115 protein-coding genes and 2 tRNA genes (1 of these 117 cut by a window edge) are annotated in these 110497 nt (G+C 63.5%); 81 read left to right on the top strand and 36 right to left on the bottom strand.

The annotated features are described in order from the left end of the window. From uppS to AWB76_RS12800, 12 genes are all read left to right on the top strand, one after another. A protein-coding gene (gene uppS / locus AWB76_RS12855; RefSeq protein WP_061160504.1) for a polyprenyl diphosphate synthase crosses the window boundary here: on the top strand, positions 1-290 show its 3' end. The gene continues 493 nt to the left of window position 1, outside the view; 290 of the gene's 783 nt are visible here — the last part of the coding sequence; its start codon lies off the left edge, out of view; the stop codon is at positions 288-290. Beyond that, on the top strand, positions 284-1096 hold the full coding sequence (locus tag AWB76_RS12850; RefSeq protein ID WP_061160503.1) for a phosphatidate cytidylyltransferase: 813 nt from the start codon (positions 284-286) through the stop codon (positions 1094-1096). The genes uppS and AWB76_RS12850 overlap by 7 nt, the downstream gene beginning before the upstream one ends. Positions 1097-1114: 18 nt before the next feature. Continuing rightward, positions 1115-2332 carry a 1-deoxy-D-xylulose-5-phosphate reductoisomerase gene (locus tag AWB76_RS12845; RefSeq protein WP_061160502.1) on the top strand — a complete coding sequence of 406 codons (1218 nt, stop codon included), beginning with the start codon at positions 1115-1117 and terminating at the stop codon, positions 2330-2332. A gap of 7 nt (positions 2333-2339) precedes the next feature. Then, positions 2340-3722, top strand: coding sequence for an RIP metalloprotease RseP (gene rseP / locus AWB76_RS12840; protein WP_061160501.1), 1383 nt, complete (start codon positions 2340-2342; stop codon positions 3720-3722). Positions 3723-3799: 77 nt separating this feature from the next. Beyond that, positions 3800-6112 (top strand): outer membrane protein assembly factor BamA, encoded by a 2313-nt coding sequence (bamA, locus tag AWB76_RS12835; protein ID WP_061160500.1) that lies wholly within the window; start codon positions 3800-3802, stop codon positions 6110-6112. A gap of 80 nt (positions 6113-6192) precedes the next feature. Beyond that, complete coding sequence (locus AWB76_RS12830; protein WP_061160499.1) at positions 6193-6723, top strand: OmpH/Skp family outer membrane protein; 531 nt, start codon at positions 6193-6195, stop codon at positions 6721-6723. Positions 6724-6753: 30 nt separating this feature from the next. After that, complete coding sequence (gene lpxD / locus AWB76_RS12825; protein WP_061160498.1) at positions 6754-7845, top strand: UDP-3-O-(3-hydroxymyristoyl)glucosamine N-acyltransferase; 1092 nt, start codon at positions 6754-6756, stop codon at positions 7843-7845. A gap of 144 nt (positions 7846-7989) precedes the next feature. Next, on the top strand, positions 7990-8448 hold the full coding sequence (fabZ, locus tag AWB76_RS12820; protein ID WP_061160497.1) for a 3-hydroxyacyl-ACP dehydratase FabZ: 459 nt from the start codon (positions 7990-7992) through the stop codon (positions 8446-8448). 64 nt (positions 8449-8512) lie between these two features. Continuing rightward, a complete protein-coding gene (gene lpxA / locus AWB76_RS12815; protein ID WP_061160496.1) occupies positions 8513-9301 on the top strand; it encodes an acyl-ACP--UDP-N-acetylglucosamine O-acyltransferase in 789 nt (262 codons plus the stop codon). A 12-nt stretch (positions 9302-9313) separates the two neighbouring features. Next, the gene (lpxB, locus tag AWB76_RS12810) at positions 9314-10480 is read left to right on the top strand and encodes a lipid-A-disaccharide synthase (protein WP_061160495.1); all 1167 of its coding nucleotides are present in this window, start codon (positions 9314-9316) and stop codon (positions 10478-10480) included. After that, entirely contained in the window at positions 10480-11181 is a 702-nt protein-coding gene (gene rnhB, locus AWB76_RS12805) for a ribonuclease HII (protein WP_061160494.1), read from the top strand. Before lpxB ends, rnhB begins: the two co-directional genes overlap by 1 nt. 17 nt (positions 11182-11198) lie before the next feature. Beyond that, the gene (locus AWB76_RS12800; RefSeq protein ID WP_061160493.1) at positions 11199-11975 is read left to right on the top strand and encodes a TrmH family RNA methyltransferase; all 777 of its coding nucleotides are present in this window, start codon (positions 11199-11201) and stop codon (positions 11973-11975) included. A 6-nt stretch (positions 11976-11981) separates the two neighbouring features. Here the strand turns inward: AWB76_RS12800 and ppsR are convergent, their stop codons facing one another. Next, a complete protein-coding gene (gene ppsR / locus AWB76_RS12795; protein ID WP_061160492.1) occupies positions 11982-12800 on the bottom strand; it encodes a posphoenolpyruvate synthetase regulatory kinase/phosphorylase PpsR in 819 nt (272 codons plus the stop codon). Between the two features lie 520 nt (positions 12801-13320). Here ppsR and ppsA point away from each other — a divergent pair. The 3 genes from ppsA (at position 13321) to AWB76_RS12780 (ending at position 17219) form a co-directional block, all read left to right on the top strand. After that, positions 13321-15738, top strand: coding sequence for a phosphoenolpyruvate synthase (ppsA, locus tag AWB76_RS12790; RefSeq protein ID WP_061160491.1), 2418 nt, complete (start codon positions 13321-13323; stop codon positions 15736-15738). A gap of 97 nt (positions 15739-15835) precedes the next feature. Further along, positions 15836-16267: an NfeD family protein gene (locus AWB76_RS12785; RefSeq protein WP_061160490.1), complete on the top strand. Its 432-nt coding sequence runs from the start codon at positions 15836-15838 to the stop codon at positions 16265-16267. 25 nt (positions 16268-16292) lie between these two features. After that, the gene (locus AWB76_RS12780) at positions 16293-17219 is read left to right on the top strand and encodes an SPFH domain-containing protein (RefSeq protein ID WP_074171340.1); all 927 of its coding nucleotides are present in this window, start codon (positions 16293-16295) and stop codon (positions 17217-17219) included. Between the two features lie 57 nt (positions 17220-17276). Here AWB76_RS12780 and smpB read toward each other — a convergent pair whose 3' ends face one another. Next, the gene (gene smpB, locus AWB76_RS12775) at positions 17277-17726 is read right to left on the bottom strand and encodes an SsrA-binding protein SmpB (protein WP_061160488.1); all 450 of its coding nucleotides are present in this window, start codon (positions 17724-17726) and stop codon (positions 17277-17279) included. A 119-nt stretch (positions 17727-17845) separates the two neighbouring features. Between smpB and AWB76_RS12770 the strand changes: the two genes are divergently transcribed. Together AWB76_RS12770 and AWB76_RS12765 are read left to right on the top strand one after the other, a co-directional pair. Beyond that, a complete protein-coding gene (locus tag AWB76_RS12770) occupies positions 17846-18283 on the top strand; it encodes a type II toxin-antitoxin system RatA family toxin (RefSeq protein WP_061160487.1) in 438 nt (145 codons plus the stop codon). Next, entirely contained in the window at positions 18280-18603 is a 324-nt protein-coding gene (locus AWB76_RS12765; protein WP_061160486.1) for an RnfH family protein, read from the top strand. The genes AWB76_RS12770 and AWB76_RS12765 overlap by 4 nt, the downstream gene beginning before the upstream one ends. A gap of 7 nt (positions 18604-18610) precedes the next feature. Here AWB76_RS12765 and AWB76_RS12760 read toward each other — a convergent pair whose 3' ends face one another. After that, positions 18611-19588, bottom strand: a complete 978-nt coding sequence (locus AWB76_RS12760) for a DMT family transporter (protein ID WP_061160485.1) — start codon at positions 19586-19588, stop codon at positions 18611-18613. Between the two features lie 212 nt (positions 19589-19800). Between AWB76_RS12760 and guaB the strand changes: the two genes are divergently transcribed. From guaB to ltaE, 21 genes are all read left to right on the top strand, one after another. Then, complete coding sequence (gene guaB, locus AWB76_RS12755; protein ID WP_061160484.1) at positions 19801-21261, top strand: IMP dehydrogenase; 1461 nt, start codon at positions 19801-19803, stop codon at positions 21259-21261. Positions 21262-21276: 15 nt separating this feature from the next. Then, positions 21277-22101, top strand: coding sequence for a hypothetical protein (locus AWB76_RS12750; protein ID WP_061160483.1), 825 nt, complete (start codon positions 21277-21279; stop codon positions 22099-22101). A gap of 166 nt (positions 22102-22267) precedes the next feature. Then, positions 22268-23851, top strand: a complete 1584-nt coding sequence (guaA, locus tag AWB76_RS12745) for a glutamine-hydrolyzing GMP synthase (RefSeq protein ID WP_061160482.1) — start codon at positions 22268-22270, stop codon at positions 23849-23851. A 35-nt stretch (positions 23852-23886) separates the two neighbouring features. Next, entirely contained in the window at positions 23887-24462 is a 576-nt protein-coding gene (gene thpR, locus AWB76_RS12740; RefSeq protein WP_061160481.1) for an RNA 2',3'-cyclic phosphodiesterase, read from the top strand. A gap of 91 nt (positions 24463-24553) precedes the next feature. Then, positions 24554-25117, top strand: coding sequence for a D-alanyl-D-alanine dipeptidase (gene ddpX, locus AWB76_RS12735; protein ID WP_061160480.1), 564 nt, complete (start codon positions 24554-24556; stop codon positions 25115-25117). Between the two features lie 50 nt (positions 25118-25167). Further along, the gene (locus tag AWB76_RS12730; protein WP_244173343.1) at positions 25168-26736 is read left to right on the top strand and encodes an ABC transporter substrate-binding protein; all 1569 of its coding nucleotides are present in this window, start codon (positions 25168-25170) and stop codon (positions 26734-26736) included. Next, positions 26733-27782 (top strand): ABC transporter permease, encoded by a 1050-nt coding sequence (locus AWB76_RS12725; RefSeq protein ID WP_061160478.1) that lies wholly within the window; start codon positions 26733-26735, stop codon positions 27780-27782. The genes AWB76_RS12730 and AWB76_RS12725 overlap by 4 nt, the downstream gene beginning before the upstream one ends. Positions 27783-27801: 19 nt before the next feature. Continuing rightward, positions 27802-28713 carry a nickel transporter permease gene (gene nikC, locus AWB76_RS12720; RefSeq protein WP_061160654.1) on the top strand — a complete coding sequence of 304 codons (912 nt, stop codon included), beginning with the start codon at positions 27802-27804 and terminating at the stop codon, positions 28711-28713. A 1-nt stretch (position 28714) separates the two neighbouring features. Beyond that, positions 28715-29575 (top strand): ABC transporter ATP-binding protein, encoded by an 861-nt coding sequence (locus AWB76_RS12715; protein ID WP_096031293.1) that lies wholly within the window; start codon positions 28715-28717, stop codon positions 29573-29575. Beyond that, on the top strand, positions 29572-30339 hold the full coding sequence (locus AWB76_RS12710; protein ID WP_061160476.1) for an ABC transporter ATP-binding protein: 768 nt from the start codon (positions 29572-29574) through the stop codon (positions 30337-30339). The genes AWB76_RS12715 and AWB76_RS12710 overlap by 4 nt, the downstream gene beginning before the upstream one ends. Before the next feature lie 276 nt (positions 30340-30615). Then, entirely contained in the window at positions 30616-31008 is a 393-nt protein-coding gene (locus AWB76_RS12705) for a DnaJ family domain-containing protein (RefSeq protein WP_061160475.1), read from the top strand. Continuing rightward, on the top strand, positions 31005-31604 hold the full coding sequence (gene tadA / locus AWB76_RS12700) for a tRNA adenosine(34) deaminase TadA (protein ID WP_061160474.1): 600 nt from the start codon (positions 31005-31007) through the stop codon (positions 31602-31604). Before AWB76_RS12705 ends, tadA begins: the two co-directional genes overlap by 4 nt. After that, positions 31598-32521 carry a muramoyltetrapeptide carboxypeptidase gene (ldcA, locus tag AWB76_RS12695; RefSeq protein WP_208606566.1) on the top strand — a complete coding sequence of 308 codons (924 nt, stop codon included), beginning with the start codon at positions 31598-31600 and terminating at the stop codon, positions 32519-32521. The genes tadA and ldcA overlap by 7 nt, the downstream gene beginning before the upstream one ends. Positions 32522-32819: 298 nt before the next feature. Continuing rightward, positions 32820-33566, top strand: coding sequence for a GntR family transcriptional regulator (locus AWB76_RS12690; RefSeq protein WP_061160472.1), 747 nt, complete (start codon positions 32820-32822; stop codon positions 33564-33566). Positions 33567-33935: 369 nt separating this feature from the next. After that, positions 33936-35429 (top strand): NCS1 family nucleobase:cation symporter-1, encoded by a 1494-nt coding sequence (locus tag AWB76_RS12685; protein ID WP_061160471.1) that lies wholly within the window; start codon positions 33936-33938, stop codon positions 35427-35429. A gap of 51 nt (positions 35430-35480) precedes the next feature. Beyond that, positions 35481-36215 carry an aspartate/glutamate racemase family protein gene (locus AWB76_RS12680; protein WP_061160470.1) on the top strand — a complete coding sequence of 245 codons (735 nt, stop codon included), beginning with the start codon at positions 35481-35483 and terminating at the stop codon, positions 36213-36215. 133 nt (positions 36216-36348) lie between these two features. After that, positions 36349-37299 carry an allantoinase PuuE gene (gene puuE / locus AWB76_RS12675; RefSeq protein WP_061160469.1) on the top strand — a complete coding sequence of 317 codons (951 nt, stop codon included), beginning with the start codon at positions 36349-36351 and terminating at the stop codon, positions 37297-37299. Then, the gene (uraD, locus tag AWB76_RS12670; RefSeq protein ID WP_061160468.1) at positions 37296-37817 is read left to right on the top strand and encodes a 2-oxo-4-hydroxy-4-carboxy-5-ureidoimidazoline decarboxylase; all 522 of its coding nucleotides are present in this window, start codon (positions 37296-37298) and stop codon (positions 37815-37817) included. The genes puuE and uraD overlap by 4 nt, the downstream gene beginning before the upstream one ends. 32 nt (positions 37818-37849) lie before the next feature. Next, positions 37850-38860, top strand: coding sequence for an allantoicase (alc, locus tag AWB76_RS12665; protein ID WP_061160467.1), 1011 nt, complete (start codon positions 37850-37852; stop codon positions 38858-38860). Next, positions 38860-39363 (top strand): ureidoglycolate lyase, encoded by a 504-nt coding sequence (locus AWB76_RS12660; protein ID WP_061160466.1) that lies wholly within the window; start codon positions 38860-38862, stop codon positions 39361-39363. Before alc ends, AWB76_RS12660 begins: the two co-directional genes overlap by 1 nt. Before the next feature lie 118 nt (positions 39364-39481). Next, entirely contained in the window at positions 39482-40486 is a 1005-nt protein-coding gene (gene ltaE, locus AWB76_RS12655) for a low-specificity L-threonine aldolase (protein ID WP_061160465.1), read from the top strand. 70 nt (positions 40487-40556) lie between these two features. On the opposite strand, the gene AWB76_RS12650 is transcribed toward ltaE, so the two are convergent. Together AWB76_RS12650 and uraH are read right to left on the bottom strand one after the other, a co-directional pair. Then, on the bottom strand, positions 40557-41750 hold the full coding sequence (locus AWB76_RS12650; RefSeq protein WP_061160464.1) for a urate hydroxylase PuuD: 1194 nt from the start codon (positions 41748-41750) through the stop codon (positions 40557-40559). A gap of 62 nt (positions 41751-41812) precedes the next feature. Further along, entirely contained in the window at positions 41813-42166 is a 354-nt protein-coding gene (gene uraH, locus AWB76_RS12645) for a hydroxyisourate hydrolase (protein WP_061160463.1), read from the bottom strand. A 474-nt stretch (positions 42167-42640) separates the two neighbouring features. Here uraH and AWB76_RS12640 point away from each other — a divergent pair, with 474 nt between their 5' ends. Further along, complete coding sequence (locus AWB76_RS12640) at positions 42641-44008, top strand: 8-oxoguanine deaminase (RefSeq protein WP_208606563.1); 1368 nt, start codon at positions 42641-42643, stop codon at positions 44006-44008. Between the two features lie 716 nt (positions 44009-44724). On the opposite strand, the gene AWB76_RS12635 is transcribed toward AWB76_RS12640, so the two are convergent. Next, the gene (locus AWB76_RS12635; protein ID WP_008349998.1) at positions 44725-45657 is read right to left on the bottom strand and encodes a LysR substrate-binding domain-containing protein; all 933 of its coding nucleotides are present in this window, start codon (positions 45655-45657) and stop codon (positions 44725-44727) included. Positions 45658-45928: 271 nt separating this feature from the next. Here AWB76_RS12635 and AWB76_RS12630 point away from each other — a divergent pair, with 271 nt between their 5' ends. The 4 genes from AWB76_RS12630 (at position 45929) to AWB76_RS12615 (ending at position 50772) form a co-directional block, all read left to right on the top strand. After that, the gene (locus AWB76_RS12630) at positions 45929-47503 is read left to right on the top strand and encodes an ABC transporter ATP-binding protein (protein ID WP_061160461.1); all 1575 of its coding nucleotides are present in this window, start codon (positions 45929-45931) and stop codon (positions 47501-47503) included. A 7-nt stretch (positions 47504-47510) separates the two neighbouring features. Further along, positions 47511-48617, top strand: coding sequence for an ABC transporter permease (locus AWB76_RS12625; protein WP_061160460.1), 1107 nt, complete (start codon positions 47511-47513; stop codon positions 48615-48617). A gap of 24 nt (positions 48618-48641) precedes the next feature. Continuing rightward, complete coding sequence (locus AWB76_RS12620; protein WP_061160459.1) at positions 48642-49571, top strand: ABC transporter permease; 930 nt, start codon at positions 48642-48644, stop codon at positions 49569-49571. 115 nt (positions 49572-49686) lie between these two features. Then, positions 49687-50772, top strand: a complete 1086-nt coding sequence (locus tag AWB76_RS12615; protein ID WP_061160458.1) for a BMP family ABC transporter substrate-binding protein — start codon at positions 49687-49689, stop codon at positions 50770-50772. Positions 50773-50857: 85 nt separating this feature from the next. On the opposite strand, the gene AWB76_RS12610 is transcribed toward AWB76_RS12615, so the two are convergent. The 4 genes from AWB76_RS12610 to AWB76_RS12595 form a co-directional block, all read right to left on the bottom strand. Beyond that, positions 50858-51064 (bottom strand): dodecin, encoded by a 207-nt coding sequence (locus AWB76_RS12610; protein WP_061160457.1) that lies wholly within the window; start codon positions 51062-51064, stop codon positions 50858-50860. A gap of 229 nt (positions 51065-51293) precedes the next feature. Then, a complete protein-coding gene (locus AWB76_RS12605) occupies positions 51294-51785 on the bottom strand; it encodes a hypothetical protein (RefSeq protein WP_061149898.1) in 492 nt (163 codons plus the stop codon). Positions 51786-52106: 321 nt separating this feature from the next. After that, on the bottom strand, positions 52107-52550 hold the full coding sequence (gene mscL / locus AWB76_RS12600; protein ID WP_061160456.1) for a large conductance mechanosensitive channel protein MscL: 444 nt from the start codon (positions 52548-52550) through the stop codon (positions 52107-52109). Positions 52551-52713: 163 nt separating this feature from the next. Continuing rightward, positions 52714-54099 carry a DUF2252 domain-containing protein gene (locus AWB76_RS12595; RefSeq protein ID WP_061160653.1) on the bottom strand — a complete coding sequence of 462 codons (1386 nt, stop codon included), beginning with the start codon at positions 54097-54099 and terminating at the stop codon, positions 52714-52716. A gap of 254 nt (positions 54100-54353) precedes the next feature. On the opposite strand from AWB76_RS12595, the gene glgX reads away from it, so the two are divergent. Then, positions 54354-56564, top strand: coding sequence for a glycogen debranching protein GlgX (gene glgX, locus AWB76_RS12590; protein ID WP_061160455.1), 2211 nt, complete (start codon positions 54354-54356; stop codon positions 56562-56564). A 347-nt stretch (positions 56565-56911) separates the two neighbouring features. Here the strand turns inward: glgX and AWB76_RS12585 are convergent, their stop codons facing one another. From AWB76_RS12585 to AWB76_RS12575, 3 genes are all read right to left on the bottom strand, one after another. Next, positions 56912-58117: a tetratricopeptide repeat protein gene (locus AWB76_RS12585; RefSeq protein ID WP_061160454.1), complete on the bottom strand. Its 1206-nt coding sequence runs from the start codon at positions 58115-58117 to the stop codon at positions 56912-56914. A 137-nt stretch (positions 58118-58254) separates the two neighbouring features. Next, complete coding sequence (locus AWB76_RS12580; RefSeq protein WP_061134541.1) at positions 58255-58935, bottom strand: PspA/IM30 family protein; 681 nt, start codon at positions 58933-58935, stop codon at positions 58255-58257. 220 nt (positions 58936-59155) lie between these two features. Further along, positions 59156-59563 (bottom strand): plasmid mobilization protein, encoded by a 408-nt coding sequence (locus AWB76_RS12575; RefSeq protein ID WP_061160453.1) that lies wholly within the window; start codon positions 59561-59563, stop codon positions 59156-59158. Positions 59564-60046: 483 nt separating this feature from the next. Between AWB76_RS12575 and AWB76_RS12570 the strand changes: the two genes are divergently transcribed. Beyond that, positions 60047-62605 carry a penicillin-binding protein 1A gene (locus tag AWB76_RS12570; RefSeq protein ID WP_061160452.1) on the top strand — a complete coding sequence of 853 codons (2559 nt, stop codon included), beginning with the start codon at positions 60047-60049 and terminating at the stop codon, positions 62603-62605. A gap of 99 nt (positions 62606-62704) precedes the next feature. Here the strand turns inward: AWB76_RS12570 and AWB76_RS12565 are convergent, their stop codons facing one another. The 3 genes from AWB76_RS12565 to AWB76_RS12555 all read right to left on the bottom strand — a co-directional run bounded on the left by AWB76_RS12565 (position 62705) and on the right by AWB76_RS12555 (position 63974). Continuing rightward, a complete protein-coding gene (locus AWB76_RS12565; protein WP_061160451.1) occupies positions 62705-63136 on the bottom strand; it encodes a copper chaperone PCu(A)C in 432 nt (143 codons plus the stop codon). Positions 63137-63143: 7 nt separating this feature from the next. After that, positions 63144-63506 (bottom strand): copper resistance protein CopC, encoded by a 363-nt coding sequence (locus AWB76_RS12560; protein WP_061160652.1) that lies wholly within the window; start codon positions 63504-63506, stop codon positions 63144-63146. A gap of 87 nt (positions 63507-63593) precedes the next feature. Next, positions 63594-63974, bottom strand: a complete 381-nt coding sequence (locus AWB76_RS12555) for a DUF2946 domain-containing protein (protein WP_061160450.1) — start codon at positions 63972-63974, stop codon at positions 63594-63596. A gap of 168 nt (positions 63975-64142) precedes the next feature. Here AWB76_RS12555 and AWB76_RS12550 point away from each other — a divergent pair. The 3 genes from AWB76_RS12550 to AWB76_RS12540 all read left to right on the top strand — a co-directional run bounded on the left by AWB76_RS12550 (position 64143) and on the right by AWB76_RS12540 (position 65300). Further along, positions 64143-64219, top strand: a tRNA-Met gene (locus tag AWB76_RS12550). A 225-nt stretch (positions 64220-64444) separates the two neighbouring features. After that, on the top strand, positions 64445-64942 hold the full coding sequence (locus AWB76_RS12545; protein ID WP_061160449.1) for a heme-degrading domain-containing protein: 498 nt from the start codon (positions 64445-64447) through the stop codon (positions 64940-64942). Positions 64943-64961: 19 nt separating this feature from the next. Further along, entirely contained in the window at positions 64962-65300 is a 339-nt protein-coding gene (locus AWB76_RS12540) for a DMT family transporter (protein ID WP_061160448.1), read from the top strand. A gap of 7 nt (positions 65301-65307) precedes the next feature. Here AWB76_RS12540 and AWB76_RS12535 read toward each other — a convergent pair whose 3' ends face one another. After that, a complete protein-coding gene (locus AWB76_RS12535) occupies positions 65308-65691 on the bottom strand; it encodes a hypothetical protein (protein ID WP_061160447.1) in 384 nt (127 codons plus the stop codon). A gap of 307 nt (positions 65692-65998) precedes the next feature. Between AWB76_RS12535 and AWB76_RS12530 the strand changes: the two genes are divergently transcribed. The 6 genes from AWB76_RS12530 (at position 65999) to AWB76_RS12505 (ending at position 69309) form a co-directional block, all read left to right on the top strand. Then, complete coding sequence (locus AWB76_RS12530; protein ID WP_061160446.1) at positions 65999-66265, top strand: hypothetical protein; 267 nt, start codon at positions 65999-66001, stop codon at positions 66263-66265. 26 nt (positions 66266-66291) lie between these two features. Continuing rightward, the gene (locus AWB76_RS12525; protein ID WP_244173337.1) at positions 66292-66618 is read left to right on the top strand and encodes a hypothetical protein; all 327 of its coding nucleotides are present in this window, start codon (positions 66292-66294) and stop codon (positions 66616-66618) included. A 160-nt stretch (positions 66619-66778) separates the two neighbouring features. After that, the gene (locus tag AWB76_RS12520; RefSeq protein ID WP_061160651.1) at positions 66779-67063 is read left to right on the top strand and encodes a DUF1488 family protein; all 285 of its coding nucleotides are present in this window, start codon (positions 66779-66781) and stop codon (positions 67061-67063) included. A 212-nt stretch (positions 67064-67275) separates the two neighbouring features. Next, the gene (locus tag AWB76_RS12515; RefSeq protein WP_061160444.1) at positions 67276-67458 is read left to right on the top strand and encodes a hypothetical protein; all 183 of its coding nucleotides are present in this window, start codon (positions 67276-67278) and stop codon (positions 67456-67458) included. Positions 67459-67507: 49 nt separating this feature from the next. Beyond that, the gene (locus AWB76_RS12510) at positions 67508-68203 is read left to right on the top strand and encodes a TetR/AcrR family transcriptional regulator (protein WP_244173336.1); all 696 of its coding nucleotides are present in this window, start codon (positions 67508-67510) and stop codon (positions 68201-68203) included. Further along, a complete protein-coding gene (locus AWB76_RS12505) occupies positions 68200-69309 on the top strand; it encodes an enoyl-CoA hydratase/isomerase family protein (RefSeq protein ID WP_061160443.1) in 1110 nt (369 codons plus the stop codon). Before AWB76_RS12510 ends, AWB76_RS12505 begins: the two co-directional genes overlap by 4 nt. A gap of 48 nt (positions 69310-69357) precedes the next feature. Here AWB76_RS12505 and AWB76_RS12500 read toward each other — a convergent pair whose 3' ends face one another. Further along, positions 69358-69783, bottom strand: coding sequence for a hypothetical protein (locus tag AWB76_RS12500; protein WP_061160442.1), 426 nt, complete (start codon positions 69781-69783; stop codon positions 69358-69360). A 92-nt stretch (positions 69784-69875) separates the two neighbouring features. Further along, positions 69876-70121 carry a hypothetical protein gene (locus AWB76_RS12495; protein ID WP_061160441.1) on the bottom strand — a complete coding sequence of 82 codons (246 nt, stop codon included), beginning with the start codon at positions 70119-70121 and terminating at the stop codon, positions 69876-69878. A gap of 177 nt (positions 70122-70298) precedes the next feature. On the opposite strand from AWB76_RS12495, the gene dusA reads away from it, so the two are divergent. From dusA to AWB76_RS12455, 6 genes are all read left to right on the top strand, one after another. Continuing rightward, on the top strand, positions 70299-71327 hold the full coding sequence (dusA, locus tag AWB76_RS12490; RefSeq protein WP_341845294.1) for a tRNA dihydrouridine(20/20a) synthase DusA: 1029 nt from the start codon (positions 70299-70301) through the stop codon (positions 71325-71327). Positions 71328-71445: 118 nt separating this feature from the next. Continuing rightward, a tRNA-His gene (locus tag AWB76_RS12485) sits at positions 71446-71521 on the top strand. 168 nt (positions 71522-71689) lie between these two features. After that, positions 71690-72757, top strand: coding sequence for a DUF3427 domain-containing protein (locus AWB76_RS40135; RefSeq protein ID WP_082864429.1), 1068 nt, complete (start codon positions 71690-71692; stop codon positions 72755-72757). Positions 72758-72869: 112 nt separating this feature from the next. Continuing rightward, entirely contained in the window at positions 72870-73172 is a 303-nt protein-coding gene (locus tag AWB76_RS12465) for a hypothetical protein (protein WP_061160437.1), read from the top strand. Positions 73173-73206: 34 nt separating this feature from the next. Next, a complete protein-coding gene (locus tag AWB76_RS12460; protein ID WP_061160436.1) occupies positions 73207-73602 on the top strand; it encodes a DUF5594 family protein in 396 nt (131 codons plus the stop codon). A 114-nt stretch (positions 73603-73716) separates the two neighbouring features. Continuing rightward, positions 73717-73920, top strand: a complete 204-nt coding sequence (locus AWB76_RS12455; RefSeq protein WP_061160648.1) for a hypothetical protein — start codon at positions 73717-73719, stop codon at positions 73918-73920. A gap of 25 nt (positions 73921-73945) precedes the next feature. Here AWB76_RS12455 and AWB76_RS12450 read toward each other — a convergent pair whose 3' ends face one another. Continuing rightward, positions 73946-74977, bottom strand: coding sequence for a methyltransferase (locus tag AWB76_RS12450; RefSeq protein ID WP_061160435.1), 1032 nt, complete (start codon positions 74975-74977; stop codon positions 73946-73948). Positions 74978-75199: 222 nt separating this feature from the next. On the opposite strand from AWB76_RS12450, the gene AWB76_RS12445 reads away from it, so the two are divergent. Then, on the top strand, positions 75200-75937 hold the full coding sequence (locus tag AWB76_RS12445; protein WP_061160647.1) for an SDR family oxidoreductase: 738 nt from the start codon (positions 75200-75202) through the stop codon (positions 75935-75937). Positions 75938-75959: 22 nt separating this feature from the next. On the opposite strand, the gene AWB76_RS12440 is transcribed toward AWB76_RS12445, so the two are convergent. The 4 genes from AWB76_RS12440 to AWB76_RS12425 all read right to left on the bottom strand — a co-directional run bounded on the left by AWB76_RS12440 (position 75960) and on the right by AWB76_RS12425 (position 79041). Next, a complete protein-coding gene (locus tag AWB76_RS12440; protein WP_061160434.1) occupies positions 75960-76421 on the bottom strand; it encodes a lytic transglycosylase domain-containing protein in 462 nt (153 codons plus the stop codon). A 17-nt stretch (positions 76422-76438) separates the two neighbouring features. Next, positions 76439-76780, bottom strand: coding sequence for a hypothetical protein (locus AWB76_RS12435; RefSeq protein ID WP_061160433.1), 342 nt, complete (start codon positions 76778-76780; stop codon positions 76439-76441). Between the two features lie 4 nt (positions 76781-76784). After that, positions 76785-77174, bottom strand: coding sequence for a hypothetical protein (locus tag AWB76_RS12430; protein WP_061160432.1), 390 nt, complete (start codon positions 77172-77174; stop codon positions 76785-76787). Between the two features lie 442 nt (positions 77175-77616). Further along, positions 77617-79041, bottom strand: a complete 1425-nt coding sequence (locus AWB76_RS12425) for an MFS transporter (RefSeq protein WP_061160431.1) — start codon at positions 79039-79041, stop codon at positions 77617-77619. A 172-nt stretch (positions 79042-79213) separates the two neighbouring features. On the opposite strand from AWB76_RS12425, the gene AWB76_RS12420 reads away from it, so the two are divergent. The 3 genes from AWB76_RS12420 (at position 79214) to gnd (ending at position 83638) form a co-directional block, all read left to right on the top strand. Then, positions 79214-80266, top strand: a complete 1053-nt coding sequence (locus tag AWB76_RS12420) for an NADP(H)-dependent aldo-keto reductase (RefSeq protein WP_061160430.1) — start codon at positions 79214-79216, stop codon at positions 80264-80266. A gap of 292 nt (positions 80267-80558) precedes the next feature. Next, positions 80559-82652: a transketolase gene (tkt, locus tag AWB76_RS12415; RefSeq protein WP_061160646.1), complete on the top strand. Its 2094-nt coding sequence runs from the start codon at positions 80559-80561 to the stop codon at positions 82650-82652. Between the two features lie 5 nt (positions 82653-82657). Then, positions 82658-83638, top strand: coding sequence for a phosphogluconate dehydrogenase (NAD(+)-dependent, decarboxylating) (gnd, locus tag AWB76_RS12410; protein ID WP_061160645.1), 981 nt, complete (start codon positions 82658-82660; stop codon positions 83636-83638). Between the two features lie 40 nt (positions 83639-83678). On the opposite strand, the gene nodJ is transcribed toward gnd, so the two are convergent. Together nodJ and nodI are read right to left on the bottom strand one after the other, a co-directional pair. After that, positions 83679-84524, bottom strand: coding sequence for a nodulation factor ABC transporter permease subunit NodJ (gene nodJ / locus AWB76_RS12405; protein ID WP_208606562.1), 846 nt, complete (start codon positions 84522-84524; stop codon positions 83679-83681). A gap of 4 nt (positions 84525-84528) precedes the next feature. Further along, positions 84529-85491 (bottom strand): nodulation factor ABC transporter ATP-binding protein NodI, encoded by a 963-nt coding sequence (gene nodI / locus AWB76_RS12400; protein WP_061160429.1) that lies wholly within the window; start codon positions 85489-85491, stop codon positions 84529-84531. Positions 85492-85805: 314 nt separating this feature from the next. On the opposite strand from nodI, the gene AWB76_RS12395 reads away from it, so the two are divergent. Beyond that, positions 85806-86315: a universal stress protein gene (locus tag AWB76_RS12395; RefSeq protein ID WP_041731023.1), complete on the top strand. Its 510-nt coding sequence runs from the start codon at positions 85806-85808 to the stop codon at positions 86313-86315. Positions 86316-86333: 18 nt separating this feature from the next. Here AWB76_RS12395 and AWB76_RS12390 read toward each other — a convergent pair whose 3' ends face one another. The 3 genes from AWB76_RS12390 to lexA form a co-directional block, all read right to left on the bottom strand. Beyond that, complete coding sequence (locus tag AWB76_RS12390; protein WP_061160428.1) at positions 86334-86933, bottom strand: DUF2939 domain-containing protein; 600 nt, start codon at positions 86931-86933, stop codon at positions 86334-86336. Between the two features lie 100 nt (positions 86934-87033). After that, positions 87034-87360, bottom strand: coding sequence for a hypothetical protein (locus AWB76_RS12385; protein ID WP_061160427.1), 327 nt, complete (start codon positions 87358-87360; stop codon positions 87034-87036). A gap of 207 nt (positions 87361-87567) precedes the next feature. Then, positions 87568-88245, bottom strand: a complete 678-nt coding sequence (gene lexA, locus AWB76_RS12380) for a transcriptional repressor LexA (protein ID WP_061160426.1) — start codon at positions 88243-88245, stop codon at positions 87568-87570. A gap of 258 nt (positions 88246-88503) precedes the next feature. On the opposite strand from lexA, the gene AWB76_RS12375 reads away from it, so the two are divergent. The 6 genes from AWB76_RS12375 (at position 88504) to AWB76_RS12350 (ending at position 94460) form a co-directional block, all read left to right on the top strand. Further along, entirely contained in the window at positions 88504-89538 is a 1035-nt protein-coding gene (locus tag AWB76_RS12375; protein ID WP_061160425.1) for a sulfate ABC transporter substrate-binding protein, read from the top strand. An 88-nt stretch (positions 89539-89626) separates the two neighbouring features. Continuing rightward, complete coding sequence (gene cysT, locus AWB76_RS12370; RefSeq protein WP_061160424.1) at positions 89627-90511, top strand: sulfate ABC transporter permease subunit CysT; 885 nt, start codon at positions 89627-89629, stop codon at positions 90509-90511. After that, on the top strand, positions 90508-91404 hold the full coding sequence (cysW, locus tag AWB76_RS12365; RefSeq protein WP_061160423.1) for a sulfate ABC transporter permease subunit CysW: 897 nt from the start codon (positions 90508-90510) through the stop codon (positions 91402-91404). The genes cysT and cysW overlap by 4 nt, the downstream gene beginning before the upstream one ends. 15 nt (positions 91405-91419) lie before the next feature. After that, positions 91420-92478: a sulfate/molybdate ABC transporter ATP-binding protein gene (locus tag AWB76_RS12360; protein WP_061160422.1), complete on the top strand. Its 1059-nt coding sequence runs from the start codon at positions 91420-91422 to the stop codon at positions 92476-92478. A gap of 25 nt (positions 92479-92503) precedes the next feature. After that, on the top strand, positions 92504-93430 hold the full coding sequence (locus AWB76_RS12355; RefSeq protein WP_061160421.1) for a CysB family HTH-type transcriptional regulator: 927 nt from the start codon (positions 92504-92506) through the stop codon (positions 93428-93430). 31 nt (positions 93431-93461) lie between these two features. Further along, complete coding sequence (locus AWB76_RS12350; protein WP_074171338.1) at positions 93462-94460, top strand: asparaginase; 999 nt, start codon at positions 93462-93464, stop codon at positions 94458-94460. Positions 94461-94561: 101 nt separating this feature from the next. Here the strand turns inward: AWB76_RS12350 and AWB76_RS12345 are convergent, their stop codons facing one another. The 3 genes from AWB76_RS12345 to AWB76_RS12335 form a co-directional block, all read right to left on the bottom strand. Next, positions 94562-95803, bottom strand: a complete 1242-nt coding sequence (locus AWB76_RS12345; RefSeq protein WP_061160419.1) for an MFS transporter — start codon at positions 95801-95803, stop codon at positions 94562-94564. Positions 95804-95834: 31 nt separating this feature from the next. Continuing rightward, complete coding sequence (locus AWB76_RS12340; RefSeq protein ID WP_061160418.1) at positions 95835-97025, bottom strand: hypothetical protein; 1191 nt, start codon at positions 97023-97025, stop codon at positions 95835-95837. 152 nt (positions 97026-97177) lie between these two features. Beyond that, positions 97178-97717, bottom strand: a complete 540-nt coding sequence (locus tag AWB76_RS12335) for an ankyrin repeat domain-containing protein (protein ID WP_061160417.1) — start codon at positions 97715-97717, stop codon at positions 97178-97180. 394 nt (positions 97718-98111) lie between these two features. On the opposite strand from AWB76_RS12335, the gene AWB76_RS12330 reads away from it, so the two are divergent. After that, the gene (locus tag AWB76_RS12330) at positions 98112-98735 is read left to right on the top strand and encodes a DUF938 domain-containing protein (RefSeq protein ID WP_061160643.1); all 624 of its coding nucleotides are present in this window, start codon (positions 98112-98114) and stop codon (positions 98733-98735) included. A 12-nt stretch (positions 98736-98747) separates the two neighbouring features. Here AWB76_RS12330 and AWB76_RS12325 read toward each other — a convergent pair whose 3' ends face one another. Continuing rightward, positions 98748-99677, bottom strand: coding sequence for a DMT family transporter (locus AWB76_RS12325; protein ID WP_061160416.1), 930 nt, complete (start codon positions 99675-99677; stop codon positions 98748-98750). A gap of 98 nt (positions 99678-99775) precedes the next feature. Here AWB76_RS12325 and AWB76_RS12320 point away from each other — a divergent pair, with 98 nt between their 5' ends. The 5 genes from AWB76_RS12320 to AWB76_RS12305 all read left to right on the top strand — a co-directional run bounded on the left by AWB76_RS12320 (position 99776) and on the right by AWB76_RS12305 (position 104104). After that, on the top strand, positions 99776-100696 hold the full coding sequence (locus AWB76_RS12320) for a LysR family transcriptional regulator (RefSeq protein ID WP_061160415.1): 921 nt from the start codon (positions 99776-99778) through the stop codon (positions 100694-100696). 126 nt (positions 100697-100822) lie between these two features. Continuing rightward, entirely contained in the window at positions 100823-101980 is a 1158-nt protein-coding gene (locus AWB76_RS12315) for a Rieske 2Fe-2S domain-containing protein (RefSeq protein WP_061160414.1), read from the top strand. 77 nt (positions 101981-102057) lie between these two features. Next, positions 102058-102330 (top strand): hypothetical protein, encoded by a 273-nt coding sequence (locus AWB76_RS12310; protein ID WP_061160413.1) that lies wholly within the window; start codon positions 102058-102060, stop codon positions 102328-102330. 117 nt (positions 102331-102447) lie between these two features. Continuing rightward, a complete protein-coding gene (locus tag AWB76_RS41590; RefSeq protein WP_167357750.1) occupies positions 102448-102684 on the top strand; it encodes a hypothetical protein in 237 nt (78 codons plus the stop codon). Positions 102685-102856: 172 nt separating this feature from the next. Next, positions 102857-104104 (top strand): porin, encoded by a 1248-nt coding sequence (locus AWB76_RS12305; RefSeq protein WP_061160412.1) that lies wholly within the window; start codon positions 102857-102859, stop codon positions 104102-104104. Between the two features lie 105 nt (positions 104105-104209). Here AWB76_RS12305 and AWB76_RS12300 read toward each other — a convergent pair whose 3' ends face one another. Further along, a complete protein-coding gene (locus AWB76_RS12300; RefSeq protein ID WP_061160411.1) occupies positions 104210-104968 on the bottom strand; it encodes an SDR family NAD(P)-dependent oxidoreductase in 759 nt (252 codons plus the stop codon). A 161-nt stretch (positions 104969-105129) separates the two neighbouring features. Between AWB76_RS12300 and AWB76_RS12295 the strand changes: the two genes are divergently transcribed. Then, the gene (locus AWB76_RS12295; protein ID WP_061160410.1) at positions 105130-105510 is read left to right on the top strand and encodes a hypothetical protein; all 381 of its coding nucleotides are present in this window, start codon (positions 105130-105132) and stop codon (positions 105508-105510) included. A 3-nt stretch (positions 105511-105513) separates the two neighbouring features. Here AWB76_RS12295 and AWB76_RS12290 read toward each other — a convergent pair whose 3' ends face one another. Then, complete coding sequence (locus AWB76_RS12290) at positions 105514-107097, bottom strand: hypothetical protein (RefSeq protein ID WP_244173335.1); 1584 nt, start codon at positions 107095-107097, stop codon at positions 105514-105516. Between the two features lie 323 nt (positions 107098-107420). Here AWB76_RS12290 and AWB76_RS12285 point away from each other — a divergent pair, with 323 nt between their 5' ends. Together AWB76_RS12285 and AWB76_RS12280 are read left to right on the top strand one after the other, a co-directional pair. Continuing rightward, entirely contained in the window at positions 107421-107630 is a 210-nt protein-coding gene (locus tag AWB76_RS12285; protein WP_061160408.1) for a hypothetical protein, read from the top strand. Between the two features lie 172 nt (positions 107631-107802). Further along, positions 107803-108918: a hypothetical protein gene (locus AWB76_RS12280; RefSeq protein ID WP_061160407.1), complete on the top strand. Its 1116-nt coding sequence runs from the start codon at positions 107803-107805 to the stop codon at positions 108916-108918. Positions 108919-109081: 163 nt separating this feature from the next. On the opposite strand, the gene AWB76_RS12275 is transcribed toward AWB76_RS12280, so the two are convergent. Continuing rightward, positions 109082-109408 carry a DUF4148 domain-containing protein gene (locus AWB76_RS12275; RefSeq protein WP_061160406.1) on the bottom strand — a complete coding sequence of 109 codons (327 nt, stop codon included), beginning with the start codon at positions 109406-109408 and terminating at the stop codon, positions 109082-109084. A gap of 391 nt (positions 109409-109799) precedes the next feature. Here AWB76_RS12275 and AWB76_RS12270 point away from each other — a divergent pair, with 391 nt between their 5' ends. Next, the gene (locus AWB76_RS12270; protein WP_061160405.1) at positions 109800-110108 is read left to right on the top strand and encodes a DUF4148 domain-containing protein; all 309 of its coding nucleotides are present in this window, start codon (positions 109800-109802) and stop codon (positions 110106-110108) included. The last annotated feature ends 389 nt before the right edge of the window (positions 110109-110497 follow it).

Genomic DNA, 110497 nt, shown 5'->3' with positions numbered 1-110497 from the left:
GCGCGCCCGCGCGCGTGGACGACGAATCGTTCGCCGAGCATCTCGCGATGGCCTACGCGCCGGAGCCCGATCTCTTCATTCGCACGGGCGGCGAGCAGCGCATCAGCAACTTCCTGCTGTGGCAGCTCGCTTACACCGAGTTCTATTTCACCGACATCTATTGGCCCGACTTCGACGCCGCCGCCCTGGATCGCGCGATCGCGTCCTACGGCGACCGCGAACGGCGCTTCGGGCGCACGAGCGCGCAACTCGCTTCCCAATCGCAGAAGGCCGACACCCTTTCATGCTAAGAACCCGTGTCATCACGGCAATCGTCCTGCTCGCCGTACTCGTACCGGTCACGCTGTTTGCGCCGATCGGCGCGTTCGGGGCGCTCATCGGATTCGTCGTCGTGTGCGCGGCCTGGGAATGGGGGCGGCTCCTCAAGTTGAACGGGGCGGGGCCGGTCGCTTACGCGCTTGTTGCGGGGCTCGCGCTGGTTTTCAGCACGTTTCTCGGCATCAAATCGACGCCGCTCTATCAGATGGCCGGGATTTTCTGGGTGCTGGCGGGCCCTTACGCGTTGTTGCGCAAGCCGGCGCTGGCCGCCCACGCGTGGCGCGCGTTCCTGCTTTTCGCCGGCATCGTCGTGTTTCTGGCCTGCTGGCACGCCGTCGTCGACGCGCGCACGCGAGGCGTGGCGTTCGTGCTATCGCTTCTGCTAGTAGTCTGGCTGGCTGATATAGGCGCATACTTCGCCGGCAAAGCGCTCGGCCGCCACAAACTCGCCCCGTCGATCAGCCCGGGTAAGACCTGGGAGGGCGCCGTCGGCGGGTGGCTCGCCGTCATCGTCATCGGCGCACTCGCTGCCGCCACCGGCTTTTATGCGCCCACCGTATTCACGGCTTTCGTCGGGCATCTCGGCTGGGATCGCTCGTTCGTCGCGCTTTCCGTGCTGGTCGCGTTCAGCGTCGTCGGCGACCTGTTCGAGTCGCTGCTCAAACGCCAGGCGGGCGTCAAGGACTCGAGCGGGCTCCTGCCGGGCCACGGCGGCGTCCTCGACCGCATCGACGCATTGTTGCCTGTATTGCCGATCGCATTGCTTATGCTTGGCTAATCGGCTAGAGAAGAATTTATGCAAAAACGTCTCACATTGCTCGGCTCCACGGGCTCGATCGGCGACAGCACGCTCGACGTCGTGGCGCGGCATCCGGACCGTTTCTCGGTCTACGCGCTCACCGCTCATCGCAACGGCGACAAGCTCGTCGCCCAGTGTCTGAAATTCCAGCCCGAAGTGGCGGTCGTCGGCGACGCCGAAACGGCCGCGCGCGTCGCGGCTGCGTTGCGCACGCAAGGTTGCAAGACCGAAGTGACGCACGGCCCCGAAGCGCTCGTCGACGTCGCTCGGGCGGCACAGTGCGACACGGTGGTCGCGGCCATCGTCGGCGCGGCGGGCCTGGCGCCCACGCTCGCGGCCGCGCGCGCCGGCAAGCGCATCCTGCTCGCGAACAAAGAAGCGCTCGTGATGTCGGGCCAGATTTTCATGGACGCGGTGCGCGACAACGGCGCAATCCTGCTGCCGGTCGACAGCGAGCACAACGCCGTGTTCCAGTGCCTGCCGCCCTGCGCGGACAAGGAAGCGAAACTGCACGGCGGCGTCTCGAAGATCATCCTGACGGCCTCCGGCGGCCCGTTCCGCACCCGCGAACCCGCAACGCTCGTGAACGTCACGCCCGAAGAGGCCGTGAAGCATCCGAACTGGGCGATGGGCCGGAAGATTTCCGTCGATTCCGCGACGATGATGAACAAGGGCCTCGAAGTCATCGAGGCGCACTGGCTGTTCGATCTGCCCGGTTCGCGCATCGAGGTGCTGATTCATCCTCAGAGCGTGATCCATTCGATGGTCTCCTACGCCGACGGCTCGGTGCTCGCGCAGCTCGGCAATCCCGATATGCGCACGCCGATCGCGCACGCACTGGCGTATCCTGATCGTGTCGATTCGGGCGTCGCGCCGCTGGATCTGGCGCAGATCGCGTCGCTTTCGTTCGAAAAGCCCGACTTTGCGCGCTTCCCGTGCCTTGCGCTGGCCATCGCCGCGCTGGAAGCGGGCGGCAACGCGAGCGCGGCGCTGAACGCGGCGAACGAAATCGCCGTGGAAGCGTTCCTCGAGCGGCGCATCGGCTTCATGGCGATCGGCGGTGTGGTCGACCGCGTGCTCAACACGCTGCCGAACACGAGCGCGTCGACCCTGGACCATGTCCTCGCCGCGGATGCCGACGCGCGTCGTCTCGCCTCCCGTTTCGTCGCAGAGCTCACCGCGAGCGCGCCAGGCGCCGAACCCATCGCCCATTGAGGCCGTCATGAACTTTTTGACCGAAATCGTCGCCTTCGTCGTCGCGATAGGCGTACTCGTCGTCGTCCACGAATTCGGTCACTACAGCGTCGCGCGGCTGTGCGGCGTGAAAGTGCTGCGCTTCTCGGTCGGCTTCGGCAAGCCGCTCGTGCAGTGGGTCAACAAGAAGACGGGCGTCGAGTGGACGATCGCCGCGCTGCCGCTCGGCGGCTACGTGAAGATGCTCGATGAGCGCGAGATCGATCCCGAGAGCGGCGCCAGAATTCCCGCCGAAGATCTGCCGCGCGCGTTCAATCGCCAGAACGTGGGCAAGCGCATCGCGATCGTCGCGGCGGGGCCGATTGCGAATTTCCTGCTCGCGATCGTGCTGTTTTCCGCGGTGTTCGCGGCCGGCGTCACCGAGCCCGCCGCGATCGTCTCGCAACCCGCGCCCGATACGGCAGCGGCACGCGCGGGCTTCGAAGGCGGCGAGACGATTCTCTCGATGCGCGACGCGCAAGGCGGCGAAACGCATTCGATCCGCTCCTGGTCCGATCTGCGCTGGAAACTGCTCGACGCCTCGTTCGATCATCGCCGCGTCGTGCTGACGGCGAAAACCCACGAAGGCACCTTCGACTTTCCGGTGACGGTCGCGGGCATCACCGACGAGCAGGCCGATCAGGACTTCATGGACAAGCTCGGCTTCGCGCCGGGCGGCGGCACGTTGACGGTCGCGGGTGTCGAGGCGGGCAGCGCGGCGCAGAAGAGCGGGCTGAAGGCGGGCGACATGCTGCGTGCGATCGATGGCCGCAGCGTCGACAACGCGACGAGTTTCATCGACTACGTGAAGGCGCACGCCGGCAAGCCGGTGACACTCGTGGTCGAGCGCAACGGCAAACGGGATTCGGTGCAGATCGTGCCGGACCTGAAGCGCGATGCATCGACGGGCAAGGATATCGGCCGAATCGGCGCGGCGCTCGCGAATCAGCTGCCGACGGTCGACGTGCGTTACGGCCCGCTCGAAAGCCTGCGCCTCGGCGTGAATCGCACGTGGGACATCAGCATGTACTCGCTGCGCATGTTCGGGCGCATGATCACGGGCGAGGCTTCGCTCAAGAATCTCTCGGGGCCGGTCACGATTGCCGACTACGCCGGCAAGAGCGCGAGACTCGGCGCGACGGCGTTTATTTCGTTTCTCGCGCTGGTCAGCATCAGCCTCGGAGTGTTGAACTTGTTACCGATTCCGGTATTGGACGGTGGGCATCTGTTATATTATTTGGTTGAGGCTGTTACCGGCAAGGCAGTATCCGATCGCTGGCAGCTGGTTCTGCAAAGGGCGGGCCTGGTCTGCATCGTCGCGCTGTCGATGATCGCACTGTTCAATGACCTCGCTCGTCTGATTCGTTTTTGATCCACTTTGACAATTTCTGGCGGCGTCTTTCGAGCGACCGCCGGAACGAATGCAGCTTTAAATACTGGGGAAGCACGTTGTTCAAACCTCATCGCTTTGTTCCTAAGACGGCTGTGGCCGCGGCGCTCGCCGCAACGGGTATGGCGGCGCACGCCACCACGCCGTTCGTCGTGCAGGATATTCGGATCGACGGTCTCCAACGCATCGAGCCGGGCTCCGTGTTCGCTTATCTGCCGATCAAGCAAGGCGACACCTTCACCGACGACAAGGCCTCCGAAGCGATTCGCGCGCTCTACGCGACGGGCTTCTTCAACGACGTTCAGATCGCCACGGAAGGCAACGTGGTGATCGTTCAGGTGCAGGAGCGCCCGGCCATCTCGGCCATCGACTTTGCAGGCCTGCACGAGTTCGACAAGGACAACCTGACGAAGGCGCTGCGCTCGGTCGGTCTGTCGCAAGGCCGCTCGTACGACAAGTCGCTCGTCGACAAGGCGGAGCAGGAGCTCAAGCGCCAGTACCTGACGCGCGGTTACTACGCGGCGGAAGTCACGACCACGGTGACGCCGGTCGACCGCAATCGCGTGCAGATTCTGTTCTCGGTCGCGGAAGGTCCGAGCGCGAAGATCCGCCAGATCAACTTCGTTGGCAACAAGGCGTTCAGCTCGGGCACGCTGCTCGGCGAAATGCAGCTCTCCACGCCGAACTGGTTCTCGTGGTACACGAAGAGCGATCTCTACGCGAAGGAAAAGCTCACGGGCGATCTCGAGAACGTGCGCTCGTACTACCTGAACCGCGGTTACCTCGAGTTCGCGATCGACTCCACGCAGGTGTCGATCTCGCCGGACAAGAAGGACATGTATCTGACGATCGCCGTGCATGAAGGCGAGCCGTACAAGATCAGCAGCATCACGCTCTCGGGCAATCTGCTCGACCGTCAGGCCGAGCTCAACAAGCTCATCAAGATCAAACCGGGCGAGCGTTTCTCGGCCGAAAAACTGCAATCCACGACCAAGGCGATCGTCGACAAGCTCGGCGAATACGGTTACGCGTTCGCGCAGGTCAATGCGCAGCCGCAGATCGATCAGGCGAACCACACCGTGGCGCTCACGCTGCAGGTCGATCCGAGCCGCCGCGTGTATGTGCGGCGCGTGAACATCGTTGGCAATACGCGCACGCGCGACGAAGTGGTGCGCCGCGAAATGCGCCAGCTCGAGAGCTCGTGGTTCGATTCGAGCCGCCTCGCGCTGTCGAAGGACCGTATCAACCGTCTCGGCTACTTCACCGATGTGGACGTCACGACCACGCCCGTGGAAGGCACGAACGACCAGGTCGACGTCGACGTGAAGGTCGCGGAAAAGCCGACCGGCGCGATCACGCTGGGCGCGGGCTTCTCCTCGACGGACAAGGTGGTGCTCTCGGCAGGCGTCTCGCAGGACAACGTGTTCGGTTCCGGCACGAGTCTCGCGGTCAACGTGAACACCGCAAAGACCTACCGCACGCTGACCGTGACGCAGGTCGATCCGTACTTCACGATCGACGGCATCAAGCGCATCACGGACGCTTACTACCGCACGTACGAGCCGCTGTATTACTCGACGGATTCGAGCTTCAAGATCGTGACGATGGGTGCGGACACCAAGTTCGGCATTCCGTTCTCCGAGCAGGACACGGTGTTCTTCGGCGTCGGCGCCGAACAGAACACGATGGACGTGGACAGCAACACGCCGGCTTCGTACCAGAAGTACGTTCAGGACTTCGGCCGCGTCGTGAACAACTACCCGCTGACGGCAGGCTGGTCGCGCGACAATCGCGACAGCGCGCTGGTGCCGAGCCGCGGCTATTACATCCAGTCGAACGCGGAATACGGCACGCCGCTCGGCAACACGACGTACGCCAAGTTCGACGCGCAGTTCCAGTACTACTACTCGTTCGCGCGCGGCTTCGTGCTCGGCTTCAACCTGCAGGGCGGCTACGGCAAGGGTCTGCAAGGGCAGACGTACCCGATCTTCAAGAACTACTACGCGGGTGGTATCGGTTCGGTGCGCGGTTACTCGCCGAGCTCGCTGGGTCCGCGCGATTCGAAGACCAACGACCCAATCGGCGGCTCGCGCATGGCCGTGGGTAACATCGAACTGACGTTCCCGCTGCCGGGTACGGGTTACGACCGCACGCTGCGCGTCTTCACCTTCCTCGATGCCGGTAACGTCTGGGGCGATCCGAACCAGGGCGGCACGAGCAGCGGTGCGAACGGTCTGCGCTACGGCTACGGTGTGGGTCTCGCGTGGATCTCGCCGATCGGCCCGCTCAAGCTGAGCCTCGGTTTCCCGCTGCAGAAGCATGAAGGCGACCAGTATCAGAAGTTCCAGTTCCAGATCGGTACGGCCTTCTAATGGCATGCCGGCAGGCGCGGACTTCATTTTTTCGACGTAACGTGAGGAACACTTTGGGAACCGGTAAGCATTCGAAACATATGGCGCTGGCGCTTGCGTTGTCGATGGTTCTCGGCCTGGGCACGGCAATGTCCGCCAGTGCTCAGGAAGCGCGCATCGCGGCCGTCAATTCGGACCGCATCCTGCGCGAATCGGCGGCGGCGAAAGCCGCTCAGTCGAAGCTCGAGCAGGAATTCTCCAAGCGTGACAAGGCGCTGCAGGACATGGCGCAGCGCCTGAAGGCGATGTCGGACAACATCGACAAGAACGGTGCGTCGATGTCGCCGGCCGACCGCGCGGCCCGTCAGCGCGATCTCTCGCAGCTCGACGCGGATTTCCAGCGCAAGCAGCGCGAATTCCGCGAGGATCTGAACCAGCGCCGTAACGAGGAACTCGCGGCCGTGCTGGACCGTGCGAACAAGGTGATCAAGCAGATCGCCGAGCAGCAGCACTATGACCTGATCGTGCAGGAAGCGGTGTACGTAAGTCCGCGCATCGACATCACGGACCAGGTGCTGAAGGCGCTGGCGGCGGGTGCAACGGGCACGGGTTCGCTGACGAACCCGAACTGACGAGAGGACTGAGACGAGATGGCATCAGGCATGGCGATCACCCTCGGCGATCTGGTGAAACGCTTCGGCGGCGAGGTGGTCGGCGACGGCGCGCACGCGGTCGGAAGTCTCGCGCCGCTCGACAAGGCGGGCCCCGCGCAACTCGCGTTTCTCGCGAATCAGAAGTATCTGCCGCAGGTCGAGACGACGCGCGCCGGCGCGGTGCTGATTTCACCGGCCGACCTGGAGAAGGTGGCCAACCGCGCGGGCAGTAACTTCATCGTCACGCCGAATCCCTACGCTTATTTCGCACGCGTGGCCCAGGCGTTCATCGACCTGGCGACGCCTAAAGCGAAGCCCGGCGTGCATCCGAGCGCTTATGTCGATCCCGATGCGAAGGTTGCGGCCAGCGCCGTGATCGGACCGCACGTGACCGTGGAAGCGGGCGCGGTCGTCGGCGAACGCGTGAAGCTGGATGCGGGCGTGGTCGTCGGCCGGGGCGTGATGCTCAGCGACGACGTGCATCTGTATCCCAACGTCACCGTCTATCATGGCTGCAAGCTCGGCGCGCGCGTGATCGTGCACGCGGGCGCGGTCATCGGCGCGGACGGTTTCGGCTTTGCGCCGGATTTCGCCGGCGAAGGCGACGCACGCACCGGAAGCTGGGTGAAGATTCCGCAGGTCGGCGCGGTGGATATCGCCGACGACGTGGAAATCGGCGCGAACACGACGATCGATCGCGGCGCGATGGCGGATACCGTCATCGAGGAATGCGTGAAGATCGACAACCTCGTGCAGATCGGCCACAACTGCCGCATCGGCGCGTACACGGTGATTGCCGGCTGTGCGGGCATCGCGGGCAGCACGAACATTGGCAAGCATTGCATGATCGGCGGCGCGGTGGGCATCGCGGGCCACGTGACGCTGGCGGATTATGTGATCGTCACGGCGCAATCGGGCGTGTCGAAGTCGCTTCTGAAGCCCGGCATGTATACGAGCGCGTTTCCGGCCGTGCCGCATGCGGACTGGAACAAGAGCGCGGCGATCATGCGCAATCTGGACAAGATGCGCGAGCGCATCAAGGCGCTGGAAACCGCGCTCGTTGATGCAGGCAAGCGCGACGAGACGAGCGGCGGCGCATAAGCCGGGCTCGTTCGAGCGAAGAACGAACCACGAGCAAGAGCGGGCCTGTACGAGCCGCCGAAGCGAGAACGCAATCCCGGGCGGGCGTCCGATACGGCCCGCCATCCCATTTCCGCGCCCGACGCGCGCGTGAGCAGAACGACCATGAGCACAGAAAAAATCAATCTCGACATCCACAAGATCCTCACGCTGCTGCCGCATCGCTATCCGATCCTGCTCGTGGACCGGGTGCTCGAACTCGAGCCGCACAAGAGCATCAAAGCGTTGAAGAACGTGACGATCAACGAGCCGTACTTCCAGGGTCACTTCCCGACGCGTCCGGTCATGCCGGGCGTGCTGATCCTCGAAGCGCTGGCGCAGACGGCCGCGCTCCTGACCTTCGCGGAAGAGCCGCACGATCCGACCAACACGCTCTACTACTTCGTCGGCATCGACGGGGCGCGCTTCAAGCGCGTGGTGGAGCCGGGCGATCAGCTGATTCTGAACGTCACGTTCGAGCGGTACATGCGGGGCATCTGGAAATTCAAGGCGCGTGCCGAAGTGGACGGCGCGATCGCCGCCGAAGCCGAGCTCATGTGTACCGTCAAGAGCACCGACGCCTGAGCGCGTTGGCGTTCAACCCGCGTTCAACGTAACGAGCAGCACGAACAGCATAGGCGAAAAGCGCATGAGCAAGATTCACCCAACCGCGATCATCGAGCCGGGCGCCCAGCTCGACGAGTCCGTCGAAATCGGGCCGTATGCGATCGTCGGTTCGCACGTCGTGATCGGCGCGGGCACGACCGTCGGCTCGCACAGCGTGATCGAAGGCCACACGACGATCGGCCGCGACAATCGCATCGGCCATTACGCGTCGATCGGCGGCCGTCCGCAGGACATGAAGTACCAAGGCGAGCCGACGCGTCTCGAGATCGGCGACCGCAACACCATCCGCGAATTCACGACCTTGCACACGGGTACCGTGCAGGATCAGGGCCTGACGTCCATCGGCAGCGACTGCTGGATCATGGCGTACGTGCACGTCGGCCACGATTGCCGGCTGGGCGACAACGTCATCATGTCGAGCAATGCGCAACTGGCCGGACACGTGATCGTCGGCGACCATGCGATCGTCGGCGGCATGTCGGGCGTGCATCAGTTCGTGCGCATCGGCGCGCATTCCATGCTGGGCGGCGCATCGGCGCTCGTGCAGGACGTGCCGCCCTTCGTGATCGCGGCGGGCAACAAGGCCGAGCCGCACGGCATCAATGTCGAAGGGCTGCGCCGCCGCGGTTTCACGCCCGACGCCATTTCGGCGTTGCGTTCGGCGTATCGCATCGTCTACAAGAGCGGTCTGTCGCTCGAAGAGGCGAAGCTGCAGCTGAAGGAACTGAGCACGGCAGGCGGCGAGGGCGATGCGCCCGTCAAGGCATTCTCCGATTTCATCGCGGCGTCGCAGCGCGGCATCATCCGCTAGACCCGCTGTCCGATGACCCTGATCACCAATCCGCCACGCCTCGCGATGGTCGCGGGCGAGCCGTCTGGCGACCTGCTCGCGGCATCGCTGCTCAAGGGCCTCAGGCAGACCCTTCCCGAAGGCACGCGTTATAGCGGCATCGGCGGTCCGCGCATGACGGCCGAGGGCTTCGAAGCGCACTGGCCGATGGACAAGCTGACCGTGCGCGGCTACGTCGAAGCGCTGAAGCATATTCCCGAGATTCTCGGCATCCGCAACGAGATCAAGCGTCAGTTGCTGGCCGAGCCGCCCTCGGTGTTCATCGGCGTGGACGCGCCCGATTTCAACTTCGGTCTCGAACAGCCCCTGCGCGAAGCGGGCATTCCGACCGTGCATTTCGTCTGCCCGTCGATCTGGGCGTGGCGCGGCGGCCGCATCAAGAAGATCGTGAAAGCGGTCGATCACATGCTGTGCGTGTTTCCGTTCGAAACGGCGCTGCTGGCGAAGTCGGGCGTGGCGGCGAGCTACGTCGGCCATCCGCTCGCCGACGACATTCCGCTCGAACCGGACGTGATGGGCGCGCGGCGCGAACTCGGCATCGCGGAAGGCGGGCCGGTGATCGCCGTGCTGCCGGGCAGCCGCCGCTCGGAAATTTCGCTGATCGGTCCGACCTTTTTCGACGCGATGGAACTGATGCAGCTTCGCGAGCCCAGCGTGCGCTTTCTCGTGCCCGCGGCGAACCCGGCGTTGCGCGAGTTGCTGCAGCCGCTCGTCGACGCGCATCCGAATCTGTCGCTGACGATCACCGATGGCCGCGCGCAAACCGCGATGACCGCCGCCGACGCGATCCTCGTAAAAAGCGGCACGGTGACGCTCGAAGCAGCATTGCTCAAGAAGCCGATGGTCATCTCGTACAAGGTGCCCTGGCTGACGGGGCAGATCATGAAGCGGCAGGGTTATCTGCCGTATGTCGGTTTGCCGAACATTCTGGCGGGGCGTTTTGTCGTGCCGGAAATCCTCCAGCATTTCGCGACGCCCGAAGCGCTCGCCGACGCGACGCTGAAACAGTTGAACGACGACGCCAACCGCCGTACCCTGACGGAAATCTTCACCGACATGCACATCGCGCTGCGCCAGAATACGGCGCAAAAGGCCGCCGAGGCCGTGGCGCGGGTGCTTGACACGCGGAGGCCGCGGTAATGGCCGCTAGACCATCGGCTCAGGCAGGACTCGACTTCAGCTCGCCGTTCGACATCATCTGTGGCGTCGACGAGGCGGGGCGCGGTCCGCTGGCCGGTCCGGTCGTGGCGGCGGCTGTGATCTTCGATCCCGCGAAGCCGCGCATCAACGGTCTCGACGATTCGAAGGCGCTGACCGCGAAAAGGCGCGAGGAGTTGTACGAGAAGATCGTCGATCGTGCGCTCGCGTTTTGCATCGCGTCGGCGAGCGTCGAGGAAATCGACACCATCAATATCCTGCACGCGAGCATGCTGGCGATGAAACGCGCGGTGGAAGGCCTGTCGGTCGCGCCGACGCTCGTGAAAGTCGATGGCAACCGCTGCCCGGTGCTCTCCATCCGCAGCGAAGCCGTGATCGGCGGCGACGCGCTCATCAAGCAGATTTCGGCGGCGTCGATTCTCGCGAAGGTCACGCGCGATCGCATGCTGGTCGATCTGCATGAACTCTTCCCGATGTACGGCTTCGCCACGCATTCCGGTTACGGCACGCCTCAGCATCTGAAGGCGCTGCGCGAACATGGACCGTGTGAGCATCATCGGCGTTCGTTCGCGCCGGTGCGCGAGGCGCATGTCCTGTTCGGCTCGGTGTTGCCCGAAGTCGCGCCGGAAGTGCTTCAGGTTGCCGCGACGCTCGAAGACGATCCCGGCGCGCTCGCGTTCTGAGCAGCATCCAATTCAACGTGAAATCCATCACTTCGCGGGACAACCCGCTCTACAAGCGCATCAAGGCGCTCGCCGGTTCGACCGCGCAGCAGCGCAGAAGCGGCCACGCGCTGCTCGAAGGGCTGCATCTGGCGTCGGCGTATCTCGATGCAGCGGGGCAGCCGGAAACCTGTGTCGTCACCGAAGGCGCGCTCACGCATGAAGAAGCGCGCGAAATCGTCGCGCGCATCGAGGAAAAGCGGGTCGTCGTATTGCCGGACGCGCTGTTCGGGCAGCTTTCTAGCGTCGTGCATGGCGTGGGCATGCTTTTGCTCGTCGAGAAGATCGACGCCGAACTGCCCGCGCGCGTCGCCGAAACCTGCGTGATTCTCGACGGCGTCCAGGATGCCGGCAATGTCGGCTCGATCCTGCGCAGCGCGGCGGCCGCGGGCATCGCGCGTGTTTTCTGCGCGCCGGGGACGGCGTACGCGTGGTCGTCGAAAGTGCTGCGCTCGGGTATGGGCGCGCATTTTCTGCTGGACATTTTCGAAGACGTCGAGCCGACGAATCTGATCGCGCGGCTCGATGCGCCTGTGACCATCACGGATTCGCACGGCGCGGTCGCGCTCTACGACTGCGATCTGTCGGGTGCGCTGGCCTGGGTGTTTGGGAACGAAGGGGCGGGCGTGTCGCAAATCTGGCGCGACGCGGTGACGCATCGCGTGACAATTCCGCAGCCGGGCGGCATGGAATCGCTGAACGTGGCGGCCGCGGCGGCAATCTGTCTTTTCGAGCAGTGCCGCCAGCAGCGCTGAGCGCCGTCAATAGTAGGAAGGCCGCTCCGGCTTGACTTCCTGCAGGATCGTCGTCGCGATTTCCTCGATCGACTTGTGCGTCGACGAAAGCCACTTGATGCCTTCGCGCTTCATCATCATTTCCGCTTCGTTGATCTCGTAGCGGCAGTTTTCGAGCGCCGCGTACTTGCTGCCCGGCCGGCGCTCGTTGCGGATTTCGGCGAGCCGCTGCGGATCGATCGACAAACCGAACATCTTCGTCCGATGCTCGAGCAGCGGCGTGGGCAGCTTGCCGCGCTCGAAGTCCTCGGGAATCAGCGGATAGTTCGCCGCCTTCACGCCGTATTGCATCGCGAGATAAAGACTCGTCGGCGTTTTGCCGCTGCGCGATACGCCGACGAGAATGACATCGGCGTCGGCGAGATTGCGGTTGGACTGGCCGTCGTCGTGCGCGAGCGAGAAGTTGATCGCCTCGATGCGGTTCTTGTATTCCTCGGTATCGGCGTTCTGGTGCACGCGGCCCATTGCGTGCGTCGACTTCAGTTCCAGTTCGTGTTCGAGCGGCTCGATGAAGGTCTGGAACATGTCGAGCACGAGCGCGTTGCAGCCTTTGACGACTTCATTCGACGCGCTGTCGACGAGCGTCGTGAACACGATCGGCCGGCGGCCATCGAGCTCCACGACCTCGTTGATCTTTTCGACGGTCGCGTAGGCCTTGTCGATCGAATCGACGAACGGCACGCGCACGAGCCGGAATTTTTGGTCGAACTGGGCGAGGATCGAATGCGCGAAGGTTTCGGCAGTGATCCCGGTCCCGTCGGAAACGATGAATACGGAAGGCGGCATCGGCGAAAAGAGGGAACGAGTTGTAGCGAAGGTGCTCGAACGCTGACAGCCGCAGCGCGAAAGCACGGACGCCGGAAAAACCTGTGTTAAGGTAGCTGACCGCTGGCGGGCAGCAGTCGACCCGAAGTGGACCGAGCCTGAATGCCTGGGTGTGGGTAGGCCCACGATCAGGCGCGAAAGACCTCGGTTTTGCCGTAGAACGACTGCCCCGCCGAAAACAATTTTGAAATGCGGCAAGGTAGAATAGCGGCAACCTGTTCGATAAGCAATTGCGGAGAAATTGAATCGGATTTTCGTCAAATCGCGGTCGTTTCGTGGCTTTTCGTTACATAGATCCACGTTTTCGAGCAGATTTCAGACGTGTCCCGCTTCTTTTTTGACGTGCCCCGGTTCTCGCGGGCGCGGCTTCCCCGATGATTTATCAAACAGGTTGTACGAGATGCGCCGGCGCTTCCAATGAGCGCCCGCGCATGTGAGCCCACTCGTGCGATCGTGAATTCCATCCACCTTAGGGGCTTGTATGACTAACGCAGTCAATGTTGCGAAAGATGTCGCAAAGGATCAGGCGTATGTAGTTCCATTCGAGCAGTTGCGAATGACCGACGTGGAAATCGTCGGTGGCAAGAATGCGTCGCTCGGCGAAATGATCAGCCAGCTTTCCGAAGCCGGCGTTCGTGTGCCGACGGGCTTTGCCACGACCGCGCTCGCATTCCGCGACTTCCTCCAGCACAACGATCTCACGGATCGCATCGCCAAGCGTCTCGAGACGCTCGACGTCGACGACGTGAAGGCGCTGGCCGAGTGCGGCAAGGAAATCCGCCAGTGGATCGTCGACGCGCCGATGCAACCGCGTCTCGAAGACGAAATCCGCCGCGGTTTCGAGGTGCTCCAGAGCAGCTCGCCCGAAGAGCTTTCGTTCGCCGTGCGCTCGTCCGCGACCGCCGAGGACTTGCCCGACGCATCGTTCGCGGGCCAGCAGGAGAGCTATCTGAACGTGGTCGGCATCGAGGACGTCCTCGATCGCATGAAGCACGTGTTCGCGTCGCTCTATAACGACCGCGCCATTTCCTATCGCGTCCACAAGGGCTTCACGCATGCTGAAGTCGCGTTGTCGGCGGGTGTGCAGCGCATGGTCCGCTCGGACGTCGGCGCGGCGGGCGTGATGTTCACCATCGACACGGAATCGGGCTTCAAGGAAACCGTGTTCATTACGTCGAGCTACGGTCTCGGTGAAACCGTCGTGCAGGGCGCGGTGAATCCGGACGAGTTCCACGTCTTCAAGACCACGCTCGAACAGGGCAAGTATCCGATCATCCGCCGCTCCATCGGCTCCAAGCTCATCAAGATGGAATTCACGAAGCCGGGCGAGCCGGGCCGCGTGAAGACCGTCGACGTGCCGCACGAGCAGCGCAACCGTTTCTCGATCACCGACGAAGACGTGATCGAGCTGGCGAAGTACGCGGTGATCATCGAGAAGCACTATCAGCGTCCGATGGACATCGAGTGGGGCAAGGACGGCCGCGACGGCAAGCTGTTCATTCTCCAGGCGCGTCCGGAGACCGTGAAGAGCCAGGCGTCCGGCAAGGCCGAGATGCGCTTCAAGCTGAAGGGCCAGTCGAACGTGCTGGCGACCGGCCGCGCGATCGGCCAGAAGATCGGCGCGGGTCCGGTGCGCGTGATCCACGATCCGTCGGAAATGGAACGCGTGCAGCCGGGCGACGTGCTCGTCGCCGACATGACCGATCCGAACTGGGAACCGGTGATGAAGCGCGCATCGGCGATCGTGACGAATCGCGGAGGCCGTACCTGCCACGCGGCGATCATCGCGCGTGAGCTGGGTGTGCCGGCGGTCGTCGGCTGCGGCGACGCTACGGACATCCTGAAGGACGGCGCGCTGGTCACGGTTTCTTGCGCGGAAGGCGACGAAGGCAAGATCTACGACGGCCTGCTCGAAACCGAAGTGACCGAAGTGCAGCGTGGCGAACTGCCGAAGATTCCGGTCAAGATCATGATGAACGTCGGCAATCCGCAACTCGCGTTCGACTTCGCGCAGTTGCCGAACGCGGGCGTCGGTCTGGCGCGACTGGAATTCATCATCAACAACAACATCGGCGTGCATCCGAAGGCGATTCTGGAGTACCCGAACGTCGACGCCGATCTGAAGAAAGCGGTCGAGAGCGTCGCGCGCGGTCACGCGTCGCCGCGCGCGTTCTACGTCGACAAGCTGACGGAAGGCATCGCCACGATTGCGGCGGCGTTCTATCCGAAGCCCGTCATCGTGCGTCTGTCGGACTTCAAGTCGAACGAGTACAAGAAGCTGATCGGCGGTTCGCGCTACGAGCCGGACGAAGAAAATCCGATGCTCGGTTTCCGTGGCGCGTCGCGCTACATCGCGGAAGACTTCGCCGAGGCGTTCCACATGGAATGCATCGCGCTGAAGAAGGTGCGCGAGGAAATGGGTCTGGACAACGTGCAGATCATGGTGCCGTTCGTGCGTACGCTGAAGCAGGCGGATCGCGTGGTCGAACTGCTGAAGAAGTTCGGCCTCGAGCGCGGCAAGAACGACCTCAAGCTCGTGATGATGTGCGAGGTGCCGTCCAATGCGATTCTCGCCGAGCAGTTCCTGGAGCGCTTCGACGGCTTCTCGATCGGCTCGAACGACCTGACGCAACTGACGCTCGGCCTGGACCGCGATTCCGGCATGGAGCTGCTCGCAGCGGACTTCGACGAGCGCGACGAGGCGGTGCAATTCATGTTGAAGCGCGCCATCGAGACGTGTCTGAGGCTGAACAAGTACGTCGGCATTTGCGGTCAGGGTCCGTCGGACCATCCGGACCTTGCCGAGTGGCTCGCGAAGCAGGGCATCGAGTCGATGTCGCTCAATCCGGACACGATCATCGCCACGTGGCAGCAACTCGCTAAGACATTGTCAAAATGAGTTGATGACGCACCTTTCCACTTGCTTTCGGATTGGTGCAGCGTGATATAAAAAACACCCCGGACCTCTCCGGGGTGTTTTCGTTTGGAGACCGATGATGGAAACGGGCGGGCTGATCTGGTGGGTCGCGGCGGGCGCGCTGATCGTCGCGGAGTTGTTTACCGGCACGTTCTATCTGCTCATGATCGCGATCGGCATGATCGCGGGTGGCGTCGCCTTCGTGCTCGGCGCGATGCCGCATGTCCAGATGGGCGCGGCTGCGGTTATCGCGCTGATTGCGGTGGCGGTGCTGCGGCGTTCGCGCTTCGGCAACTGGAAGCGGCGCAATGATGCATCACACGATACCGCCGTGAATCTCGACATCGGCGCGACGCTGGAAGTCGATCAATGGCGCGACGGTCACGCGCGCGCCATGTATCGCGGCGCGCAGTGGGATGTGGAACTTGCGCCCGGCGAAAGCGAAGGCGCACGGCTCTATCGCATCACGGCGCTCGACGGCAATCGGCTGATCGTCGCGGCTAAACGCTAGTCTTATAAGGAGAAAAATAATGTCTATGTACTTTGCCCTTATCGTGCTCGTCATCGCGATCGTGATCGTGACGAAAACGGTCAAGATCGTTCCGCAGCAGCACGCCTGGGTGCTGGAGCGGCTCGGCCGCTATCACGCGACGCTCACGCCGGGGCTGAATATCGTGCTGCCGTTCATCGACCGGATCGCCTACAAGCATGTGCTCAAGGAGATTCCGCTCGAAGTGCCGAGCCAGGTCTGTATCACGCGCGACAACACGCAGCTTCAGGTCGACGGCGTGCTGTACTTCCAGGTCACCGACGCGATGAAAGCCTCGTACGGATCGAGCAATTTCGTGTTCGCGATCACGCAGTTGTCGCAGACTACGCTGCGTTCGGTCATCGGCAAGCTGGAGCTGGACAAAACGTTCGAGGAGCGCGACTTCATCAACCAGAGCATCGTCAATGCGCTCGACGAAGCCGCGTCGAACTGGGGCGTGAAGGTGCTGCGCTACGAGATCAAGGATCTCACGCCGCCGAAGGAAATCCTCCACGCGATGCAGGCGCAGATCACCGCCGAGCGGGAGAAGCGCGCGTTGATCGCCGCGTCGGAAGGACGCAGGCAGGAGCAGATCAATCTGGCGTCGGGCGCGCGCGAGGCGGCGATCCAGAAGTCGGAAGGCGAACGGCAGGCGGCGATCAATCAGGCGCAGGGCGCAGCCGCCGCGATTCTCGCGGTGGCGGAAGCGAACGCGCAGGCCATCGAGAAAATCGGCGCCGCGATCCAGACGACGGGCGGCATGGAAGCCGTGAATCTGAAGGTCGCGGAGCAGTATGTCGGCGCGTTCGGCAATCTTGCGAAGCAGGGCAACACGCTGATCGTGCCGGGCAACATGTCCGACATGAGCACGATGATCGCGTCGGCGCTCGCGATCGTGAAGGGCGAGGGCGGCGGCCTCATCAAGAAGAGCTGAAGCAAAACGGGGCGCTAAAGAGCGCCCCGTTTCGATTGACGGCTCTCCGCGCACGGCTCAGTGCGAAGCCGAGCGCATCAGCCGCGCGCGCTCGCGTTCCCAGTCGCGCTTCTTTTCGGTCTCGCGCTTGTCGTGCAGCTTCTTGCCCTTCGCAAGGCCGATTTCGCATTTCACGCGGCCGTCCTTGTAATGGAAGTTGAGCGGCACGAGCGTATGCCCGCGCTGCTCGACCTTGCCGATGAGCTTGTCGATCTGGTCGCGATGCAGCAGCAGCTTGCGCGTGCGCACCGGATCCAGATTGGCGAATTTCGATGCTTCGGGCAGCGGGCTGATGTGCGTGCCGATCAGAAACAGTTCGCCGTTCTTGATCACGACGTAGCCTTCCTTGATCTGCCCGCGGCCTGCACGCAGCGCCTTGACTTCCCAGCCCTCGAGCACGAGACCCGCTTCGTAGCGCTCTTCGACGAAGTAATCGAAGAAGGCTTTTCTGTTGTCGATGATGCTCATGAATGGAAAGTGCCCAACTCGTTTAAAATCCTGATTTTAGCAGCGCGCCGGCTTACGTTCGAACCGATGCCTCGTTCTCTTGCGCGTTGCCGCCCAATTCAGCCACCGCTGCGCCCTATATGGCAGACGTCCAGAAAACCGTATTGATCCGCCATTCAGCGGAAGAAATGTTCGACCTCGTCACCGATGTCGCCGACTACCCCAATTTCCTGCCCTGGTGCGGCGGCGTCGAAATCGGCCGCCAGGACGAAAACGGCATGGAAGCCAAGATCGACATCAGCTTCAAGGGTATCAAGCAGCATTTCGCGACGCGCAACGTGCAAAAGCGTCCGACCAATATCGATATGGAGTTCCTGAGCGGCCCTTTCAAGAAGTTCACCGGTTATTGGCGCTTCACGCCGCTGCGCGCGGATGCCTGCAAGATCGAATTCGCGCTGCACTACGAATTCTCGAACGTGATTCTCGAGAAGCTCATCGGGCCGGTGTTCAGCCATATCGCCAATACCTTCGTCGATTCCTTCGTGAAGCGCGCGGACCAGCGCTACGGCAAGCCATGATGCATATCGACGTGTGCTACGGCCTGCCCGATGGCGCGTTCCTGAAGCGCGTCGATCTGCGCGAGGGCGCGACGGTGCGTGATGCGATCGAAGCGAGCGGCGTGCTGCTCGCGCATCGGGACATCGATCTGACGACGCAGAAGGTCGGCGTGTTCGGCAAGCCGAGGCCGCTCGACGCGGTGCTCGCCGACTTCGACCGCGTGGAGATTTACCGGCCGCTGAAGGTGGATCCGAAGGCCGCGCGCCAGCGGCGCGTCGACAAGGCGCGCAAGGCGGGTTCCATCGAAGGGCGCAAGTGGCAGTCGAAGGATTCGCGCTGAAGCGCGTTCAGTGCGCGGGCGCTTCCTTCGCCGCGGCGGGCGCCGGCTCCAGCGTATGCTGCCTGACCGACCAGATCACGCCGACGAGCAGCAGCACGATGGCGAGCACTTCGGGCGTGCGCGGCCAGCGGTCGTCGTAGACGAAGGCGTAGAGCAGGGCGAAGAGCGTCTCGAACACGATCATCTGGCCGGACAGCGTGAGCGGCAGGCGCTTGGCCGCCGCATTCCACAGCATGTTGCCGAGCCACGAGCCGCCCGTCGCGAGCGCAAAACACACGATCCAGAATAAGTGCCAGCGCGACGCCGGCAGGCTCGCCTGCACAGTGCCCGCGGGCAGCATCCAGACGATCGCGCCGAGCGCGACACCGAGCAGGCCCGTCACGATGCCCCACAGCACGGACCACTCGTTGCCGTCGAAGTGACGATTCGATTGCAGATAGCGCGCGTTGACGACCGCGTACCACGTCCACGACGCGAGCGCACCCAGCGCGCAACCTAGACCGGCGAGGCGCGTGAGCACGCTCGTCGCGTGTTCGCCGCCGCCGGGCGAGAGCACGTCGCTGAACACGTCGAGATTGATGCAGGCGATGCCCGCCAGCACGAGGGACAGCGGCCCGATGAGCCGCCTGAGGTCGACCGCGCCGTGATCGCGCCGGCCGGCGAGCGTGACGGTGACGGGCAAAATCCCGACGATCAGCGACGAAGGCGCGACGCCCACGAGCTGCACCGCGCTCGCGAGGAGCATGTAGTAGAGCAGGTTGCCGACCAGGGCGAGCTTCACGAGCGCGATGAAATCGGCGCGCGTGAGCTTCGCCGCGAGCCGCCGCGCGAACGGAAGCGCAACCGCGAGCGACACGGCGCCGTACATCAGATAGCGTCCGACGGAGAGCGTCAGCGGCGAAAAATCCGGCAAAAGCCGTGGCGCGAGAAAGATGAAGCCCCAGATCGCTCCCGCCGCCATTCCGTACATCACACCGCGCTGCATTGCCCGTCTCCTGCTGTAATTTCAACTGACGGCGCGAAGCGTAGCATGCGGCCCCGGGCGCCCGTCTTGTCGAAAACTGCAACCGGCGGCACGCCCGGCAGGCGGGCGCGAGCGGTCCGGAATTTGCGGCCGAATGGCCTAAGCTGCTGTTCGGGCAGTGAAAATGCAGGGAACTATCGGTATAATCTGCTTTTGCGCCCATAGGATTTGCCATGCGTCTGATCCAGAAAGCACTCACGTTCGATGACGTGCTCCTCGTGCCCGCCTTCTCCAGCGTTCTCCCGCGCGACACCAGTCTGAAATCCCAGCTGACTCGCAATATTTCCCTGAACATGCCTCTCGTGTCCGCCGCCATGGACACGGTCACCGAAGGCCGGCTCGCCATCGCGATGGCGCAGATGGGCGGCATCGGTATCGTCCACAAGAATCTCACCGCCAAGGAACAGGCCCGCGAAGTCGCGAAAGTGAAGCGCTTCGAGTCGGGCGTCGTGCGCGATCCGATCACGGTTCCGCCGCAAATGCGCGTGCGCGACGTGATCGCGCTCACGCAGCAGCACGGCATTTCGGGCTTCCCGGTGGTCGAGGGCGCGCAACTGATCGGCATCGTCACCAATCGCGACCTGCGCTTCGAAGAGCGGCTGGACGAGCCGGTGCGCAACATCATGACGCCGCGCGAACGCCTCGTGACGGTCAAGGAAGGCACGTCGCTCGCCGAGGCGAAGGCGCTGATGCACGGCCATCGTCTGGAACGCGTGCTCGTCGTGAACGACGCATTCGAGCTGCGCGGCCTGATGACGGTGAAGGACATCACCAAGCAGACCGAAAATCCCGATGCCTGCAAGGACGAAGACGGCAAGCTGCGTGTGGGCGCGGCGGTGGGCGTCGGTCCGGACAATGAAGAGCGCGTCGAACTGCTCGCGCAGGCGGGCGTCGACGTGATCGTCGTCGACACGGCGCACGGCCACAGCCAGGGCGTGCTCGAACGCGTGCGCTGGGTCAAGCAGAACTACCCGCACGTGCAGGTTATCGGCGGCAATATCGCGACGGCGGCAGCGGCCAAGTCGCTCGTCGAGTACGGGGCGGACGCGGTCAAGGTCGGCATCGGCCCGGGTTCGATCTGCACGACGCGGATCGTCGCGGGCGTGGGCGTGCCGCAGATCACGGCGATCGCCAACGTCTCGGAAGCGTTGCGCGGCACGGGCGTGCCGGTGATCGCGGACGGCGGCGTGCGCTTCTCGGGCGATGTCTCGAAGGCCCTCGCGGCGGGCGCCAATGTCGTCATGATGGGCAGCATGCTCGCGGGCACCGAAGAATCGCCGGGCGACGTCTTCCTGTACCAGGGCCGTCAGTACAAGTCGTACCGCGGCATGGGCTCGGTCGGCGCGATGAAGGACGGCGCGGCGGACCGCTACTTCCAGGACAACTCGGCGAACATCGACAAGCTCGTGCCGGAAGGCATCGAAGGCCGCGTGGCCTACAAGGGCTCGGTCAACGCCATCCTGTTCCAGATCGTCGGCGGCGTGCGCGCGAGCATGGGTTACTGCGGCTGCCGCACCATCGCGGAGATGCACGAGAAGGCGGAATTCGTCCAGATCACGGCGGCCGGCATGCGCGAATCGCACGTGCACGACGTGCAGATCACGAAGGAAGCGCCCAACTATCACGTCGACTAATCGAGCGGACTGATCATGAAACCGTTGCTGCGGGTCGTGCTCGTCATCAATGCCCTGATTTTTCTGGCGTTCGGTCTGCTGTTTCTGCTGACGCCGTGGGCGGGCTTGTACGGCGCGCTGCAACTGGATTCGATCCGCGTGCAGCCGGTGTTCGCCGGGCAGTTGCTCGGCATCGCGCTCATGGGACTTTCGTGGCTTGCGTTTCACGCGGCTGTGGATGGCGCGTTGACGGCTCGCGCTGCGCGCGTCTCGGGCCATGTTCAGTGGCTGTCCGGCGTCGTGGTGCTGGTCTGGCTGCTCGGGCTGCACACGCCTCAGATCGACGGCTTTGGGCAGATCAGCGCGGCCGTGGTCGGCGCTGTGCTGCTCGTGCTCGGTCTCGGCAGCGTGCGGCTGTCGTCGGCGGTGCGGCGGCGCGAGCGCGCGGCGCTGGCCGGCGCGGCATCGGCGCAGCGGGCGGAGAAGAAAGCGGCGCAAACGCGCGACGAAAATCGCGTGAACGCCACGGCATCTTCCGCACGCGCCGAACCAATCGATACCGCCGTGCGTCCAGCGGCGCGCGCGCCGCAAGCCACGGCCATCGATCCCATTTCGGGCCGCACGATCGATTCAGCGGGACGTCCGCTCGATCCCGCGTCGCCGATCGCATCGGCCGCCGTGCGCGCGCATCCGGACGGCGCGGTCGATCCCGTCACGGGCGGCACGCTCGATCCGTTGACGGGACGCGCGATCGATCCGGTCACCGGCAAGCGCATCGAGCCTGTCATCAGCGGCGAGATCGATCCGTCGACGGGGCGGAGAGTCGATCCGCTCGCGCCCGGCGCGGGCGCGCCTCATTGAAGGCGTGAAGCGCATGCCGCGAGTCACGCGAAGCGCAGCACGGCAAACACGCAGGACAAGCACGGTCGGCCGGAGCGCCGGCCGTCGATTTATTGGCAGCACGGGGCGCAACAGCGCGTTCCGGCCGCACCGACATCATTCGTTCACTTAGCCTTTGGCCGCAGCCATGCACGACAAAATCCTGATTCTCGATTTCGGCTCCCAAGTCACACAACTGATCGCCCGGCGCATCCGCGAATCGCACGTCTACTCGGAGATCCATCCGTACGACGTCGACGAGACGTTCATCCGCGAATTCGCGCCGAAGGGCATCATTCTGTCGGGCGGCCCCAACTCGGTCACCGAGGCAAAATCGCCGCGCGCCCCGCAGATCGTCTTCGATCTCGGCGTGCCGGTGCTCGGCATCTGCTACGGCATGCAGACGATGGCCGACCAGCTCGGCGGCAAGGTCGAACTCGGCAACGTGCGCGAATTCGGCTATGCGGAAGTGCAGGCGCTGAATCACACGGGCTTTCTGGAAGGCATCCAGGACTTCGCCAGCGAGAAGGGCGAGTCGATGCTCAAGGTGTGGATGAGCCACGGCGACAAGGTTGTCGACCTGCCCGCGGGTTTCAAGCTGATGGCCTCGACGCCGTCGTGCCCGATCGCCGCAATGGCCGACGACGACCGCCGCTTCTACGGCCTGCAATGGCACCCGGAAGTCACGCACACGGTGCAGGGCCGCGCGATGCTCGAGCGCTTCGTGCTGGAGCTGTGCGGCGCGAAGGCGGACTGGGAGATGGGCCATTACATCGACGAAGCCGTGGAGAAGATCCGCGCGCAGGTCGGCAACGAGCACGTCATTCTCGGCTTGTCGGGCGGCGTGGATTCGTCGGTGGCGGCGGCGCTCTTGCATCGCGCGATCGGCGATCAGCTGACGTGCGTATTCGTCGATCATGGCTTGCTGCGTCAGAACGAGGCGGAGCAGGTGATGTCGACGTTCGCGGATCATCTGGGCGTGAAGGTGATTCACGTCGATGCAAGCGAAGAATTCCTGCATAAGCTCGCCGGCGTGACCGATCCGGAGGCGAAGCGCAAGATCATCGGCGCGGAGTTCGTCGAAGTGTTCCACAAGGAATCGGACAAGCTCACCGACGCGAAATGGCTCGCGCAGGGCACGATCTATCCGGACGTGATCGAATCGGCGGGCAAGGGCAAGAAGGGCGCCCACACGATCAAGAGCCATCACAACGTCGGCGGGTTGCCGGAGACGCTGAATCTCAAGCTGCTCGAGCCGCTGCGCGAGTTGTTCAAGGACGAAGTGCGCGAACTCGGCGTGAAGCTCGGTTTGCCGCCCGCGATGGTGTATCGCCATCCGTTTCCCGGTCCGGGTCTCGGCGTGCGGATTCTCGGCGAAGTGAAGCGCGAATTCGCGGATCTGCTGCGTCGCGCCGATGCGATTTTCATCGAGACGCTGCGCAACACCATCGACAAGGAAACGGGCAAGTCGTGGTACGACCTGACTAGCCAGGCGTTCGCGGTGTTTTTGCCGGTGAAGAGCGTCGGCGTGATGGGCGATGGGCGTACCTATGAATACGTCGTCGCACTGCGCGCCGTGCAGACGCTCGACTTCATGACCGCGCACTGGGCGCATCTGCCGCATGATCTGCTCGGGCATGTGAGCAATCGCATCATCAACGAGGTGCGCGGCATCAATCGGGTGGTGTATGACATCTCGGGCAAGCCGCCTGCGACGATCGAGTGGGAGTGAGAAGCGTCGCTTCACGTTGAACGCGAGCCGGGCGCATGAGTGATGCCGCGCCCGATCGCGAACGAAGCGCGCGTGTCACCGACTCGCTTTTCTTCGCGTTGTATCCCGACGCAGCCGCCGCGGCGCGCATCGCTGATCTGGCGGCGCGGCTGCGCATCGAGCACAAGTTGAAGGCGCGGGCGAGTCCCGCCGATCGCCTTCACGTCACCCTGCATTATCTCGGCGCCTTCGCAGGCGTTCCCGCCGATATCGCCGCTCAAGCATGCGCCGCGGCGTCCCGGATCGCCTTGCCGCCCGTCGAAGTGACGCTCGACCGTATCGAAAGCTTTTCGGGCCGTCGGGCGAAACATCCGCTGGTACTTTTGGGCGACGTCACCGGACCGCTCGACGCGCTCGAACACGCGCTCGGCGCCGCGCTCGAATCCGCCAGCATCCCGCTCAAACGCCATCCCCATTTCATCCCGCACGTGACCTTGCTCTACGACGAGCATCGCGTCCCGCGTCAGCAAGTCGAACCCATCGCCTGGACCGCGCGCGAGTTCGCGCTCGTGCGCAGCTTGCTCGGCCAATCGCGATACGAAGTGCTCGCGCGCTGGCCGCTCGTGCCGTGAATCGCAAGAACCACCCGAAATAAAGGGTTTCGCGGATTTTTCTAACGCGTTAAGGTGCGTGTATCGGAAAGAATCGAGACGAAGCGCTTACATGACCCGATCCCGCCTGCTGCACATCACGCCTGAAACCCATCACGTCCAGATCGATCTCGTCTACGCGACCGATCGCAATTTCACCGGCAAACCCATCTACAAGGCTCAGCACTGCCTGCTGCTGGAGCCTGCCGAAGCCGCGCTGCGCAAAGCCGTCGATATCGCGCGCAGCATCGGCATGACGCTCAGGATTTTCGACGCCTATCGCCCGCCGCAAGCGCAAAAAGTGCTGTGGGACTTTCTGCCCGATCCGACTTTCATCGCCGAACTCGGGCGCGGCTCGAACCACAGCCGCGGCACGGCGGTGGACCTGACACTCGTCGATCGCGACGGCAACGAGCTCGACATGGGCACCGGTTTCGATGCGATGGTCGTCGAATCCGAGCACTTTCACTTCCGCTTGCCGGAGCACGTGCAACGCAACCGGACGCTCCTGCTCGGCGTGATGCAGGGCGCGGGCTTCACGCACATAAAAAGCGAGTGGTGGCATTACGAATTGCCAGGTTCGCGCGAACTTGCTCTGATCGACAACGAAGAAAGCGGCCCGCTGCGGCTGATGTAATCGCGACATCCAAAGGACGGCAACACATGAAAAAAGCATTGGCAGCGGTCATGCTCGCAGCGGCGTTGACGGCATTTACAGGCGTGCAGAACGCGCAGGCCGCTACGCCGAAAGACATGTTCGTCATGGCCACATTGCTCGATGAATTCACCTCGCTCGATCCCGGCGAAATCTACGAGCTGGTGCCGGAGGAATACGTCGCGAACACATACGACCGTCTGGTGCGCGTCGATCTGAAAGACCCGTCGAAATTCAATGGCGATGTCGCCGAGTCGTGGACCGTGAGTCAGGATGGCCTCACGTTCACCTTCAAGATTCGCCCGGGACTCAAGTTCCACTCGGGCAACGCACTCAGCGCCGATGACGTCGCCTGGTCGATCCAGCGCACCGCGCTGCTCGATAAAGGCGCGGCGGCGGTGCTCGCGGGCATCGGGCTGACGAAGGCGAACGCGTTGCAGAACGTCAAGAAAATCGATGACACGACCGTCTCCGTCACGACCGACCAGCGTTACGCACCGACTTTCGTGCTCAACGTGCTCGGTTCGTGGCCGGCGTCGGTGGTGGATCGCAAGCTCGTCGAGTCGCACGCGAAGGGCAACGATCACGGCAACGAGTGGCTCAAGACCAACGAAGCCGGTTCGGGCGCGTACAAGCTCGTGAAGTGGACCGCCAACGACAGCATCGTGTTGCAGCGTTTCGAAGGCTATCGCATTCCGCTCGCGATGAAGCGCATCGTGCTGCGCCATGTGACCGAAGCGGCGAGCCAGCGTCTGATGATCCAGAACGGCGACATCGACGTCGCGCGCGATCTCTCGCCCGACGACCTCGATACGCTCTCGAAATCCGGCGTCATCAAGGCGACGGCCGTGCCGCAGGCGACGCTCATGTATCTCGGCCTCAACAACAAGAATCCGAATCTCGCGAAGCCGGAAGTCTGGGAAGCGATGAAGTGGCTCATCGACTATCAGGGCATTCAGAAGAACGTGATCCGCACGACCTACAAGGTCCACGAAACGTTCCTGCCCGAAGGCTTTCTCGGCGCGCTGAACGACAATCCGTATCACCAGGATGTCGCGAAGGCGAAGGCACTGCTCGCTAAAGCGGGACTCGCGAACGGCTTCACGGTGAAGATGGACGTGCGCAACGACTATCCGTATAGCGAGATCGCGCAGGCCGTGCAGGCGAATCTCGCGCTCGCGAACATCAAGGTGCAACTCGTGCCGAGCGACAACAAGCAGACGCTCGGGCGATATCGCGCGCGGGCGCACGACATTTATATCGGCGAGTGGTCGGCGGATTACATCGATCCGCACAGCAACGCGCAGGGCTTCGTGTGGAATCCGGACAACTCGGATGCGTCGAGCTACAAGATGCTCGCGTGGCGCAACGCGTGGGACATTCCGCAACTGACCAAGGAAACGAACGCCGCGCTCGCCGAAAGCGACACGAAGAAACGCGCGCAGATGTACGAAAAGATGCAGCGTGAAGTGCTCGCGAAGTCGCCGTTCGTGATCATGTTCCAGAAGGTGTCGCAGGTGGCGGCGCGGCCCGGCGTGACCGGTCTCGAAGTCGGGCCGATCAACGATCTCGTGTCGTATCGGAACATCAAGAAGCAGTGAGCACGGTCACGCTCATCGATTCGCGGCGCGGCGGCGTACGCATCGCGCTGGCGCTCGCGCGCTGGATCGCGATGCTCGTCATCACGTTCACGGGCCTGCTCGCGATCACGTTTTTCATCGGCCGCAAGATTCCGATCGACCCGGTGCTCGCGATTCTCGGCGACCGCGCGTCCGCCGCTGCCTATGCGGCCGCGCGCCTGCAACTCGGGCTGGACAAGCCGCTCATCGAGCAATTTTTGATCTATGCGCGCGACGTGCTGCACGGCCATCTCGGCGTGTCGCTTTTGACCGCGAATCCGGTCATCGACGACATCAAACGCGTCTTTCCCGCGACGCTCGAACTCGCGACGCTCTCGACGTTCATCGGCATTGCGATTGGCGTGCCGCTCGGCGTCGCGGCGGCGGTGAAGCACAACCGCATCGTCGATCATGTCGCGCGCGTGATCGGGCTCGCAGGCAGTTCGGTGCCGGTGTTCTGGCTCGCGCTGATGGGCCTGCTGCTCTTCTATGCGCGGCTGCATTGGGTGTCGGGGCCGGGGCGCATCGATCCGGTCTACGACGGCATGGTCGATACACGCACCGGAAGCCTGCTGATCGATTCGCTCATCGCCGGCGAATGGGATGTCTTCAAAAACGCGTTCTCGCATATCGCGCTGCCGGCGGCCGTGCTCGCGTTCTATTCGATTGCGTATCTGTCGCGCATGACGCGTTCGTTCATGCTCGAGCAACTGAGCCAGGAATACGTGACGACCGCGCGCGCCAAAGGCCTGCCCGAGCGGCGCGTGATCTGGCGGCATGCGTTTGGCAATATCGCGGTGCCGCTGCTGACCGTGATCGCACTCGCGTACAGCTATCTGCTCGAAGGCTCGGTGCTGACGGAGATCGTGTTCGCGTGGCCGGGCATCGGCTCGTATCTGACGGGCGCGCTGCTCAACGCCGACATGAACGCCGTGCTCGGCAGCACGCTCGTGATCGGCGCGACGTTTATCGCGCTCAATCTCTTGACCGATGCGCTGTATCGCGTGTTCGATCCACGCGCGCGCTGACATGGAGGACTCTGCGTACATGAAACCGGCGCGAACGGGCCCGCGCGCGTGGCTGCTAACCGATACGCCGGCGTCGCCGCGCCAGGCCGCGCTCGGACGCGCGTATCGGCGCTGGCGGCAATTCTCGTCGAATCCGTTGAGCATGCTCGGGCTCGCGATTCTGCTGCTGCTGATCGTCGTCGCCGCGATCGGGCCGATGCTCGTCACGCAGGATCCGTTGCAGCAAGTGCTCGCGGAACGCCTCACGCCGCCGGGCGCGGCGCACTGGTTCGGCACCGATCAGCTCGGCCGCGACATCCTCTCGCGGCTCGTGCACGGCTCGCGTCTCACGCTGGCGATCGCGATGCTCGTCGTCGTGCTCGTCGTGCCGGCCGGACTGCTGATCGGCACGGTGGCGGGGTATTGCGGCGGTATCGTCGATACGGTGTTGATGCGCGTCACCGATGTCGCGCTCGCGTTTCCCAAGATCGTGCTCGCGCTCGCGTTCGCCGCGGCGCTCGGGCCGGGCGTGCTCAACGCGGTGATTGCGCTGTCCATCACCGCGTGGCCGCCGTATGCGCGGCTCGCGCGCGCGGAGTCGCTGCGGCTCGCGCAGGCGGACTACATCCACGCGGCGCGTCTGCAAGGCGCATCGCATCTGCGCATTCTGCTGCGCTATATTGTGCCGCTGTGCTCGTCGTCGGTGATCGTGCGCGCGACGCTCGACATGGCGGGCATCATTCTCGCCGTCGCGGGTCTCGGTTTTCTCGGACTGGGCGCGCAGCCGCCGAGCCCGGAATGGGGCTACATGGTCGCGGCGGGCCGCAACGTGCTGCTCGACGCCTGGTGGGTCGCGACGATTCCCGGCCTCGCAATCCTCGCGGTGAGCCTCGCCTTCAACCTGCTCGGCGACGGTCTGCGCGACGTCTTCGATCCGCGTCATGGAGGCTGACATGTCCGACGCATTAGCGGAAATCGACGGCCTCGAAGTGGCGTTCGCCGGCCACGACGGCGCGCTCATGCCCGCCGTGCGCGGCGTATCGCTGACGGTACGGCGTGGCGAGCGGCTCGGCATTGTCGGTGAATCGGGATCGGGCAAGTCGCTGACGGGGCGCGCGCTGCTCGGACTCCTGCCGCCCGAGGCGAAATGGTCCGCGAAGTCGCTGCGCTTCGAAGGACAGGACTTGCTCGCGATGCGTCCGAAAGAGCGCCGCCGCCTGTGCGGCACGCGCATGAGCATGATCCTGCAAGACCCGAAATACTCGCTCAATCCGGTGATGACCGTCGCGCAGCAGATGCGCGAAACCTTCGTGCGGCAGGGCGTGAAAGAGAGCCGGCGCGTGCTGCGCGAGCGCATTGTCGCGGCGCTGGAAGCCGTGCATATCCGCGATCCGCAGCGCGTCGCCGATGCATATCCGCACGAATTGTCCGGCGGCATGGGCCAGCGCGTGATGATCGCGATGATGGTATCGGCCGGTCCGCGTCTTCTGATCGCCGACGAACCCACGAGCGCGCTCGACGTTCTCGTGTCGATGCAGGTGCTTGCCGTGCTCGACGAGATGATCGAGCGCCACGACACCGGGCTCGTGTTCATCAGCCACGATCTGCCGCTTGTGATGTCGTTCTGCGACCGCGTGGCGGTGATGTACGGCGGGCGCGTCATCGAGACGTGCGCGGCGCGCGATCTCGCCCACGCGACGCATCCGTACACGCGCGGGCTGCTCGAAGCGAATCCGCCGCTCGACAATCCGCCCGATGAATTGCCCACACTGCGCCGCGATCCGTCGTGGCTCGATGAAAGGATCGCGCGATGATCGAGATCGAGCGCGCGCTCATACGCTTCAAGACGAAGACCGGCCACGTCGACGCCGTGCGCGATGTTTCCCTGCGCGTGGAAGAGGGCGAAGTGTTCGGGCTCGTCGGCGAATCGGGCAGCGGCAAATCCACGCTGTTGCGCGCGCTCGCCGGGCTGACGCCGCTCGCGGGCGGCAGTCTGCGCATCGCCGCGCGGCCCGATCGGCCCGAGCGGCGCGACGTGCAGATGGTGTTTCAGGACCCGTACGGCGCGCTTCATCCGCGCTTCACCGTCGACAAGACCTTGCGCGAGCCGCTCGCGATCAGCGGCATCGGCGACGAAGACGCGCGCATTCTCGATGCGCTCGCCGAAGTCGGCCTCGGCCCGGCGTTCCGCTTTCGCTATCCGCATCAGTTGTCGGGCGGACAGCGCCAGCGCGTATCGATCGCGCGGGCGCTGATCGTCGGGCCGCGCGTGCTGCTGCTCGACGAGCCGACGTCCGCGCTCGACGTTTCCGTGCAGGCCGAGATTCTGAACCTGCTGCGCCGGCTGCATCGCGAACGCAAGCTGACGATGATCCTCGTGAGCCACAATCTTGCGGTCATCGGCTTTCTGTGCCAGCGCGTCGCGGTGATGCGCAATGGCGAGATCGTCGAGCAACTCGGCGTCGATGCGGTGCGTTCGCACGACGTCGCGCACGAGTACACGCGGCGCCTTCTGCTCGCGACGCAAGGCTACACGCGCGAGAACGGGACGCGTGTCGCGCCGGAGCAGGGTGCGTAGTCATCGCACAAGCACGATTGTTGCGGCCAGTCAACGAATGTTGCGCAAACGACGCATAAGGACGGTGATAAGCCCGGTATACGGCGATGCACCGCAAACCGATCTGTCTTCGACGAAACCGGCGCGGCCGCCACTGATAGAATGTGCATTGGATTGTCGAGACGTGCCGAACAACGCGCGAGCGTGGTTTTCCGGCTGCTTTCCGACTTCGAGCTAACCAACGGAAATCGTGACAGACCGCGCCCGTTCGCGGGTGTAAATCGGTCGTAATCCCCGATGAAATTGCTAGATGCTTTGGTCGAACAGCGGATCAACGAAGCCGCTGCGCGTGGCGAGTTCAATGACCTGCCGGGCGCGGGCGCACCGCTCCACTTCGACGACGACGTCCTCGTACCCGAGGAAGTGCGCGTCGCCAATCGAATCCTCAAGAACGCGGGCTTCGTTCCGCCTGCCGTCGAACAGCTTCGCGCACTGCGCGGGCTGCAGGAAGAGTTCGACAAGGTGACGGACCCGGCGGCCCGTTGCCGCCTGCAAGCCAGGATGCTCGCGCTCGACATGGCGCTGGAATCGCTGCGCGGTGGCGGCTGCGTGCCGCACGAATATCGTCGCCGCATTGCGGAGCGGCTGTCCGAGCGCGCGCAGTCGCGCGTGGCGGTGGAAGCGAAGTGACCGGCTTGTCGGACGCAGCGGACCCCGCGCCCGGCGCTCCTTTCGCCGATTCCTCCAGCGAACGCGATCGCCGCTTCATGGCGCTCGCGCAACAAGCTGCCGAGCAGGCCCGTGCGGCGGGTGAAGTACCCGTCGGCGCGGTGGTCGTGCTCGGCGACGAGGTCATTGCCACCGGCTTCAATCATCCGATTCGCGGGCACGATCCGTCCGCGCATGCCGAAATGGCCGCGTTGCGCGCCGCCGCTCAGACACTTCAGAATTACCGGCTGCCGGGCTGCGAGTTGTATGTGACGCTCGAACCTTGCCTGATGTGCGCTGGCGCGATCATGCATTCGCGGATTTCGCGCGTCGTGTATGGCGCCACGGACCCGAAAACGGGCGCGTGCGGCAGTGTCGTCGACATGTTCGCGAATGTGCAGCTCAATCATCACACGACCGTGACGGGCGGCGTGCTTGCCGACGAATGCGGACACGCGCTCAAGAATTTCTTCGCCGAGCGGCGCCGCCTCGCGCGCGAAGAACGCGATGCGCGCCGCGCGCGGGAAGCCGGGCAGGCCGCCGCCGTCTCAATAACGAATCCAACGACAACATCGTGAAATCACGCACTATCGACCTCGTCGCGCCGTCTGGCTATCCGCACGATCCGGCGGCCGTCGAGCGCGGCATCGGGCGATTGCGCAGGGAAGGGCATCGCCTGGAAAACGTCGACGCGACGCGACGCCGCTTTCAGCGTTTCGGCGGCACCGACGCCGAGCGCGCAGCCGACCTCAACCGTCTCGCGGACGCATCGCGGCGGTTGCCTGACATCGTACTTGCCGTGCGCGGCGGATACGGCGCGTCGCGCATCCTGCATGGACTCGACTATCTCGGCTTGCGCCGGCTCGCGGATCAGCCGGTCGCGATCGTCGGCCATAGCGACTTCACCGCGATCCAGTGCGCGCTCTTCGCACACGCGGGCGTGAAAAGCTTCGGCGGACCGATGTTCGCCGGCGATTTTGGCGCGGAAGAGTTGAGTTCGTTCACGATGCAGCACTTCTGGAAGGCGATCTCCCACTCGAGCTTCACCGTGACGAGCCACACGCCGCAGCAACAGACCGTCGATGTCACCGGCATGCTGTGGGGCGGCAATCTCGCGATTCTGGCGTCGCTCGTTGGCACGCCGTATTTGCCGCCGGTCGAGGGCGGGATTCTGTACATCGAGGATGTGAACGAGCATCCGTTTCGCATCGAACGGATGATTTATCAGTTGTATCAGGCGGGCGTGCTCGGCCGTCAGCAGGCAATCGTGATGGGCGAATTTTCCGGCGGCCGGCTTTCCGACTACGACAACGGCTATTCTCTCGACGCGATGATCGAGCAGGTGCGGTCGGTGACCGGTATTCCGGTCGTGACGGGATTGCAGTTCGGACACATCGAGAATTTGCTGACGCTGCCTTTCGGTGCAACCGCGCACCTCATTGCGACGGAGCGGGGATTCACGTTGAAACTTTCCGACTACCCGCATCTGGCTTGACCAAGGCGCGATAAGGCGTTCAGATGAGCGCCTTATTTTAAGTCCATTTTTGCAACTAACGGTCTTAATATGCACCATCCACGAATTGCCTACGCACCAAGTGCGCCGCATGAATTGTCAACAAAAAAGTGCTGGCAATGCTGACAAAAACTTGCGAAATCCGCACGAAGCCTTGTTGGCATTGGAGTTGAGGGAAATCTGCGATCCAAAATTCCGCCCCGAAGAGTCAAATTCTCAAATGAATTGTTGACAATCTTTATGTCGATTCTAAGATGCTTAACATGCAAGCGAGCACATCATGTCCGACACCAAGCGTAGTGTTGCATCGAATGCTTCAGATTCCGCTCCGAACGGGGCGAATGCCGAGTCGATCGCCGAAAACATCCGCGCCGCGATCCTCGAGCATCGGCTGGCGCCGGGCGCGAAGCTGACCGAAGCGCAGTTGTGCGAGGTGTTCGCCGTGAAGCGCGGTACGGTCCGCCAGGCGCTTGCGCAACTGTCGAACGAAAGGCTCGTCGATCTGGAGCCGAATCGCGGCGCTTTCGTGGCAAGCCCGTCGCTGCAGGAAGTGCATGAAGTGTTCGAGATGCGCCGCATCATCGAACTGGCGGTGGTGGATCGAATCGCGCAAGGGCACGGGGTGCGCCGGTTGAAGTCGATCAGCGCGACGATCGGAAAAGAACGCCGCGCCTTCGAAAGCCACGATTTTTCTTCGTGGATCAGACTCTCTGGCGAATTCCACACCGAACTCGCCGCGCTGACCGGCAACACGGTGTTGTGCGAATGTCTGTCGGGACTCGTGGCACGGTCGACGCTGATCTCGGCGCTGTATGAATCGCTCGGCAAGAGTTCGTGTTCGTTCGAGGACCACGAAGAGATTCTCGCCGCGCTCGATGCCGGCGACGCAGCCAAAGCCGGCGTGCTGATGGCGCAACATCTGCGCGACGTCGAGTTGAAGATGCTGGAGCGGCCGGCTCGCGGCGCGGTCGATCTGAAGGAAGTATTCACCCGGCCCGCCGAACGCGAAAAGGCGCTCGATAGTTAAGGCAGTGAGACGGCAGACCGGAGCGTCTGCCATCGGCTGAATCAAGCAGGACTAAATAATGGGAGACCGTGCCCCGCGCGACGCGCCGGGCGCGTGGAGAGTTGCACGCGCAAAAACTCGCAGCGTGCGCTGCATCGAACAGGACGCTCATCAGAGCGTGAAATGAAAGTCGCCGCAGGGCGGGCGTGCCGGGCAAAGGCCCCGCGCTCTTGGCCTCATGCCCCAAGGCGAAAACGCAAATCCGAAGAATGCCGCGCTGATTCGAAACGTTCGAAACGTTCGATACGTCAGCGAAGGCATCCGATCGAAGCTTGAACCCCGAGCATTTGCAGTTTTTTCATCACGCAAGCAGCCAATGAAGGAGACGTCATGGCCCAGTTCAGTGCATCCGGCAGCTCAGCCCTGCCTCAATACGAAGAGCAGACATCGGGACACGACCCGGATCTGCCCGCCGGTTACAGCGACCGTCTGTATAACGAGGACCTCGCCCCGCTCAAGAATCAGACCTGGGGTGCGTACAACATCTTCGCGTTCTGGATGTCGGACGTGCATAGCGTCGGCGGATACGTGTTCGCGGGCAGTCTCTTCGCGCTCGGCCTGACGAGCTGGCAAGTGCTGGTGTCGCTTCTGATCGGCATCGGGCTCGTGAATGCGCTGTGCAACATGATCGCAAAGCCGAGCCAGGTGGCGGGCGTGCCTTATCCGGTCGCGTGCCGCGCCACGTTCGGCGTGCTCGGGGCGAATATTCCCGCCGTGATTCGCGGGCTCATCGCGGTGGCGTGGTACGGCATCCAGACGTATCTGGCGTCGAGCGCGCTCGTCATCGTCGTGCTGAAGTTCGTGCCGTCGCTGATGCCTTACGCCGACGTGCACAAGTACGGCTTCGTCGGACTCTCGGCGCTCGGCTGGGCGGGCTTCATGCTGCTCTGGGTGCTGCAGGCCGTCGTGTTCTGGCGCGGCATGGAGATGATCAAGAAGTTCATCGACTTCGCCGGTCCCGCCGTCTATGTCGTGATGTTCATTCTCGCCGGCTACATGGTGTGGCGCGCGGGCATCAGGAACATCGGTCTGAATCTCGGCGGCGTGAAGTATCACGGCATGGAAGTGATTCCCGTGATGATTACCGCGATCTCGCTCGTCGTGTCCTACTTCTCCGGTCCGATGCTCAACTTCGGCGACTTCTCGCGCTACGGCAAGAGCTTTCGCAGCGTGAAGCGCGGCAACTTCTGGGGTCTGCCGGTCAACTTCCTGGCGTTCTCGCTCGTGACCGTCATCACGACTGCTGCGACCTTGCCGGTGTTCGGCCAGCTGATCACCGATCCGGTGGAAACCGTCGGCCGCATCGATCATCCGTCCGCTGTGATTCTGGGCGCGCTGACCTTCACGATCGCGACCATCGGCATCAACATCGTCGCTAACTTCGTGTCGCCGGCCTTCGACTTCTCGAACGTCGCGCCGAAGCTCATCAGCTGGCGCATGGGCGGCATGATGGCGGCGGTCGCGTCGATCTTCATCACGCCGTGGAACCTGTTCAACAACCCGGCCGTGATTCACTACACGCTGGATATTCTCGGCAGCTTCATCGGACCGTTGTATGGCGTGCTGATCCTCGACTTCTACCTCGTGAAGCGCGGCAAGCTCGTCGTCGACGATCTCTACACGGTGTCCGAAGAAGGCAAGTACTGGTACACGAAGGGCGTGAACCGCCGCGCCGTGATGGCGCTCCTGCCGGCCGCCGTGATCGCGATTCTCTGCGTGATGCTGCCGTCGCTCGAAGGTGCTGCGAACTTCTCGTGGTTCATCGGTGCGGGCCTGGGCGCGGTGTTCTATTACTTCCTCGCCGACCGCAAGCGCCCGGTTTAAAAAAAGATAGAACCTGAGAGAACCTTTCGAAGCAGTACGTGGAGAACAGCAATGCGCATCAAACTGATCAACCCGAACACGACGCAGCGCATGACCGACTCGATGGGCCGCTGCGCCCGCGAGGTCGCCGCGCCCGGCACGGAGATCGTCGCCGTCAGCCCGACGATGGGCCCGCCGTCCATCGAAGGCTATTACGACGAGGCGATCGCGTCGCTCGGTCTGCTCGCGGAAGTCGAAGCGGGCGAGAAGCAGGGCTTCGACGGCTACGTGATCGCCTGCTTCGGCGATCCGGCCCTTTACGCCGCACGCGAGCTGGCGCGCGGCCCGGTGATCGGCATCGCGGAGGCGGCGATGCACGCGGCAAGCGTCATCGCACCGGGATTTTCTGTCGTCACGACCTTGCAGCGCACGGTGGGCATGGCGTGGCATCTCGCGGAGCGTTACGGAATGTCGCGCTTCTGCAAGAACGTCCGCGCGACCGACGTGCCCGTGCTAGAGCTGGACGTGCCGGGGTCGCCCGCGCGTCAGACGATCATCGACGAATGCCGGCGCGCGCTCGACGAGGACGGCTCGGACGCCATCGTCCTCGGCTGCGCGGGCATGGCGGAGTTCTGCCGCGAAGTGGAGGAGGCGATCGGCGCGCCGGTGGTGGAGGGCGTGACGGCCGCGGTGAAGTGGGCGGAGGCGCTGATCGCGCTGAGATTGCACACGGCGAAACGCGGCGACTTCGCGCGGCCGCTGGCGAAACGGTACGACGGCGTGCTGTCGGATTTCAGCCCGCGCTGATGGCCTTCCCGCCGGACACATACCGATGACGTGACCCGGATTATGCGCCCTGATGTATGGGCGCGTCCGGGTCTTTTAGCTACACTGAATCGTCGACAATCCCGTTTCCCAACGCTTGAGCAGAACGCCAGCCATGTCACTCGATCCGAACTACCCACGCGACCTGATCGGCTACGGCCGCCACCCGGTGCAGGCGAACTGGCCGGGACGCGCGCGCGTCGCCGTGCAATTCGTGCTCAATTACGAAGAAGGCGGCGAGAACTGCGTGCTGCACGGCGATCCGGGCTCGGAGCAGTTCCTGTCGGAGATCGTGGGCGCGGCGGCGTATCCCTCGCGTCACATGAGCATGGAGTCGATCTACGAATACGGCTCGCGCGCGGGCGTGTGGCGCATTCTGCGCGAATTCGAGAAGCGCGGCATGCCGCTGACCATTTTCGGCGTCGGCATGGCGATCGAGCGGCATCCGGAACTGGCGAGGGCGTTCGTCGAGCTGGGGCATGAGATCGCGTGCCACGGATATCGCTGGATTCACTATCAGGACATGTCGCCGGAGCGCGAAGCCGAACACATGCGCCTCGGCATGGAAGCCATCGAGCGCGTGACGGGCGTGCGTCCGCTCGGCTGGTACACCGGGCGCGACAGTCCCAATACGCATCGGCTGGTCGCGGAATACGGCGGTTTCCTGTACGACTCGGACAATTACGGCGACGACCTGCCGTTCTGGACCGAAGTGGAAGTGACGGGCGGCGAGAAGAAGCCGCATCTGATCGTGCCGTACACGCTCGACACCAATGACATGCGCTTCGCGACGCCGCAGGGTTTCAATACGGGCGATCACTTCTTCACGTATCTGAAAGACGCATTCGACGTGCTCTACGAAGAAGGCGACGAAGCGCCGAAGATGCTGTCCATCGGCATGCACTGCCGCTTGCTGGGCCGCCCGGGACGCTTCCGCGGCCTGCAGAAATTCCTCGATCACATCGAGAAGCACGATCGCGTGTGGGTCACGCGGCGTGCCGACATCGCGCGTCACTGGCGCGAACAACATCCTTTCGAAAAATCCAACAACGGGACGGCGGCATGAAGGCGATGCAATACACACTCGACCAATTGAACACCATGCCCGCCGACACGTTCGTGACGGTGCTCGCGGGCATTTTCGAGCACTCGCCGTGGGTGCCGGAAGCCGCCGCGCAACAGCGGCCCTTCAAGGACATCGACACGCTGCACGCGGCGATGTCGCGCATCGTCGAAACGGCCGGCGACGAAAAGCAGCTCGCGCTCATCAACGCGCACCCGGAACTCGCGGGCAAGGCAGCGGTGCGCGGCGAACTGACCGCCGAATCGACGCGCGAGCAGAGCGGCGCGGGCCTGAATCTCTGCACGCAGGAAGAGTTCGACAGGTTGCAGGCGCTCAACACGCAGTATCGCGAGAAGTTCGGCTTTCCGTTCATTCTCGCGGTGCGCGGGTATGACCGTCACGGGATCATCGCGAACTTCGAGGAGCGCGTGAATCACGACCGCGCCGAAGAACTGCGCACGAGCCTCGACCAGATTTACCGGATCGCCGGTTTCAGGTTGAACGACCTGATTCAGGCTTGATCCGCATTCACTGTCACGATAAGGACGCAACAATGGCAATTCCGACACTCGATCCCAACGCGCCCGAATTCACGCGCCGCTATGTGAATCTTGCGGACCCGCGTCTGGGCGCGCAGGCACTCGAGGCGAGCGACGATTTCTTCGCGCCGAAGGATCGCATGCTCAATCCCGAGCCGGCGGTGTTCATTCCCGGCAAGTACGACGATCACGGCAAGTGGATGGACGGCTGGGAAACGCGCCGCAAGCGCACGACGGGCTATGACTGGTGCATCGTCAAGCTCGCGCGTCCGGGCGTGATCAAGGGCATCGATGTCGACACGAGCCACTTCACCGGCAATTTCCCGCCGGCGGCGTCGATCGAAGGCGCGCATGTCATCGACGGCGCGCCGAACCAGTCGACGCAATGGACGGAGATCGTCCCGTCGACGACGCTCCAGGGCAACAGCCACCACTATCTCGAAGTTGCGGACGCCAAGCCGTTCACGCATCTGCGCGTGAATATCTATCCGGATGGCGGCATCGCGCGTCTGCGTGTCTACGGTCAGCCGCAGCTCGACTGGAGCAACGCGGACCGCAACCAGCTCGTCGATCTCGGCGCGATGGAAAACGGCGCGTACATGGTCGGCACGAACAACCAGCACTTCGGTCTCGCATCCACGTTGCTGATGCCGGGCCGCGGCGTCAACATGGGCGACGGCTGGGAAACGCGTCGCCGTCGCGAGCCGGGCAACGACTGGTGTATCGTCGCGCTCGCGCAGCCGGGCATCATCAAGAAGGTCGAAGTGGATACCGCGCACTTCAAGGGCAACTTCCCGGATCGCTGCTCGTTGCAGGCGGCGTACGTGAAGGGCGGCACGGACAGCTCGCTCGTCACGCAGGCCATGTTCTGGCCGGTGCTGCTCGGCGAACAGAAGCTGCAGATGGACAAGCAGCATTTCTTCGAGCCGGAGCTGGCCGCGCTCGGCCCGGTGACGCACGTGCGCTTCAACATTTATCCTGACGGCGGCGTGTCGCGTCTTCGTCTACTCGGAACCCTCGCATAATGAAAAAGCTGGCTATCGAACCGTTGACGCGCGCTGCGTTCAAGCCCTTTGGCGATGTCATCGAACTCGATGGCGCGAAGCAGATCCCGATCAACCTCGGCACCACGATCCGCTTTCACGATCTGTGCAACGTCGACGTGACGGATCAGGGCGGCCACGCGATCGTCAATCTGTTTCGTGGCCAGCCGCGCACGCTGCCGTTCGAATGCAAGATGATGGAGCGTCATCCGCTCGGCAGCCAGGCGTTCATTCCGCTCGATGACCGGCCGTATCTCGTCGTCGTGGCGCCCGCGGGCGATCTCGACGAGTCGAAGATTCGCGCGTTCGTCACGAGCGGCTGGCAGGGCGTCAATTATGCGAAAGGCGTGTGGCATCATCCGCTGCTCGCGCTGGGCAAGGTGAGCGATTACATCGTCGTCGATCGCGGCGGCGGCGAAGGTCATAACCTCAACGAGCAGGATCTGAAGGAATCGTTGTGGCTGACGGAAGAGGCGATGCGGTAAGGCCGCCGCCTCTTCGGGCTCGGGAAGAACCGGCGCGGTGTGGCCGGTCTTTTTGCTTTTGTGGCGTTAAGATAGTCGGCTCATTTCCGACGACTCTTTCCAACGCCCCGAACTCACGATGATCGATCTCCGCAGCGATACCGTCACCCGTCCCAGCAAGTCCATGCTCGCCGCCATGACCGCCGCCGAAGTCGGCGACGACGTCTGGGGCGACGATCCCACCGTCATCGAGTTGCAGGCCACGCTCGCCGCGCGCACCGGCAAGGAAGCGGGCCTCTTTTTCCCGAGCGGCACGCAAAGCAATCTCGCCGCGCTGATGGCGCATTGCGCGCGCGGCGACGAGTACATCGTCGGACAGCACGCACACACGTACAAATACGAAGGGGGCGGCGCGGCGGTGCTCGGCAGCATCCAGCCGCAGCCGATCGAAAACGCCCCCGATGGCTCCCTGCCGCTCGACAAGATCGCGGCGGCGATCAAGCCCATCGACAATCACTTCGCGCGCACGCGCTTGCTGGCGCTGGAGAACACCATCGGCGGGAAGGTGCTGCCGGCTTCTTATGTCGACGCAGCGACGCAGCTCGCGCGCGATCGCGGTCTCGCGACGCATCTCGACGGCGCGCGCGTCTTCAACGCGGCGGTGGCATCGGACAAGCCGGTGAGTGCGTTGTGCGCGCCGTTCGACTCGGTGTCCATCTGTTTTTCGAAAGGGCTGGGCGCGCCGGTGGGATCGGTGCTGGTCGGATCGAAGGCATTGATCGATGTCGCGAGCCGTTGGCGCAAGGTGCTCGGCGGCGGCATGCGCCAGTCGGGCGTGCTTGCTGCAGCGTGCCTGTACGCGCTGGATCATCACGTCGATGGCCTCGCACAGGACCACGACAACGCCGCGCATCTCGCCGCCGGCCTCGCGCAGATCGACGCGGTCAAGGTGCATTCGCACGCGACCAACATGGTTTTCGCGCAGATTCCCGAGGCGCATTGCGCGCCGCTCGAAGCCTTCCTGAAAGAGCGCGGCATTCTCATGCAGATGCTCTACGCGTCGCGCTTCGTCACGCATCGCGATGTCTCGCGCGCGGATATCGACACCGTCATTCGCGCGGTGAAGGACTACTTCGCGCGCTGAATGAACGTTGAATGAAAAATGCCCCGCTTCGAACGAAGCGGGGCATTCGGCACAACAGAAGCGGTAAAGCTTATTCGACAGCGCCGCCTGCGAACCACGCGGCTACTTTCTGGCGCTCCGCATCGGTCATCTGCGTGACATTGCCGAGCGGCATCGCCTTCAGCGTCACAGCCTGCTGATGCACGCGCTGCGCGTTCTGCTTGATCTCGGCGGGCGTATCGAGCAAGACGCCGGCGGGCGCGCTGCCCATCATCGTCGGATGCGCGGAGTGACACGTCGCGCAGCGTTGCTGGATGATCGGCTGAATGTCGGACACCTTGATCGTCGGCGCGCCGGCAGCTTGTGCGACGGGCACGGTCGGCGCGGGCATCGTCCACACAAATGCGCCAAGCACCAGCACGAGACCTGCGACCGGCATATACCACAGCACCTGGCCGCGATGGCGCATCACGAAGAACTGGCGAATGAGGGCGCCCGCCAGCATGATGAGCACGAGAATCAGCCAGTTGAACTTGTGCGTGTAGGTCATCGCGTAGTGGTTCGACAGCATCGCGAACACCACGGGCAGCGTGAAGTACGTGTTGTGCACGGAGCGCTGCTTGCCGCGCTTGCCGTAGATCGCGTTCGGCGTTTCGCCCTTGAGCATTGCCGCGACCATCTTGCGCTGGCCCGGAATGATGACGAAGAACACGTTCGCCGACATGATCGTCGCGATCATCGCGCCGGTGATCAGATACGCCGCGCGGCCCGCGAACACATGACACGCGATGAACGCCGCGATCAGCACGTAGATGCCCACGCAGATGCCGAGCAGCTTGTCGTTGGTGCCGAGCACGCGGCACAGCGTGTCGTACACGATCCAGCCGGCCATCAGGAAGCCGAGCGCCGCCGATACGGCCACCACCGGGCCCATGTCGAGCACGCTCTTGTCGATGAGATACGTGCTCGGCGACAGCAGATACAGCACGAAGAAGAGGCCGAAACCCGACATCCACGTGGTGTACGACGGCCAGAACGACCAGTGCAGGTTCTCCGGCATGTCCTGCGGCGCGACGGAATACTTCTGCATGTGATAGAAGCCGCCGCCGTGGACGTGCCAGAAGTCGCCGAACACGCCGCGACGGCGCGCGTTCGGGTCCGTGGGCGGTTTCAAACTGTTGTCGAGCGCGACGAAGTAGAACGATTCGCCGATCCATGCGATCGCGACGATGACGTGCAGACAGCGCAATACGAGATTGAGCCAGTCGGTGACAAAGCCTTCCATGTACTCCTCCACTACCGATTCGTTATGTGCTTGTGGGGTTCAAGCTGTGTTTTAGCTTCCGCTCAACTTCCGCGATACGTGCTGTACGCCCACGGCGACACGAGCAGGGGCACGTGATAGTGCGAGGCGGAATCCGCGATGCCGAAACGCAGCACGACGCGATCGACGAAGCGCGGCTCGGGCACGGTCACGCCGAGCGTGGCGAAGTAGTCGCCCGCGTGGAAGACGAGCTCGTATTCGCCGGTTTCGAAGTCGGCGCCTTCGAGCAGCGGCGCATCGGCGCGGCCGTCGTCGTTCGTATGGATGGTCTTGATCGCGCGGCGGGTGTCGCCGTTGAGCGCGAACAGCTCGACTTTGAGGTTGGCGCCCGGGCGGCCGTGCGCGGTGTCGAGGACGTGGGTGGTGAGCTTGCCCATTCGCAGTTTCCTTGAGTTGTGCGAGATCCGGCTTTGCGCATCGATCCGAAATTCCGCACCTGGATACTTCAGTGCGTCTGCGGCGGATCGAGGCTCCACGTCAGTGGCTACATACCCGTCGGCGTTTCAGATGCGCGCCGTGTACAGCATTGTAGGAATTTGAGACGCGCTGTGCGCCCGCGATAGGAAAGATAATGCCTGACGCATGACAGCGGCGCGTAAGCCTTGCCGGGCGGCCTCGAACCGCGTTGCGGACCCCGTTTCCGGCGATGCTACGCGCGCCAAAATTCGGGAATATATTGCCGCTGTGAAGACGACTATGACGGCGGCTTGATTGCGTCCGAATTTTTGGACGTGGACAGTGACGGTGCGCGCGAATATCGCTGAATACTTGCCGCGTCCCGAAGACGGCGTCAGACGCTGGGTAACCGGGGCTTTTCACTGGTTTCCCAACGCTCTATGGAGATAAAACTGATGCCACGCAGTCTTTTGGTCAAGAACGCCCAGATGCTCGTCACGATGGACGAGAAGCGCCGCGAAATTGCCCATGGCGGTTTGTATATCGAGGACAACCGCATCGTGCAGGTCGGGCGGACGAGTGAGTTACCGCAATCCGCCGACGACGTGCTCGACATGCGCGGCCATCTCGTGATTCCTGGCCTCGTCAACACGCACCATCACATGTATCAGAGCCTCACGCGCGCGATTCCCGCCGCGCAGAACGCCGAACTGTTCGGCTGGCTCACGAATCTCTACAAGATCTGGGCGCATCTGACGCCCGAGATGATCAGCGTCTCGACCCAGACGGCGATGGCGGAACTGCTGCTTTCCGGCTGCACGACGTCGAGCGATCACCTTTATATCTACCCGAACGGCAGCCGGCTCGACGACAGCATCGCGGCGGCGCGCGAGATCGGCATGCGGTTTCACGCGGCGCGGGGCAGCATGAGCGTCGGGCAGAAGGACGGCGGTTTGCCGCCGGATTCGGTCGTCGAAAAGGAAGACGCGATTCTGAAGGACTCGCAGCGGCTGATCGAGACATATCACGACGAAGGCCGTTACGCGATGCTGCGCGTGGTCGTGGCGCCGTGCTCGCCGTTTTCGGTGAGCCGCGAACTGATGCGCGATGCGGCGTTGCTCGCGCGCGAATACGGCGTGTCGCTGCACACGCATCTGGCCGAAAACGTGAACGATGTCGCGTACAGCCGCGAGAAATTCGGCATGACGCCGGCGGAATATGCCGAGGATCTCGGCTGGGTCGGCCATGACGTGTGGCATGCGCACTGCGTGCAACTGGACAAGGCGGGCATCGATCTGTTTGCGCGCACGGGGACGGGCGTCGCGCATTGCCCGTGCTCGAATATGCGGCTCGCGTCGGGCATTGCGCCGATTCGTGCGATGCGCGATGCGGGTGTGCCGGTGGGTATCGGCGTGGATGGATCGGCGTCGAACGATGGAGCGCAGATGGTTGCCGAGGTGCGGCAGGCGTTGTTGTTGCAGCGCGTCGGGTTCGGTCCGGATGCTATGACTGCGCGGGAAGCGCTGGAAATCGCGACGCTTGGTGGCGCGAAGGTGCTCAATCGCGATGATATCGGTGCGCTCGCGCCGGGCATGGCGGCGGATTTCGTGTCGTTCGATCTTTCGCAGACGGCGTTTGCAGGGGCTTTGCATGATCCCGTTGCTGCGCTGGTGTTTTGCGCCCCGGCGCAGGTGTCGACGAGCGTTGTCGATGGGAAGGTCGTCGTGAAGGATGGGCGGTTGACGACGCTGGATCTTGGCACGGTTTTGGAGCGCCACAATCGTCTGGCGCGGGACTTGGTTTTGGCTTCTTCTGGGTCTTGAGGTTTTTTGCGTGTGGGTTGCGTTGGGTTCGTTCGGGGAACTTGCTTTCTTGTCGGTCTATTGGCGCTGCCCCTGTGCGGGGCGGCAGTCACTTTCTTTGCTGCTGCAAAGAAAGTAACCAAAGAAAGCAGCTCGTTCAGGCCCGCGGTCACACGCAGTTTGGGTAGTTCTCTCGTCCTTGGTGGCACTCGCCTAAAGAGTGCCCTCGTAGGCCCAATCGGGCTTGGATCGCGCGCGGTCTGACGAGCTAGACGGTATAGGGCGCTGGTTCAGCACCAAAGCGTTCCGGCACAGCGCTACGCGCTGCCGCCGGGTAGGGATGGGAAACCAACGTGTGGCGATTGCAGTGCGATGGAAATGTTAGGAGAGGAGCGCTGACCGCCCCGATGGACCGGTCGGTCGCGAAGCGGGCCGGAGCTATTTGGTGCTGAACCAGCGAGCGAAGCTATGCGATGTGTCAGACCGTGCGCGAGCCAAGCCGGTGGGGTGTTTGGGGGCACTCTTTAGGCGAGTGCCGCCGTGGAGGAGAAAAGTGGCCAACGTGCGTGTGACCGCGGGCGTTTCGAGCTGCTTTCTTTGCCTACTTTCTTTGCAGCAGCAAAGAAAGTAGGTGCCGCCCCGCACAGGGGCAGAGCTAATAGACCGACACGAAAGCAGGTTTCACGCACAAACGAGCAAACGAATAAAGCGAGCAAACGAATAAAGCAAAAACAACATCAAGGCTGATCGATCAATGAACGCGTCGCTTCGGCGACAAGCCCCCGCAACCAGCGGACTTCATCGGAATAATGACACCGCTCATGCCACAACTGGTAATACTGCATCGGCGGGAAATCGAGCGGCGCGGGCACGACCGCGAGCGGCAAAAACCGCGCGTAATGATCGGCAAAAAGCCGCGTCGTCGTGAACACGAGATCCGACTTGATCAGCACGTAAGGCGCGAGATTGAAGTACGGCAACGTGACGACGACATGACGCTTCAGCCGCTCGCGCGCGAGATGCACATCGATCGCGCCACGCTGGCCGACGGAATACGGCGTCGGCGCAAGGTGCGGCGCGTTGAGGTACTGGTCGAGCGTGAGCCCGCCGCGCTTGGCGAACGGATGCGTGTTGCTGACAAGACACACGATCTTGTCGACGAACAGATTCGACAGATGCAGTTGTTCCGGCGGTTCCGGCCAGTTGCCGACGACGATATCGAGCTTGCCGTCCTCCAGCGCAAGCTCGTAGTCGAACGCGGGGCCGAGCGAATGAAACTCGAGCGTCGCGTTCGGCGCGGCCTGCCGGAATCGTTCGACGACCGTCGGCACGAACAGCACGTTCAGATAGTCAGGGCAGCCGATGCGATAGCACCGCACCGACGTGGAAGGATCGAAGTTGTGTTGCTGGACCTTGATGCGCTCGATTTCGCGCAGCGCGTTCTGCGTCGGCTCGAGCAGCCGCAGGCCGTATTCGGTCGGCACCATGCCCGACTTGCCGCGCACGAGGAGCGGGTCGCCGGTGATGTCGCGCAGACGCCGCAGCGCGGCACTGATGGCGGGTTGTGACTGATTGAGCTTGACGGCTGCACGCGTCACGCTGCGTTCCATCAGGAGGGTGTGCAAGACGCGCAATAGATACGTATCGATCGCCTCGCGTTGCTGACTCATGTTATCTCCACTATATGTTCTGGCTGATCGACGCGGGGGTGCGACATATTGTTTTTAATATGTCGTGAAAAATTCGTCAAGGTGTGGGCTACCCGCAAACGCTGGGTTTGCGGGGCGCAACACATAATTTTGAGTTATCGACTTAACGTTCCGAATTCTGTAAATTCTGCCCGCGATATGAGTTTGTGCGACATGACCGTGCCGCACGCTCTTGAGCGGTAACTTTTTCCAGCCTGGCCTGCTCGGTGGCCAGGCGCATTTCTGGACCTCAATGGGCGACGCCATCTCCACATCGACAACGCCACCGCGCCTGGCTTTGTCGGGTATCAGCAAGCAGTATCCGTCCGTCAAGGCGAACGACGGCGTGAATCTCGTCGTCATGCCGGGCGAAATCCACGCCGTGCTCGGCGAGAACGGCGCAGGCAAGTCCACGCTGATGAAGATCATCTACGGCGCGGTGCGCCCGGATGAAGGCGAAATCCGCTGGCAGGGCGAGGCGGTCGAGATCGGCAGCCCGGCGGCCGCGCGCAAGCTCGGCATCGGCATGGTGTTTCAGCACTTCTCGCTGTTCGAGACGCTGACCGTCGCCGAAAACATCGCGCTCGCGCTCGACGAAAAGTTCGACATGAAAGCGCTCGGCAAACGCATCCGCGAAGTGTCGAAGGACTACGGTCTCGATGTCGATCCGCAACGCCACGTCCACAGTCTGACGGTCGGCGAACGCCAGCGCGTCGAAATCGTGCGATGCCTGCTGCAAAATCCGCGACTGCTCATCATGGACGAGCCGACTTCGGTGCTGACGCCGCAAGCCGTCCAGAAGCTTTTCAAGGTGCTGCGCCGCCTCGCGTCCGAGGGTTGCAGCATTCTCTACATCAGCCACAAGCTCGACGAAATCCAGTCGCTCTGCGAGAACGCCACCGTGATGCGCGGCGGACGCGTGACCGGCAACGTCGATCCGCGCAAGGAAACGCACGCGTCGCTCGCGCAGTTGATGGTCGGCCATTCGCTGCCCGACTACACGCGCCGCGAACACAATCCCGGCGACGTGCGGCTCGCGGTAAAGAACCTGTCCGTTGCGAGCCCTGACCCGTTCGGCACTTCGCTCGACAATGTGTCGTTCTCCGTGCACGCGGGCGAGATTTTCGGCATCGCGGGCGTGTCGGGGAACGGGCAGGCGGAGTTGCTCGCGGCGCTGTCGGGCGAAATCCGCGACAAGCACGTCGCCGCCGACGCCGTGTCGATCTGCGGCAAACCCGCCGCGCGTCTGACAGCGGGCGGGCGCCGGCGTCAGGGCTTCGCGTTCGTGCCGGAAGAGCGGCTCGGACGCGGCGCGGTCCCGGCGATGTCGCTCGCCGACAACGGCCTGCTCACCGCGCATCGCGAAAACATGGTGCGCGGCGGCTGGATCAAGGCGGCCACGGTGAAAGCGTTCGCGGAGCGCTGCATCAAGTCGTTCGACGTGCGCTGCGGCGGCAGCGATGCGCTCGCGCAAAGCCTTTCGGGCGGCAATCTGCAGAAATTCATCGTCGGGCGCGAGATTCTTCAGGAGCCGAAGGTGCTCGTGGTCGCTCAGCCGACCTGGGGCGTCGATGTCGGCGCGGCCGGCTTCATTCGCCAGCAACTGCTCGATCTGTCGGCGCGCGGCGTCGCGATTCTCGTGATTTCGGAAGAACTGGAAGAACTCTTCGACATCTGCGACCGGCTCGCCGTGATCGCGCGCGGCAAGCTCTCGCCGGTGCGCAAGACGAGCGAGACCAACGCGGAAGAAATCGGCCTCTTCATGGCCGGTCTTTTCGAAGGCAAGCCCGCGGCGGCCGCCGAACCCGACTCTCTTCTGAAGCATTAAAAGAACGATGATCTTCCCCTATCGACTCGAAGCGCGCCCCACGCCCTCGCGCCTCATGCAGCTCGCCGTGCCCGTGGTCGCCGCGGTCGCGACGCTCGTCATCGGCTTTCTGATCTTCAGTCTCGTCGGCCAGGACCCGCTGCGCGCGATGCATGCGTTCTTCATCGAACCGCTGTCGAGCGTCAACGGCTGGTCCGAACTCGTGCTGAAGGCATCGCCGCTGTGCCTGATCGGGCTCGGGCTCGCGGTCGGCTATCGCGCGAACGTGTGGAACATCGGCGCGGAAGGGCAGATGCTGCTCGGCGGCATCGTCGCGGGCGGCATCGCGATTCATGCCGGCGACGCGTCCGGCTGGTGGACGCTGCCCGCGATGATGATCGGCGGCATCGTCGGCGGCATGGTCTGGGCGGCGATTCCCGCGCTGCTCAAGAGCCGCTTCAACACGAACGAAATCCTGACGAGCCTGATGCTCACCTACGTCGCGACGCAGTTGCTCATCTATCTCGTGAGCGGCCCGTGGCGCGATCCGGAAGGCATGAACTTCCCGATTTCGGCGATGTTCGGCGACGACGCGCTGTTCCCGCGCCTCTATGGCGACTGGCACTGGACGTGGCTCAAGGGCACGCGCATCAACGCGTCGGTGTTTCTAACGGCGATCGCGATTCCCTGCGTGTGGCTCTTCATGCGCAAGAGCTTCGCGGGCTTCCGGATGAACGTCGGCGGTCTCGCGCCGCTCGCCGCGCGCTACGCCGGTTTCTCCGACAAGAAAACGATCTGGACCTCGCTCCTGCTCTCCGGCGGCCTCGCTGGTCTCGCGGGCATGGGCGAAGTGGCCGGGCCGATCGGCCAGCTTCAGGCGGGCTGGTCGCCGGGCTACGGCTTCACGGCGATCATCGTCGTGTTCGTCGGGCGGCTGCATCCGGTGGGCATCGTGCTCGCCAGTTTGCTGATGGCGCTGCTCTACCTCGGCGGCGAAGCGGTGCAGACGTCGCTGCAACTGCCGCAAGCGCTCGCGGGCGTGTTCCAGGGCTTGCTGCTGTTCTGTCTGCTCGGCTGCGATCTCTTCGTGAATTTCCGCATCAAGCGCAGGACGCCTGCGCATCACGCCGCTTAATGAAGTGACGAGGCTCAGAACAACATGGACATCAATCAAGCCAGCAATCTCGCCTCGAGCGCCGTGATCGCCGCCATTCCGCTGATGTACGCGGGCGCGGGCGAACTCGTCGCGGAAAAATCGGGCGTGCTGAATCTCGGCGTCGAAGGGATGATGCTGATGGGCGCCGTCGCCGGCTACGCCGTCACCGCGATCACAGGCAGCCCGTGGCTCGGCATCGTCGCGTCGGTGTTCGCCGGACTCGCGATGGCGCTGCTCTTCGGCTTTCTCACCATCACGATGCTCGCCAATCAGGTCGCCACGGGCCTGTCGCTGACGATCTTCGGCATCGGCTTCTCGGCCTATGTCGGCAAGCCGTATACGTCGGCGGCGGTGCGCGCGACCATCGACGTGATGCCGATTCCGGGCCTCTCCGGCATTCCCGTGCTCGGGCCGGCGATCTTCTCGCTCACGCCGCTCGGCTATCTCGCGTTCATCATGTTCGGGGTGATCGGCTGGTTCCTCTACAAGACGCGCGCGGGGCTCGTGCTGCGCTCGGTCGGCGAATCGCCGGCGGTCGCGCATTCGGTGGGCTTTCCGGTCGTTGGCGTGCGCTATGGCGCGACGCTCTTCGGCGGTGCGATGGCCGGCATCGCGGGCGGCTACTACTCGATCGTCTATCTGCACGTATGGCAGGAGCAATTGACGTCGGGCCGCGGCTGGATCGCGCTCGCGCTCGTCGTGTTCGCGACGTGGCGGCCGGGGCGGCTGCTCATCGGCGCGCTGCTGTTCGGCGCGGTGATGGCGCTACAGTTCTACGCGCAGGCGATCGGCGTGCCGGTCCCGACGCAATTCCTCGCGATGCTGCCGTATATCGCGACGATCGTCGTGCTCGTGCTCATCTCGCGCAATCCGAACACGATCAAGCTCAACGCGCCGGCATCGCTCGGCAAGCCGTTTTTCGCGGCGAGCTGATGCTGTTGTTCGCGCGCAGCATCGCGATTCCGTTCTCATTTTTGACCGACCACACTGATGCGGGCCTTGGGTCTGGCAATTCGTTTGACAAACAACATCGACCAGGAGAATCACAATGAATAAAACATGGCTGAAGGCGATCACCGCGACGGTCGCACTGTCCGCCACCGTCGCGGCGTTGAGCGCGCGGGCGGCGGATGCGCCGGGCGTCGCGTTCGTCTACCTCGGCAATCCGGGCGATGCAGGCTGGACCTTCGCGCACGATGCGGGCAGCAAGGAGGCCGAAGCGAAATACGGCAGCAAGATCAAGATCACGCGCGTCGAGAACGTGCCGGAATCCGCGGACTCCGAGCGCGTGTTCCGCGATCTCGCGAACAAGGGCAACAAGATCATCTTCGCCACGAGCTTCGGCTATCAGGATTTCGCGCTGAAGGTCGCGAAGGATTTCCCGGACACTGTCTTCCTGACGGCCACCGGTTTCAAGAAGGCGAAGAACTTCGGCACGTACGACGTGCGCATGTATCAGGGCGCGTATCTGGCGGGCGTCGCCGCGGGCTATGTGACGAAGACCAACACGCTCGGCTTCGTCGCGTCGGTGCCGATTCCGGAAGTGGTGCGCAACATCAACGCCTACACGATGGGCGCGCGCTCCGTGAACCCGAAGGTCCACACGAAGGTCATCTGGATCAACAGCTGGTTCGATCCGGGCAAGGAGAAGCAGGCGGCTGAAACGCTGATCGGCCAGGGCGCCGACGTGTTGCTGCAGAACACCGATTCCAACGCGACGCTCAACACGGCCGCCGAGAAGAAGGTTTTCGCGTTCGGCTGGGATTCGAACATGAAGAAGTTCGGCCCGGGCGCGCACCTGGGCTCGGTGGTCGCGCACTGGGGCGTGTACTACAACGCGGTGATCCAGCAAGTGCTCGACGGCAAGTGGAAGAACGATCCGGTGTGGCTCGGCATTCCCCAGAAGGCTGTCGATCTCGAAGACCTGAACACCGGCGTGATTCCCGCGAAGGCAGTGCAGGCGGTCGCGGCGAAGCGTGACGAACTGCACGCGGGCAAGTGGGATGTATTCAGCGGCCCGATCAAGGATCAGTCGGGCGCGGAGAAGGTGCCGGCCGGCAAGACGCTGTCCGATCCGGAACTGCAGCGCATCAACTGGTACGTCGAGGGCGTCGACGGCTCGCTGCCGAAGTAAGCGCGCGCCTTTCACCCGCGCAAGGGAAAACCGCGCTTCGTTGCGAAACGAAGCGCGGTTTTTTCATGGCGATGCAGACAGCGCATCAATCGATACGCAGTCCCACCTTGATCGTCACCTGCCAGTGCAGGATCTTGCCGTCCTCGAGGTGCCCGCGTGTTTCCACCACTTCGAACCAGTGCATGTTGCGCAGCGTTTTCGACGCCTTCTCCAGCGCGACGCGCACGGCGTCGTCGCTCGATTGCGGCGACGAGCCGGTCAGTTCGATCTGCTTGTAGACGTGTTCCGACATAGTGTTCTCCTTGTAGTGTGATGGATCGGCTCGCGCGACCCGTCGAGTCGCAGGAAGCTTGCAATTCCGATTCAGCAAGGCACGCGCCATCACGCTCATCGCGCGTGGCTTCCATTAAAGGACACGAACGCGTGCGGGAATAGTCGGGGTTTGCGCGAACGACGACACGCTGGCCTCGTCGACGAGGCCAGCGTGCATCGGAAAGAAAACGGGGAAGGTCAGTCAGGGATCAGCGCAGCGGTCGCGACGCGGCGTCGCCCGCATCCTGGCGACGCGTGCCGCGACGCCTGCGTGCCGAGACCGTCGCGCCGAATTCGCTCAGAATCTGCGCGCGGGCGCGGCTCGCGAATACGAGGAAACCGAAACCGTTCGCCTCGTACCAGTAACCGCCGTTCTCGAGTCCGTCGAGCGGCTGTTCGAGCGCATTAGTGATCGACTCGACACAGCGCCTGTGCAGTTCGTCGATGGCCGGATAGGGCGGCTGGGCGCCCCGCACGCTGCACAGGAGGACATCGAGTCCCGGCAGGACATGGGCGTAGAGCACCGGTTCATCCTGGGCGCGCGCCCGGGCGATCTTCGTGTCTAGCTGACCAAATGGCTTGAAATGCCGAAGCACGGCGAGAAAAGACTCGTCGCCATCGGCCTTCACGCGCTTACGCTTTTTCGGGAAGGACATAAAAACTCGCCTGAAAAAGAATTGCAAGAAACGCAGCGTCCTCATGCGGCCACTCCCGTCTTGCGCGCCGCACGTCGATCTTTTATAGCGCATCGATGTGATTAGGTCACGGTGAATCGGGCCATTCATCTTTGGCACCGGCAGGCTGCCGGTGCCCGTTCCTGGCGCACGATTCGTGCCGATGACCATTTGGCGGCCCGCTTGGCACATCCATCAGAGCATCTATCTCAATAATAGTCCTGCTCACACCCGCGCGAATAGCTTTCGTAAAGAAAAAAGCGGGTGGGCGCACCAAGCAAACGGGGGGCCATCAGGCAGACCCGCGCGGACCACGCGGGTTCCATCTATTTCGAGCGGGTTTGCCGCCTAGACGCGCGGCGCGTTCTTGAGTTCGTCGCGAATCTCGCGCAGCAGCAGCACGTCCTCGGGTGTGGCGGGCGGCGGTGCGGCTTCGGCCGGCTTGCGCAGATTGTTGATGAACTTGACCATCAGAAAGATGATGAACGCGAGGATGATGAAGTTGATAAGCGTGGTGATGAACGAGCCGTAGCCGAACACGGCGACGCCCGCGGTCTGCAGGTCCTTGTACGAATCGGGATTGCCTTTGAACGTCGGTGGTATCGGCCCGAGTTTGACGAACAGGTTCGAGAAGTCCAGTCCGCCGGTGGCGAGACCGACCACGGGCATGATCAGATCCTTCACGACGGAGTTCACGATCGTCGAGAATGCGCCGCCGATGATGACGCCGACCGCGAGGTCCATGACGTTGCCCTTCAGGGCGAAGTTCTTGAATTCTTCAATCATGCTCATGCGCGGCTTCCTCCAGTTTGAGTCAGACGGTTGTGCGGGTCAAAGCGGCAGCAAGGGCTATGCCATTGTGACGCCCGCGAAACGCGGAGCGAGCCGTGTTTCATTGCGGGCACCGTCAATGATAGTCAATTCGATTGCGGACCGCCGCGCGGACGAAAATCGTTCACGCCGACGGCACGCGTCCCACGCTGATCGCCGCGCAGAAAGCCGCGTGATCGGCAACCGTCTGCGCGCCGTAACGTTCGGCCCACATCGCGTAGGCCGCGTCGAGCCGGTCCGAGTTGCCGCAGTAGCCCGCGATGAGCGCGGCGTCGCCAGTGCGCGCATGGGCGCGGGCGAGCAGCAGGCCGAGACACCACGCGTAAAAATCGAAGGTCGCGCCGTGCAGCCAGTCGACGGGAATCGAGCCGCGAATCTGCTTCATCTGCCGTACGTAGAAATCGCGCCCGGAAATGGTGGTCCAGCCGAGCAGCGCGTCCGATGAACTCTGCATGAGCCGCTGGCCGTGCACGACGCGCCGTCCCTGATGCCGGTACGGTTCTTCGAGCGGCGGCACGAAGGGCGCGGCGGCGGGCACGATGCCTTCTTTCACCTGAATGAACAGCGGGTCGCCGAGCGCGCGGCCGAGCATCAGCACGAGATACGCGCGCGTGCCGACGCTGCCCACGCCGACGACACGATGCGCCACATCCACGACGTCGTAGCGCTCGAGCATCATGCGCCATTCGCCCGCGAGCGTCTGCAGATAGGCCTTCAGCCCATCGATCACATGATTCTTTTCGGCGGCGTCGAGCGCGGTCAGGATCGGCGGATCGACCTTGAAGCGATAGCTCTTCCCGGCGGGTTCCGCGACTTTCGCGAGCATCGTCGCGTGGGAGCGTTTCATCGCGCGTTCGACCGTTTTCTCGATGGTCGCTTTTTCGCCGGCGTCGAGTTTTGTCGGCGCGTCCATGTGCAGCGCGCTCGCGTAGGAGCGCATCTGCCAGAGATCGTAGGGGCTCACTTGCCAGAGCCCGGCCATTGTCGTGCGATACGCCGCGCACGACGAACGCACCGCGCGCTCGCGCCCGGCCGCATCGACGCCGTTTTCGCGCGCCGCGACATTGATGCTCGCCGTCAGCCGTTTGAGATCCCACTCCCACGGACCGACGAGCGTTTCGTCGAAATCGTTCAGATCGAACACGACGTCCTGGCGCGGCGTGCGAAAGAGGCCGAAGTTGTTGATGTGCGCATCGCCGTCGATGATCACGTTGTGCCCGATCGACGGTGACTTCGCCAGATCCCACGCCATGACGGTCGCGGAGCCGCGCAGGAACGCAAACGGCGACTCGGCCATGCGCAGCATGCGCAGCGGAATGAGGCGCTCCTGCCGGCCGGCGTTGCCTGCGAGCACGCGTTCGACCGGATCGGGCCGATCGGGCTCGGGCGACCAGGCGCCGTGCGCGTCGAACGGAACGGCGTCGCGCAGCGAGCGGCCGTGAGCGCGGCTTTGTTCGGCCGCGCCGTTGATCTGGCCATTCGCCGAGGCGGAATCACGGTGTGTAGACAAGACGTGCTCTCCTTCGCCGATGGGCGGCGTGTCCAGTGTTCGTCGAACGCGGAGCATTTGCCGCTCCCGGGTGGAACGTTTTACACGCACGAGAGAGAGGCTCACGCGCCGCATCTGTCCGAGCCACGCGACGCAAGCCGCGCGCCGCGACATCATATGGGCACGCTAAATGCTCCTTACGATCCGCTTGAAGCCCCGCAATGCCAACCCGATTCCCGACGCACCTCGCGTCAATCTTTCGAACACATCATCTCATGCCGAACGAACTCCGCATTGCCGAAGGCTCCCCGTTTCCGCTCGGCGCGACCTGGGACGGAAAGGGCGTCAATTTCGCCCTCTTTTCCGCGAACGCGACCAAGGTCGAACTGTGTCTTTTCGACGAGAAGGGCGAAAAGGAAACTCAGCGCATCGAGCTGCCCGAATACACCGATGAAGTCTGGCACGTCTACGTGCACGGGCTCGAACCCGGCGCGGTCTATGGCTATCGCGTGCACGGTCCGTACGAGCCGGAAAACGGGCATCGCTTCAATCCGAACAAGCTGTTGCTCGATCCGTATGCGAAGGCGCACGTCGGCACGCTGAACTGGGACCCGGCCGTGTTCGGCTACACGCTCAACGCCGAAGGCGACGACCTCACGTTCGACGAACGCGACAGCGCGCCTTTCATGCAGAAGTGCCAGGTCGTCGACCAGACTTTTTCCTGGACACACGCCACGCGCGTGCGCGTGCCGTGGGAACACACGATCTTCTACGAGACGCACGTGCGCGGCTACACGAAGCTGCATCCGGCGATTCCGGAGCACATGCGCGGCACCTTCGAGGGACTCGGCCAGAAGGAAGTGGTCGAGTACATCAAGAGTCTGGGCGTGACGTCAGTGGAGCTTCTGCCGATCCACGCGTTCGTCAACGACAGCTATCTGCTCGACAAGGGCCTCACGAACTACTGGGGCTACAACACGATCGGCTTCTTCGCCGCCGATCCGCGCTATTTTTCGCGCGGGCCGGGTGTCGTCGCCGAATTCAAGGAGATGGTCGACCGGCTGCACGAAGCCGGCCTCGAAGTGATTCTCGACGTCGTGTACAACCACACCGCCGAAGGCAACGAGCGCGGGCCGACGCTGTCGTTTCGCGGCATCGACAATGCGTCGTACTACCGGCTGATGCCGGAAGAGGCGCGCTACTACATCAACGATACCGGCACCGGCAATACGCTCAATCTGTCGCATCCGCGCGTGCTGCAGATGGTCACCGACAGCCTGCGCTACTGGGTGACGGAGATGAACGTCGACGGCTTCCGTTTCGATCTCGCGACGATTCTCGGCCGCGAGCCGTACGGCTTCGACGAAGGCGGCGGCTTTCTCGACAGTTGCCGTCAGGACCCGATCTTGTCGAGCGTGAAGCTCATCGCCGAGCCGTGGGATTGCGGTCCGGGCGGCTATCAGGTCGGCGGCTTTCCGCCGGGCTGGGCGGAATGGAACGACCGCTATCGGGACACCGTGCGTGAGTTCTGGAAGGGCGACGAGGGCGTGTCGCCGGAGCTCGGCAAACGCATCACGGCATCGGGCGACAAATTCAACAAGCGCGGGCGCCGTCCTTGGGCGAGCGTGAACTTCATCACCGCGCATGACGGCTTCACGCTGAACGATCTCGTCTCGTACAACGAGAAGCACAACGAGGCGAACGGCGAAGACAACAAGGACGGCCATTCGGACAACAAATCGTGGAACTGCGGCGTCGAAGGCCCGACCGACGACCCCGAGATCCGCGCGCTGCGCGAGCGCCAGAAGCGCAACATGCTCGCGACGCTGCTCTTTTCGCAAGGCACGCCGATGCTGCTCGCGGGCGACGAATTCGGACGCACGCAGAAGGGCAACAACAACGCGTATTGCCAGGACAACGACATCAGCTGGGTGAACTGGGACATCGACGAGGACGGACAAGCACTCACCGAGTTCGTGCGCAAGCTGACGACGCTGCGTCACACGCTGCCGGTGCTGCGGCGTCAGCGATTCCTCACGGGCGAGTACAACGACGACTTGCAGGTCGCCGACGTCAGATGGCTCGGCACGACCGGCGACGAACTCACGCAGGAGCAATGGGACGATCCGAACATGCACTGCTTCGGCGTCTTGATGGACGGCCGCGCGCAGGCGACGGGCATCCGCAAGCCGGCATCGGATGCGACGTTGCTGCTTATCGTGAACGCGTATCACGATGTCGTCGACTTCACGCTGCCCGATATTCCCGGCCCCGACGAATGGATCTGCCTCATCGACACGAATGCGCCGATCCGCGAGGAGTTGCCGGAGTTCGGCGCGGACGACGTGTATCAGGTGACGGGCCGCTCGCTGCTCCTGTTCGCGCTGCAGCCGCGCGGCGCGACGAAGCGCATTTTCAAACGGCTGGAAGAAGCGCTGACGGACGAAGTGCCGCCGGAAAGCGAGGACAAGAAAGCGGAGGGCTAAAGCGCGCAATCCCGGGACGCGGCGCGCGACCGGGTATCATGCGATTTTTGCGATAGCGACAGGAGGCGGCGAAAGCCGCCTTCTTTTTTACCGATGGCCGTTTCAATCACGCATCACCGCGCGCCCGCCGAAGGCCGCATGGCGCCGATGGCATGATCCTGCATGCCATCCTGCACGTCGCGAGCTGGGATCAGCTCGAACGCATCTGGGAATTCATCGTCGGCTTCTTCAAGTTTCTGTGGGGGCTGTTGCGTTTTCTCGGCGGCGGATGAATCCGCTGATTTTCCGCGCCGAAACGAAAAGGGCCCCGCCTGAGCGGAGCCCTTGAAACTGCGTGCGCGGGCGGATCAGGAGTCGCGCCAGTTGTCGTCGTTGCTGCCGAGGTCGAGGCCTGCGCCGCCGCTGCCGTCGTTCCAGTCGTTCGAGCCGTTGCCTAAATCGAGGCCGCCGCCATTGTTGTTGCCGAAGTCGAGACCGCCGTTGTCGTTCTGCGGCGGACGATCCACCGGCACTTCGCGCTCGATCACGCGATCGCGCCCATGCGACATTGCTTCGCCGAGCAGCACGCCGGTGAGAAGCCCCCCCATGCCGCCGCCGAACCCGCCGCCGCCTTGCTGGATGATGACGGGCGGCTGTTGCCCTTGTTGCGGCGGATACGGCCCTTGCTGCGGATATTGCGGCTGGCCGCGACCGAAGCGCTCGGCTTCCTGCGCATACGGCGACGTATTCGGCGCGCCCGCCTGCGGGTTGTTCGCCGCGTTCGGATCGGGCCGGCCTTCGGCGCGCGCCTTCAGGCTCGCGACCTGATTTTCCAGATCCTCGATCGCATACGGCGGCACGGGATTCTTCGAGTTCGACAGCGACTCGACCATCTCGCGCAACTGCGTCTCCGCGCCTTCGACGTCTCTCAGCAATGCCTCGTGACCCGGCGCCGTGGAGAGCCGCACGTCGAGCTTGAGCGTGCGCACTTCGTTGAGCAGTTCGGTCGCGCGCTTGATCTGCGCACGGCGATTGTCTTCGGCCTGACCGTCGTCGCGCGTGCGTGCGCGGCGCAAACCCCAGCGCAGCACGAGTCCGATCGCCGCGATCAGCAACGCGAACCCGATCCACGCGCCCATGCCGATGCCGTGCTTTTGCGGTGCGGGCGCGGCGGCCTGATTCTGATTGAACGGGTTCTGCGCGGTCGACGTAGCCGTGCCGTTGTCCGATCGCGGCGAGATGCTGGCGCGCGTCGCATCGGCCTGAATGCGGGCTTGCGTGGCCGCGAAGCGCGACGGATCGGTGAAACTCAACGATGGATCGATGGATTTCGCCTGCTGCAGATGCGAAAGGGCGTCGCTATAGCGGCCCTCACGGTCGAGCACCTGCGCGTAGAGATAGTGCGCGTGCGCGTTCTTCGGATGCGCGTCGAGCACTTCGCTCAACTGGGAGTCGGCCTTTTGCCAGTTGCCCTGCGTCATCGACTGCTCGACCTGCTGCGCGGTCGGCAACGCGAACGCGAGCGGGGAAGCGAGCGACAGCGACAACGCCAGAGCCGTCAAAGTCTTTTTCATGATGCGGGCCGGACGCGATGAACGTCCGTCTCCTGTCGGTGCTGCAAAGGGGTGAAGCAAATCGTGTTGCTCAAGGTAACGCATATTCGTGCGACGCGTGGCTCGCCCGGGAGTTCACCACGCGTCTCGATCAGCACTTACTGGGCCGGCGTGTTCAACTGCTTCTTCAGCGCTTCCAGACGATCTTCGACGGACGGCCCGCGATTGAGCGCGGCGAGCTTGTCGTCGAGCGCCTTGCCGGACTTCTGATCCGCCGAATTCAGGCGCGCATCCGAGCGCGCGTTGGCGAGCTGAACCTTGTCTTCGAGCTTCTGAAAGTCCTCCGAAAGATTCTTCCCGCCGATGCCGCCCAATGCCGTCGCCGCGGTGTCCTTCGCCTGCGCGATCTGCTGCTTCGCCTGAAGAATGTTCGAGCGCGCGTTGAGATCGTTGCGGCGCTGACGCATGTCGGTGATCTGCTGCTTCAGATGGTCGACGGACGGCACGAGCGTCTGCAGTTCCGCCGCGAGCGCGTCGCGTTCGGTTTCGGCGTTGGCCTGCGCGGCGAGTGCTTCGCGCGCGAGGCCTTCATCGCCGGATTGCAGCGCGCGCTTGGCGCCGTCTTCGTACTTCTTCGCCTTGTCGGCGGCGGCGTCGCGCTTGCTTTGCTGCGTGGCGACCTGCGCTTCGATCTCGATGAGCGAGTTTTCCGCCTTCGCGATGCTGTCGTCGAGCTCGCGCACGATCTGGCGTGCGTCGCGCGAAGGGTCCTGCATGGTGTCGGCGGCGTCGTTCAAGAGGCCTTTGACCGTGCGCGTGATGGAATCGAAAAGCGACATGTATTTCTCCTGGATGAAGACGGCGGCGTGCATATGCCTGCGTCGGCACGCGGCTCGAATGTGAGGCGCAATGCGCGGGATTGCAAGCGCACGAGACCCTTACGTGCACGCCGGGTTTACCCGCTCATTAGATCATGCCGTGGCTTAATCGGGACTTAACGGAAGGTTAAGGAGTGTAACGGCGCGCCTTGCCGGAAAAGGGCGCGCGGCGTCCGGGCGGTCAGCGCTCCGAATGCGTGTCGTCGGTGAGCGATGCGTCGTCGCCCTGATCCGTGCCGTGCTCGATCTCGTCGTCCGATTCAGCGGGACCGGGATGCGCCTGCGGGAGCGCGCGCGCCTGCGCGGCGCGCTTGGTCGCGCTCGCGGCGGCGTCGCGGGCTTCGCGCGCGGCTGCCTTGGCGGCGACGCTCTTGAGCGCGGCGTTGAGCGCATCGGGCGCCTTGGGCGCACGCAGACGATCGACGATGCCCGCGACCTTGATCTGCTCGCTTGTCGCATTGAAGTTCAGCACCGCGCGGCGCATGAGCTCGCTCACGCTGATGCCGAGAGAGTCCGCCGTTTTGCTGATGGCCAGCTTCTGCGCGGGAGTCACGAAAACAACGATGCGTTCGCTGGGTTTGGTCGTCATGAGCGGCTCGCAAACAGTAAGGCGATCGTAACGGGACAATCGCGACTTCGGCTTAACAAACGGCACGGCATCTTGACAGCAGGCTCGCGAGGTGTTTCGGGAACCCGCGATCCGTTCAGCCATCATATCGGTTTGCGCGCCGCCGTGCGTGTGAACCACCTCGCATCACACGCGATGAGCGTTACGCAAAAAAGGCACGCGATCAAAGACTTGGCTATTTTCTCATACGGTTGTCCACAAGGCTCTCAACACTTTCTGTGGGTAACCCGGCATTCGCGCGCATTCGGCGGCCCTCACGGCATTTACTTACAAAAAAATCCAGCGGGTTTTGTAGGCGCGCGCGCGAATTCTTTAAAATGCACTGTTACCCTCGGTCGAAGCCGGCCCGCAATTCGCTCGTCCCCGTCTTTGCAGTAGCGCCGTCACCGGCGCTTCGCGGCGCGGCAGCGCGCGCGCTTCACAGCGCGCCGAACGAACCCAGTCATGCCTATCATCAAACGACCCGACTCATCGAAATCCTCGCGTTACGATCGCGAACCCCGCTGGAACGACTCTCGCAACGACTCACGCAATGACTCGGGCGGCCGCGACGGAGGCGGACGCAACGGCGGTGGCGGCCGCGACGGACGCAATGGCCGGAACGATCGCAACGACCGCGGCGGGCGAGGCCGTTCTCCGCTCGCGCGCATCGCGCTGTGGTTCGCGGGCCTCGCGGCCATCGGCGCTGTGGTCGGCGCGCTGATCGTCGGCTATGCGCTCGTCGTCATGGAGCCGAATCTGCCGTCGCTGAATGCGCTCATCGACTATCGGCCGAAGGTGCCGCTGCGCGTCTACACGGCGGATCACGTGCTGATCGGCGAATTCGGCGAAGAGCGCCGCAGCCTCGTGCGCTTTCAGGACATTCCCGACCAGATGAAGAAGGCGGTGCTCGCGATCGAGGATTACCGCTTCTACGATCACGGCGGGGTCGACTTCATCGGCATCCTGCGCGCGGGCGTGAGCGATCTGATGCACGGCGGCGCATCGCAGGGCGCGAGCACGATCACGATGCAGGTCGCGCGCAACTTCTTTCTCTCGAGCGAGAAGACCTACACGCGCAAGATCTACGAGATGCTGCTCGCGTACAAGATCGAGAGCGCGCTCACGAAGGATCAGATTCTCGAGCTGTACATGAACCAGATCTATCTGGGCGAGCGTGCGTACGGTTTTTCGGCTGCGGCGCGCGTGTACTTCGGCAAGGATCTGAAGGACATTTCGCTCGCCGAAGCGGCGATGCTCGCGGGGCTGCCGAAAGCGCCGTCGGCGTATAACCCGGTCGTCAATCCGAAGCGCGCGAAAGTGCGTCAGCAGTACATCCTGAAGCGCATGCTGGATCTGAACTTCATCACGCGCGAGCAGTTCGCTCAGGCGAGCGCCGAGGAAATCCACACGAAGTCCTCGGGCACCGAATACGGCGTGCATGCGGAATACGTCGCGGAAATGGTGCGGCAGATGATGTACGCGCAATACAAGGAAGAGACCTATACGCGCGGCCTCACGGTCACGACGACCATCGATTCCGCCGATCAGGACGCCGCGTACAAGGCCGTGCGCAAGGGCGTGATGGACTATGAGCGCCGGCATGGGTATCGCGGGCCGGAGGGCAACGTCAATCTGCCGGGCAACGCGGATGACCGCGCCGAGGCGATCGACGACGCGCTCGTCGATCATCCGGACAACGGCGAGCTCGTCGCGGCAGTCGTGACGGCCGCGAGCCCGAAGCAGGTGAGCGCGCAGTTCGTCGGCGGCGACACGGCGACCGTCGCGGGCGAAGGTCTGCGCTTCGTGGCGGCGGCGCTGCGCAACAATGCGTCGAAGGCGCTCGCGATCAAGCCGGGTTCCATCGTGCGTCTCACGAAGGACGACAAGGGCAACTGGCAGATCACGCAGTTGCCGCAAGTGGAAGGCGCACTCGTTTCGATGACGCCGCAGGACGGCGCGATCCGCGCACTCGTCGGCGGCTTCGACTTCAACAAGAACAAGTTCAATCACGTGACGCAGGCCTGGCGTCAGCCGGGTTCGAGCTTCAAGCCGTTCATCTATTCGGCGGCGCTCGACAAGGGTCTCGGACCGGCGACGATCATCAACGACGCGCCGCTGTCCTTCCCGGCGGCGGGCGGCGGCGACGCGTGGGAGCCGAAGGACGACGACCAGCCCGACGGCCCGATGTCCATGCGCACCGGCTTGCAGAAGTCGAAGAACCTCGTGTCGATCCGCATCCTGTCGTATATCGGCACGGGCTACGCGCAGGACTTCGTCACGCAGAAGTTCGGCTTCGACAAGGACAAGACGCCGCCGTATCTGCCGCTCGCGCTCGGGGCCGGCCTTGTCACGCCGCTGCAGTTGAGCGGCGCGTATTCGGTGTTCGCGAACGGCGGCTATCGCATCAATCCGTATCTGATCGCCGATGTCGCCGATGCGCGCGGCACCGTGATTTCGCGCGCCAATCCGCTGATCGCGGGCAGCAACGCGCCGCAAACGCTCGAGCCGCGCAACGCGTACATCATGAACAGCCTGCTGCATACAGTCGCGACGCAGGGCACGGGTTCAGGTACCAACGTGCTGAAGCGCAACGACCTGCAAGGCAAGACCGGCACGACCAACGACGCGAAGGACGGCTGGTTCGCGGGCTATCAGAAGAAGCTCGTCGCGGTTGCGTGGATGGGCTACGACCAGCCGAAGACACTCGGCAGCCGCGAGTTCGGCGCGCAGCTCGCGTTGCCGATCTGGGTCGAGTACATGGGACGCGCGCTGCGCGGCATTCCGCAGGAGCAGATGGAGCGGCCGGACGGCATCACGACCGTCGACGGCGAACTGTTCTACGCGGACCGCACGCCGGGTGCGGGCTTTGTCGCGAGCATCGGGCTGGATAACGCCAATCCGATGGCAGGCGATGCCACCACGATGGGCGGCGTCGGGCCGGCGGGCATGCAGGCGCCGCCCGCGCCGCAAGTCACGACCGACGAGCGCAAGCAGATCATGGATCTGTTCAGCAAGCACTGACGCGGCTGTGTTCGCCGATCGTCTTTAAATCGATTAGCCGATAAAAAAGCGCGCCGGATTTCGCACTCCGGCGCGCTTTTCTTTTGAGGCTGGCGAGGCTTAGTGACCGACCGTCGCCGCCGACTTCACTTCGCAGGTCACGTTCAACGTGGACTTGTCCGCGAACGAAAGCGTGAGGGGAATCGTCGAGCCGACCTTGAGCGGCTTGGACGGATCTTCGAGCATCAGGTGATAGCCCTTCGGCGCGAAGCTCAACGTGCCGTGCGCGGGAACGTCGACGGTATCGACGGGCGACATCGTCGCCGTGCCGTTCTTGCTTTCCGACTTGTGCATCATCGTCATGCCGAAGGCCGGCGTCTGTGCGGCCGTGAGTGTCGCGGGTTTGTCGCCGTTGTTCGCGACGGTGAAATAGCCCGATGACGGCAGGTTCGGCGGCATCGCGCGCACCCAGCAATCGCGCGCTTCGAGCGACGCGGCCTGAGCGAACGATGCGCAGGCGAGCGCGCCCACGAGTACAGCGATTTTTTTCATGGTGTCCTCACTTGACGGTGAAGGTGTAGTGACCTTGCGTGCGATGCCCGTCGGCCGCGACCGCGCTCCATTGCACCTTGTAGACGCCCGGCGCGAGATCGGGAAGCGCGACGCTCATATGCTTCTTGTCGCTGGCACCGACGGTGGATTTGGCGGTGTTGACCTGCGTGCCCTGAGCATTGGTGACGATGAGTGTGCTGAAGGTCGGCTCGAGCGCTTCGCCGAAGTCGATGGCCACTTCGTGCGGCGCGCTGACGGTCGCGCCGGGTCCGGGTTGTTGCAGCTTCGGCAATGCGTGTGCGAGCGCGAGTTGCGCGGAGCCGGCGAGCGCCAGCGCGAGCGCGCCGCGCAGCAACGATGATGAAAACATGATATGTCCTTGCGTGCTCGGTTCGAGCGATGTGGAAGGCTTCATCCCGCACGAAGCGATGAACGAAGTCTCTATATACGATGCGAATCAGGCGAAGGCGGGCGGGGCGCGAGGTTGCGCGATGTCGCGTAATTCGCGGCGCGGTGTGTCGGTGGGAGCGTTCGCGACGAAGACTTCGCGTGGAGCACGCGCCGAGAACGCGCGATGTGGCGATGCCGGCGGCGTGGGCGCATGCGCGATGAAGTCGCAATAGGCGCAGGTCTGCAGATGAGCGACGGCGTCGTGCTTCGGTGCAGGCGCGTTGTGCGATGGCTGCGCATCGGTTGCGCAGACGGAAGCGAGCAGCGATTCGATGCGCGCATGATCGAGCGTCTGCGAAGCGACGGGCGCGAGCGAGAGCAGCAGGATCGCGCATATCGCAGCGAACCCGCCGATCTTCCCGATGATGCCCCGACGCAAGTGATGCATGCCGATACATGGACGATGATGAACGGACGATTATGCCACGCGCGTCCGCGTGCTCTGCGCGAAGGGACGAGACGCATCGACGCGGCGTCGCTTCTTCTTTTATTCAACTGGGGCGAATAAGCTATTGCGGCACAGTAAGCGATGACTTATAATCTTTTCTTCGACGGACGCGGGGTGGAGCAGTCTGGCAGCTCGTCGGGCTCATAACCCGAAGGTCGTAGGTTCAAATCCTACCCCCGCAACCAATACAGTTTCAGCGCCGTCCAGCATCACTCAGGATTCACGCACAAAAGCCCGGTCAAGCCGGGCTTTTTGCTTTTCAGCGCGCGCATCGTCGATATGCAAAAACGTGAAGTCGCAATTACGCGGCTTCATGACCAACGCGCACATCGCGGCTTCTCATGCGCATGTCAAAATCCCATTCGCACATACCATCCTCATTCCACGCACGCACAAGGAGTCGCTCGCTCATGGACATTCCACACGTTCTGCAGGCCATCGCGCATCAGGAACACACGCTCGTGTTCCCGCAGTTTCACGCCGATCACGCGTGGCAGATCGGCTCGCAATTGCGCGAGATGGCGCTCGCACGCGACGCGGCCATCGTCATCGATGTCCGCACGTTCGGGCGCACGCTCTTCTATGCCGCGCTCGACAACACGACGCCCGATAACGCGCGCTGGGTCGAGCGCAAGTCGCGCACCGTCGAGCACTTTCGCCGCAGTTCATATGCGATCGGCCTCTCGCTGCAACAGGCCGGCACGACGCTCGCCGACAAGTACGGCCTCGATCTGAAGGATTTCGCGACCCATGGCGGCGCGTTTCCGCTGCGCGTGCAGGGCGCGGGCGTGATCGGCTCGGTCGCGGTGTCGGGCCTGCCGCAGCGCGACGATCATCAACTGGTGGTCGAAGCGCTATGCGCCGTGCTCGGCGCGAACTTCGGCGATCTGTCTCTCGGCCGCGACTGACGGAGAGACCCTGACGCCGATGCGCTCAACTGCCTATGTGCTTCTCGCCATTGCGATCGTCGCCGAAGTCGTCGCGACGTCCGCACTGCGCGCCTCCGATGGCTTCACGCGCGCGCTGCCCGCGGCCATTGTCGTGGTCGGATATGGGGTGTCGTTCTATCTTTTGTCGCTGACGCTGCGCGCGCTGCCTGTCGGCGTCGTGTATGCGGTGTGGTCGGGCGCGGGCATCGTGCTCATCACGCTCGTCGCGGCACTGCTCTTCAAGCAGACGCCCGATCTGCCCGCGATGCTCGGCATGGGGCTCATCGTCGCGGGCGTGGTCGTGCTCAACGCGTTCTCGAAGATGAGCGCCCACTGACGCGCGACTACTTGCAGCGCACGATCATCGAACGGTTCTTGACGTTCGCGGAGACGACGTTGCTGATGCCGCCGCCGGTCGGGCCGCCTTCCTCGTTGTCTTTCGACACGATGTCGTAACCGGTCGCGCCGCATTTCTTGCCGGCGAGCACATAGCAGCTCGCCCAGCTCGATCCGGCGTCCGCGCCGCTGCAGTTGACGGCGTAACCGGTCTGTCCATCAGGAAGATTGATGAGCGATGCCTCGTTCGACGACGCACACGCGCCAAGGCTCGCGATCGCGACGACCGCCGCGCCGAGCGTCGCTGCGCGCAGCCACGAGAAACGCGAGAGGGCGCCGCCATGCGCGACGCGTGCTGAGAGACGGCGCAAGCGCCGGCCGGATTCCTTCATCTTTACCTCGTGAGAGCGAATGGCGATCAGCACCGCAGGCCGCGGCTTCGCGGCGAGGGCGCTTTTTTGAGATGTGCATTGTCCCATACGCGCCTTACGCGACACGTAAGCGGTTGTTAGCAACCCATGCGCGGGCGCGATGTTTGCGAACGAAAACACACGAGATCGCTCGCACGCGCTGAACCACATCGATGAACTATTTTCCGGATCGCGCGCCTTATTAATCTGATTTGATCGGTTGAAATTGCTCGACGGGTATCGACGCAAACCGGCACACGCGGCACTTCAAAAAGGGAGGCAGAAAGCCATGGCGGAACGAGTCACGGGGCCATATCGAGGGTATTACATCAGCGCGTCGGCGCGGCTCGTGCAGACGCCCGGCGATAACCACAGCGACGCGCCCATCTACGTCGGCTCGGTGAGCCTCGCGCGCGGCGGGCCCGACGATGTCCATCGTTTCGAGGCGCTCGTCGATCTCGGACCGGAACGGCGCTTTGCGACCGAAGACGAGGCGCTCGAACATGTGGAACTGGCGGCGCGCGACTACATCGACCGCTTGCTGCAATCGACGTAATGCGCCCCGTTCATCTTCGACACAGCGTGCTGTACGACGTCGCGAATTGCTTGATCGACCTGTTTCCGAGCGAGGCGGACGTCGCGGAAATCGGCGCGGAGGCGACGCCCGCGCTTTTCGTGAGCTGGCGCACGGGCGGCGTGGCGAATCATCCGGGCAATATCGCGTGGGGCGTGCACTATCGCTTCGACGCGCAAGTGCTGCGCGACTATCCGCATCTGTCGCCGGACGCGCGTCAACGCGTGTGCGACCGCGTGCGCGAAATGAGCCGGCTGCTCGACTTCAACTATGCCGATCCGCTCGCGAGCTCGCTCCTCGTCGTGGATGTCGACGAAACCGTGCTCGCCGCCTGAGTGCGCAGACGAGCCGTGCCGCTCTGGACCGCGCGACGCGAGCGCGAGTACCATAGTCGCCGAATCGGATTCGTGCGATCGTTTGCGGCGCTGCAAACAGGTTCGCATCGAACGCCGCAATGGAGCGCCTGAACGTCTGAATGTCAGCAACGAGCTAATCATGAATATTCGATTCCTCCCGGACGCGCCCGATTACCGCGATTCCAATCTGACCGTCGAGTTCGCCGCGATCGTCGATGGCCGGCGCGTGCCGTGCGCCATTTCGGTCGAAGCGCTGGAAGATCATTTCGGCGCGCAGACTTACGACAGCGCCGGCTGGATCGATGCCTTCGATGCGGGCCGCACGCATATCGAAGCCGTCGCGCGGGAGCATCTGCGCGTGACCAACGGCATGCCCGTGCTCCTGAAAAGCGGACACTTTCCGCCAGGACCGGTAACGGTCTGATCCACTGCGCTTCCTTCCGTTACACGGCGCGATGTAGAAGCTCCACTGCGCCATCTTTATATCGACGCCGGAAACGCTGCGCCTCCTTTCGCGTGATCGCGCAACGGAGTACCATCCTGCTATTCGCCGCACGCGATGCGATTCGCTCGGCACATTACTTGCTCAACGCCATACGCTTGAGCAATCAAATATAAAAATCGCGCGGGGTCGTCATGCTTCAATCCTTTCTTCACTCACTTGTCGAGTCCAATGCGCTATGGCTCATCTGGGCAGCCGTTGGTGTGCTGATTCTTGCGCTGTGCATCGTGTTCGCATCGGTCGTGCTGCGCGACTCGGACGAGCCGCTTTATCGCGCGGCTTCGCGACGAGACGACGACGGCAAGATGACCATCTGAGCGCGCGCGTGCGCGCCGCGATTTGACTTCGAAAGAGGCGGTGCCGACAATGCCTCGCATAGGTCCGCAAGAGCGCCGCACCGAGCAAAGACGCGAGCAGCGTCAGGCGCTGCGTGAGCGCATACTCGAGGTCTCGCGCGAGATCGTGAGGCGCGAAGGATTCGCGTCGCTGTCGATGAGAAAGCTGGCTGAAGCGATCGACTATTCGCCCGCTGCGCTCTATCTTCATTTCAAGAGCCGTGGTGATATCGCGCGGGCGCTCTGCGTGGAAGGGCACGCGAGTCTGCGCGATGCGTTTCTTGCTCACACGTCCATTGCGGATCCGGCGGCGCGCCTGAACGCAATGGGGCGCGCGTATGTCGAATTCGGGCTGGCCGAGCCCGAGACGTATCGGCTGATGTTCATGGAGCCCGCAGAGTCCGCGCAGCCTGCCGCCGAGGTTCACGACAACGGCAAGGCGCAGGCAGCGGAACCCGGTGCGGCGACGCTTTCGCTGATCGCGGACGCGTTCGTCGAGTTGCGCGCGGCCGACCGGCTGCCGGCGCACGCCGGCCCGCTGGCGTGTGCGGAAGGGCTGTGGGCGAATCTACATGGGATCGTCGCGCTGAAGCTGAATCGCGCGGCGCTGCCCGAGACGCCGGCTGCGACGCTCGTCGAGTTGTCGCTCGATGCGTGGTTCGCGCCGGCCAACCGAACCGAACCTCGATTCAACGCATCGAATCGACCCGACACCTCAACACGATGACCACCGAAGACATCCGTATCGACACCGCCAACGGCATCGGCTTCATTGCACTCGATCGTCCGAAGGCACTCAACGCGTTGACCCCGCCGATGCTGCGCGCGATCAGCGAGGCTTTGCGTGCGTGGCGCCACGATCAGGCGATCCGCGCCGTCATCGTCTATAGCCCGCACGTGCGCGCGTTTTGCGCGGGCGGCGACATCCGTTTCCTCTACGAGTCCGCGCAGGCGGGCGACCGGGCGGCGATCGACGCGTTCTTCACCGACGAATACAAGCTCAATCACGCGATCTTCACGTTTCCGAAACCGTATGTCGCGGTCGTGAACGGCGTCGTGATGGGCGGCGGCATGGGTATTTCGCAGGGCGCGCATCATACGGGCGGCCTGCGCATCGTCACGCAGTCCACCCGGATGGCGATGCCCGAGACGCGCATCGGGCTCTTTCCCGATGTCGGCGTGAGCTGGTTCCTCGCGCGCGCGCCCGGTGCGATCGGCCGCTATCTCGCGGCGACGGGCGCGAGCCTTTCCGCCGCCGACGCGCTCTACGCCCGCATGGCCGACGCCTATCTCGACGATGGCGCGCTGCCGGGGCTCATCGAATCGCTGAGGCACCAGCGCTTTCTCGATGGCGTGGAGATCGTGCGCTTCGTGCAGAACGAGACGACGAAGTACAAGGTCGCGCCGATTCCCGAGAAGGGCGAACTCGCCGCGGCGCGCACGATGATCGACAAGCACTTCGCGGCGGGCAACGGGGCGTCGATTCTGGCGTCGCTCGAGCGCGAGGCGGACATCGGCAACGACTGGGCGAAACACACGGCCGCCGAGTTGCGCGAGCGCTCGCCGCTTTCCGTCGACGTAGCGCTGCAGCAGGTCGATCGCGCGAAATTCTCGACGATGGCCGAGACGCTGCGCCGCGATCTCGATCTCACGCGCACGATGTTCGAGCGTGGCGACGTGCTGGAAGGCATTCGCGCACGCATTGTCGACAAGGACAACGAGCCGCGCTGGAAGATCGCGCGCGCCGAGGACGTGAATGCCGCGGATGTGGATCGTATGTTCGAGAGCGCGTGGACGCCCGCAGCGCATCCGCTGCGGCTTTTGAAGGACTGAAGCTCGAAGACGAGCGGCCCTCGCGGGCCGCTTTTTTTTTGCGCGAGCTTAGTGCGATTCGCTGCCCGCCATGAAGGCGCGCATGAAGACGAGTGCGCCCCATCCCCAGATCGCATTAGCGATGAAATTCGGCGCGAGGCGCGGCAGCATGTTGCCGCTCGGCCAGATACCGCGAGCCGGATCGATGACGAACACGCCCACGGCCGTCAGCACGATGCCGCCGAACACGAGTGCGCCGATCCACGGCGCGCTGCGATCGGGCGCGACGCGCAGCAGCCACGCCATCAGCACGCCGAAGATCGAGCTCCAGAGCGCATTGGCGATGAATTCGGGGATGCCAAGCGGAAGAAACGGTGCGATGGAAAAGCCGGCCGGATCAACGAGACCCGCCGCATGCAGCAGCGCCAGGGTCGATTCGCGAAAGAAGAGCGCGGCGAGAAAACCGGAAACGAACGGCAGAATGACTTTTTGCATTGGCTAGACCGCTTGGAGCCCGAAGGCGCGGTTCTCTCCGATTATCGGGACGAGCGCCATTATAGTGGCGTCGCGCGCGCTTTCAGGCCCGGTTATTTCGCGATCGCGTCGCTCGCCGGGCTGTGATGCAGCATGCGATCGCTGTTCTGCGGCGGATTCGGGCGTTTCACCGGCATGTTGTCGGGATTGTCGGGGCGCGTGGCGCTCGAAGACGGCGCGCCGGGCGCGCCCGGTGGCTTGACCATCGACGCGTTGTCGTCGGGGCGGGTGGTCTGGGCTTGTGCCGCGAATGTCGTGGCGAGAAGCAGGGCGGCTATCGCGAGGTGAGGGCGGGTCATGATTGGTCTCTACGATTGAGGCGCGACTGAACAATTCAGAAACGCGCACTTCCTCAAAGGTTGACAGGCGTAACGGCGAGAAATTCGTGTGAGTTGCAAAGACCCTGCTGACGTCGAGGACCAACTTGTCTCGCTGCGGTAAAATATCCGATTCCCCTTGAAACTCAAGCGGTTCGCATGAAGGTGCGGCCGCCGTCGCCCATGTCAGCCGTATCGAAGATCAGTCCCCGCCGCGTGTCCGTCGCTCCGATGATGGATTGGACCGACCGCCATTGCCGGTCCCTGCACCGGCTCGTGTCGCGTCATACGTGGCTCTACACGGAAATGGTGACGACGGGCGCGCTGCTTTACGGCGATGTCGCGCGGCATCTCGCGTTCACGCCCGCCGAGGCGCCCGTCGCGCTGCAGCTCGGCGGCAGCGAGCCGGCCGATCTCGCGAAAAGCGCGAAACTCGGCGAGCAATGGGGCTACGACGAAATCAATCTGAATTGCGGCTGCCCTTCCGAGCGCGTGCAGCGCGGCGCGTTCGGCGCGTGCCTGATGAAGGAACCGCAACTCGTCGCGGATTGCGTGAAGGCGATGCGCGACGCAGTGTCGATTCCGGTGACGGTCAAGCATCGCATGGGCGTGGATACGGTCGAGGAGTACGAGTTCGTGCGCGATTTCGTCGGCACGATCGCGGATGCGGGCTGCGAGGTGTTCATCGTGCACGCACGCAATGCGATCCTCAAAGGCTTGAGCCCGAAGGAGAATCGGGAGATTCCACCGCTCAAGTACGAGTACGCGTACCGGCTGAAACGCGACTTTCCGCATCTGGAGATCTCGATCAACGGCGGCATCAAGACGCTCGACGAAGTCGAAGAGCATCTCAAGCATGTCGACGGCGTGATGCTTGGGCGTGAGGCTTATCACAATCCTTATGTGCTCGCGGAAGTCGACACGCGTTTCTATGGCGCGGCGACGCAGGTTCTTTCGCGCGAGGACATCGAGGCGGGGCTCATCGACTATGCGCGCAATGAGCTTTCGCGCGGCACGTATCTCGGGGCGGTGACGCGGCACGCGCTCGGTCTGTATCGCGGCGTCGCGGGTGCGCGCGGTTGGCGTCGCGTGCTGTCCGACAACCGCCGTCTCGCAAAGGGCGATCTGACGATTTTCGATGAAGCGCGCGCGCATCTTCGCGAGGCTGTGGAAGCGATCGAGTCCTGATGCGCATTTTCCGGAAAAAGATGCTCAAAGGGACTAGGCAAGCGCAATCATTGTTCGTATAATCTCGCTTCTTGATTGCTGCAGCGGTTCTGAAGCAGTCGGGATCGCGGTAACAGTGGTGGCTGTAGCTCAGTTGGTAGAGTCCAGGATTGTGATTCCTGTCGTCGTGGGTTCGAGTCCCATCAGCCACCCCACCGAGAATTCATGCAAAAAGCCCAGTCGAATGACTGGGCTTTTTGCTTTGATTTGTTCATTTCATTTGCCTTAAACTCCCGTGCGTACCGCTGTCTTTGACCTTTCGACGAGACGAAGGCGGGAGCATAGGCTCATAAAAACTTCCGCAACCCGAGCTGGAAAAACGATTGAAATTCGAACCGAAACGCTCGATTGAGCTTCATCGTCCGGTCGTGAAGCGCTTCGAGAGATACGATAGGCGCGAAATTTCGCAACTTTTTGAGCCGGGCGTTGCGTTCACTCGTGGCGCTGGTCGATGGGGCATTCCAGGAATCGTTGAAACGCCGAAAGAAAGCGGCAGCTTCGTGTTGATGGTTACGCTTGGCAAACCCTTCGAGGGCAATCCTTATCAGGACGTGCTGACGGCTGACGGACACCTTCTCTGGGAATCACAGACACAGCATGGTTTTGGATCGCGGCCGATCCAAAAGCTTCTGGCTCATGATCCGCAAGAGAGAAATATTCATTTATTTGTCCGTTCGGGCAGAGACTCCAAGTACGTATATCTCGGTCTTCTTGAATATTTTTCGCACAATGCGATTAGAGAGAACCCAGTACATTTCGTTTGGCGAATTCGGTATTGGGATCTGAGCCCCGATCGGTTGCTTGGGTTGGGCCTTGAAGTGGGCCCACCGCATGATCCTGCCTATGTGCCATTGCAAAAAGCTGCTTCGGCCCAACGACTTGTGAAAGGGTCCGCGCCCAACACACTGAATAAATCCAATGTGGACCGCAAGAATACGGCACACGCAAGAAAAGTCGCAAATGTAGATTGGGTGGAGCGGGATATCCGGAATCGACATCTTGGCTTACAAGGTGAAAAGCTTGTACTGAAACACGAGATCGATGAGCTTCGTCTAGCCGGGAGGGACGACTTAGCAGAGAGAGTTCGCCACGTAGCCCTCTATGATTCCACGGCGGGGTTTGACATCGAATCATTCGACATCGACGGGACTCCGAAACTGATCGAAGTCAAAACAACGCAGGGGCCGAAATCGACGCCCTTCTTTATCTCGAGAAATGAGCTTTCAGTTTCACGTGCGTTCCCGGAGAGTTACGTGATCTATCGCGTGTTCAGCCATTCAGCGGCCGCGAGTCAGGTGAACTTCTTTGAGCTAAAAGGGGACGTCGAACGCAGTTGCGGACTCGTTCCGGTGAGCTTCCAAGCATTTCCTGGCATTGGATCCTCGAACTAAGCACCGAACAGGTAGGCGGCGTGGGCTCGCTTCGCCCCGCGCAAACGTTCACCGCCTTTCCCCCACCATGCTAGGATTTCCAAACCACCCAACGACGACACTGGAGGCAGACATGGCTACTTTGGCGATCGACGGTGTGCGCTGGGTCAACGACCGCGTGACCAGCGTGCGCTGGGGCAGTTTCGATCCGGCCACGAACGACTGGGCCGCACCCACCACCATCGTGGACGTCCAGCAAGTTGTGGACGCCATCAAGAGCGGCAAGGAAGTCCGCACGCTCTTCACGCTCGGCGGACGTCCGTTCCTCGGCCCGAAAGTCAGCGCGCTGCCTTATACCAACGGACACATCGGCATCGAGGCGCGCGTGCAGGACGGTCAGATCGAGAAATCGCTCGAAGATCTGCCGGCAGTCTGAACGCACGCGCACGTCATGCTCGCGGAGACAGGCGTTGAATCGCGAACAGGCGCATCGGTTCGAGACCGGGTTCGTACCGCGTATTGCCGAGCGGGTGACGCGTATCGTCGATCATGGCGTGCGCGTCGACATCCTTCCATATGAAAGCCCCGCTGTCCCGACGCGTCTGCATGTCAGCGCCGCGCACGCACCACGAGAGGGCGACGGGCATCGGCAACGCTATCCGTATCTGCTCAACGTATTTCTGACCTGGGACGACGAAGAAATCGAACGGCTGATGAGCTCGGGCGGCGAGGCCCGATTCCTGCGATACCTCGACGCGATCGGCGCCAAGCTCGACGCGTGGCAAGGCGCGCGCGAGGTCGATCTCGCGACACGCTCGCAGGCGGACCCGTCAGTGCTGTTCGGGGGTCTCGATTTCGAAGCCTGATCACGGCGGCCGGCTGCCGCCCGTTAGCGCCCGTTCAGCCGACGCATCGCATCGCCGGTCGATACGCGTCTCGCGCCACCGGCAGGGCGCATCAACATGAACGAGGAGGTCGGTATGGCATCGTCGAAAGAAGGCGATCTGCGCGCATTCGTGCAGACCGCGGAACAGGCAGGCGGCTTCGTGTGGGTCATCATGCTCGTCGATTTCGCAGCGCGCGAGGTCAAACGCGCGCTCGTGTCCGAAGAAAACTTCTCCACCGCCGACGCCGCCCGCGACGCAGGCAACGACCGCCTGAAAGGGATGTCGAACGACCGCTGACGACGCGCTCCGGCGCGCGGGCCGGTTATTTTGTCGCGATGACCATCGAATCCGGCCCGGCGAGCGGCTCGACGCGCGCCGTCGCGAATCCCGCTTCGCGCATCCACGCGCAGCATTGTGCGCCGGTGTAGTCGAAGCCTCCGGGCGTCTCGATCAGCATGTTGAGACTCATCAGAAGGCCGAATGCGTGTTGACGGCGCTCGTCGTCGATGATCGCGTCGTACACGATCAGCGCACCGCCCGGCGGCAGCGCCGCATGACATTTGGCGAGCAGTTCGAGCTTCTGCTGCAGATTCCAGTCGTGCAGGATGTGACCCATCACGAGCACATCCGCCGACGGACACGGGTTCTTGAAAAAATCGCCGGGATAAAAACGCAGCCGGTCCTGCAGGCCGTGCGCCGCGACGTACTCGTCGAATATCGGTCCGACGACCGGCAGATCGAAGCCGCCGCCCGTCAGATGCGGATGCGCAAGCGCCACCTGCACCGGCAGCGCGCCCTGGGCCGCGCCGAGATCGATGAACGTGCGGTACTCGCTCCACGGAAACTGCCGCGCGATCGCGTGCGCGGCGCCCATGCTCACGCCGCTCATCGCCTGAAGAAAGCCGCGCAGACGCGCTGGATCGCTATAGAGCGTCTCGAACGTGTTGCCGCCGTGCTTCGATTCGTTCTGCGGCAGACCGGTGCGCAGCGCCTCCGTGAGCGATCCCCAGAACGGATAGAGCCGCGCGCCCGCCATCTCCAGCAATCCGCCAACATACGAAGGCTTGTTGCGATCGAGGAAGATGTCGCTATCGGCGGCGTTCGCGTAGAAGCCGCCGTCGCGCCTGAGCACGCCGAGCGCGACGAGCGTATCGAGAAAATCCAGCGCGCTGCGCGGATGCAGTCCCAGCTCTTGCGAGAGATCGTCGGCGGATCGCGGGCCCGCCGCGAGTTGCGTGAACACGCCGAGTTCGACCGCCGAAAGCAGCGCCTTCGACGCCCAGAACGCCATTCCCATTTGCAGCAGGCGCTCCGGATTGAGCGATATTTGCGTGCTGCGTTGCGCGTCTTGCATGATGCGCCTCCTGTCGAAAGTACGACGAAATGACGTAGCCGAAAGCAGACCGGAAGGAACTGCGTAACTCTAGGAGGCGATCGCGTCCGCTTCAAGGCGGATATGTGCGGTTCGAAACACGTTCGACGATATCGAACGAGTGCGACGGCCGCATCGTATGGCAACGGGGGCGCGACCACCCATAATGCTTTCACATTGATCAACGTTCACAAGGAGAACGTCATGAATCGCTTCGAAGGCAAGACTGTTCTGGTTACCGGCGGCAACAGCGGCATCGGTCTCGCGGCGGCGCAGGCATTTGCGGCGGAAGGCGCGCGTGTCGTCATCACGGGTCGCGACGAAACGTCGCTCGCGACGGCACGCGAGACGCTCGGCGCGAACGCCATCGCCATCCGCAACGTCGCGGGCACGGTCGGCGCGGCGCGCGAACTCGCGCAAGCCCTGTCCGATGCGAACATCCGGCTCGACGCGATTTTCGTCAACGCGGGCGTCGGCACCTTCGCGCCGTTCACGGATATCGACGAGAAAGCGTGGGACGAAACCTTCGCGATCAACGTGAAGGGACCGTATTTCCAGATCCAGTCGCTCGTGCCCTTGCTGAACGAAGGCGCATCGATCGTGCTGAACGGTTCGATCAACGCGCATATCGGCATGCCGATGTCGTCGGTCTATGCGGCGAGCAAGGCGGCGCTCGTGTCGCTCGCGAAGACGCTGTCGGCGGAATTGCTTCCGCGCGGCGCACGCGTGAACGTCGTGAGTCCCGGTCCAGTCTCGACGCCGCTGCACGGCAAGCTCGGCCTCGTCGACGAAGCCGCCGCGCAGCTCCAAAGCCAGATTCCGCTCGGCCGCTTCGGCAAATCGAGCGAAGTGGCGGCGACGGTGCTGCATCTGGCATCGGCGGAATCGGGCTTTATCGTCGGCACGGAAATCGTGATCGACGGCGGCATGAGCCAGCTTTAACCCGATGGCCCGGCTTGCACGCTCACTGCATCTCGGGCCGCAGTTCGCCCCAGCCGACGAGAATCTGCTGGATGCTGCGCGCATAGGCATCGCGATGTTTCGGCGATTCCGAGTGATACGCGCCGATCGCGCGCCACGTGTTGCCGTACTTCACCATCTTCTGCTTCAGCAGCCACGCGGCGACGAACACGTTGACGCACGGATCGGCGAGCGCGCGATGCGGGATGCCCTGACGTGCGAGATCGGGGAAATGGATCGAGTTGATCTGCAACTGGCCGACGTCGATCGAGCCGTTAGCGTTGCGGTTGAGCGCGGCGGCGTCGCCTTTCGATTCGCGCCAGGCGACCGCGCGCAGCACGAGCGGATTGACGCCCTGATACGCGCCGGCCTGCTCGAAGCAGTCGTCGGCGCGCGCGGCATTCGACGCGAGCGATGCGCCGAGCAGCACGCAGGCGGCGAGCGCCGCGTAAGTCGAACGGATCATGTGCGTGGCTCCTGCGGTTACGGCGCGAGCGCAATGTCGATGCGGCGCTCGACGTCCTTCATGTACGTGCGCGACTCGTCGGAGACGACCAGGCGCGGCTCCGGGCCGTTGCATTTGCAATCGACGACACGGCGCGTTTTCTTGCCTTTCTTGCTCGCCGGCTTGGCGGGTGCGTCGTCGTCATCGCCGGCAGAGGCCGGAAGCATCGCGAGCGTGGGCAAGGGCGGGTAGACCTTCTGCGTGGCGGGCCCAAGCGCCGCGAGCGTCTGCACGGACGCGGGCGCGCTCACATCCAGCGGACCGGCGACGGCGCTCGCCGAAAGCATCACGCCGATGGCAAGAATCAGAATCTGGCGCATGACGTCAGCCTCCCTGCGTCGGCTTGATGGACACGCTGTACGGCTGTCGCGCGCCGGCGGTCAGGTTTTCGAGGCTGAGCCTGACCGCATGCCGGGCGGGAATGCCTTTCCAGATCGCCTGATTGAGGTACGGAAAGTCCTGCGCGAGCGCGGTGACGAGAATGGTCGTCGGCTGCTTTTGCGCGGCCGCGAGCGCGCCGGCTTTGGCCAGGATCGCGCTGAGTTGCGGATCGCGCGCGCCGAGGGCGTCAGCGGGGATTTCGAAGCGGATGATTTCGGCGGACGCCGCCGGTTTGTCGATCTGGGCCGTGCTGGCCGCGGGCATCGGCGCGCAGCCGGTCACGGCGACTGCGACGGCGATGGCAAAAAGTGACGCTGCCCACTTCACTGGCATCTCCTGGTTGAGTCATGGCGATATGCGAGTTGTCGGCGCGAGCGAGCGCGACTTGATAGCCGCGCGCAAACGTTTCGCGAAATAGCAAGACTTGACTCAGAAGTTACCGATTCGAGGATCGGCTCACCTGGTTACCGGTAATCGATGCCGCGACCTTGTCGATGTGACCGTGGAATGACGCCAGGCGTCGATCACATGCGCCACCACGCTCCGATGCCCGGTTCGGCATCGAGGGCGCGGAGGAAATCGTCGGCGAAGGCGTCGGCGGCGGATTGCCGCTCGCGCGTGCCTTCGGGGAAATCGTGGGGATTTTTCAGGCCGCGCGCGTGACGGATGACGGCGACGTTTCGGTCAGGGCAGAGAGTGCGTCGATGGTGTGCGAGTTCATACCGCGGATTACGGCATGCGGGGCGAAGGCTTGAGCCCTCGCGTCATAAAACCTTCACGACTTCGGTTTCCGATGCCCCGACACCAGCGCTCCGGCGTCCTTCGCGAGCCCGAACAGATCGATCACGCCGACGAGTCCCACCAACGCGACGATCAGAAACGCGACGCCGAAATCCTCCGGCCCGATGGAATGCGCGTCGTGGCCGTGGAGCCATTCGCCGATGCGCAGCGCGATCGCGCCGGCCGCCACGCCGATGCCCATCGTCATCTGGAAGAGCGTGCTCGATAGCGCCGAGGCGCCGCTCATCTGCGCTTTCGGGACATCGGCGAAAGAGAGCGTGTTGAGCGCCGTGAACTGCAGCGAGCGCGACAAGCCGCTCGCGAACAACACGACGACGATCACGAGCTTGGGCGTCGACGGCGTGAGCAGGCTCATCGCGGCCAGCGAGAGCGCCGCGAGCACGCCATTCACGATCAGCACCGGCCGAAAGCCGAACTGACGCATGACGGGCGTCGTGACGAGTTTCATCGACAGATTGCCCGCGAACACCGCGAGCGTGAGCAAACCGGATTCGAACGCGTTCATGCCGAAACCGACCTGGAACATCAGCGGCAACAGGAACGGCGCCGCGCTGATCGCGATGCGAAAGAGCGAGCCGCCGCCCATCGCCACGGCGAAAGTCTTCACCTTCAGCGCCGACAAATCCACCACCGGATGCGCCGCGCGCCGCAGATGCCACCACGACGCGATACCCGCGACGACGCCCACCGCGACCAGCACGCCGACGAACGTCCAGTCCGCGTCGCTGCGGCCGATCAGCTCCATCGCGTAGAGCAGGGTCGTGCACGCGATGCCGCACAGCGCGAAACCGGCGAGATCGAAACGGCGCGTCGCGTCCTCGCGTTCATTGCCGATATAGCGCAGCGTCAGCAGCAAACCGATCAGGCCGAGCGGCACATTCAGATAGAAGATCCAGCGCCACGACGAATACGTGGTGATGAAGCCGCCGAGCGGCGGGCCGATCACCGGCGCGACGAGACCGGGCCACGTGATGATCGCGATCGCGCGCATCAGGCCTTCCTTGGGCGTCGCGCGCAGGACGGCGAGGCGTCCGACCGGAACCATCATCGCGCCGCCGATGCCCTGCAGCACGCGCGCGGCGGCGAAAGCGGGCAGCGTGGAAGTCGTCGCGCACAGCACGGACGCCGCGGTGAACACGGCGATCGCGCTCGCGAACACGGTGCGCAGGCCGAAGCGGTCGGCGGCCCAGCCGGAAATCGGGATGAACACGGCGAGCGTGAGCAGATACGCCGTGATGCCGAGACTCATGTCGGCGGGATGCACGTTGAACGAGCGCGCCATCTGCGGCAAGGCGGTGGCGATGATCGTGCCGTCGAGGTTCTCCATGAAGAAGGTCGCCGCGACGAGCATGACGATGAGCGACGAGCCTTTTTTCTCGCGATCGCTTGCTGACGGCATCGGTCGGGCGCTCCTGCATGTCTGGAAGCCTGCCATTCTAGCCGCGAGAGCAGAGCTTTCGCGGCTATGGTACGTTTTGCGACTGCCGGAAAACAGCCAGACAGCGTGCCCGACAATGCGCCTACGCTGTGCCGACAACGCGCAAACACAACGCCAACAAGAGGAATGAGCAATGAAGTTTCGGAAACTGGGTGATTCGGGTGTCGACGTCAGCCTGATCGGACTCGGCACCATGACCTGGGGCGAGCAGAACACCGAAAGCGAAGCGCACGAGCAGATCGATTACGCGCTCGCGCAGGGCGTGAATCTGATCGATGCCGCCGAAATGTATCCGGTGCCGCCGCGCCCCGAAACGCAGGGCCTGACCGAGCAATACATCGGCACGTGGCTCGCGAAGAATCAGGCGAAGCGCGCCGATATCGTGCTCGCGACGAAGATCGCCGGTCCCGCGCGCCAGCCGCACAATCCGCGGCATATCCGGGGCGCTGGTAACCAGTTCGATCGCAAGAACCTGAACGAAGCCATCGACGGCAGCCTGAGGCGTCTGCAAACCGATTACGTCGATCTGTATCAATTGCACTGGCCCGACCGCAGCACGATGACCTTCGGCCGCGCGGCGTATCCGTATCTCGACGATGAATACACGGTGCCCATCGAGGAAACGCTCGCCGCGCTCGCCGAGCTCGTGAAGGCGGGCAAGATTCGCCATGTCGGCGTGTCGAACGAAACGCCGTGGGGCGTCGCGCAATTCCTGCGCGCGGCCGAGAAAGCAGGGCTGCCCAAGATCGTCAGCATTCAGAATCCGTACAGCCTCGTGAATCGCACGTACGAACTCGGCCTGTCCGAGTTCACGCACAAGGAAGGCGTCGGGCTGCTCGCGTATTCGCCGCTCGCGTTCGGCTGGCTGTCGGGCAAGTACGAAGGCGGCGCGCGTCCGGCGGGCGCGCGCATCACGCTGTTCGAGCGCTTTCAGCGTTACAGCAAGCCGCAGTCGATCGCCGCGATCACGGCTTACGTCGAGCTGGCGAAGCGCCACGGACTCACGCCGACGCAACTCGCGCTCGCCTTCGTCAACACGCGCCCGTTCACGACGAGCACGCTGATCGGCGCGACGTCGATGGCGCAGCTGAAAGAGAACATCGAGAGCGTGAACATCGAACTGTCGGACGAAATCCTGGCCGAAATCGACGCGCTGCACGAACGCCAGCCGAATCCGGCGCCCTGAAATTTCTTCGCCGACTCAAACATTTGACGACAAATTGCATGGCTTTGCCGCGAATGTGTCAGCATTGACGTTCGCGTCCCCGTTGGATATCGCTCTGTAATACCGGCCGAATCTTTGGCCCGTACTCTGCCGTAACGCCGCCCTGAGTCCCGCACAGCGGGATTCGCGGCGCGCTCCCCGTGTCACTCGCGGTGCGGTGCTTCTCGCAAGGCACTACACTTGCTCGATGGTCCTGGTTGCCCGCTGCGGCGCCTTTCGCCACAGCGCGCTCTTCGCAAAGGAGTCGTCGCTCATGTCTCAAGCAACACCTCAGGCCAAAGACCTCGATCGCCTCACGATCGACACCATCCGCACGCTTTCGATGGACGCCGTGCAGAAGGCCAATTCCGGCCACCCCGGCACGCCGATGGCGCTCGCACCGGTCGCGTTCCATCTCTGGCAGAACCATCTCCGTTACGATCCCGACGCGCCGCTATGGCCGAATCGCGACCGCTTCGTGCTGTCGGTCGGCCATGCGTCGATGCTGCTGTATTCGCTGCTGCATCTGGCGGGCGTGAAGGAATTCGACGGCGACGGCAAGCCCACCGGCAAGCCGGCCGTTTCGATCGATGACATCAAGCAGTTCCGCCAGCTCGACAGCAAGACGCCGGGCCACCCGGAATACCGGATGACGACGGGCGTCGAGACGACGACCGGGCCGCTCGGGCAGGGTCTCGGCAACAGCGTCGGCATGGCGATGGCCGCGCGCTGGAAGGAATCGCACTTCAACAAGGGCAGCGACACGATCTTCGATTACCGCGTCTACGCGCTGTGCGGTGACGGCGACATGATGGAAGGCGTGTCGCACGAAGCGGCGTCGCTGGCGGGGCATCTGCGCCTCTCGAATCTCATCTGGATCTACGACAGCAACACGATCACGATCGAAGGCCATACGGAACTCGCCTACAGCGACGACGTGGAAGCGCGCTTTCACGGCTACAACTGGCACACGCTGCACGTCGACGACGCCAACGACGCCGCCGCGCTCGAAGCCGCGATCAACAAGGCCAAGTCGCACACCGACAAGCCGACGCTGATCGTCGTGAAGAGCATTATCGGCTGGGGCGCGCCGAACAAGCAGAACACGGCGAGCGCGCACGGCGAGGCGCTCGGCGAGGAAGAGGTCAAGCTCGCGAAGAAGTTCTACGGCTGGCCGGAGGACAAGCAGTTCTATGTGCCCGACGGCGTGATGCAGCACTTCGCCGACGGCATGGGCGCGCGCGGCAAGAAGCTTCACGCCGAGTGGAAGCAGCGCTTCGACGCCTACGAGAAGGCCCATCCGGAGCTCGCGAAAGAAGCGTGGCAGATGCTCGAATCGAAGCTTCCCGACAACTGGGACGCCGACATCCCGACCTTCGAAGCCGACGCCAAAGGCCTCGCGACACGCGATTCGTCCGGCAAGGTGTTGAACGCGATCGCGCCGCGCTTGCCCTGGCTGATCGGCGGGGCGGCGGACCTTTCGCCATCGACGAAAACGAATCTCAAGTTCGAAGGCGCCGGCAGCTTCGAGCACGACAGCTACGGCGGGCGCAATCTGCACTTCGGCATTCGCGAGCACGGCATGGGCGCCGTGTGCAACGGCCTCGCGCTGTCGGGAATTCGTGCATATGGATCGACTTTCCTGATCTTCAGCGACTACATGAAGCCGCCGATCCGCCTTTCCGCGATCATGGAAGTGCCGGTGATCTACGTGTTCACGCACGATTCGATCGGCGTCGGCGAAGACGGTCCGACGCATCAGCCGATCGAGCAACTGGCGTCGCTGCGCGGCGTGCCGGGCCTGTGCACCATGCGTCCCGCCGATGCGAACGAGGTCGCCGAAGTGTGGCGCGTGGCGCTGACGCATCCGAAGGAGCCGTCGTGCATCGTGCTGACGCGCCAGCCGCTGCCGACCTTCGACCGCAAGAAATACGCGTCCGCCGATGGCGTGAAGCGCGGCGCCTACACGCTCGCCGACACCGAAGGCGGCAAGAAGCCCGAAGTGCTGCTGCTCGCGACGGGCAGCGAAGTGTCGCTCTGCGTCGAGGCGTACGAGAAGCTCACGAGCGAAGGCATCGCGGCGCGCGTCGTGTCGATGCCGTCGTGGGACATCTTCGAGAAGCAGGATCTGGCTTACCGGGAATCGGTGCTGCCGCCGGACGTGAACGCGCGCGTGTGCGTCGAGCAGGCCGCGACCCTTGGCTGGGATCGCTATGTCGGCCGCCTCGGAACGCAGATCGTGATGCACACGTTCGGCGCATCCGCACCGTTGAAGGCGCTGAAGACGAAGTTCGGCTTCACGCCGGAAGCGGTCTACGACGCCGCGAAGAAGCAGATCGAACGCGTGAAATCCAACGGGAAGGAGTGACCATCATGCAGATCGGCATCGTGGGACTGGGGCGCATGGGCGGCAATATCGGGCGGCGCCTGATGCGTGGCGGACATACGTGCGTCGTGTACGACCACAATCCGGAGGCGACCGAAGCGCTCGCGAACGAAGGCGCGACGGGTGCGAAAGACCTGGGCGATCTCGTCGCAAAGCTCGCCGCGCCGCGCGTCGTCTGGCTGATGTTGCCCGCCGGGAAAATCACAGAGGACACGCTCAACGATCTGCACAAGATCCTCGGCGCGGACGACGTGATCATCGACGGCGGCAACAGCTTTTATAAGGACGATATCCGCCGCGCCGCGCAGTTGCGCGAGCAGGGCATCCATTACGTCGATGTCGGCACGTCGGGCGGCGTGTGGGGACTGACGCGCGGCTACTGCATGATGATCGGCGGCGACGAGCCGGTCGTGCGGCGCATCGATCCGATTCTCGCGACGCTCGCGCCTGGGCGCGGCGACATTCCCGAAACGCCGGGCCGCGAAGGGCGCGATGCGCGCGTCGAGAACGGCTACATGCACTGCGGGCCGGTCGGTTCGGGGCACTTCGTGAAGATGGTGCACAACGGCATCGAATATGGACTGATGCAGGCGTATGCCGAGGGCTTCCATGTGCTCGAGCGCAAGGACTCGACGGAGCTGCCGGAGAACGAGCGCTACACGCTCGATCTCGCGGATATCGCGGAAGTGTGGCGTCGCGGCAGCGTGGTGTCGTCGTGGCTGCTCGATCTGACCGCCGGCGCGCTCGCGGGCGACGGCTCGCTCGACCGTTATTCGACCGAAGTCGCGGATAGCGGCGAAGGGCGCTGGACGATCGAAGCGGCGATCGAGGAGGCGGTGCCGGCGCAGGTGCTGTCGGCGGCGCTGTACACGCGCTTCCGCTCACGCGATGCCGAGTCGTTCCCCGAGCGCATGCTGTCCGCAATGCGCTTCGGCTTCGGCGGGCATCACGAGTTTCCTGTGAAGTAACGCTGAACGGCGATGGACCTTCAGGCTCCATCGCCGTTTTTCACTTCATCATGCGCCGCCTGAACAGCCACGCGCACAGGAAGAACGGCACGACCGCATACGCGATCAGCACGATCACATGCAGCGCGAAGCTGTCGAAAGGGCGGCCGAGCATCGCCGGACGGATCAGCTCCACCGCGTGATACAGCGGCAAAACCTGCGTGACGTGCTGCGCAATCGCGGGCAATTGCGCGATGGGAAAGAACACGCCGGAGAGCAGGAGCATCGGCGTGAGCGCAAGCGTCTGATAGAACATGAAGAAGTCGTAGCTCGGCGCGAGCGCGGTGACGACCATCGCGGTGCTCGCGAACGCGAGTCCCGTCAGCACGATGACGGGCAGTGCGATCAGCATTGACGGAACGCTCGCATATCCCAACGCGCCCGCGACGATCATGATCGCGACGCCCGAGAGCACCGATTTGCTCGCCGCCCAGACGATCTCGCCGAGCACGATATCGCCGAGCGTGAGCGGCGTATGCATGATCGCTTCCCACGTGCGCTGCACGTGCATGCGCGAGAAGCCCGAGTACATCGATTCGAAGCTCGCGGACATCATCACGCTCGACGCCGCCGTGCCCGCCGCGAGAAACGCGATATACGACACGCCGTCGACGTGTCCGACCATCAGGCCCAATCCGAGGCCGAGACCGAAAAGATAGATCATCGGATCGGCGAGATTGCCGATCATCGAGGCGATGGCGAGCTTCTTCCAGACGAGATAGTTGCGCCGCCACACCGACATCCAGTGCGTGGCGTTCGCGGGTAGCGCGCTCGACAACGGCGTGAAGCTCTCCGCGTGCTTCGGCGCGCGCTTTTTGTCGATGCGGGATCGTTCGAGCGTATCCATTGACTCAGTCCACCATCTCACGTCCCGTGAGACGCAGGAAAACATCTTCGAGATTCGCCGGACGATGCAAATAGCGCACGTCCGCGCGGCCTTTCACGCGCGCATGAACGGGCTGCGGATCGTCGACGTAGCAAAAGAGCGTTTCGCCGCTCACTTCCATGCGCTCGACAAGCGGCGCAAGTTCGGCGGCAAGCGCTTGCGGATCGGGACCGTAGATCTCGATCACATCCGAGCCGATCACCGATTCGATCAGATCGCGCGGCCGTCCCTCGGCGATCTTGCGGCCTTCCTCGATCACACAGAGACGATCGCAGAGACGTTCGGCTTCTTCCATGAAATGCGTCGTGAGCAGGATCGTCTTGCCGCGCGCGAGCAGCGAGCGCAGGCGCTCCCAGATCAGATGCCGCGCTTGCGGATCGAGCCCGGTGGTCGGCTCGTCCATCACGAGAACATCGGGATCGTTGACGAGCGCGCGCGCGAGCGTAAGGCGCCGCTTCATGCCGCCCGACAATTCGCCGACGCGCGCATCAGCCTTGTTCTCCAGCCGCGCGAATTCCAGCAGCGACGGCACGAGCGCATCCATGCGCGCGCCCGTCAGACCGAAGTAGCGGCCGAACACCGTGAGGTTTTCGCGGACGGTGAAATCGGGATCGAGGTTATCGAACTGCGGCACGACGCCCACACGTTCACGCGCGAAACGCGCACGCGCCGGCACCGGTTCGCCGACGAGCCGGATCGCACCGCTATCGGGCGAGGTGATGCCGAGCAACATCTTGAGCGTCGTCGTCTTGCCCGCGCCGTTTGGTCCCAGCAGTCCGAAGCATTCGCCGGGCCGCACGTCGAACGACAGGCCGTCGACGACCGTGCGCTCACCGTAGTGCTTTCTTACTTCGCTGAACTCGATGGCGGGCGCGCCGTTTCGATCGGCGTCGCCTGAAGCGCTTTGTTGCAATGTTTGATCAGTCATGCATTCGTGCCGCAGGGAAAACCGCATGAGGGAAATCCAGCGGGCTAGTGTAATCCATTGCACCAAGGCGGCGCTTGGCGTGCAACCGCATGCTGCGCGGGCGTGTCAAACCTGTGCGGAAGGCATTGAACCGGTTCCGGCCGATAGTGCCAGAGGCTTGTCCGTTGGTGAATTTGCGTATCTGGCACGGTGCGAGCTAGCGTCTTCGCGCCGGTAAGCGTTTTCCAGCGTTGTCTCTCACGGGACGACGCACGATGATGAATCAACGCCGCGGGCAAGTCGCGCTCAACGGCAAGTTGGCCAGGGAGGTCGAGATGGAGAGCTACCGAAAAATCCTGCTGTGCTATGACGGCTCACGAGAAGGCCGCAAGGCACTGCGTCAGGGCGCGAATCTCGCGCTGGACCTGAATGCCGAAACGCACGTGCTCGCGGTCGTCGATATGCGCTCGAGCATCGCGCAAAGCGCCGGACTGCTCACCGACATGGCCTGCGGACGTTTCGAAGAAGCCGCGCGCGATATCCTGCAGGAAGGCGTCGAATGGCTGCGCGAACGCGGCCTTCAGGCGCAGGGACATTTCGCGTTCGGCCATCCGATCGATGAAATCGCGGCGCTGGCCGAAAGCCTTCAGGTCGATCTCGTGGTCGTCGGGCATCGCTGCCGCAGCGGTCTCGCGCGCTGGTGGATGGGCGCGGGCAACACGCCGCTGCTCGATCGCGTGAAGTGCAGCATTCTGGTTGCCGTGTGTCAGGCGGGTGAATCCGCCGAAGCCGAAGACGAAGCGGCCTACGCGGCGAAACCGGTCAAGGCCGAAGCCGGCGCATGACCGGCGGCGCTTGACGCATCAACCGTTGAGATCGACCGCGACGAGCTTCCATGACACCAACCCGTCGCGGTGAAAGATCGCGGAGTAACGCGCGTCGCCCGCGCCATGCTGATACGTAACGACGAAGGTGTTCAGGCTTCGATAGCCCGCCTTGGTTTGCGGCGGCTCCTTCGGTGCTTGCTGCGCGGTCGTGACGCCGGAAGCGGGCGCGTTCGCCGGACCCGCCGATGCACCGTTCCCGGCTTGCGGCGGACGCTCGCCCGGAACGCCGCGCGGCGGAATGCCGTTCAGAATGGCCGCAACGCCGTCCGGTGTCGCATAAGCATCCACGAGCGGACCGACGAGCGCCGCGCCGATCATCGCACCGATGATCGCGAGCGGATTGCCGCTTTTCTGGATATCCACGCGCCGCGTGAGCAGGGCCGCAACCTGTTCCTTGAGGCTCGCCCGGAGCGCCGGGAAATCCACGTATTGATTGACGGTCTGCGCGTCGCGCGCATCGGCTGCGCGCTTCACGCGGTCCAGCGCGATATACGGCGACGCATAAACGAAACCGAGCGCCGCGACGACAATCAGAACGACGAGCGCGGCGGCAATAGAGCGGGTAGTGCGAGACATGCGACGGCGAAGCCTCTTCGTAAAACGCGAATCACGGATTGACCGCGCGAGCGCCGGTTATATCCCGCGATTTCGCGTTTTGCGTGCGATGCCCCTCCATTCAGGCAAGGATTCCGCCGGCGAGCCCCGCGTTTTCTTCGGCGATGCAGCGGTCGATCATGCGCGACACTTCGTCGATCTTGCCTACCAGAATCACGCGCGATTCTCCGCGATAAACACGCACCGGCGCGCGCATCTCGGGCTCGGCGTGCACCGTGCTGTTGAGCGACACGCGTGCAAAAGCCGGCTGGCGCGACGGCAGTGCGGGCATTTCGTCGAAGAGATCGGGCGTGGTTTCGGCTCGCGGCATGCCGCACGCGATCAGCGTGCGCAGATGGCGCAGGCGGCCGAATTGACGGAAGGGCAGCAGACGGGCAAAACGTTCCATGATGACTCTCCAGACGATAGGACGCACCGCGGCGCACCGCGCACGGTGGCCGTCATGCTTGTAGTATTTGAGCCGTTCGGACGAGGCGCCCGAAAGCGGTTGGTGAGGCTATCTTGCGACGTCAATGAGACATTTCTTGTCCCGTTGCGAAAACGAATCAAACAATTCGCTTCGACTTTTGCTGCTCGTTCGTGCCGATGGCGAGCGTCAGAACTCGCCCGAACGAATCAGCCCGACAGCGATGCCTTCCAGCGCGAAATCGTTGCTGCCGGCGCGCACGAAAATGTTCTCATAATCCGGGTTTTCCGCGATCAGCTCGACGCCGTCTGAACGCCGTTTCCAGCGCTTGACCGTGACGTCGTCGCCCAACCGGGCCACGACGATCTGTCCGTCTTTTGCTTCGTTGCGCTTCTGCACCGCGAGAAGGTCGCCGTCGAGAATGCCTGCGTCGCGCATCGAGAGGCCGCGCACTTTCAACAGATAGTCCGGCTTGCTGGAAAAGAGCGCGGGATCGCATGCGTAATGCTGCGAGATGTGCTCTTGCGCGAGGATCGGACTACCCGCCGCGACACGGCCGACGAGCGGCAGCGACAGTTGCATGATGCTCTGATGCGGCAGCGTGAATTGATGCGGCAGTTCCTCCGAACGGTCGATGCGCGAAGCGTCACCGAGCAGCCGGATGCCGCGCGACGAGCCCGCCGCCAGCTCGATTACGCCCTTGCGCGCCAGCGCCCGCAAGTGCTCCTCGGCGGAATTCGCCGAACTGAAACCCAGCTCCGCGGCGATCTCGGCGCGCGTGGGCGGAAACCCCGTGCGGTCGATCGCGCGCTGGATGAGTTCGAACACCTGCTGCTGCCGCGCGGTAAGTTTTGATGTCTTGGTCACTGGCTCGGGCCCCTGATGCACTGTATGAATGGACAGGTGACTGTATTTTTATACAGTATTCCGCGCTTTTCAAGCTTTACTTGAGGTTCGCCCGTGCGGGGCCGCACAGCATAGGGTCGTGGCGCGATCCAGCTTTCCACGATCAGGAATATCGTTCTTAGCAGTTTTACGTATAAAAAAGTGAAGAACGATTATTTCTAATCATATAGACGCCTCGATAGACTGATTCCGTCAATTCGATAAGACGGAGAACGGGGAATGCAAAGCATCACACTGGGATTGGGCAAAGGCGCTCGGCGTCTGCTCGCGGCGGCGGCGCTGACTGCGGCGGGCTTCGGCATGGCCGCATCGGCGTATGCGCAGACGGCGTTTCTGAACGTCTCTTACGATCCGACCCGCGAGCTCTATCAGGACTTCAATCAGGCGTTCGCGAAAAAGTGGAAGGCCGAGACGGGCGAGACCGTAACCTTCAAGCAGTCGCACGGCGGCTCGGGCGGCCAGGCGCGCGCGGTGCTCGACGGGCTGCAGGCCGACGTCGTCACGCTCGCGCTCGCCTATGACATCGATGCGCTCGCGTCCAAGGGCCTCGTCAACGCAGATTGGCAGAAGCGCCTTCCCGACAACGCATCGCCGTACACGTCGACGATCGTGTTCCTCGTGCGCAAGGGCAATCCGAAGCACATCAAGGACTGGGACGATCTGACGAAGCCGGGCGTGTCGATCGTCACGCCGAATCCGAAGACGTCGGGCGGCGCGCGCTGGAACTATCTCGCGGCATGGGCTTATGCACTGCACAAGCCGGGCGGCAACGAGCAGACGGCCAAGGAGTTCGTGACGAAGCTCTACAAGAACGCCGGCGTGCTCGATTCCGGCGCGCGCGGTGCGACGACGAGCTTCGTGCAGCGCGGCCAGGGCGACGTGCTGATCGCATGGGAAAACGAGGCGTTTCTGTCGCTGAAGGAGTTCGGTCCGGACAAGTTCGAGATCGTGGTGCCGTCGGTGAGCATTCTCGCGGAGCCGCCGGTCGCGGTGGTCGACAAGGTCGCCGACAAGCACGGCACGCGCAAGCTCGCCGAGGCCTATCTCAAGTATCTGTATAGCGACGAAGGGCAACAGATTGCCGCGCGCAATTTCTATCGGCCGCGTTCGGAGAAGGTGCCCGCCGATCTCACGAAGCAGTTTCCGAAGCTGAAGCTTTACACCATCGACGATACGTTCGGCGGCTGGACGAAGGCGCAGAAGACGCATTTCGCGGATGGCGGCGTGTTCGATTCGATCTATCAGCCGCAATAACGATGGTTGCACGACGACGCGGCGCGCCAATGACGCCGCGCGTCGCCCAGGTAGCGAGCGCCTCCCCGGCGCAAAGGATGACTCAAGGATGACGACCCTCACATTCAGGAAACCGAGCGCGCTGCCCGGTTTCGGCCTGACGCTCGGCATCACGGTGGCGTATCTCAGCCTCGTGGTGCTGATTCCGCTTGCCGCGACCTTCGCGAAGACGGCGACGCTCGACTGGGCGCAGTTCGTGCGCGCGGTGACGTCGCCGCGCGTGCTGGCATCGTATCGGCTCACGTTCAGTGCGGCGCTCGGCGGCGCGCTCATCAACGCGGTGTTCGGCTTTCTCGTCGCGTGGGTGCTCGTGCGCTACACGTTCCCGTTCAAACGCATCGTCGATGCGATCGTCGATCTGCCGTTCGCGCTTCCGACATCGGTGGCCGGCATCTCGCTCGCCGCGGTCTACGCGGGCAATGGCTGGATCGGGCAATATCTCGCGCCGCTCGGCATCAAGGTCGCGTTCACGCCGCTCGGCGTGCTCGTCGCGTTGACGTTCATCGGCTTGCCGTTCGTCGTGCGCACGGTGCAGCCCGTGCTCGAAGACTTCGAGCGCGAGCAGGAAGAAGCCGCCGCGTGCCTCGGCGCGACGCGCTGGCTCACGTTTCGCCGCGTCGTGCTGCCTTCGCTCTTTCCCGCGCTCCTGACGGGTTTCGCGCTCGCGTTCGCCCGTGCGCTGGGCGAATACGGCTCGGTGATCTTCATCGCGGGCAATGTGCCGATGAAATCCGAGATCACGTCGCTGCTCATCATCACCAAGCTCGAGCAATACGACTATGCCGGCGCGACCGCGCTGGCCGTCGTGATGTTGTGCGTGTCGTTTCTGATGCTGCTCTTCATCAATACGCTGCAATGGTGGTTGCAACGTCGCACGAGCAAGACGGGCGCGGCGCCGGTCAACGTCGGTCTGGCAGCGGGAGAAACGGCATGAGCAAGGTGCTTCCGTTGCAAACCACGGCCCAGCGCGATACGCACGGCCTCAATCCCGTCACCGAGCCGCGCGCCGTGCGCTGGCTGCTGACCGGCATCGCGCTCGCGTTTCTCGCGTTCTTTCTCGTCGTGCCGCTCGTCGCGGTGTTCGTGCAGGCGTTCGCAAAGGGAATCGGCTATTACTTCGAGTCGCTGAAGGACCCCGACGCGTGGTCCGCGATCAAGCTCACGCTGATCACCGCCGCGATCGCGGTGCCGCTGAATATCGTCTTCGGGCTCGCGGCGTCGTGGGCGATCGCGAAGTTCGAGTTTCGCGGCAAGGCGCTGCTGACCACGCTCATCGACTTGCCGTTTTCGGTGTCGCCGGTCATCTCGGGTCTCATCTACGTGCTGATGTTCGGCGCGCAGGGCTGGTTCGGCCCGTGGCTCGCCGCGCATGACGTGCAGATCATCTTCGCGGTGCCGGGCATCGTGCTCGCGACGATCTTCGTGACTTTTCCGTTCGTCGCGCGCGAACTGATTCCGTTGATGCAGGCGCAAGGCAACGACGAGGAGGAAGCGGCGCACGTGCTCGGCGCGTCGGGCTGGCAGATCTTCCGGCGCGTGACGCTGCCCAATGTGAAGTGGGGCCTGCTCTACGGCGTGATCCTGTGCAACGCGCGCGCGATGGGCGAGTTCGGCGCGGTGTCTGTGGTGTCGGGCCATATCCGCGGCCAGACCGACACGATGCCGCTGCACGTCGAAATTCTCTACAACGAATACAACTTTTCGGCCGCGTTCGCGGTGGCGTCGCTGCTGGCGCTGCTCGCGCTCGTGACGCTCGCGTTGAAGCTCCTTGCGGAGCGGCGCATGTCGCAAGCACTGACCGTTGCCAAAGCCACCGCACAGCATTAAGAGGCCGATAACACCATGAGCATCATCGTTCGCAATCTGCAAAAACGCTTCGGCGATTTCACCGCGCTCGACAACGTCACGCTCGACTTCCCGGCGGGCGAACTGGTCGCGCTGCTCGGGCCTTCCGGTTGCGGCAAGACCACGCTCCTGCGCGTGATCGCGGGTCTCGAATTCGCCGATGCAGGGCAAGTCGTGCTGCACGGCGAAGACGTCGCGGCGGTCGGCGCGCGCGAGCGCCAGGTCGGCTTCGTGTTCCAGCATTACGCGCTGTTCCGGCATATGACCGTGTTCGAGAACGTCGCGTTCGGCCTGCGCGTGAAGCCGCGCCGCGAACGTCCGAGCGAAGCTGTGATCCGCGAGAAGGTGCATGAGCTGCTGAAGCTCGTGCAGCTCGACTGGCTCGCGGAGCGTTTTCCGTCGGAACTGTCGGGCGGTCAGCGGCAACGTATTGCGCTCGCGCGCGCGCTCGCCGTCGAACCGAAAGTGCTGCTGCTCGACGAGCCGTTCGGCGCGCTCGATGCCAAAGTGCGCAAGGAACTACGCAGCTGGCTGCGCCGTCTGCACGACGATCTGCATATTTCGACGCTCTTCGTCACGCATGACCAGGAAGAAGCGCTCGAAGTGGCGGATCGCATCGTCGTGATGAATCATGGGCACGTGGAGCAGGTCGGCAGCCCGCAAGACGTGTACGATCATCCGCAGACGTCGTTCGTCTACGAGTTTCTCGGCGCGGCGAACCGCCTGCAGGGCGAGGTCAACTCGAACGGCTTCATCGCCGATGGCGCCACGAACCCGATCGCGGCTCAGGCGCATTTCAGCGGCCGGGCGCTCGCGTATGTGCGTCCGCACGATCTCGCGCTCTATCCGGCCGATGGCACGCATCGCGATGGCATCGTCGTGGGCGTGCGGCGCGTCGTGACGCTGGGCGGCTCGGTGCGCGTCGAGCTCGAAGGCAGCGCGGGCGGCGCGATCGAAGCGGAACTGGATCGCGAGGCATGGCGCGCGCTCAAGCTCGATATCGGCGATGGCGTCACCGCCGTGCCGCGCGCATTGCGCGTGTTTCCCGCGCAATGACATCATAAAAATCAAAGAGGCTGACATGAATTTCCAGCAACTGCGCTTCGTGCGCGAGGCCGTGCGTCAGAACATGAATCTGACGGAGGTCGCCAATGTGCTCTATACGTCGCAGTCGGGCGTCTCGAAGCAGATCAAGGATCTGGAAGACGAGCTCGGCGTCGATATCTTCATTCGCCGCGGCAAGCGTCTGACGGGACTCACGGAGCCGGGCAAGGAAGTGCATCAGCTGATCGAGCGCATGTTGCTCGATGCCGAGAATCTGCGGCGCGTCGCGCGCCAGTTCGCGGATCAGGACAACGGCCATCTCGTCGTCGCGACGACGCACACGCAGGCGCGTTATGCGCTGCCGAAGGTCATCCGCCAATTCACCGAGGTGTTCCCGAAAGTGCATCTCGCGCTGCGCCAGGGCAGCCCGCAGCAGATCGCGCAGATGATCATCAACGGCGAGGCGGATATCGGCATTTCGACCGAAGCGCTGGACCGCTATCCGGACATCGTCACGTTTCCGTGCTATTCGTGGCATCACACGGTCGTGGTGCCGAAGGATCATCCGCTCGTCGGGCGCGAGAACATCACGCTCGAGCAGATCGCCGAATATCCGATCGTCACGTACGACAACGATTTCACCGGCCGTTCGCACGTCGATCAGGCGTTCGCGAGCGCGGGCGCGATGCCCGATATCGTGCTCACCGCGATCGACGCCGACGTCATCAAGACGTACGTCGAACTGGGCATGGGCATCGGCATCGTCGCGGCGATGGCGTATGACGCGAAGCGCGACACCGAACTCGTTGCGCTCGATACGCAGCACTTGTTCGAAGCGAGCACGACGCGGGTCGGGCTGAGAAAGGGCGCGTTCCTGCGCGCGTATGCGTACCGGCTGATCGAAATGTTCGCGCCGCAGCTCGACGAAGCGCAGATCGCCGCGCAGCTTCGCGAAGCGGCGTGAGTTGCGCGCCGGCTGATTTACAATCGCCGGCATGAACACATCCTCTCTACCTCGCATCGCCGTGCTGGCAACGGGCGGCACCATCGCCGGATCGGCGGGCGATGCATCGAAGACGGCGGGCTACAAGGCGGGCGTCGTCGGCGTCGACAAGCTGCTCGACGCCGTGCCCGCGCTCGGCTCCGTCGCGCAGATCCACGCGGAACAGATCGCGAGCATCGACAGCAAGGACATGAGCGCCGCGCTGTGGACGACGCTCGCGAAGCGCATCGATGCGCTGCTCGCGCAGGACGATATCGATGGCGTCGTCGTCACGCACGGCACCGATACGCTCGAAGAAACCGCGTACCTGCTGCATCTCGTCGTGAAGAGCACGAAGCCTGTCGTGCTCACGGCTGCGATGCGTCCGTCGACCGCGCTTTCCGCCGATGGTCCGCTGAATCTGCTCAACGCGGTGACGGTCGCGGCGTCGAAGGATGCGGCGGGCAAGGGCGTGCTCGTCGCGTTCAACAACCAGATCCATAGCGCGCGCGATGTCACCAAGACGAGCACGTATGCCGTCGATGCATTCCGGTCGCCCGAAACGGGCGCGCTCGGCTTTGTGCAGGACGGACGCGTCGAGTTTCAGCGGACGGTCGTGCGGCCGCATACTGCGTCGAGCGAATTCTCGGCGAGCGGGCAATGGCCGATGGTCGAGATCGTCGCGAGTTACGCGGATGCGTCGCGTGTGACGGTCGATGCGCTTGTCGCGGCGGGTGTGCGGGGCATCGTTGTGGCGGGCACGGGCAATGGGTCCATGCATGCGACGCTCACTCAAGCGCTTGCGGATGCGGTGAAGCAAGGCGTTGCCGTTGTGCGCGCGTCACGCGTGGGGGCGGGGCACGTGATGCGCAACGGCGCAGCGAATGATGATGCGCTTGGGACCGTCAGCGCCGGGACGCTCAATCCTTATAAGGCACGGGTGTTGTTGATGCTGGCGTTGGCGTTGGGTTCGCAGGGGCGGGATTTGCAGAGGGTTTTCGATATGTATTAGGTGGAATCCTGTTTTCTTGTCGGTCTATTAGCGCTGCCCCTGTGCGGGGCGGCTGTGCCAATAGACCCAAAAGAAAACGGGATCCAGCGGCAGAAAAAGCATCAAACCTCCACAGGCGGTTTAGCCTGATCCTCCTTCACCACATGATCGGTCCGCGTCTCCGGCATCGCGAGCCAGACCATCAGCACGGCAAGCGCGCCAGCCCCGGCCAGACCAAAGAAGCTCATCGCAGTGCCAAATCGATCCGCGGCAAAACCCGCCGCCGCAGTCGAAAGCGTCGCCCCGACACCCGCTGCAAGCCCGAAGAACCCGATCGTGAGGTTGTAATGCCCACGCCCACCCGCGACATCCGCCGCGATCAGCGGCAGCATCACACCGAACACCGCCGCGCTGATGCCATCGAGCATCTGGACCGGCACGAGCAGATACGGGCTGCTCACGCCCGCGAACAGAATCGCCCGTACAGGCAGCGCACAGAATCCGAGAATCAGCACCGGCCTGCGTCCCCACTTCTGCGCCTGCCGCCCGACCCACGGCGATAACGCCGCGACGATGAACTGCGGCACGATGATGCACGCCGCGATCACGAGTTGAACGTTGTCGCCCATGTGCGCCGTCACTTCGCCGGCGGCGAGATTGAGCATCGCCGCGTTCGAGAGGTGAAACAGCACCACGCACGCCGCAAAAATCAGCAGTCGCCTGTCCTTCAGCAACTCTCGCAATGACTCGCGCTCTTCGCCTTCGGGCGTGAGTTTGGGCTTGCCAGGCGATGCGCGCGGCACGACGGGGAGCGCATCGTAGTGAATCATGCGCAGCGCGACGATCGCCGGCAACGCAAGCGCGGCCGTCAGGAAAAACACCGAGCGTAGCGACAGATACTCGCCGAACGCGCCCATCAACGCCGCGGTCAGCGCGCTGCCGATCGACGCCCAGCGCGCATTGCGGCCCAGCCGGTCGCCGAGATCGGCACGTGAGACGAGGGCGAGCGAGATCGCCGCCATCGCCGGGACGAGCATGCAGCTCGCGAAGCCGTGCAGCACTTCCGCCGCAAAAACCGGAACGAACGTCGGGCTCGCGGCGAGCAACAGCGCACTCACGATGATCGCAATGATCGCGGAGAGCGCGGCGAACTTCTTGTTGCGCATCGCATCGACGAGCGCGCCTGCCGGCAACTGGCTCGCCATCGCGCTGATCGTGCCGACGGAAAGCATCAGGCCGATCTCGCCCTGCGTCCACTTGTTGGCCGCGAGGTACGAAGCAATGAAAGGGCCGAAGCCGGTCTGCACGTTGGCGACGAAGAAGTTCAGCCAGTCGAGCGCGCGCAGACTGCGTGCAATTACCATGTCGTGATTCTGTTATCGATGTCGTTATCCGTTATCTGGCCGGGCGCGCACCCGAAGCCGGCGCTTGCGCCGACACCGCGCCCGAGGCCGCCGCGCCCGCCGTTCCCGATGCGCCCGATCCGGCAGCAGGCGCCGATGCCGCGCTCGCAGCCGTCGCCGGCGCAGGCACGACAGGCGACACGATCTTGATCGGCTGCTCGGGCGAGTAGGTCGGCGCGGCCTTCAATTGCGCGTCGTTGAAATCCATCTGCAGTTGCCATTGCTTGTTGCGCGAGAGCACGTGCAAGTCGCCCCAGTTGGCCGCGACATGGCGCTTGTCGCCCGCGAGCGAACTGGAGAGATCGATCACGAGCGCCTGGGGTTGAGCCTGAGCGTCGACGAGCACGTCGACCACGCGTCCGATGCGCGCGCCACTCTTTTGCGTCACCGTCGAATCGACCAGTTGCAGGAGATTCGCAGGCGCCTCCGCGACGGGCTGCGGCTTCGGCACCGGATCGGCCGGCTTGCCCTTGACGGGTGGAGGCGGCGGCATCAAGGTGATCGGCGCGGTCTTCGAGTTCGGCGTGAAGCGGAAGGCCGTCCACGGGAAATTGACCTTGCGGTCGCCGACGCCAAGGAAGCCCGCCAGATTCACCATCAGGAGCTTCGGCTTCGCGGACGCATCCACGTACATGTCCACTGCGCGGCCGACGACCTTGCCGTCGGGGCGCTGCACTTCGGCATCGAGCAGACCGTGCAACTGATCGTGCTGCATGATGCGCGTCGATATGATCTGCGGCGGAGGCGGCGGCTCGGGCGGTTCCGGCGGCGGCGTGACGGCCGGCTCCGCAGGCTTCGGCCTGACGACGCGGCGCTTGGGCTTCGGAGCGGGCGCGGGCTTCACGGCGGAGGCGGGTTCCGGCGCCTGCACGGCGGGCAGAGGCTCTTCGGGCTCGGCGGAGCCTGTCTCTTCGGGCGCCGGGATATAGGAATGCTCGACGATCGGCGCAGGCACCTGCTGCGGCATCAGTCCACATGCGGACAACGCGCAGGCGGCGGCGATCGGCAGGCTCGCGGTAAGGCGCACTGCGCGCAACGTTCGCACGATGGCGACGATGAACGCGGCCACGCGCAGTATCAGATATGCGGCGGCAGCGAAGGCGCTGTCCGTCCGGCTCGCTCGCACGAGCGCGTGAAGGCCGATCGGCGACGCATCTCCCCGATGCGAGATACCGCCTGTCATCGCAAAAGCTCCATGGTTCCGGGTCACCTGCTTGTCTGGTTTGTTGTTGGATCGGTGCTTGTCAGAACGATTCGACGTGCGCGACGCGTCGTTCGTTCAGCGGATTGAATCTTGCATGCAGAGTGCATTGTGCCAATCGAATGCTTTCACGCTCACGATACTTTCGCGAGCCGGGCGGCCGTGTCGGGCGCGCCCATCTTCTCGGCGGCATCGCGCGCGCAGAAACCGCCCGCGTCGCGTGCATCCGGATCGGCGCCGCGCGCGATCAGCAAGTCGACGATCTCGACACGGTTGAACATCGCCGCGATCATGAGCGCCGTGCGGCCGTCGGGCGATGCACCCTCGACATCCGCGCCATGCGCGAGCAGCGTTTCGATCACGTCGCGGAAGCCCTTGAACGCGGCGCCCGCGATCGGCGTCTGGCCATTGTCGTTGCGCAGGTTCGCATCGGCGTTGTGTTGCAGCAGCACGCGCACCGCGTCGGCATGGCCGTGATAGCTCGCAAGCATCACGAGACTGTCGCCCTTGTCGTTGCGCAGATTGGGCGGGAGGCCTTTCGCGAGAAGCGCGTCGAGCATCGCGGCGTCGCCACGGCGGGCGACATCGAACACTTCGCTCGCGAACGCGATCATGTCGTCGTCGGGGCCGTCGTTCGATGGCTTCGGCGAGTTCTGGTTCTGGTCGTGCTGCATGATTCACTCCGTTTCGATCGCACCGCGTATGCGGACCTGAGTTTGTCGGGGATGCACAGCTCGCTCTCTGTCATGCTGCGCCGGCATTTTGCGTGCGTTCGGAATGCATTCAATATGGCATTCGGAATGCAATACGCGTGCATGCAAAATGCAAAAGCGGACGCGGGATCAACCGGAGCATACACAGGTTTGCTGGCAATCCGCGGTTTCCGCCGGCGAGGGGCGCGGATCGGCCACGCGAATCGCGTCATCCGGCAGCACGAATCGCGCCATCCTTCGGGCCTTGGCTTTCCGGCGCGCGCCGCGCTTGACGCCGATTCGTGCGTGCCGCTAGGCTCGACACGACATGTCGGCTTTCACGCACCTGGAGATGCGCGCACACGCGCAATCGCATATGAATCAAACCTCATCCGACGACACCGTGCGCCGCCGCGCGCCCGCCGCCGAACGCAATCGCGATGCGGTTCTGTCGGTGCTCGCGCGCGTTCTGCCGCCGAGCGGCGTCGTGCTCGAGATCGCGAGCGGCACCGGACAACATGCCGTGCATTGCGCGGCGGCGTTGCCCGGCATCGTCTGGCAACCGAGCGATCTCGATGCGCAAGCGCGCGATTCCATCGCCGCGTGGCGCGCTCACGCGGGACTCGCGAATCTGAACGCGCCGCTCGCGCTCGATGTGCTGAGCGACGATTGGGGCATCGCGAAAGCGGCGGCGATCGTGTGCATCAACATGATTCACATCGCGCCGTGGGAAGCGGCTGAGGCGCTCTTTCGCGGCGCCGGCGCGCGCCTCGACGCGGGGGGCGTACTGTTCCTGTACGGGCCGTATCGGCGCAATGGCGCGCATACCGCACCGAGCAACGACGCCTTCGATCAGCAATTGCGCGCACGCGATCCGCGCTGGGGCGTGCGCGAGATGGAAGCGGTCGAGGCGCTGGGCGAGAAGGCCGGATTCACGCTCGTGGAGACGGTCGCGATGCCGGCCAACAACTTCAGCGTGGTGTTCGAGAAGCGCGCCTGAGCGAGGTCGCGGTCACGCTTCGCCCGGACGCGCCGCGAACACGACGCGCCAGGGCACGGTCGCCATCAGCGACGCGGCGACGATCATCCCGCCGCCGATCCAGCCCGCCATCGACACATGTTCGCCGAGCCACACGCTCGCGAAAATCGCGCCAAACGCCGGCTCGCTGCCCATCAGGAGCGAGACGCGCGTCGGGCTGCTGCGGCCGATCGCGTAGTTCTGCGCGAAAAACGCGAAGAGGGTGCACGCGCCGACGAGATACAGCACCGATCCCCAGAACATGCCGTGACCGGCGAACGCGGGCAACGGCTGCCATTGCGACGGCGCGAACATCAACGCGATGAGCGCGCTCCCCGATGCGACCACGCCCGCCTGCACCGCCGTCACGGTGAGCGCGGGCAGCGGCGCGCAGCGCAGCACGCGCTTGGTCACGCAGACCGACAGCGCGCGCAGCACGGCGGCGGCGAGGATGAGCCCATCGCCGAGATTGAAGTCGAAGGTGAGTGCGCCATCGCTCGCGAGCAGCCATGCACCCGCGAACGACACACCGACCGCAAGCCACTCCGCCGCGCCCGGACGGCGCTTGAGCAGCGCCCATTCGACGAGCGGCGTCAGCACGACGCACAAGCTGATCAGAAACGCCGCGTTTGCGGCGCGCGTGTGCTGGACGCCGAACGTCTCAGCCAGAAAGATTGCGAGCAGCAGCATGCCGAGGACGAGCACGCCGCGCAGCGTCGCTGCATTCGCGTGCCGCAGATGCCGCAGATTCACGGCGAGCAGGCAGAACGTGATGCCGAAGCGCAGCGCGAGCAGCGCCAGCACGGGATAAAACGCAAGCGCGTGCTTGACGATGCCGTAACTGCTGCCCCAGACCATCGCGACGGCGAAGAGCAGAAGGTCGGACAGAGGAAGCAGACGTCGGACGGGCGATTCGATGTTCATGCGGCGGCTCCGGTGCGAAGGGAGCCGTCATTGTCGAATGATGCGATCGAAGCGATAATCGGGTTCCGAGGCACAGGTTTATTGTCGCGAATGCACAAATGAATTTAGCTGATCTCTTCGATCTGATGCCCGATATGGCCGTGTTCGCGCGCGTCGTCGATGCGGGCAATTTTTCGGTCGCGGCGCGGCAACTGGGCAGCACGCCATCGACGGTCAGCCGCCAGATCAAGCGTCTCGAAGAGGCGCTCGCCACGCGGCTGCTCGAGCGCTCGACGCGCAAGGTCCGTGTCACCGAATCGGGCCTTCAGGTGTATCGGCATTGCCGCGAGATGGCCACGGCCGCAGCGGGTGCCGTCGATGCAGCCGGGCAGGTCTCGGGCAAGCCGCAGGGACGCGTCACGCTGTCGGCGCCGACGGCGTACGCGAAATCCGTCATCCACCCGCTCGTGCCGGCATTTTTGGCGGCCTATCCGGACGTCGATCTGCAACTCGTCTTCACCGATCACGATATCGATCCGCTCGACAGCAACGTCGATCTCGTCATTCGCGCGACGAACCATCCGCCGCAGGGACTCGCCGGGCGTCCGCTCGGACGCGTGCGCTGGCTGCTGTGCGCATCGGCGGCGTATCTGCGCGAGCGGGGTGCGCCGCTTCATCCGCGCGAGCTCGGGCATCACGATTGCATTCATCTCGGCGAAACCGCCGACGATCATCGCTGGCGTTTCAGCCAGAGCAGCGAGACGGTGACGGTCGCGGTGCACGGGCGCTATATCGCCAATCACGCGGGCGCGCGGCTCGAAGCGGCCGAAGGCGGGCTCGGCATCGCGGCGCTGCCGGAATTCGCCGCCCGCGACGCGCTCGCGTCGGGCCGCGTCCAGGCCGTGCTCGCGGACTGGGACATGCAGGCGCGCGCGTATCAGGGGCCGGTGTGGCTGCTTTATCCGCCCAATCGCTTTCTGCCGCCGAAGGTGCGCGTGCTGATCGACCATCTGCACGCGCATCTCGGCGAGCGAACGTGAGCACGATCCCCGGCCATGTGGCGCGCGCCGAAAAGATCGACGCCGTGTAGACTGCGAATGGTCGTTCATTGCGTTGCGCGCGAGCGTGGCGCTTAATCCGATCTCCCTTCACCGGAGGCGTCGTACATGCACGCAGCGTTGCCGCAAGGCGAGCAGGAAGCCGGTTCCATCGATACTTCGGCGAAGCCGCCGCGCGATCTGCGCCGCGTCGACATTCATCCCGATCACTGGTATCCGCTCGCGTGGTCGCGCGAGGTAAAGGCCGGCCGCGCGCATGGCGTGCGTTTCGCGGGCGATCCGATCGTGCTCGTGCGCACCGCGTCCGGCAAGGTGTTCGCGCTGGAAGACCGCTGCGCGCATCGGCAGGTGCCGCTGTCGGCGGGTGTCGTCGACGGTGAATCCATTCGATGCTGCTATCACGGCTGGACCTATGACTGCACCGGCCGATGCACCGACATTCCCTATCTCGGACGTGAGCGCTTACCCAACGGCGTGCGCGCATATCCGTGCCGCGAGTCGGGCGGACTCATCTTCGTGTTTACGGGCGACCCGGCGCTCGCCGAGACGGCGAAGTTTCCGGACCTCAGCGCCGCCACCGATCGCGCCTACAAGACGCGCCGCTTCGGCCGCGAGGTGAAGTGCCACTACTCGTTCATGCACGAGAACCTGATGGACATGAACCATCAGTTCCTGCATCGGCGGCAGATGGGCAGCATGCGCGCGCGTTCGCTCGGCCGGCGGCGCGGCGACGACTGGATCGAAGTCGACTACACGTTTGCGCGCGAGGCGGGCAAGCAGCCGATCGGCGAGGCGCTCGTCTTCGGGCAAAAGCGCGGCACGAAGCCCGACGACGACCAGAAGGACGTCATGACGATCCGCACCGAGTATCCCTATCAGACGCTGAAGATCCGCACCAAGGACGACACCATGGTGATGGACCTGTGGATCGCCTACGTGCCGCTCGACGCCGAGCAGCGCACGAACCGCACCTTCGGTCTCTTGTCGATCCGGCGCCCGAAGATCGCCGGCCTGCTCGATGCCGCGTGGCCGCTGCTCGTGTGGTTCACCGAGCGCATCTTCAAGGAGGATCGCTGGATCGTCGAGCGGGAGCAGGAAGCGCATGACCGGCAGGGCGCGGATCACAATCACGAGGTGTTTCCGGTCATCATCGAACTGCGCGCGTTGCTGACGGAGCACGGCGTGCCGCATGGCGCGGGCCGCAGCACCGGCGACACGCGGCGCGTTCACTTCATCCAGCCGGTGCAGGAACTGCCCGCATCCTGAGACGTGCGCGCGAGCCGATTGCGTGCTGCGCGCCGTGGCGCTATACAGAGAGAACCACACACGAAAGGAGCATCGCCATGAACAGCGACCCGACCAAGCCGCGCGACGACGCATCGGGTATCGGGGAGGCGCATCCCGAAGTCGAGCATTTCGATGCCGCCATTTCGCACGTCGACGAATCCTACGCGACGGGCAAGATGGCGGCCGGCGCGGCGAAGGGCATTCTGTATAGCATCATCGAGACGCTCGGCACGCTCGTCGGCGATCCGGACTTGCCGTCGCATGCGCGTTCGGGCTACGAAGGCCTGCTCGAAACGGCGCGCGAGCTGCGCGCGAAGATCGAGCACTAAACGGTTCGATCGGGCGGCGCAAGCTTGCAACGCGCTCGCCCGATGTCAATCTCGCGTCTGCGCACCGTCGGGTAACTGTCAGATCAATTCCGGCGCCGGGCGATTCATGTCGCTTCCATGACGCAAGCACGCAAGCGGGCGATCTTTCTGATCGCCTGTTCACACTTTTTCTTCATCCCCGATGCAGCCCACAGCGGCCTGAAATCGGCGCGAGCCTTGTGCAGCAAGGCGAAGCGCCTTCGATTCGGCGGCCGTGTCACTCCGCGCGACAGCAGATTCGCCACTTTACTGACAGCTTTCTGTCAGTTTCGCGCCCGGTTGCCCAATATCTGCGAGCCAGAAAATACTGGTTAACCAGACAGTGAAAAAAAACGACACCAAAGTGCGACTTTCTTTCCCATTCGGTCTGTAAGCCATACACTTGCCAGCGATAAAAGTTACGAGTTGAAACATAACGAAGTCGCGACGGCGGCACCGGTTCCAAGACTCGCACGCAAGTCACTTGCCCACCGCTTGAGGAGAAAAAATGAAGGGTTTCACGATGACCAAGGCCGCAATCGTCGCAGCCACGGCGTTCGCCGCCGCGGCACCGGCGTTCGCGCAAAGCAGCGTGACGCTGTACGGTATCGTCGACGATTCGATCGTCTATCAAAGCAGCCAGACCAACCTCGCCAAGACGAATCCGGGCCGCTCGAACGTCAAGATGGCGTCGGGCATCTGGGCCGGCAGCCGTTTTGGTTTGAAGGGCGCTGAAGATCTGGGCGGCGGCAACAAGGCCATCTTCCAGTTGGAATCGGGCTTCGACATCAACAGCGGACAGCAGCAGTTCACCAACGCGATGTTCGGCCGTCAGGCATGGGTCGGTCTCACGAATCCGGCCTACGGTACGCTGACCCTCGGCCGTCAGTACACCTCGTACTACACGCTGCTTTCGCCGTACAGCCCGACGAACTGGCTGACCGGTTACTTCGGCGCGCACCCGGGCGATGTGGACGGTCTGGACACGATCTACCGCGCGAACAACTCGGTCGTCTACACGTCGCCGAAGCTGTACGGCTTCACGGTGAGCGGCTCGTACTCGCTCGCAGGCGTGCCCGACAGCGTGTATCAAGGCTCGACCTGGACGGCTGCGATCCAGTATCAGCAAGGTCCGATCGGCGGTGCGGTGGCGTTCTCGCGCATCAACAACGCGGCTAACGGCGGCGGCGTCTATAGCGGTCAGTCGACCACCATCAACGATACGACGAGCACGACCGGCGGCGGTCAGCCGGGCGTGTCGGCGGTGACGGCGGGCTACCAGCGCGCACAAGCGCAGCAGCGCTTCGCGGTCGCGGGCGGCTATCAGTTCAACAGCGCGTGGGACATCTCGGTCACGTACACGAACGTTCAGTACATTCCGGGCGTGAACTCGCTGTTCACCGACGAAGCCGTGTTCAACACGGCCGGCACGGTGCTGCACTGGAAAGCAACGTCGGCATGGGACTTCGCAGCGGGCTACAGCTACACGTGGGCCAGCAAGGCGAACGGCATCAACGACGCCGCTTCGTATCACCAGTTCAACCTCTCGCAGTACTACTCGCTGTCGAAGCGCACGGGCCTGTACGCACTGGAAGCATTCCAGCGCGCGAACGGCAACACGCTGGCCGTTCCGTCGGGCACGACGGCGAACCGCCAGACCGCAGCGAACGCGACCATCGGCGACGGCTTCCAGAACGCGCCGTCGGCATCGCGCAGCATGTTCGCAGCGGGCGTGGGCATCATCCACCGCTTCTAAGCGCTTCGCGGCACGATGCATTAGGCATTACGCATACTGCATGCAAAAACCGGACGCCCTCGGCGTCCGGTTTTTTTTCGTGTGCCTGCGACGCAGCCTGCGGCGTCAAATGAACATCCCGCCCGACACCTCGACGCGTTGCGCCGTCATCCAGCGGTTGCCGTCCGAGAGTATCGCCACGATTGCGCCGCCGATATCGTCCGGAAGACCCGCGCGTCCGAGCGCCGTGTTGTCCGCGATGAACCGGTTGGTATCGTGATCGTCGCGCACGACGCCGCCGCCGAAGTCCGTCTCGATCGCGCCCGGCGCGATGGTGTTGACCGTGATGCCGTGCGGGCCGAGTTCTTTGGCGAGATAGCGCGTGAAGACCTCGATCCCGCCTTTCATCACGGCATACGCGGCAAAGCCCGGCAGCGCGAAACGCGTGAGCCCGCTCGACACATTGAGAATCGCGCCTTCCTCGTGCAGATAGGGCAGCAGCGTCTGCGTCAGAAAGAAGGGGCCCTTCAGGTGGACGTTGACGAGCTCGTCAAACTGCGCCGGCGTCGTGTCCGCGAAGAGCGCGTGTAGGCCGATGCCCGCGTTGTTCACGAGAAAGTCGAAGTTCTCGCGCTCGAAGGTATCTTCGAGCGTCTTGCAGAGCGCGTCGCCAAAAGCGGCGAAGGTCTCGCAACGGGCGACGTCGAGTTTGAGCATGGCCGCCTTGCCGCCGAATTGCCCGATGTCATCGACGAGCGAGCGTGCCGCGTCCACGTTGCGGTTATAGGTGCCGATCACGCCAGCGCCTGCCTGCGCAAGCTTCAATGCCGCGTTGCGTCCGAGTCCGCGGCTCGCACCGGTGATGACCGCGATCTTGCCGCTCATGGTTCCATTCACGGTGACTGCTCCTTCGTTTGCGTGGGCGATGGTTCAATGTAGGACGGCGCGGCGCGTGCAGGAAAGGCGCGTCGATGCTGCACTGCACAGGCGGCGGGCGCGGCCTTTGCTGCGTCGTTTCGATCGATGCCCTTACGGAGAACCGCACCATGTCCAATCAGGAACGCAAAAGCAGCACGGCGCCGGCGAGCCTCGAACGTCCGTTCAGGCTTTTTGCGGTTGAGGAGCGCGTGCTCGCACAGAACATCGACGGCAAGGTGATCGACATCGGCGCGATGGAATCGAAGAGCGGCCAGTTTCGCGCCTGCATGGATTCGGGCGATATCGTCACGGACTCCAGGCGCAGCGCCGAACTGGCGCTGAAGGCGCTCGCCGGCGAGCTGTCCTTCGACTATCTCGACGGCCTTTTCACGAGCGAACGCGAGGCCGAATTCAGCGGCCGTCTGCAGGATTATCCGAGCGTCGAATTCGAGCTCGACGAACCCCTGCCGCGCGGCATGACCGACCGACGCCCGCCGCATCTCTTCTAGCGATCAGACGCCCGGCGGTTTTGCGGCGAGATCGGACGTGCGCGGCGCACCGCCATCAGCGCGAGTGGTTCGCGCGGGCGATTCCGCGCGTGGCGGAAACATCGCGCCGACGAGCCTGTCGACGAAATAGAAGAACTTGTCCGATGCGTAACCCGCGACAAACGCGATCGCGAGCGGCGACACATCCTTGCCGCCTTCCAGCAGCTTGCTGAAAAGCCCGATCGAAATGCCGACGATGATCGCGCTCGTTACATGGGCGCGATTGGCGACCTTCGAATGTTCGGGATGGAACGTGTTGGCCGCGGAATCGGCGGAGAGCTGCCGCAGAATCGCGGCACATGCGCCGAGCCACGCATAGAGCACCGGCAGCAGAAAGCCCGTCACGGCGCCGACGATCGACAGGATGATGTCGTTGGCATAGAGCGCCATCGCGCGGATGTCCTGATAGACCGCGATCTTCTGAAACCCTTGCGCGACGGCGTCGAGATCGGTCGGCGGAGTGGTGTCACCTGGTTCGGCGTTAGGCTTCGCGAGCATCGGAAGCGTGATCTCGAGCACCTTGCGCGCGACGTCGGGGCTGCACTGCCAGTCGCCGCTCGCGGTCGTGCCGCCGTAGTACTTCGGCGAATGCGAGGTCCGGTATGCGCCCTGAAAATTGAGCACGTTTTCTTCGGCGTCGCAGGGCGCCTTGTAGGGACTGCGTATCGCGCCGAGGCCGAGACTCGTCGTGAACGCGCTGATGCGCGACACATCGGCGAAAAGCTGGCGATTGTTCGTCGCGAAACGCTGCAACTCTTCCTTGATTTGCAACGCGGGCTGCGAGTTTTGCAGCGCGATGACGGCGGCGGGATCTTTTTGCCTGTCGGCGTCGGCGATCGCGACCGCGTGCGCCTGCAACTGATTGTGCAACGTGAGTGCGGCGGTATCGTTCGATTTGACGACGGCGGCGATATCCGTCGACACCTGATTCGCGACGAAGAGCAGACATGAAAGCGACACGACGAGCAGCGTGAGTGCGATCGCCGAACGCGTGTAGATGCGAATCGCGCGGCGTGCGCCCTGACGCGCTTCTTCGCCGGCCGTTTCCGCGACGACCGGCGTCACCGCATGCGCGATGCGGCTCATCGCGGCGTAGAACGCGCTCTCGATTTCCGGATTCCACGTGTGGTCCTGCTGCGCGGCGCGCGCTTTCGACATCGCTTCGATATCGTGCTCGTCGAGCAGCTTGCCGTTCTGCGCGCCATACGAAACCATGTCGCGACAGTGATCGAGATCGTCGACGATGCGCCGCCCGGGATATTGCACCGATGCCGCGATGCGGCTCATCGCGCCATAGAACGCGCTGCCGATCGCACGGCTCCAGATGCCCTGATCGAAGGCCGCTCGCGCGCCGCGAACCGCGTCGACGTCGGCTTTGTCGAGGAGGGTGCCGGTCTCCGCAGCATGCGAGATGAGCGCTTCGCATTTAGCGATATCGGCCTGCGCGCGCGGGCCCGGCTCGCCGTCGCTGAATGCTGCGTCGTTGGCGTCGCCGCCCATGTCGTCCATGTCGTCCAAGGCGGCATGCGTGGTCGCAGTCGAACTCATGCTTGTCTCCTCGTGTCCGGGCAGACATCGATCCGGGTTTATGCAACTACTTGCGCACGGTCACCGGAGCGTTGCCATAGGAACGCGATCTGTTTGCATCGGAAGACGAATTGCAGGCTTCGGTTTTGAACGATAAGTGCGTGCTTTCGTACATAGGCATGTATTTAATTCGTTATGCTAACTGTATTTTTGATCGCGCACTCTCCGGCACGCGCGACTTGTGCCGCGATCGCGAACGCGCGCCGGGCAGCTTTCACGGCGATGTGCGATGCTAGTCGAGCGGCGGCGCTCGAGGCCCGCCGCGCTCAATCGCGGGGTGAATCATGAGAAGAACGCCTTTCGCCACGGTCATCGTCCTTGCGGCAGCAACGCTTGCCGCGCCGGCTTTCGCACGCGACGACGGTCCGCGCTTCGCTCAGGACCGGCTCGATGCGCTCGTCGCGCAACACAAGGAAGCGAGTCGACACATCGCGCAAGTGCCCTCGCGAGAACACAACGCGCAGGCGAAAGCGCAACAGCACGGCGCTTCGTGATCTGACGTTCCTCGCGGCCTGACGAAACACGGGCCGCGACATGCTGGAAAAACCGGCGTGCAACGCGCCGGGTGGGATCGTTCGCGCTCAAAGGTATGAAATTTGCGACCGCGGCCCGGGTGCTCCGCGGTCTTTCGCCGTCGATCCTCCTCATCACCTTCATAAAACGCCCATGACAAGGAAAGCCGTAGCGATAGCAATTCTCTCCGTATCCTTTCTCACAGCGGGCTGCGCGGGCATCGGCCCGGGCCGCCTGAAAGCGGATCAGGTGGATTACGCCCGGGCGCTCGGCGATGCGAAAAAGCGTGAAATTCTTGCAGCGATTGTCGGATTGCGGTTCGCGGATGCGCCATCGTTTCTCACGGTGAGCAGCATCATCGCGGCGTACACGTTCGACACGACGGGCGGCGTCGTGCTCAATGCCGGTTCGGGCGCGCAGCCGAACTACGCGCAGGCGACGGGCAGCGTTTCCTATTCGAATCATCCGACGTTCACCTTCACCCCGACCACCGGAGACGCTTATGCGAGCGCCTACATCCGTCCGCTTTCCCCGTCGCTCGTGATGCCGCTCGCGGAATCCGGCATTCCGATCGATCTGTTGCTGCGCATTACCGCGCAGTCGATCAGCGGCCTGCAGAATGGCAACGCACTGGGCGGACCGAACGCATCGGGATCGCCCGAATTCTTCCTGCTGCTGCAGGCTTTTCGCCGATTGCAACTGGCCGGCGAGTTGAACATCGAAACGCGTAACGCGGATGACGACAAGAACGGCAAGACCGACAAAAATGCAAAGGGCAACAGCGCGGACAAGGGCGGCGTGTTCATCACGCTCGGCGCGACGCGTAGCGGAGAGAGCAAGGCGGTCGTCGACGATCTCACACTCGTGAGGAAGCTTCTGCACCTCTCGCCGAAGATGAAGACCTATGAGATCGTCTACGGGCAGTCGTCGGATCGCAACCGCATTCCCATGGTCACGCGCTCGGTGCTCGGCATCCTGACCGATCTCGGCGCGCAGATCGCCGTGCCGGATGCGCAGGTGGGCAGCGGAGCGACCAAACCCGGCATCGGGCTGATCGGCGGCGAAACGCGGCCGACGATCATCGTCAAGGTCGGCGAGAAGGCGCCGCAGGATGCGTACGTGAGCGTGCTCTACGACAAGGCCAACTACTGGATCGATCGCGGCGACTTCGACTCGAAATACGCCTTCACGGTCGTTCAAAACCTGATGGCGCTCGCGGAAGTCACGGATACGGCGAGGTCGCCGGTCGTTACCATTCCGGCGAACTGAGGGACAAGTCGAAGTGCAGATCGTGCGCAATATGCGGGATGCAAAATGCGATCGTGCATAAAGCATTTCGCATGCAAAACGCAAAAACACAAAAAGGCGACATCGTTTGGATGTCGCCTTTTTTGCGTGTAGCCGATGTGAATCAGCTGATCATGCTTTTCGCTTACTGACCGAAGTAGGCGCCGAGCGCACGCGGTTGAGCGGCGATCGTGCGGCCCGATTGCGACGAGCCATTGGTGGTCGAACCGTAGTCGCTCGATTGCACCGATGCTTGCGCGAGTTGTTCCGTATTCACGCGTGCCTGTGCGGCCTGAATGTTCGACGGATAGGACGGGTCGCTGATATTCGGGTTATAGCCAGCCTTTTCGAGTTGAACCAATTCGGCGCGCACTTGTGCACGACTGATCGGAGCGTCCGATTGCTGTGCAAACGAGAGAGCGGGAACGGCGAGAGCAGCGGCGACGGCGACTGCGGAAATGAACGTCTTCATGATGACTACCTCCGATTCGGATTTCTGTTCGTGCTGCCGGTTTCGTTTTAAGCAGCTTGTGAACGGAGTTTAAAGACGAGACTTCCGAAGATCATTCGCGTTTCCGTTGAATGATCTTTGTCGATATTGGAATAATTGTGTCCGTGCATCTTTGCATTGTGTGAAAGTGACGAGTCATGGCCAGGATGACAAGCCGACTCTGAACTTCCGTGCCCGACTGCACGTTGGTTCTCGGCAGTTGAACAGGGCATTCTTTACCAATTTCGTAAAGATGCTTCCTTGTACCGGCGAATGATCATTGACGGCAGTATCCCTACACTTCGGTCGTCCTTCCGGCATGTCTCGATTTGCGAAGCGCGCCGGGTCCATCGAATGACAGGGAGAGTCGAGCATGAAATCGTGGGTCAACGTGGTTGTCGCAATTGCAGTCGTCTCCACGCCGCTTGCTTCGTTCGCTCAATCGAGCGCGAGCCGCGGAGAGGTCCGGGGCGCACTTGCCCAGCTCGAGATGGCCGGTTATAGGCCCATCGCAGAAGACGCGTCCTACCCGGCGAAGCTGCAGTCAGCCGAAGCGCGTGTTGCCGATCTGCGCATCGCTCAGGCGCAAGCAGAAGGCTATGGTTCATCGACGGGTGCAGCGGGGCAATCGGGTGGTGCGAGCAAGCGCGTCGATTCCCAAGGTGTGTTCTTCGGTCAGTGAAAACATTGGATGTGATTGTCGGCCTGCTCCGAATCGCCGCATGACGTAATGCGGGTCGGTCTCATGCATCCAGAATACAAAATGCGCTTCCGAGCGTAGCTTACGCAAACGTGAAGCACCTCCGCCGCCGGATTACCGGTGGTTTTGCCCAGTCCGCTGCGCGGCTGGGCTTTTTTGCGTCGATCATCGTTTCGCAGCGCGGTGGCGATATGGGGTTAACGCGATGCTATTTGTGTCGCGAAAGTTGCATGTAAAATTAATCAACCGGACGGTCGGTTAATAGTTATACTCGCTCCATCGTATCTCAAAAAGACGAGCGGAGCCCCGCATGTACACCCAATCCCTGGACATCCCGAGCCCGACCCAACCCGGCGACGTATCGGCCAATC

The organism is Caballeronia temeraria, assembly GCF_001544795.2.
Taxonomy (GTDB): Bacteria; Pseudomonadota; Gammaproteobacteria; order Burkholderiales; family Burkholderiaceae; genus Caballeronia; species Caballeronia temeraria.
Note: the sequence above shows the minus strand (reverse complement) of the source record. Positions and strands in the feature narration are given on the sequence as shown.

What these genes read in the sequence shown, in the direction of transcription:
- AWB76_RS12850 (WP_061160503.1), top strand. Translation starts at nt 284, where the DNA reads ATGCTAAGAACCCGTGTCATCACGGCAATCGTCCTGCTCGCCGTACTC.
- AWB76_RS12845 (WP_061160502.1), top strand. Translation starts at nt 1,115, where the DNA reads ATGCAAAAACGTCTCACATTGCTCGGCTCCACGGGCTCGATCGGCGAC.
- rseP (WP_061160501.1), top strand. Translation starts at nt 2,340, where the DNA reads ATGAACTTTTTGACCGAAATCGTCGCCTTCGTCGTCGCGATAGGCGTA.
- AWB76_RS12830 (WP_061160499.1), top strand. Translation starts at nt 6,193, where the DNA reads ATGGCGCTGGCGCTTGCGTTGTCGATGGTTCTCGGCCTGGGCACGGCA.
- lpxD (WP_061160498.1), top strand. Translation starts at nt 6,754, where the DNA reads ATGGCGATCACCCTCGGCGATCTGGTGAAACGCTTCGGCGGCGAGGTG.
- fabZ (WP_061160497.1), top strand. Translation starts at nt 7,990, where the DNA reads ATGAGCACAGAAAAAATCAATCTCGACATCCACAAGATCCTCACGCTG.
- lpxA (WP_061160496.1), top strand. Translation starts at nt 8,513, where the DNA reads ATGAGCAAGATTCACCCAACCGCGATCATCGAGCCGGGCGCCCAGCTC.
- lpxB (WP_061160495.1), top strand. Translation starts at nt 9,314, where the DNA reads ATGACCCTGATCACCAATCCGCCACGCCTCGCGATGGTCGCGGGCGAG.
- rnhB (WP_061160494.1), top strand. Translation starts at nt 10,480, where the DNA reads ATGGCCGCTAGACCATCGGCTCAGGCAGGACTCGACTTCAGCTCGCCG.
- ppsR (WP_061160492.1), bottom strand. Translation starts at nt 12,800, where the DNA reads ATGCCGCCTTCCGTATTCATCGTTTCCGACGGGACCGGGATCACTGCC.
- ppsA (WP_061160491.1), top strand. Translation starts at nt 13,321, where the DNA reads ATGACTAACGCAGTCAATGTTGCGAAAGATGTCGCAAAGGATCAGGCG.
- AWB76_RS12785 (WP_061160490.1), top strand. Translation starts at nt 15,836, where the DNA reads ATGGAAACGGGCGGGCTGATCTGGTGGGTCGCGGCGGGCGCGCTGATC.
- AWB76_RS12780 (WP_074171340.1), top strand. Translation starts at nt 16,293, where the DNA reads ATGTACTTTGCCCTTATCGTGCTCGTCATCGCGATCGTGATCGTGACG.
- smpB (WP_061160488.1), bottom strand. Translation starts at nt 17,726, where the DNA reads ATGAGCATCATCGACAACAGAAAAGCCTTCTTCGATTACTTCGTCGAA.
- AWB76_RS12770 (WP_061160487.1), top strand. Translation starts at nt 17,846, where the DNA reads ATGGCAGACGTCCAGAAAACCGTATTGATCCGCCATTCAGCGGAAGAA.
- AWB76_RS12765 (WP_061160486.1), top strand. Translation starts at nt 18,280, where the DNA reads ATGATGCATATCGACGTGTGCTACGGCCTGCCCGATGGCGCGTTCCTG.
- AWB76_RS12760 (WP_061160485.1), bottom strand. Translation starts at nt 19,588, where the DNA reads ATGCAGCGCGGTGTGATGTACGGAATGGCGGCGGGAGCGATCTGGGGC.
- guaB (WP_061160484.1), top strand. Translation starts at nt 19,801, where the DNA reads ATGCGTCTGATCCAGAAAGCACTCACGTTCGATGACGTGCTCCTCGTG.
- AWB76_RS12750 (WP_061160483.1), top strand. Translation starts at nt 21,277, where the DNA reads ATGAAACCGTTGCTGCGGGTCGTGCTCGTCATCAATGCCCTGATTTTT.
- guaA (WP_061160482.1), top strand. Translation starts at nt 22,268, where the DNA reads ATGCACGACAAAATCCTGATTCTCGATTTCGGCTCCCAAGTCACACAA.
- thpR (WP_061160481.1), top strand. Translation starts at nt 23,887, where the DNA reads ATGAGTGATGCCGCGCCCGATCGCGAACGAAGCGCGCGTGTCACCGAC.
- ddpX (WP_061160480.1), top strand. Translation starts at nt 24,554, where the DNA reads ATGACCCGATCCCGCCTGCTGCACATCACGCCTGAAACCCATCACGTC.
- AWB76_RS12730 (WP_244173343.1), top strand. Translation starts at nt 25,168, where the DNA reads ATGCTCGCAGCGGCGTTGACGGCATTTACAGGCGTGCAGAACGCGCAG.
- nikC (WP_061160654.1), top strand. Translation starts at nt 27,802, where the DNA reads ATGAAACCGGCGCGAACGGGCCCGCGCGCGTGGCTGCTAACCGATACG.
- AWB76_RS12715 (WP_096031293.1), top strand. Translation starts at nt 28,715, where the DNA reads ATGTCCGACGCATTAGCGGAAATCGACGGCCTCGAAGTGGCGTTCGCC.
- AWB76_RS12710 (WP_061160476.1), top strand. Translation starts at nt 29,572, where the DNA reads ATGATCGAGATCGAGCGCGCGCTCATACGCTTCAAGACGAAGACCGGC.
- AWB76_RS12705 (WP_061160475.1), top strand. Translation starts at nt 30,616, where the DNA reads ATGAAATTGCTAGATGCTTTGGTCGAACAGCGGATCAACGAAGCCGCT.
- AWB76_RS12690 (WP_061160472.1), top strand. Translation starts at nt 32,820, where the DNA reads ATGTCCGACACCAAGCGTAGTGTTGCATCGAATGCTTCAGATTCCGCT.
- AWB76_RS12685 (WP_061160471.1), top strand. Translation starts at nt 33,936, where the DNA reads ATGGCCCAGTTCAGTGCATCCGGCAGCTCAGCCCTGCCTCAATACGAA.
- AWB76_RS12680 (WP_061160470.1), top strand. Translation starts at nt 35,481, where the DNA reads ATGCGCATCAAACTGATCAACCCGAACACGACGCAGCGCATGACCGAC.
- puuE (WP_061160469.1), top strand. Translation starts at nt 36,349, where the DNA reads ATGTCACTCGATCCGAACTACCCACGCGACCTGATCGGCTACGGCCGC.
- uraD (WP_061160468.1), top strand. Translation starts at nt 37,296, where the DNA reads ATGAAGGCGATGCAATACACACTCGACCAATTGAACACCATGCCCGCC.
- alc (WP_061160467.1), top strand. Translation starts at nt 37,850, where the DNA reads ATGGCAATTCCGACACTCGATCCCAACGCGCCCGAATTCACGCGCCGC.
- AWB76_RS12660 (WP_061160466.1), top strand. Translation starts at nt 38,860, where the DNA reads ATGAAAAAGCTGGCTATCGAACCGTTGACGCGCGCTGCGTTCAAGCCC.
- ltaE (WP_061160465.1), top strand. Translation starts at nt 39,482, where the DNA reads ATGATCGATCTCCGCAGCGATACCGTCACCCGTCCCAGCAAGTCCATG.
- AWB76_RS12650 (WP_061160464.1), bottom strand. Translation starts at nt 41,750, where the DNA reads ATGGAAGGCTTTGTCACCGACTGGCTCAATCTCGTATTGCGCTGTCTG.
- uraH (WP_061160463.1), bottom strand. Translation starts at nt 42,166, where the DNA reads ATGGGCAAGCTCACCACCCACGTCCTCGACACCGCGCACGGCCGCCCG.
- AWB76_RS12640 (WP_208606563.1), top strand. Translation starts at nt 42,641, where the DNA reads ATGCCACGCAGTCTTTTGGTCAAGAACGCCCAGATGCTCGTCACGATG.
- AWB76_RS12635 (WP_008349998.1), bottom strand. Translation starts at nt 45,657, where the DNA reads ATGAGTCAGCAACGCGAGGCGATCGATACGTATCTATTGCGCGTCTTG.
- AWB76_RS12630 (WP_061160461.1), top strand. Translation starts at nt 45,929, where the DNA reads ATGGGCGACGCCATCTCCACATCGACAACGCCACCGCGCCTGGCTTTG.
- AWB76_RS12625 (WP_061160460.1), top strand. Translation starts at nt 47,511, where the DNA reads ATGATCTTCCCCTATCGACTCGAAGCGCGCCCCACGCCCTCGCGCCTC.
- AWB76_RS12620 (WP_061160459.1), top strand. Translation starts at nt 48,642, where the DNA reads ATGGACATCAATCAAGCCAGCAATCTCGCCTCGAGCGCCGTGATCGCC.
- AWB76_RS12615 (WP_061160458.1), top strand. Translation starts at nt 49,687, where the DNA reads ATGAATAAAACATGGCTGAAGGCGATCACCGCGACGGTCGCACTGTCC.
- AWB76_RS12610 (WP_061160457.1), bottom strand. Translation starts at nt 51,064, where the DNA reads ATGTCGGAACACGTCTACAAGCAGATCGAACTGACCGGCTCGTCGCCG.
- AWB76_RS12605 (WP_061149898.1), bottom strand. Translation starts at nt 51,785, where the DNA reads ATGAGGACGCTGCGTTTCTTGCAATTCTTTTTCAGGCGAGTTTTTATG.
- mscL (WP_061160456.1), bottom strand. Translation starts at nt 52,550, where the DNA reads ATGAGCATGATTGAAGAATTCAAGAACTTCGCCCTGAAGGGCAACGTC.
- glgX (WP_061160455.1), top strand. Translation starts at nt 54,354, where the DNA reads ATGCCGAACGAACTCCGCATTGCCGAAGGCTCCCCGTTTCCGCTCGGC.
- AWB76_RS12585 (WP_061160454.1), bottom strand. Translation starts at nt 58,117, where the DNA reads ATGAAAAAGACTTTGACGGCTCTGGCGTTGTCGCTGTCGCTCGCTTCC.
- AWB76_RS12580 (WP_061134541.1), bottom strand. Translation starts at nt 58,935, where the DNA reads ATGTCGCTTTTCGATTCCATCACGCGCACGGTCAAAGGCCTCTTGAAC.
- AWB76_RS12575 (WP_061160453.1), bottom strand. Translation starts at nt 59,563, where the DNA reads ATGACGACCAAACCCAGCGAACGCATCGTTGTTTTCGTGACTCCCGCG.
- AWB76_RS12570 (WP_061160452.1), top strand. Translation starts at nt 60,047, where the DNA reads ATGCCTATCATCAAACGACCCGACTCATCGAAATCCTCGCGTTACGAT.
- AWB76_RS12565 (WP_061160451.1), bottom strand. Translation starts at nt 63,136, where the DNA reads ATGAAAAAAATCGCTGTACTCGTGGGCGCGCTCGCCTGCGCATCGTTC.
- AWB76_RS12560 (WP_061160652.1), bottom strand. Translation starts at nt 63,506, where the DNA reads ATGTTTTCATCATCGTTGCTGCGCGGCGCGCTCGCGCTGGCGCTCGCC.
- AWB76_RS12555 (WP_061160450.1), bottom strand. Translation starts at nt 63,974, where the DNA reads ATGCATCACTTGCGTCGGGGCATCATCGGGAAGATCGGCGGGTTCGCT.
- AWB76_RS12545 (WP_061160449.1), top strand. Translation starts at nt 64,445, where the DNA reads ATGGACATTCCACACGTTCTGCAGGCCATCGCGCATCAGGAACACACG.
- AWB76_RS12540 (WP_061160448.1), top strand. Translation starts at nt 64,962, where the DNA reads ATGCGCTCAACTGCCTATGTGCTTCTCGCCATTGCGATCGTCGCCGAA.
- AWB76_RS12535 (WP_061160447.1), bottom strand. Translation starts at nt 65,691, where the DNA reads ATGAAGGAATCCGGCCGGCGCTTGCGCCGTCTCTCAGCACGCGTCGCG.
- AWB76_RS12530 (WP_061160446.1), top strand. Translation starts at nt 65,999, where the DNA reads ATGGCGGAACGAGTCACGGGGCCATATCGAGGGTATTACATCAGCGCG.
- AWB76_RS12520 (WP_061160651.1), top strand. Translation starts at nt 66,779, where the DNA reads ATGAATATTCGATTCCTCCCGGACGCGCCCGATTACCGCGATTCCAAT.
- AWB76_RS12515 (WP_061160444.1), top strand. Translation starts at nt 67,276, where the DNA reads ATGCTTCAATCCTTTCTTCACTCACTTGTCGAGTCCAATGCGCTATGG.
- AWB76_RS12510 (WP_244173336.1), top strand. Translation starts at nt 67,508, where the DNA reads ATGCCTCGCATAGGTCCGCAAGAGCGCCGCACCGAGCAAAGACGCGAG.
- AWB76_RS12505 (WP_061160443.1), top strand. Translation starts at nt 68,200, where the DNA reads ATGACCACCGAAGACATCCGTATCGACACCGCCAACGGCATCGGCTTC.
- AWB76_RS12500 (WP_061160442.1), bottom strand. Translation starts at nt 69,783, where the DNA reads ATGCAAAAAGTCATTCTGCCGTTCGTTTCCGGTTTTCTCGCCGCGCTC.
- AWB76_RS12495 (WP_061160441.1), bottom strand. Translation starts at nt 70,121, where the DNA reads ATGACCCGCCCTCACCTCGCGATAGCCGCCCTGCTTCTCGCCACGACA.
- dusA (WP_341845294.1), top strand. Translation starts at nt 70,299, where the DNA reads ATGAAGGTGCGGCCGCCGTCGCCCATGTCAGCCGTATCGAAGATCAGT.
- AWB76_RS12465 (WP_061160437.1), top strand. Translation starts at nt 72,870, where the DNA reads ATGGCTACTTTGGCGATCGACGGTGTGCGCTGGGTCAACGACCGCGTG.
- AWB76_RS12455 (WP_061160648.1), top strand. Translation starts at nt 73,717, where the DNA reads ATGGCATCGTCGAAAGAAGGCGATCTGCGCGCATTCGTGCAGACCGCG.
- AWB76_RS12450 (WP_061160435.1), bottom strand. Translation starts at nt 74,977, where the DNA reads ATGCAAGACGCGCAACGCAGCACGCAAATATCGCTCAATCCGGAGCGC.
- AWB76_RS12445 (WP_061160647.1), top strand. Translation starts at nt 75,200, where the DNA reads ATGAATCGCTTCGAAGGCAAGACTGTTCTGGTTACCGGCGGCAACAGC.
- AWB76_RS12440 (WP_061160434.1), bottom strand. Translation starts at nt 76,421, where the DNA reads ATGATCCGTTCGACTTACGCGGCGCTCGCCGCCTGCGTGCTGCTCGGC.
- AWB76_RS12435 (WP_061160433.1), bottom strand. Translation starts at nt 76,780, where the DNA reads ATGCGCCAGATTCTGATTCTTGCCATCGGCGTGATGCTTTCGGCGAGC.
- AWB76_RS12430 (WP_061160432.1), bottom strand. Translation starts at nt 77,174, where the DNA reads ATGCCAGTGAAGTGGGCAGCGTCACTTTTTGCCATCGCCGTCGCAGTC.
- AWB76_RS12425 (WP_061160431.1), bottom strand. Translation starts at nt 79,041, where the DNA reads ATGCCGTCAGCAAGCGATCGCGAGAAAAAAGGCTCGTCGCTCATCGTC.
- AWB76_RS12420 (WP_061160430.1), top strand. Translation starts at nt 79,214, where the DNA reads ATGAAGTTTCGGAAACTGGGTGATTCGGGTGTCGACGTCAGCCTGATC.
- tkt (WP_061160646.1), top strand. Translation starts at nt 80,559, where the DNA reads ATGTCTCAAGCAACACCTCAGGCCAAAGACCTCGATCGCCTCACGATC.
- gnd (WP_061160645.1), top strand. Translation starts at nt 82,658, where the DNA reads ATGCAGATCGGCATCGTGGGACTGGGGCGCATGGGCGGCAATATCGGG.
- nodJ (WP_208606562.1), bottom strand. Translation starts at nt 84,524, where the DNA reads ATGGATACGCTCGAACGATCCCGCATCGACAAAAAGCGCGCGCCGAAG.
- nodI (WP_061160429.1), bottom strand. Translation starts at nt 85,491, where the DNA reads ATGACTGATCAAACATTGCAACAAAGCGCTTCAGGCGACGCCGATCGA.
- AWB76_RS12395 (WP_041731023.1), top strand. Translation starts at nt 85,806, where the DNA reads ATGGAGAGCTACCGAAAAATCCTGCTGTGCTATGACGGCTCACGAGAA.
- AWB76_RS12390 (WP_061160428.1), bottom strand. Translation starts at nt 86,933, where the DNA reads ATGTCTCGCACTACCCGCTCTATTGCCGCCGCGCTCGTCGTTCTGATT.
- AWB76_RS12385 (WP_061160427.1), bottom strand. Translation starts at nt 87,360, where the DNA reads ATGGAACGTTTTGCCCGTCTGCTGCCCTTCCGTCAATTCGGCCGCCTG.
- AWB76_RS12375 (WP_061160425.1), top strand. Translation starts at nt 88,504, where the DNA reads ATGCAAAGCATCACACTGGGATTGGGCAAAGGCGCTCGGCGTCTGCTC.
- cysT (WP_061160424.1), top strand. Translation starts at nt 89,627, where the DNA reads ATGACGACCCTCACATTCAGGAAACCGAGCGCGCTGCCCGGTTTCGGC.
- cysW (WP_061160423.1), top strand. Translation starts at nt 90,508, where the DNA reads ATGAGCAAGGTGCTTCCGTTGCAAACCACGGCCCAGCGCGATACGCAC.
- AWB76_RS12360 (WP_061160422.1), top strand. Translation starts at nt 91,420, where the DNA reads ATGAGCATCATCGTTCGCAATCTGCAAAAACGCTTCGGCGATTTCACC.
- AWB76_RS12355 (WP_061160421.1), top strand. Translation starts at nt 92,504, where the DNA reads ATGAATTTCCAGCAACTGCGCTTCGTGCGCGAGGCCGTGCGTCAGAAC.
- AWB76_RS12350 (WP_074171338.1), top strand. Translation starts at nt 93,462, where the DNA reads ATGAACACATCCTCTCTACCTCGCATCGCCGTGCTGGCAACGGGCGGC.
- AWB76_RS12345 (WP_061160419.1), bottom strand. Translation starts at nt 95,803, where the DNA reads ATGGTAATTGCACGCAGTCTGCGCGCGCTCGACTGGCTGAACTTCTTC.
- AWB76_RS12340 (WP_061160418.1), bottom strand. Translation starts at nt 97,025, where the DNA reads ATGACAGGCGGTATCTCGCATCGGGGAGATGCGTCGCCGATCGGCCTT.
- AWB76_RS12335 (WP_061160417.1), bottom strand. Translation starts at nt 97,717, where the DNA reads ATGCAGCACGACCAGAACCAGAACTCGCCGAAGCCATCGAACGACGGC.
- AWB76_RS12330 (WP_061160643.1), top strand. Translation starts at nt 98,112, where the DNA reads ATGAATCAAACCTCATCCGACGACACCGTGCGCCGCCGCGCGCCCGCC.
- AWB76_RS12325 (WP_061160416.1), bottom strand. Translation starts at nt 99,677, where the DNA reads ATGAACATCGAATCGCCCGTCCGACGTCTGCTTCCTCTGTCCGACCTT.
- AWB76_RS12320 (WP_061160415.1), top strand. Translation starts at nt 99,776, where the DNA reads ATGAATTTAGCTGATCTCTTCGATCTGATGCCCGATATGGCCGTGTTC.
- AWB76_RS12315 (WP_061160414.1), top strand. Translation starts at nt 100,823, where the DNA reads ATGCACGCAGCGTTGCCGCAAGGCGAGCAGGAAGCCGGTTCCATCGAT.
- AWB76_RS12310 (WP_061160413.1), top strand. Translation starts at nt 102,058, where the DNA reads ATGAACAGCGACCCGACCAAGCCGCGCGACGACGCATCGGGTATCGGG.
- AWB76_RS41590 (WP_167357750.1), top strand. Translation starts at nt 102,448, where the DNA reads ATGACGCAAGCACGCAAGCGGGCGATCTTTCTGATCGCCTGTTCACAC.
- AWB76_RS12305 (WP_061160412.1), top strand. Translation starts at nt 102,857, where the DNA reads ATGAAGGGTTTCACGATGACCAAGGCCGCAATCGTCGCAGCCACGGCG.
- AWB76_RS12300 (WP_061160411.1), bottom strand. Translation starts at nt 104,968, where the DNA reads ATGAGCGGCAAGATCGCGGTCATCACCGGTGCGAGCCGCGGACTCGGA.
- AWB76_RS12295 (WP_061160410.1), top strand. Translation starts at nt 105,130, where the DNA reads ATGTCCAATCAGGAACGCAAAAGCAGCACGGCGCCGGCGAGCCTCGAA.
- AWB76_RS12290 (WP_244173335.1), bottom strand. Translation starts at nt 107,097, where the DNA reads ATGAGTTCGACTGCGACCACGCATGCCGCCTTGGACGACATGGACGAC.
- AWB76_RS12285 (WP_061160408.1), top strand. Translation starts at nt 107,421, where the DNA reads ATGAGAAGAACGCCTTTCGCCACGGTCATCGTCCTTGCGGCAGCAACG.
- AWB76_RS12280 (WP_061160407.1), top strand. Translation starts at nt 107,803, where the DNA reads ATGACAAGGAAAGCCGTAGCGATAGCAATTCTCTCCGTATCCTTTCTC.
- AWB76_RS12275 (WP_061160406.1), bottom strand. Translation starts at nt 109,408, where the DNA reads ATGAAGACGTTCATTTCCGCAGTCGCCGTCGCCGCTGCTCTCGCCGTT.
- AWB76_RS12270 (WP_061160405.1), top strand. Translation starts at nt 109,800, where the DNA reads ATGAAATCGTGGGTCAACGTGGTTGTCGCAATTGCAGTCGTCTCCACG.